The organism is Paraburkholderia lycopersici (assembly GCF_900096975.1).
Lineage (GTDB): Bacteria > Pseudomonadota > Gammaproteobacteria > Burkholderiales > Burkholderiaceae > Paraburkholderia > Paraburkholderia lycopersici.
In genome coordinates, this window is record NZ_FMYQ01000009.1 from 115,343 (window position 1) to 217,060 (window position 101,718).

Consider the following 101,718-nt stretch of genomic DNA (forward strand, 5'->3'; position numbering starts at 1 on the left):
ATGGCGCGTTCGCGGCCCAGCCGCGCGCGCCGTCGCCGAGCGCGACTTCGGCGTTCAGCACGCCGTTCCTGACGAAGTTCGCGCGCGCGAATTCGGCGAGTTCCGCGTCGATCTCCACGGTGAGCACCTTCTGCGCGCGGTGCGCGAGCAGGGCCGCCATGTAGCCGGAGCCCGCGCCGATTTCCAGCACGCTTTCGTGCTTCTTCACCGCGAGTTCCTGCAGCACGCGCGCCTCGACGCGCGGCGCCAACATGTGCTGGCCGTTCGGCAGCGGCAGTTCGAGGTCGGCGAACGCGAGGTCGACATAGGCCTCGGGGACGAAATGCTCACGCTTGACGATCGAGAGCAGGTTCAGCACGTCCTGGTCGAGCACTTCCCAGGGGCGAATCTGCTGTTCGATCATGTTGAAACGCGCTTGTTCGATGTTCATGGTGACTCGGCGGTGTGGTCGGGATCAGTTCGGGTCCGGTCCGGAATCGGTTCTGTGCGGGTCCGGCGCGCGGTTCCAGGGTCATGGGGCTCGACCGTATGCCGGAAAACCTGCCCGGCGCTCGCGAAACCCCCGAGACCCCATCGAGCCCGGCAAAAAAGGGCACCGGGCAATCGCAGAATTGTAGCAAACCGGCTTCTGGCCTGGCTTCGCCGCTGGCAGACCGTCTGGGCCGGGCTGCCGGCGCGTCGGCGGATCGGTATTTGTCCTGGCTTCGCGCGGCTTGCGGTTTTGGGACTTTCGCACCAAAAATGTAATCGATTACATCCGGGCCACGCCGCGCCCGTCAACGTGGCCACCAGCACGCCGGACCACGCACCGACCCCACCCACCCAAGGGCCCGATCGCCGCCATGTCCGTTCATTCGTCCCGCTCGCTACGGCTGCAACAGGATGCCGCCGATCCCGCCGCCGCGCGCGGCGGCTCGATCGCGGCTGTCGCGCAGCGCGCGGGCGTCTCGGTCGCGACGGTCTCGCGCGTGCTCAACGGCCACGCGAACGTGCGCGCCGCGACGCGCGAGCGCGTGCTCGCCGAGATCGAGGCGAGCGGTTACCGCGTGAACGAACTCGCGCGCAACCTGCGCACCGCCGAGAGCCGCCTGCTGCTGACCATGGTGCCGGACTTCGGCAACCCGTTTTATGCGGAGATCGTGCGCGGCATCGACGGCGTCGCGCGCCAGCACGGCTTCTTTCTGCTGCTTTGCGACACGGGCGCCGACGCCGGCCGCGAGCGCAGCTATTTCGACCTGCTGCGCCGCCATCGCGCCGACGGCGCGATCTGCCTCGATCCGGCGACCGTGCAACATGCGCTCGTCGCCGAATCGACGGCATTGCCGTGGGTGGCCTGCTGCGAGTTCGATCCGGACGTGGGCGTGCCCTACGTCGGCATCGACAACTACCGCGCCGCGCACGACGCGGTGCGGCATCTCATCGCACGGGGGCGGCGCCGTGTCGCGCTCATCAACTCGGACGAGCACTACCTCTACGCGCGCCAGCGCCGTGACGGCTGGCGCGACGCGCTGCGCGAGGCGGGCATCGAGGCGCGCGGCGCGTGGCGCGTGAACGTGAACTGCCTCGATTACGATGCGGGCGCGCAGGCCGCCGCCGCGCTGATGCAGTTGCCGGCGGGCGAGGCGCCCGACGCGATTTTTGCGGTATCGGACACGCTCGCGGTGGGCGTCGTCAACGGCTTGCGCGGCGCGGGGCGGCGCGTGCCGGGCGACGTTGCCGTGGTCGGGTTCGACGACATTGCGCTCGCGGCGCGCATCGACCCGCCGCTCACGACGATCGCGCAACCCATGCGCGAGCTTGGCGAGACCGCCGCGCGCCTGCTGCTGCGGCGCTTCGCCGACCCGTGCGCGAGCGTGCCGGGCGTGTTGCTGCCGCATCGGCTGGTGGTGCGCGAGAGCGGATGAGGCGCACGAAACGTGCGAAAGGCACGAGACGTACGAGACGTACGAAACGCAGGCAACGCAAACGGGAACCTGTCGCCGTGGAAACTGGCGAGCGAAGGCGGGCGGCGAAATCCGCCTGCCGGAATCCGCCGAAATGGCCAACCGGAGGAGCGTGCGCGCATGAGCGTCGCCGTGAAGTTCAACGACATCCGCAAGGACTTCGGTCCCGTGCGCGTGCTGCACGGCGTGAGCTTCGCGCTCGCGCCGGGGCGCATTCATGGGCTGCTGGGCGAAAACGGCGCGGGCAAATCCACGCTTATGAAGATCCTCGCGGGCTACGAGGACGCGAGCGCGGGCGAGATGCTGGTCGACGGCGTGGCGCGCCGCTTCGAAGGCTCGCGCGAGGCCGAAGCCGCGGGCATCGTGCTGATCCACCAGGAGTTCAACCTGGCCGAGCATCTGACGATCGCGCAGAACATCTTTCTCGGCCACGAAAAGCGCAAAGGCTGGCTCGTCGACGACGCCGCGATGCGCCGCGAAGCGCGCGAGCTGCTCGCGCAGGTGGGCCTCGCGCGCGATCCGGACACGAAGGTGCGCGATCTGATCGTCGCGGAGAAGCAGCTCGTCGAGATCGCCAAGGCGCTCTCGCGGCGCGCGCGCCTGCTCATCATGGACGAGCCCACGGCCACGCTCACGCCCGCGGAAACCGCGCGCCTGTTCGCGCTGATGACGAAGCTGCGCGCGGCCGGGACGACGCTCGTCTACATCTCGCACAAGCTCGACGAAGTCGAGCAGATCACCGACGACGTGATCGTGATGCGCGACGGCCGCTTCGTGGCCGCGAGCGCGACGGCGGGGCTCGCGCGCCAGCAGATGGCGAACCTGATGGTGGGCCGCGACGTTTCCGACATGTTCCCGGAAAAAAGCGAAGTGCCCGGCGATGCGCCCGTCGCGCTGCGCGTGAGGCATCTGGCCGTGCCTGGCTGGGTCGAGGACCTGGGCTTCGAGGTGCGCGCGGGCGAGATTCTCGGCTTCGCGGGGCTCGTGGGCGCGGGCCGCAGCGAAGCTTTCGAGGCGATTCTGGGCCTGCGCCACAAGCGCGCGGGCGAAATCGAAATCGACGGGCGCGCCGTGACGCTGCGCCACCCGCGCGACGCCATGCGCCACGGTCTCACGTACCTGAGCGAAGACCGCAAGGGCCGTGGCCTGCACATGAATCTCACCTTGCAGGACAACCTCACGCTCATGACGCTCGAGCGTTATGGCCGCCCGCTGCTCGACCTCAAGGCGGGGCGCCGCGCGCTCGAAAAAGCGGTGCGCGAATTCGGCATCCGCACGGGCGACCCCGGCTGCCGCGCGCGCATGCTCTCGGGCGGCAACCAGCAGAAGCTCGCGCTCGCCAAGTTCCTGCAGCCCGACCCGCGCGTGATCGTGCTCGACGAGCCCACGCGCGGCGTGGACGTGGGCGCGAAGCGTGACATCTATTTCCTGATCCACCGGCTCGCGGCTTCGGGGCGCGCCGTGGTCGTGATCTCGTCCGAACTCGTCGAGCTGATCGGGCTCGCGCATCGCGTCGCCGTGATGCGCGCGGGCCGTCTCGTCGCCACGCTCGGGCGCGACCATCTGAACGAAGAGGAACTGATCGCTCATGCAACCGGCACCCACTGACGCGGCCTCCGAAGGGCGCGGCGCGCGCGCGGCCGCGGCCCGCCTCGTGCACCGGCTCGCGGGCGTCGGGCCGCTTGTCGGCCTGATCGCGCTGTGCGTGCTCGGCACGCTGCTCAACCGCGACTTCGCGACCGCCGGCAACCTGCTCAACGTGCTCACGCGCACGTCGTTCATCGGCATCATTTCCGTGGGCATGACGTTCGTAATCATCTCGGGCGGCATCGACCTTTCGGTGGGCTCGATGGCCGCGCTGATCGCCGGCGTGATGATCTGGACGATGAACACGCTGGCCGCGAGCGGGCACGCGCTCGCGCCGCTGGCCATCGTCGCGATCGGGATGGCGGTCGCGCTCGTGCTGGGCGCCGTGTTCGGCCTCGCGCACGGCCTGCTCATCACGCGCGGGCGCATCGAGCCTTTCATCGTGACGCTCGGCACGCTCGGCATCTTCCGTTCGGTGCTCACCTGGCTTGCCGACGGCGGCGCGCTCACGCTGCAGAACAGCCTCGTCGATCTCTACGGGCCGGTGTATTACGCGAGCCTCTTCGGCATTCCGGTGCCCGTGTGGGTATTCGCGTTCACCGCGGCGGGCGGCGCGCTCATCCTCGATCGCACGGCGTTCGGCCGGCACGTGCAGGCGATCGGCTCGAACGAGCAGGTCGCGCGCTATGCGGCGATACGCGTCGATCGCGTGAAATGCGCGACGTATGTGCTGCTCGGCGTATGCGTGGGCGTGGCCACCGTGCTCTATGTGCCGCGCCTCGGCTCCGCCACGCCGACGACGGGCTTGCTGTGGGAACTCGAGGCGATCGCCGCCGTGGTGGTGGGCGGCACCGCGCTCAAGGGCGGCGAAGGGCGCGTGGCGGGGACGGTCGTCGGCGCGGTGCTGCTCTCGGTCATCGCGAATATCCTCAATCTCACGAGCATCATCAGCGTGTATCTGAACGCGGCGGTGCAAGGCGTGGCGATCATCGCCGTGGCGTTCCTGCAGCGCGGCAGACGTTAAGGATGGCGAAGCAGTTCTGGCAAGGCAGCCGGTGGTCGAAGGAGACAGCGAAAACTCAACGCGAGACGGGCGCGGGCCCGCATAGGAGACGGCATCATGAAGAAGACGATTCGGGCGATGTGGGCGGGCGCGCTGGCGCTCGGCGCGGCGGCGACGTTCGGCGCGGGCGCGGCGCACGCCGACGACAAGGTGACGCTGGGCGTGGCGATTCCCACGGCCGACCACGGCTTCACGGGCGGCATCGTCTGGTGGGCGAACGAGGCGAAGAAGGACCTCGAAAAGGCGCATCCGGACTTGAAGGTCATCGTCAAGACGGCGGCGAACGCGCCCGATCAGGCGAACCAGCTCCAGGATCTCGTGACCGTCAACAAGATCAACGCGCTCGTGATCTTCCCGTATGAATCGGCCTCGCTCACGCAGCCGGTCGCGCAGGTGAAGAAGCAGGGCGTGTACGTGACGGTGGTCGATCGCGGCCTCACGGACAAGAGCGCGCAGGACGCGTACGTGGCCGGCGACAACACGGCGTTCGGCAGGATTCCCGCCGAATATCTCGCGAAACAGCTGAACGGCAAGGGCGACATCGTCGCGCTGCGCGGCATTCCGACCACGCTCGACAACGAGCGCTGGACCGCGTTCACGTCGGTGCTCAAGGACTATCCCGGCATCAGGATCCTCGACGCGAAATACGCGAACTGGAACCGCGACGACGCGTTCCGCACGATGCAGGACTACCTCACGCGCTTCAAGCACATCGACGCGGTCTGGGCCGCCGACGACGACATGGCCGTGGGCGTGCTCAAGGCGATCGATCAGGCGAAGCGCAACGACATCAAGATCGTGTTCGGCGGCGCGGGATCGAAGGAGATGGTCAAGCGCGTGATGGACGGCGATCCGCTCATCAAGGCCGACGTGTCGTATTCGCCGAAGTTCATCTACGACGCGATCAGGCTCACGGCCGAGGCGCGCCTGCAGGGCAAGACGCTGCCGCCCACGACGATCATTCCCTCGGTGCTCATCACGAAGGAGAACGCGAAGCAGTTCTACTTCCCCGATTCGCCGTTCTGAGCGGGCGTTGCGTCAATCGTCGCCGGCGCGCGCCTCGTGAGCAGGCGCGCGCCGGCGTGAAAAAGGGAGTCAAGCCGATGAAGACGATCAAAGGCCCGGCGATATTCCTCGCGCAGTTTCTCGGCGACGACGCGCCGTTCGACAGCTTCGCGCACATGGCCGGATGGGCGGCCCAGCTCGGCTACAAGGGCATCCAGGTGCCCGCGGACGCGCGGCTCGTCGATCTCGCGCAGGCGGCGTCGAGCGTGGCGTACTGCGACGACCTTCGCCAGCAGGCCGACGACGCGGGCGTCGCGATCACCGAGCTTTCCACGCATCTGCAAGGGCAACTGGTGGCCGTGCATCCCGCCTACGACACGCTCTTCGACGGCTTCGCGCCGCCGCAGGTGCGCGGCAGCCGCGAGGCGCGCACGGCATGGGCCGCCGAGCAGATGATGCTGGCCGCGCGCGCCTCGAAGAACCTGGGGCTCGCCGCGCACGTGACGTTTTCGGGGGCGCTGGCCTGGCCGTATTTCTACCCGTGGCCGCAGCGTCCGGCGGGTCTCGTCGAGACGGCCTTCGAAGAACTCGCGCGCCGCTGGCGGCCGATCCTCGACGCGTTCGATGCAGCCGGCGTCGATGTCTGCTACGAGCTGCATCCGGGCGAGGACCTGCACGACGGCGTGACGTTCGAGCGCTTCCTCGCGGCCGTGGACGATCATCCGCGCGCGAACATCCTCTACGACCCGAGCCACTTCGTGCTGCAGCAGCTCGACTACCTCGCGTTCATCGACATCTATCGCGCCCGTATCCGCGCCTTCCACGTCAAGGACGCCGAATTCCGGCCGACGGGCAGGCAAGGCGTGTACGGCGGCTACAGCGGCTGGGCCGGGCGCGCCGGACGCTTTCGCTCGCCCGGCGACGGGCAGATCGACTTCGGCGCGATCTTTTCGAAGCTCGCGCAGTACGACTACCCGGGCTGGGCGGTGCTCGAGTGGGAATGCGCGCTCAAGCACCCGCACGACGGCGCACGCGAGGGCGCCGAATTCATCCGGCGGCACATCATCCGCGTGGCCGGGCATGCGTTCGACGACTTCGCGGGCAGCGGCGTCGACGCGGCGCGGCTCAAAGGCGTGCTCGGGTTGTGAACGCGGTTTTCGAAGGAGCGATGCGATGACTCGAAGGCTCAGGCTCGGCATGGTCGGCGGCGGCGAGGGGGCGTTCATCGGCGCGGTGCATCGCATCGCGGCACGGCTCGACGACGGTTTCGAGCTGGTGGCGGGCGCGCTTTCGTCGGACGCGGCGCGCGCGCAGGCGAGCGCCGCGGCGCTCGGCCTTGCGCGCGGTTACGCGGACTGGCGCGAGATGGCGCAGGTGGAAGGCGCGCGCGAAGACGGCATCGAGGCGGTCGCCATCGTCACGCCGAATCACCTGCACGCGCCGGTAGCGCACGCGTTCATGGACGCCGGCATTCACGTGATCTGCGACAAGCCGCTCGCGGTGTCGCTCGCCGAGGGCGAGGCGCTCGCGCGGCACGCACGCGAGGCGGATCTCGTGTTCGCGCTGACCCATACCTACTCGGGCTATCCGCTCGTGCGCCATGCGCGCGAGCTGGTCGAGGCGGGCGAGATCGGCGACGTGCGCATCGTGCAGGTCGAGTATGCGCAGGACTGGCTCGCCCACGCCGTCGAGCGCGGCGGGGCGAACCGTCAGGCCGCCTGGCGCACGGACCCGGCGCTCGCGGGCCCGGCGGGGTGCCTCGGCGACATCGGCACGCACGCTTATCAACTGGCGGCGTTCGTGAGCGCTCTCGTGCCGCAGTCGCTTGCGGCGGAAGTGCACACGTTCGTGCCCGGCCGCCGCGTGGACGACCACGTGCAGGCCATGCTGCGCTACGCGAACGGCGCGCGCGGCATGCTGTGGGCGAGCCAGGTGGCGAGCGGCGCGGAGAACGCGTTGCGGCTGCGCGTGTACGGCACGAAGGCGGCGCTCGCGTTCGATCAGGAGGAGCCGAACGTGCTGTGGTTCACGCCGCAGGGCGGCGAGGCGCAGCGCCTGACGCGCGGCCGCGTGGCGGGGCGCGCCGCGCAGCACGCCACGCGTGTGCCGCCGGGGCATCCGGAGGGCTATCTCGAAGCCTTCGCGCAGCTTTATCGCGACGCCGCCGCGCAGATCCACGCGCGCGAGGCCGGCGAGCCGGCGCCGCCCGCGAGCCGGTTGCTGACGAGCGTGGACGACGGCGTCGAGGGATTGCGCTTCATCGAGGCCGTGCTGGCGAGCAGCGCGGCGGGAGGCGCGTGGCGGAGCATCGTGCGGCCGTGAGCCGGTTTTTTCGGCCAGTCTGTTGACGGACTTGTCAGACCGGCCGCTATCCGGCCTATTGCCCCAGATACACGAACTTCCCGCCGCGTACCGTGCCCATCACGCTCGCGCGCTGGTCGAGGCCCACGTGGTCGGCCGGGCTCGTGTTCACCATGCCGTTGGGCACGACCACTTCGTGCGCGTGCTCGAGTTCGCTGCGCAGCGCCACGCGGAACGCCTCCGTGCCCGGCTGCGCGGTCTTGAGCGCGCGTGTCACCGCGTCCTGCAAGCGCGGGTACACGCCCGCCGCGTCGCCCGCGAACTGGGTGACGGTGCCGGGGCCGTATTTGGCCTCGTAGGCATCGACGAACGCCAGCGCCGCCTTTTGCGCCGGCTGGTCGGCGGGCAGCGTGCGCGCCACCACCACGGGCTGGGTCGGGAACAGCGTGCCTTCCACGTCCTTGCCGCCGAGCTTGATGAACTCCGGCGTGGCGATGCCGTGCGTCTGGTAGATCGGCCCCTTGTAGCCGCGCTCGATCAGCGTGCGCTGCGGCAGCACGGTCGGCGTGCCCGCGCCGGCGATCAGCATGGCGTCGGGCTTCGCCGCCATCAGCTTGAGAACCTGGCCCGTCACGCTCGCGTCGGTGCGGTTATAGCGCTCGGTCGCGACGATCTGGAGGTTGCGCGCCTTCGCATACCTCGTGAACTCGTTGAGCCAGCTATCGCCGTAGCTGTCCGCGAAGCCGATGAAGCCCACCGTCTTCACGCCGTGCGCGGCCATGTAGCGCGTCATCACGTCGGCCATCGCGGCGTCGGTCTGCGCCATCTTGAAGGCCCAGACGCGCGCGCCTTGCTGCGGCTCGACCACCGAGCCCGAGCCGACGAGCGTAATCATCGGCGTTTTGCTTTCCGCTACGGGGTCGAGCGCCGCGAGCGCCGCCGGCGTGATGTTCGGCCCGACGATGACGTCCACGTGGTCTTCGTTGATGAGCTTGTGGATGTTGCGCACGGCGGCGCCCGGGTCGGAGCCGTCGTCGAGCACGATGTAGTCGGCCTTCTGGCCCGCGATCGTATCGGGCCACATCAGCATGGCGTTCTTGCTCGTGATGCCGATGGCGGCGGCAGGCCCCGTGCTCGACAGGTCGATGCCGACCTTGATGTCGGCGTGCGCCGCCGTTGCGAGGGTGGCGGCGGCAAGCGCGAGCACGGCGGCGAGCGGGCGCAGCAGGTGCAAATGCGGCAGATGCGGCAGATGCGGCAGATGGGTAGGGCGGCGCGGCTTCATCCGTTGGGTCTCCAGGCGAAAAGTGAAGCGGGAAGTGACGTTGTTGTGATGCGGTTCTGTTTTGTCTGCTTGTTCTTCCGGCGCGGGTGCGGGCCGTTACAGCTCGTAGGTCTCGTGCTCGCCCTTGAGCGCCTGCTCGATCAGCTTGCGGTTCAGGCTCGGCGAAAGCAGCTCGACGAGCGTGTACACATAGCTGCGCAGGTAGGCCCCCTGCTTGAGCGCGACGCGCGTGACGTTGCTGCCGAACAGATGCCCAACGGGCACGGCGCGCAGATGCCGGTCGCGCTCCGCGTTGAAGGCGATGTCGGCCATGATGCCCACGCCGAGGCCCAGTTCCACGTAGGTCTTGATGACGTCCGCGTCGATGGCTTCGAGCACGATGTCGGGCGAGAGGCCGCGCAGGCGGAACGCGTCGTTGATCTTGGTGCGCCCGGCGAAGGCGTTGTCGTAGGTGATGAGCGGATATTGGGCCAGGTCGTCGAGCGAAAGCGGCTTGCGTTCGAGCAGCGGATGATCGGGCGGCATCACCGCGACGTGGTGCCAGGTGAAGCAGGGCAGCGAGACGAGCTCCTTGTAGCCGGAGATGGCCTCGGTCGCGATGCAGAGGTCGGCCTGGTCATGGAGCACCATTTCCGCGACCTGCGTGGGGCTGCCTTGCAGGATCGACAGATGCACCTTCGGAAAGCGCCGCTTGAATTCGGCGATGGCGGCGGGCAGCGAGTAGCGCGCCTGCGTATGCGTGGCGGCGATGGTCAGATTGCCCTGGTCCTGCGCGGCATAATCCTTGCCCACGCGCTTGAGGCTCTCCACTTCCTGCAGGATGCGCTCCACCGAAGCGAGGATGATCCGGCCCGGCTCGGTGAGCGAGCGCACGCGCTTGCCATGGCGCGTGAAGATTTCGACCCCAAGCTCGTCCTCCAGCTCGATGATCGCCTTGGAGACGCCCGGCTGGCTTGTATACAGCGCCTTGGCCGCTTCGGTGAGGTTGAAGTTCTGGCGGACGGCCTCGCGGACGAAGCGGAACTGGTGGAGGTTCATATATAACCCCTTGGCATATCAACCTAATTTTTGAGTCGTTTGAAATATAAAGCGAGTTTATTACCATTCTTCCAACTTTTCCAATATGGATATCTGTTTTGGTCATTAGCACATGACCGGCGCGACTGAAGGCGCGCGCCTTCTGGAGGCGGACAGAGCGGAAAGAGCGAGTCGAGAAGTCGGAGCGCGGCGTAACCGGAACGCCGCGATTGAACCAACCCTGGGGTCCCCGAATGTACCAATACGATCAGTACGACCAGACCATCGTCGACGAACGCGTCGCGCAATACAGCGACCAGGTTCGCCGCCGCCTGTCGGGCGAATTGAGCGAAGAAGAATTCCGTCCGTTGCGCCTGCAAAACGGCCTGTATTACCAGCGCCACGCCTACATGCACCGCATCGCGATTCCGTACGGCAACCTGCGTAGCGACCAGTTGCGCATGCTCGGCCAGATCGCGCGCGAGCACGATCGCGGCTACGCTCACTTCTCGACGCGCTCGAACATCCAGTACAACTGGATCAAGCTCGAGGAAACGCCGGAAATCCTGCGCAAGCTCGCTTCGGTGCAGATGCACGGCATCCAGACCTCGGGCAACTGCATCCGCAACATCACCGCCGACCAGTTCGCGGGCGTCGCGCCCGACGAAGTCGTCGATCCGCGTCCGTGGGCCGAGATCCTGCGCCAGTGGTCGACGTTCCACCCCGAATTCGCCTGGCTGCCGCGCAAGTTCAAGATCGCCGTCTCCGGCACGAAGGAAGACCGCGCGGCCGTGCAGATCCACGACCTGGGCGTCTATCTCGAACGCAACGAGAAGGGCGACGTGGTCGCGAGCATTCTCGCGGGTGGCGGTCTCGGCCGCACGCCGATCGTCGGCGCCATCATCAAGCGCGACCTGCCCTGGCAGCATCTGTTGACGTACTGCGAAGCCGTGCTGCGCGTGTACAACCGCTTCGGCCGCCGCGACAATCTCTTCAAGGCGCGTATCAAGATTCTCGTGAAGGCGCTCACGCCGGCGAAGTTCGCCGAGCAGGTCGAAGAGGAGTGGAAGCATCTCAAGGACGGCCCCTCGACGCTCACGCAGGAAGAGGTGGACCGCGTCTCCCAGTATTTCGCGCCGCCGGCTTACGAAAAGCTCGCCGACACCGACGCGTCGTACGAAAAGCAACTGCTGGAAAACCGCGCGTTCGCGCGCTGGGTCGAGCGCAACGTGCGCCCGCACCGCGTGCCGGGCTACGCGTCGGTCACGCTGTCGCTCAAGTCGGGCAAGGTCGCGCCCGGCGACGCCACCGACAAGCAGATGGAAGCCGTGGCCGACTGGGCCGACGAATACTCGCTCGGCGAACTGCGCGTCTCGCACGAGCAGAACCTGATCCTCGCCGACGTCAAGAAGCGCGACCTCTTCGCGCTGTGGGAAAAGGCGAAGGCGCAAGGTTTCGCGACCGCGAACATCGGCCTTTTGACCGACGTCATCGCGTGCCCGGGCGGCGACTTCTGCTCGCTCGCGAACGCGAAGTCGATCCCCATCGCGCTCGCCATCCAGGAGCGCTTCGACGATCTCGATTTCGTCTACGATCTCGGCGATCTGTCGCTCAACATCTCGGGCTGCATGAACTCGTGCGGTCACCACCACATCGGCAACATCGGCATTCTGGGCGTGGACAAGGATGGCTCGGAGTGGTACCAGGTGTCGCTCGGCGGCGAGCAGGGCAACGGCGCCAACGGCGCGCGCCTTGGCCGCGTGATCGGCCCGTCGTTCTCGGCCGAAGAGATGCCCGACGTGCTGCAGAAGGTGATCGACACGTTTGTCGAGCTGCGCGTCGACGGCGAGCGTTTCATCGACACGTACGACCGCGTCGGCATCGCGCCCTTCAAGGAACGCGTGTACGCATCGCGCCAGCCGGCCCACGCATAAGCGCCGCACGCAACGAGATACGAGAGTTAAGCAATGGCATTGATTATCAGGAAGCGCGAAATCGTCGAAGACAACTGGCAAGTCGTGCGTGCGGCCGAAGACGGCTCGCTGCCCGAGGTGTCGGCGCTGCCCGCCGGCAAGGTGCTGGTGCCCCTCGCGCTGTGGCAAGCCGGGCGCGACGCGCTCGTCGCTTCGCGCGGCAAGGACGAACTCGGCGTGTGGCTCGCGCCGGATAGCGACCCCGCCGACCTCGCCGGCGACTTCGACAAGCTCGCGCTGATCGGCGTGGACTTCCCCGTGTTCCGCGATGGCCGCGGCTTCTCGATCGGGCGTCTTCTGCGCGAGCGCTATGGCTACAAGGGCGAGCTGCGCGCGATCGGCGACGTGCTGCGCGATCAGTTGCGCTTTCACGAGCGCTGCGGCTTCGACTCGTTCGCCGTGCGCGCGGACAAGGACATCAAGGACGCGCTCAAGGCCTTCACCGAATTCACAGTGCAGTATCAGGGCGCGGTCGACGAGCCGTCGCCGCTGTTCCGCCGCCGTGCGGCCCAGCAGGGCGCCGCGGCATGAGCACGGTCGCCAGCGAATTGCCGGCGGATCTGCAGGCGAAGATCGGGCGGCTCGACGCGCTGCTCGATTCCATCGCCGAACGCCACGCCAACGTGAAGCTCGCCAGCAGCCTCGCCGCCGAAGACATGCTGCTCACCCACGCGATCCTCTCGCGCGGCGTGAAAATCGGCATCTTCTCGCTGAACACGGGCCGCCTGCACGCGGAAACGCTCGGCATGATCGACGCGGTGCGCGAGCGCTACGGCTATGAGATCGAGCAGTTTCATCCGCAACAGGACGCGGTGGACGAATACGTCGCCCAGCATGGCCTGAATGCGTTCTACGAGAGCGTCGATCTGCGCAAGCGTTGCTGCGAGATCCGCAAGGTCGAGCCGCTCAATCGCGCGCTTTCGGGCGTGTCCGCCTGGGTCACGGGTCAGCGCCGCGAGCAGTCGGTCACGCGCGCGGAGCTGCATGAGGAAGAGCGCGACGAAGCGCGCAACATCGACAAGTTCAATCCGCTCGCGGACTGGACAGAAGCCGATGTCTGGGCCTACCTGCGCGCCAGCGACGTGCCGGTGAACCCGCTGCATGCGCGCGGCTACCCGAGCATCGGCTGCGAGCCCTGCACGCGCGCCGTGCGCCCCGGCGAAGACAGCCGCGCGGGCCGCTGGTGGTGGGAGTCGCGCGACACGAAGGAATGTGGCCTGCACATCGCGTCGGTGTCGGCCATTCCGGTTGTCGAAGCGTCGTCCGCCGTGTCGTTCATCCGCCAGCCGGACCAACATTGAAGTTTGTCGCGCCGCAGTGAAGAGCGGCGCGCCGTCGAATACCGAATACCGAGTACCGCGCGCCCCGTAAAAAGGGTGCGAATCAACGAAGGATCCGAACATGAGCACCACGCTCGACTCAGCAGTGAACGCACCGCTCCAGGTCACGGCGAACCGCATGGACCATCTCGACTGGCTCGAAGCCGAGTCGATTCACATCCTGCGCGAACTCGTCGCCGAATGCAGCAAGCCCGCGCTGCTGTTCTCGGGCGGCAAGGATTCGGTCGTGGTGCTGGCGCTCGCGCTGAAGGCGTTCGGCCTCGGCGCCAACCGCAAGACCGCGCTGCCGTTCCCGCTCGTGCACATCGACACGGGTCACAACTACGAGGAAGTGATCGACTTCCGCGACCGCCGCGCGGCCGAAATCGGCGCGGAACTCGTGGTCGGCCACGTCGAGGATTCGATCCGGCGCGGCACCGTGCGCCTGCGCCGCGAAACCGATTCGCGCAACGCCGCGCAGGCGGTCACGCTGCTCGAAACCATCGAGCAATACGGCTACACGGCGATGATCGGCGGCGCGCGCCGCGACGAAGAGAAGGCCCGCGCGAAGGAGCGCATCTTCTCGTTTCGCGACGAATTCGGCCAGTGGGACCCGAAGGCGCAGCGTCCCGAGCTCTGGAGCCTCTACAACGCGCGCCTGCATCCGGGCGAACACCTGCGCGTGTTCCCGATCTCGAACTGGACCGAACTCGACGTGTGGCAATACATCGAGCGCGAGAAGCTCGAACTGCCGTCGATCTACTACGCACACCAGCGCGAGATCGTGCGCCGCAACGGCCTGCTCGTGCCGGTCACGCCGCTCACGCCGATGAAGGAAGGCGAAGTCAGCGAAATGGCGCAGGTGCGTTTTCGCACCGTGGGCGACATCAGCTGCACGTGCCCCGTGGAAAGCGACGCGGACGACATCGAGAAGATCATCGCCGAAACGGCCGTGACCGAAATCACGGAACGCGGCGCGACGCGCATGGACGACCAGGCGTCGGAAGCCGCGATGGAACAGCGCAAGAAGCAAGGTTATTTCTAAAGAGCACGCAGAGGAACAAACGAACATGGTTACGACGCATCAACCTGAAGACCTCGGCGTGCTGCGCTTCATCACGGCGGGCAGCGTGGACGACGGCAAGAGCACGCTGATCGGCCGCCTGCTGTACGACAGCAAGGCGGTGCTGAGCGACCAGCTCTCGGCGCTCTCGCGCGCGAAGAACAAGCGCACCGTGGGCGACGAGATCGATCTGTCGCTGCTCACCGACGGCCTCGAAGCCGAGCGCGAGCAGGGCATCACGATCGACGTGGCGTACCGCTACTTCGCCACCGCGAAGCGCAAGTTCATCATCGCGGATACACCGGGCCACGAGCAGTACACGCGCAACATGGTGACGGGCGCCTCCACGGCGCACGCCGCGATCATCCTCGTCGACGCGACGCGCGTGACGGTCGAGAACGGCGTGACGCAACTGCTGCCGCAGACCAAGCGCCACAGCGCCATCGTCAAGCTGCTCGGCCTGCAGCACGTGATCGTCGCGATCAACAAGATGGATCTGGTCGGCTACAGCGAAGCCACCTTCGACCTGATCCGCGACGCCTACGTGGCGCTCGCGCGCCAGCTGGGCCTCGAAGACGTGCGCTTCGTGCCGGTCTCCGCGCTCAAGGGCGACAACATCGTGTCAGCGAGCGAGCGGATGCCGTGGTACGCGGGCGAGCCGCTGCTCGACGTGCTCGAGCAACTGCCGGTCGAGCAGCCCACGGGCGACGCGCTGCGCTTCCCGGTGCAGTGGGTGGCGCGCCAGGACGGTTCGAGCGCCGACGACTTCCGCGGTTACATGGGCCGCGTCGAGGCGGGCGAGGTGAAGCTCGGCGACGCCATCACGGTGCTGCCGGCGGGCCGCCAGGCGACGGTCGCCGAGATCATCGCGCCGGTGCCGGGCGGCACGGCGCAGGTGGACCGCGCGTTCGCGGGCCAGACCGTCACGATCCGCCTCGCGCAGGACGTGGACGTCTCGCGCGGCGACACGTTCGTGCCGGCCGCCGACGCCGTGCAGCCCGCGAAGAAGCTCGAAGCCGACCTCTGCTGGTTCGACGAGGAGCCGCTCTCGCCGCAGCGCAAGTACCTGCTCAAGCAGACCACGAGCACCGTGTTCGCGAAGATCGGCGCGGTCAAGCAGGTGCTCGACGTGCACACGCTCTCGCACGCCATCGACCGCCACGACCTCGCGATGAACGACATCGGCCGCGTGGCGCTCACGCTGCAAAAGCCGCTCGTCTGCGACCTGTATGATGTGCATCCCGGCACCGGCGCGTTCGTCCTGATCGACGAAGCCACGCACCACACGGTGGCGGCGGGCATGATCCGCGCGTTTTCCGCCTGATTCGGGCCGCGCGGGCGGGACAAACCGGGTCGGACACGAGAGACACGAAGGACATGGGCAAGGTTTATCTGATCGGCGCGGGGCCGGGTGCGGCGGACCTCATCACGGTGCGCGGCGCGCGGCTGCTCGGCGCGGCGGACGTCGTGCTGCACGACGCGCTCGTCGAGCCGGCGATGCTCGACTACGCGCCGCAGCACGCGAAGTTCGTCGCGGTGGGCAAGCGCTGCGGGCAGCGCTCCACGGCGCAGCACTTCATCAACAAGCAGCTCGTCGATGCGGCGCGCGAACATGCCGTGGTCGTGCGCCTGAAGGGCGGCGACCCGATGCTGTTCGGCCGCGCCGACGAGGAGATGCGCGCGCTCGAAGCGGCCGGCATCGAGTACGAGATCGTGCCGGGCATCACGGCGGCGCTCGCGAGCGCCGCGGCGCTGCAACGTTCGCTCACGCTGCGCGGCGTGGCGCGCAGCGTCGCGCTTGCAACCTGGTCGCGCGCGGCGGGCAGCGAAGCCATCCGCGAGCAGGTCAACGCCGATTCGCTCGTGTTCTACATGGGCCGCGACAGCGCGCCCGAAATCGCGCGCCAGCTCATCAAGGCGGGCCGCGCGGGCGTGACGCCCGTGGCCATCGTCGAAGCATGCAGCACCACGCGCGAGCGCACGCTCACGCTCACGCTGGCGGCCCTCGCCGCGGGCGAGGCGCAGGCGTGGCTCGATCCGGCGCAGCCCAGCCTGCTCATGATCGGCGATGCGTTTGCCGAAAGAACGGGGCAGGCGCAGCGCGACGACGAAGAACAAGACGACCGCCATCGCCGCCGTGCCGTTGCCTGAGCGGCGCGCGACAAGGCAAGGAAAGCAAAACGGGCTCGCCGGAACGCGAGCCCGTTTTCTTGTGCGTGAGCGTTTCTAGTCGCGCGCGTTTTCGAGGCAATACCGGACGACCGCATCGAGCACGGCGTCGTCCTCGCCGACCGCGCCCGCACAACGCAGGCGCACGCCCGGATGCGCAGTCTGACATTGCGCGATCAGCGCGGGCAGATCGCGGCGCACGTGGCCGCCCTGGCCGAAGAACACGGGCACGACCGTGATCGTGGCGCAGCCCGCCGCAGCCTGTCCGGCGATGGCCTCTGGCAGGCTCGGCGTCATGAGTTCGAGGAAGGCGAGGCTCACGGGCCCCGCATCGCCGCGCGCGGCGGCGAGCTTCGCGGCCAGGCGCTGGAACGGCGCTTGCCAGCCCGCGTCGCGCGCGCCGTGGCCGAAGAGGATCATGCCGTGGTTGCCCATGCTCGCGAGCCTCGACGAATTAGCAGGCCTCGCCGTCCGGCGTCAATGCCGGTCGACCCATTTGAGCCCGATCAGCCCGACCGCGAGGTAGATGAGTCCCGGTGTCGCCGCCGTGAGCGGCGCGGGCCAGGTGTTCAGTGTACCCACGTGCGAGAACAGCGTGTTGACGAGCTGGAAGCTCATGCCGAGCATGATCCCGCCGAACACCTTCATGCCCACCACGCCCGCGCGCGTGTGCAGATACGCGAACGGCAGCGAGAGCACGAGCATCACGAACACGGCGAACGGATACAGCAGCTTGCGCCAGAACGCGATCTGGTAGCGCTGCGAGTCCTGATGGTTCTCCGTCAGGTGCTGGATGTAGCGGAACAGGTTGAACATCGACATGCGGTCCGGCGAGACGAGCAGCACCGAGAGAATGTTCGGCGTCAGCTCCGAGCGCAGCGAGTATTCGGGCGCGGAGGTCTGCTTCGCGCGATAGACCGGATCGAGCGTGTCGGCGGGCTGGTTCTGCGGCGGCGGCACGCCGATGAGTTCCGTGTCGGTCACGTCCTTGAGCAGCCAGTGGCCCGGCGGCTGAAACGTGCCGCTCTTCGCGAGCCGCACGTTGGAAAGCCGGAACTGCGAGTCGAATTCGTAGATGCGCACGTTCGTGATGGTGGCGTCGGGCAGCAGCTCGCCGACGTTGACGAAACGCGTGACCTGCTCGCCGTCGGCGCGCGCGGTGAGCGTGTCCTTCACCCAGACGCCCGACTGGAAGTTGCTCGACACCGCCGAGCCGAGCGCCTCGAGCCGCACGCGCTCCGAGAGCTGGTCGGTGTACGGTCCGACCACTTCGCCGATCAGGTAGGTGAGCAGCACGAGCGGCACGCCGATCTTGAGCAGCGAGCGCAGCGCCTGGTTCGTGGCGAGGCCGGACACGCGAAAGATCGTGTACTCCGAATTCGCGGCCATTTGCGCGAACACATAGATCGCGGCGATGAGCGCCGCGACCGGAATGATCTCGTAGAGCCGCGAGGGCGCCTGCAGCGCCACGCGCAGCACCGCGTACTGGAACTTGTAGTTGCCGTGCCCGACCGAGTTCAGCTCGTTGATGAGGTCGAAGAAGAAGAACAGGCCCGAGAAGGCGAACAGGATGAAGATGAACGTCAGGTAGACCTGGCGGGCGAAGTATTTCTCGTAGATGCGCATCGATCAGTTCCCCTGCGAAGCGCGGTGGAACATCGCACGCGAAAAGAGCGGCCGGTTGCGCACGCGCAGCCAGAAGATGAACACGACGAGCGCGAACACCACGACGTGCAGCGAGACGAGGCCGACGGCGAACGGCATCTTGCCTTGCTCGATCTGCGACTGCACGACGTTGAGCAGGTTCGAATAGGTGAGGTAGATGAGCACCGCCATTACCAGATTGATCGTGCGGCTGCGGCGCGGGTTCTGGTACGCGAGCGGAATGCCGAGCAGCATCAGGTTGATGGCGATGAGCGGCAGGCCGGCGCGCCACGCGAGCTCGCCCAGGTTGTCGTCGGTGGGCTGGCGCAGCAGGCCCGGCGTGGACGTCGTGCTCGCCGAGGGCGTGTTCACCACGGGCTGGCTCGTGATCTTCACGCCGTAGCGCTGGAACTCGCTGATGCGAAAGTCGGGATGGCCCGGCTCGCCGTCGTAGCGGCGGCCGTTTTCGAGCACGACGAAGCGATCACCGCTCTTCATGGTCTCGGTGTGGCCGGTCTTCGAGACGATCACGCTGACCTTGCCGTTTTCCGTGCTCGTGACGAACACGTTCTCCACGCGCCCCTGGTCGGGGCTCATGCTTTCGATGAAGAACACGCGGTGCGTGGTGGGCGACTCGCGGAACTGGCCGGGCGCCAGCAACGACACTTCGTCGCGCTGCTGGAAGCGCGCGCGGATGAGCTTGCTTTGCGCGTTCGACCACGGCCAGCCGATGAACGCGAAGAACACGATGAGCAGAATGATCGGCGCGGAAAACGTGGCGACCGGCTTGATGAGGCGCGTGAGGCTCACCCCGGAGGAGAGCCACACGACCATTTCCGAATCCTTGTACCAGCGCGTGAGCACGAACAGGATCGACACGAAGAGCGTGACGATCAGCATCACGGCCATGTAGCCGATCACGGTGAGGCCGATCAGCACCAGCACGTCGCGCGGGTCGATCTGGCCCGACGCCGCGAAGCCGACGATGCGGATCATCATCGTCGTCAGCATGATCGTGAGCAGAACCATGAACACGGCGCCGGCCGTGTACGCGAGTTCGCGCTGCAGGGAACGTTCGAAGATCATTCTTGATGGGCAGGGCGGGCGGCCCGTGCCGGGAGGCGCGCAGCTCGCGCAACCGCCCAGGAGCCGCCGCAGGAAAAATAGCGGATAATTGCGGCTTTCATCCTAAGCCCAGATTTTATCCGAGGACAAGCGCGATGGACTTTAGCATAAAAGCCTGTGACTGGAGCAAAGGCGGGGAAGGCTCCTTCCTGACCGGCAAGTCGGATTGCATCGTGGTCGGCGTGTTCGAGGCGCAAACCCTCTCGGGCCCGGCGTTCGCGATAGACGGCGCGGTTGGCGGCGCCATCGCGCGCGTCGTCAAGGCCGGCGACATCGACGGCAAGGCCGGCTCCACGCTGTTCCTGCCGGAAGTGAGCGGCATCGGCGCCTCGCGCGTGCTCCTCGTGGGTCTCGGCAAGCAGGACACGTTCGGCCAGAAGGCATACGGCGACGCGGCGAAGGCCGCCTGGCGCGCGATCCTCGGCACGAAGATCGCACAGGTCACGTTTACGCTCGCGCAACTGCCGGTGAAGGAACGCACGGGCGACTGGGCCGTGCGCGCCGCCGTTCTCGCGCTGCGCAACGAGACCTATCGCTTCACGCAGATGAAGAGCAAGCCCGACGTCTCGCAGCGGGCCTTGAAGCGCGTGGTGCTCAGCATCGACGCCAACGAGGAAAAAGCCGCCAAGCTCGCGGCCAGGCAGGCCGTCGCGCTCGCCAACGGCATGGACCTCACGCGCGACCTCGGCAACCTGCCGGGCAACGTCTGCACGCCCACCTATCTCGCGGCCACGGCCAAGAAGCTCGCGCGCGACTGGAAGCTCAAGGTCGAAGTGCTCGGCCAGCGCCAGATCGAAACGCTCAAGATGGGATCGTTTCTCTCGGTGACGAAGGGCTCGGTCGAGCCGCCGCAGTTCATCGTGCTGCATTACCAGGGCGCCGGCGCCAAGGCCGCGCCCGTCGTGCTGGTCGGCAAGGGCATCACGTTCGACACGGGCGGCATCTCGCTCAAGCCGGGCGAGGGCATGGACGAGATGAAGTACGACATGTGCGGCGCGGGCTCGGTGCTCGGCACGATCCGCGCGGTCGCCGAAATGGGCCTCAAGCTCAACGTGATCGGCATCATCCCGACCTGCGAGAACATGCCCGCGGGCAATGCCACGAAGCCGGGCGACATCGTCACCACCATGTCGGGCCTGACCGTCGAGGTGCTCAACACCGACGCCGAAGGCCGCCTGATCCTCTGCGACGCGCTCACTTACGCCGAGCGCTTCAAGCCGGCCGCCGTGGTCGACATCGCCACGCTCACGGGCGCGTGCATCATCGCGCTCGGCCATCACAACAGCGGCCTGTTCTCGAAGGACGACGCGCTCGCGGGCGAGTTGCTCGACGCCTCGCGCGAGGCGAACGACCCGGCCTGGCGCCTGCCGCTCGACGACGAGTATCAGGAGCAGCTCAAGTCGAATTTCGCCGATCTCGCCAATATCGGCGGGCGTCCGGCGGGCAGCGTGACGGCGGCGTGCTTCCTCTCGCGCTTCACGGAAAGCTACCCGTGGGCGCACCTCGACATCGCGGGCACCGCGTGGAAGAGCGGCGCGGCGAAGGGCGCAACGGGCCGCCCCGTGCCGCTGCTCACGCAGTTCCTGATCGACCGCGCCGCGGACGGTCGCGCGGCGCGATGAACCCAGGCATGGCGATTGCGGCGTGTGCGAGGGCGTGCAAGGTGATGCGGGCATGACGCGCATCGATTTCCACACGAACGTCGGCGACTCGCTCGCGTATGCGTGCCGCCTCGTGCGCAAGGCGTATCAAGCGGGCCAGCAGGCGGTCGTGCTGGCCGAGCCGGCCCGCCTGCGCGCGTTCGACGAGATGCTGTGGACTTTCTCGCCGCTCGACTTCGTGCCGCACTGCATGGCCGAAAGCCCGCATGCTGCCGAAACGCCCATCGTGCTGGCAACGAATCTCGAGCGTGCGCCGCATCATCGCGTGCTGCTCAATCTCGGCGCCCAGGTGCCGGCGCAGTTCGCACGCTTCGAGCGCCTGCTCGAAGTCATCGGCGATGCGCCCGATGAACTCGCGTCGGGTCGCGAGCGCTATCGCTTTTACCGCGACCGCGGTTACGCGCTCAACAACTACAGGCAGGGCGGCTGAGGCCGGACGTGAAACGCGGACCGGCATCCGGCCGACTGCCCCGATCGATGGAGGGTATCGTGTCCGGTTTGCACGACAGGGAAGATGCTTCGATTCCGCTCTTGAACGAGGTGATGGTCGCCGGCAATCCGCTGCGCGCGCATAACGTCGCCGAGGCGAAAAGCGCCACGGCCGCTGCCGTGAAGGCCGCCGTGGCCGAGCCCGAGGGCCTGTTCGCGCACGACGCCGACGCGCTCGTCGAGCGCCTGCGCGGCCGCTGCCTGACCTGGCTCACGGGCGAAGGCCGCGCCGTGATCGAGGCGCGCTGCAGCACGGCGATGCAGGAGCACTCGACCTGGCTCGTGGGCCAGGTGTCGCGCGAGATCGGTCTCGCACTCGAAACCGAGCTCAAGGGCTGGGTGAAAGCCGCCGTACGCGAAGAGCTGGCGGCGCGTTCGGGTCATCCGCCTTCGGCCTGATTTTCAGATCCGTTCGATCCGGCGTGCGGCGCTTTGCCGCGCGTCGTCACCCCGCCTCACTTGAGCGTGAGGACCCAGTTCGCGAGCACGGCCGCCTGGCCGGGGTTCAACTGCGTGTTGGCCGGCATGGGCACCGTGCCCCAGACGCCGGTGCTGCCTTCCAGAATCTTGCGGGCGAGATAGGTTTGCGCTTCGGGCTTGCCCGCATATTTCGCAGCGACGTCGCGAAGCGGCGGCCCCATGAACGTGCGGGTCACCGAGTGACAGCTCATGCAGTTTTGCTGCTGGGCGAGCGCGAGGCCCGTCGGGCCGTTCTGCGCGCGGGCCGGGGCCGCGCCGAGCGCCAGGGCGCCGAGCGCGCCGAGCATGAGCGCGGCGGCGCGCGTCGCTGTCTTGTTCTTCGCTTGCGACTTCGGTTTCATACTGGTCTCCGCCAGCGTGGACGCCGGCTGTGTCGTCGCATTATAAAAGCAAAGGGCGCACGTTCCGGACGTGCGCCCTTTGCTTTGAGACAGTTCGCGACCTGGGCGGCTTCGCGCGGGTCGCGCGGCGTCTAGCCCGTCACGGCGCCCTGGTTGGCCGGGCGCGCGAGCGCCGCGTACTTCGCGAGCACGCCGCGCGTGTAGCGCGGCGCGGGCTGCTTCCATGCCGCGCGGCGGCGCGCGAGTTCGGCGTCGTCCACGTTCAGTTGCAGCAGGAGCTTGTGCGCGTCGATGGTGATCGAGTCGTCTTCCTGCACGAGCGCGATCATGCCGCCTTCGAACGCTTCCGGTGCGACGTGGCCCACCACCATGCCCCACGTGCCGCCCGAGAAGCGGCCGTCCGTGATGAGCCCCACCGATTCGCCGAGCCCCTTGCCGATGATCGCCGAAGTCGGCGCGAGCATCTCCGGCATGCCGGGGCCTCCCTTCGGGCCGAGGTAGCGCAGCACGACGACGTCGCCGGCCTTGATCCTGTCGGCGAGGATCGCTTCCAGCGCGCTCTGCTCGTCGTCGAACACGCGCGCCGGGCCCGTGATGACCGGGTTCTTCAGGCCCGTGATCTTGGCCACGGCGCCTTCGGTCGCGAGGTTGCCCCTGAGAATCGCGAGGTGGCCTTCCTTGTACAGCGCCTGGCTGATCGGGAAGATCACCTTCTGGTCGGCGCGCGGCGTGGACGGCACGTCCTTCAGTTCTTCGGCGATGGTCTTGCCCGTGATGGTCATGCAGTCGCCGTGCAGCAGGCCCGCGTCGAGCAGGATCTTGAGCACCTGCGGAATGCCGCCGGCCTCGTGCAGGTCGGTGGCGGCGTACTGGCCCGAGGGTTTGAGGTCGCAGATCACGGGCACCTTCTTGCGCATGCGCTCGAAGTCGTCGATGGTCCAGCCGATTTCCGCCGCGTGCGCGATGGCGAGATAGTGCAGCACGGCGTTGGTCGAGCCGCCCGTCGCCATGATGAGCGCCACGGCGTTCTCGATCGACTGCTTCGTGATGATGTCGCGCGGCTTGAGGTCGTGCTTCACGGCTTCGGCGAGCACGCGCGCCGACTCCGCCGCCGAGTCGACCTTCTCTGCGTCGGGGTTGGCCATCGTCGACGAGTACATGAGCGACATGCCGAGCGCCTCGAACGACGAGCTCATGGTGTTCGCGGTGTACATGCCGCCGCACGAACCGGTGGACGGGCACGCGTTCTTCTCGATGCCTTCGAAATCCTCTTCGGTCATGCGCCCGGCCGTGAATTCGCCGACGGCCTCGAACGCCGAGACGATGGTCAGCGCCTTGCCCTTCCAGTTGCCGGGGCGGATCGTGCCGCCGTACACGTAGATGCCCGGCACGTTCATGCGCGCGAGCGCGATCATGCCGCCGGGCATGTTCTTGTCGCAGCCGCCGATCACGACCACGCCGTCCATCCACTGGCCCTGCACGCAGGTCTCGATGCAGTCGGCGATCACTTCGCGCGAGACGAGCGAGTACTTCATGCCCTCGGTGCCCATCGACATGCCGTCCGAAATCGTTGGCGTGCCGAAGGTCTGCGGGTTCGCGCCGGCGCCCTTGACGGCCGCGACGGCCGCGTCGGCGAGGCGCTGCAGCCCCGCGTTGCAGGGCGTGATGGTCGAGTGGCCGTTGGCGATGCCGATCATCGGCTTGTCGAAGTCGGCTTTCTCGTAGCCGAGCGCGTAATACATCGAACGGTTTGGCGAGCGCGCGACGCCTTGCGTGATGTGCTTCGAACGACGGTTATAGGGCATGGGGACCTCCGGTGGGCTTTGTCTCGGATGCCGGGCCTGGATGTTCTGGTTCGTGGACGCGCCGGCATGTGCGTAGAAGCATGCAGTTTCGCGAGAAGGATGTCTAATATATTATTCACGGCCTATTGAGTCGGAAAACATATCAATGCGAGCCCAATGCCGATGAGTGCGACGATTCCCGATTTGCGCCAGCTCCGCTATTTCGTGGCCGTTGCCGAGGAACAGCATTTCGGCCGCGCGGCGGCGCGCCTGTCGATGACGCAGCCGCCGCTCTCGCAGGCCATTCGCGCGCTGGAGGAGACGCTGGGCGTGGCGTTGTTCGCACGCACCCGCCGCTCGGTGGAGTTGACGGCGGTGGGCGCCGACCTGCTGCCCGAGGTGCGGCGCCTGCTGGCCTCGGCCGAAGCGCTGCGGCCGCTCGCGCAGAGCCTCGCGCGAGGCGAGGCCGGCGTGCTGGCGCTGGCCTTCGTCTCGACCGCCGACTACGGGCTGCTGCCGCTTCTGCTGCGCGACTTCGGCGCTCGCTATCCGCGCGTGCGCCTGCAACTCACCGAAGCCACGAGCGACGTGCAGGTGGAAGAACTGGTGGCGGGGCGCCTCGACGCGGGTCTCGTGATCTCGCCGCTGCCGCCGCGTCACGCGGCGCAGCTTTGCTGGCTGCCCGTCGCGCGCGAACCGCTCGTGGCCGCCATGCCTTCGGCGCTTTCGGCGCGTCTGGGCGGCGCGGCCGACGACGGCTGGCACGACGCAGCCGTAAGCCTGCGCGATCTGGCCGACGCGCCGCTCGTCATCTTCCCGCGCCATCTGGCCCCCGGCTTCTACGACAGCATCATGGACTGCTATGGGGCGGCGGGGATCGCGCCCAACGTCGGCCAGGAGGCGATCCAGATGCAGACGATCGTCAGCCTCGTTTCGGCCGGCATGGGCGTGGCGCTCGTGCCGCAGTCGCTGCGGCATCTGCGGCGCACGGGCGTCGTGTACCAGCCGCTTGCCGGGCCCGTGCCGGCGATCGAGACGGGGCTCGTGTGGCGCTCGGCCGGGGTGAGTCCGGTGCTGGCGGCTTTCATCGAGATCGTGCGCGCGCACGCGTCCACGGGGGGCGCAGTCGGCGCGTAGCGGTGCGTGCGGTCGGCGTCGCATGTCATTTCATCTGGCACCGCTACACTCCCGGCGCACTGCGAACCGTGCAATCTGGTTCGTGCACCCGCGCGTCGGCGATAATGTCACGCCATGACACGCCGGCGGCGAACCTCGCCGCTTTGCAAACGTCCAACGCGCTCTGCCGCTTTTTTGCAAACAGCGGTCCGCTGCTGCCCGCAACCCGATTTCAACCGATATCGCCGACAAGACTCCACTTTCACGATGCTCATCCACCCGAACTTCGACCCCGTCGCCATTCATCTGGGGCCGCTCGCCGTGCGCTGGTACGGCCTCATGTATCTCGTCGGCTTCATTCTCGCGATCGTGATCGGACGTCTGCGCCTGCGTCTGCCGTTCGTCGCGGCGCAGGGCTGGACCGCGAGAGACATCGACGACATGCTGTTCTACGGCGTGCTCGGCACGATTCTCGGTGGACGCCTCGGCTACGTGCTGTTCTACAAGGCGAGCTGGTATTTCGCGCATCCGCTCGACATCTTCAAGGTGTGGGAGGGCGGCATGTCGTTTCACGGCGGCTTTCTCGGCGTGACCTTCGCGATGATCCTGTTCGCGTGGCAGCGCGGCCGCACATGGCTCCAGGTGACGGACTTCGTGGCGCCCATGGTGCCAACGGGACTTGCGGCCGGCCGTCTTGGCAACTTCATCAACGGCGAGCTGTGGGGCCGCGTGACCTCACCCGACGCGCCGTGGGCCATGCTGTTCCCGGGCGCCGCGAACGACGACGCCGCATGGCTCGCCGCGCATCCGCAACTGGCCGCGCAGTGGCATCTGAACGACGTGTTCGCGCAGTACCACTTGCTGCCGCGTCACCCGTCCGAGCTTTATGAAATCGCGCTGGAGGGGATCGCGCTTTTCATCGTGCTGATTCTTTTCTCGCGCAAGCCGCGCCCCGTTGGCGCGATCTCGGCGATGTTCCTGATCGGCTATGGTCTCGCGCGTTTCACGGTCGAATTCGCGCGCGAACCCGACGACTTCCTCGGGCTGCTCGCGCTCGGCTTTTCGATGGGCCAATGGCTTTCGCTGCCGATGATCGTCGCGGGCCTCGGCTTGATGGCGTGGGCGTATCGCCGCGCGAAGTGCAGCAACGGCAACGACGGCGCGCAGGTGGCGAACGCGAAGCGCTGATTCACACCTACGCGAACGCCTACGCAAAAGCATGCAGCGTTTTGCGTTTTAGCCCATAAAAAAGCCACGGTTTTCACCGTGGCTTTTTTATCGAGCGTTGCCCGCGCGCGGCGCGCGCGCCTTACTTCATCTGCACCGAGCCGGAGACGTTGGCGCTCACCGTGGACGTGCCGGCTTCGAGCGGCACGGGGGCGGACATCTTCGCGTCCGCCGAAACGGCGCGTGCGCTCATCATCATCACGGGGCGCGGCATCACGCCCGTGTGTCCCACGTTGACATCGCGAATCGTGTAGCTGCTGTAGCCGAATGCACGCGTGGCCGAGAGCGCCTGGTCGCGAAACGAGGCGATGGCCTGGCCCGAGAGCTTTTGCTCGGCAGCGCGCTGCGCTTCGGGCGAGAGCGAGAACTGCACGTTGCCCACCTGCATGACCGGCGAGAGATCGCCCGCGAGCTTCGACGCCGCCGCGAAATCGTGCGATTCGAGCACGACCTCCGTGCGCCCGCGCCAGGCGGAGATGCGCCCGTCGCGGTCGGTGGAGGGGAAGATCGAGAACTGCCCCGAGCGCGCCGTCACGCCAGCGACGCTCCTGGCTCTTTGCAGCGCGGCGTCGGCGCGCTGATTGAGCGTCGCGGTGAGCGAGGCGGGATCGCTGGCTTCCTGTTCGTAGAACAACGTAATGGTGACGACGTCTTGCGGGACCTCGGCGCTCGCCTGCGCGGAAAGCGAAAGTACGCCCGAGGGCTGATAACGCGCGTCGCTCTGTGCAAGCGCGGCGCGCGGCGCGAGCGTCAAGGCGAGCGGAAGGGCGGCAGCGAATGCGGCGGCGAGCGTGACGGCAGTTTTTCGGTTCATTGAGGCTCCTTGCAGAACTGGCGTCGCGGGCGACGTGCGCGCAGCACGTCAAGCGTCGGCGGACTGCGCATGGCGACGCGCGACTGTGGGCGATTGTGCTCGAAGTTACGCTGCGATGTCGCTAGCGTGTCTGGCTGCGCGCCGCCACGGCGAACCAGTGGAACATCACATCAGATGTTTCGTGATGAAGTTCCACTCGGCCGTCGTGACCGGCGTGATCGAAAGGCGATTGCCTTTCGCGAGCACGCGCATGTCCGAAAGCGCCTCGTGCTCGCGCAACGCGGCCAAGGCAATCAGCGGGCATTTCTTCCTGAACACGACGTCGACGAGCATCCAGCGCGGATTCTCCTGCGTGGATTTCGCGTCGTAGTAAGGGCTCTTCGGATCGAACTGCGTGGGGTCGGGATAGGCCGTGGAGGAAACTTGCGCGAGGCCCGCGATGCCGGGCTCTGGGCAGCTCGAATGATAGAACAGCACGCCGTCGCCTGGCTGCATGGTGTCGCGCATGAAGTTGCGCGCCTGATAATTGCGCACGCCGGTCCACGGCAGCGTGCGTTGCGGTGCGTTCGCGAGGTCGTCGATACTTGCTTCTTCGGGTTCGGACTTCATCAGCCAGTAGCGCATGAGTCGAAGGTCACGTCGGAAGAGGAAAGGGGCAGGCGTGCGCGCGAGACACGAAGCGGGCCGCACAATGGAAAACGGCATCGAACTTTCGTCCGATGCCGTTTGAATAGGTCCCCGCCTTAGCCGCTAGGCCGGCATCCTGAACCGAGGGTTCAGAATTGGTCGCAGTTAGCAGCACTTTGGGTACATCAGACTGTGTGACGCGCACGCCCGTGCTACAAATTTCCGCAACCGTGCACATGGCATTGGTTCAAGGAATATATGACCTTGGCGAACCAGGCAGGGAAGCTGACTAAACCTGTTTAGAAACGTACTGACGTTTCGATGAAACACCTTCGTTACTGCGCTTATTGCATCCCGCTTATTGCACTCCGTACTGCTGGATGACGGCGCCGAGTTGTTCATTCATTTGGCGCATTGTACGACGGATTTCTTCCGCTGGGAATGCTTCCCCATGACGCACGCTCGTTTGCAGACGCAGCAGCTCCGAGGCGAGCGAGAGCGCCGCCATGACCGCGATGCGATCGGTGCCGCGCACGTTGCTGTGATTGCGGATCTTCGACATTTCGGCATCGACGCGAGCCACGGCTTCGAGCAGCGCCTGTTCCGTTTCCGGAGAACAGACGAGGCGATAGATTTGCCCGAGGATCGTCGCTTCGATCTGCTTGGTGGTCATGCATTTTCTCCATGGCGGGCCGCGTTGCTGTCGTCGTCGTTGCTCGACGACGGTTCGAGCAGATCGAGCTGGTTGTCGCGTTCGTTGCCCGCGCGTGCGCGCGGCAGCTTTTCGAGGATCGCGTTCAGACGCACCTGCGCGTCGTCGATCTTGGCCGAGAGCGCATCGCGCTCCGCTTGCAGGGCGTTGCGTTCCTCGCGGATCTGTTCGAGCTCGGTGCGCGTGGTGTCGCATTGCGCACGCAGCTGCGCGAGTTGCTCTTCGAGTGCGAGGCGCGTTTCATGTTGGCGCTGATTAATCTCGATCAGCCGCCCGATGTTCTGTGAGAGTGTTTCGAGTTCGTTGAGCATGTGCTGCGTCCTCTAAAGACAGGCATTCTAGCGCGGATCAACGTGTATTTTGATAATTGTGTCGTTTCCAGACGTAACAACCCGGCTTCTTACCCGAACCCGGTCCGATTCCCACATTATGTGTGCGGCATGGGCCAGCCAGGAACGCGTTTTGCCAAGGCTGTGCGCGCAGCGCGTCGTTTCGATCGCGGCCCGCGCGTTATAACATCACGGATTCGCGGCGTTTTGCCGGTGCCTTTTGCCGGTGACTTTTGTCATCGCCTTTGCCAACGGCTCGCAGAATGTCTTGCGACAACATGCGGCGCGGGCCGTGGGCTGCGAGACGTCCGCTGTTTTCCCTTTGATCCTTTTGAAACCCGTCTGCCACCGAGTTCCTTGATGCGTTCCATGAGCCGCGATGAATCTCACGCCGCGTCCGCCATGCATGCGCTGCCGCGCCGCTCGATGAGCGCCCGCCGCGCCTGCGCGATCTGGGGCGTGCTCGCCGCGGCGGCGCTCGCGGTGTTCGCGGCTTCGCTCGCGACAGGCAGCGTGAGCGTGACGTTCGCGCAGATGTGCGCGGCGCTCATGCCCGCCCATGGCGCGCCCGACATGGCGACGGAAATCGTACGCACGCTGCGCCTGCCGCGCGCGCTGTCCGGTTTCGCGTGCGGCGCGTTGCTCGCGCTTGGCGGGGCGCTATTGCAGGTGCTGTTGCGCAATCCGCTCGCGGAGCCCTACGTGCTCGGCGTTTCGGGCGGCGCCGCGGCCTTCGCGCTCGTCGCGATGATCGCGGGTGTGACGTGGTGGGGCGTGCAGGCGAGCGCCTGCGCGGGTGCGCTGGTTTCGATCCTGCTCGTGCTCGGCCTCGCGCGCCGGGAGTTGTGGCGCGGCGAACCCCAGGACAGCTCGCCGCGGCTGTTGCTGACGGGCGCGGTGACGGCGGCGGGCTGGGGCGCGTTGATTACGCTGCTGCTCACGCTCGCCCCCGATACGCGCTTGCGCGGCATGCTGTTCTGGCTCACGGGCGACCTCAATGGCGCGGGCATGCCATGGCCCGCGCTCGCGGCGCTTGGCGTGGTGCTTGCATGCATCGTGCCGGCCGCGCCGATGCTCAACGTGCTGCTGCGCGGCGACGCCGCCGCGCAGGCACTGGGCGTGCCGGTGTTGCGCCTGCGCGTGGGCATTTATCTTGCCGCGTCGCTCGCGGCCGCCGCGGCCGTGACGACGGGCGGCACCATCGGCTTCGTGGGACTCGTCGTGCCCCACATGTTGCGTCTCGCATTCGGCAACGACCAGCGCATGCTCGTGCCGGCCGCCGCGCTCGCGGGCGGCGTGGCGGTGATGGGCGCGGACCTCGTGGCGCGCACGGTGGCCGCGCCCGCGCAGTTGCCGGTGGGTGTCGTGACCGCGCTCGCGGGCGTGCCCGTATTTCTGTGGATGCTGCTCGCGAGGCGCACGCGATGAGCGATGCCCGCCCACCGCTGCTCGCCGCCCACGCGCTCACGTTGCGCGCCGGCGCCCGCACGCTCGTCGAATCGCTCACGCAAGGGTTTGCCGCGGGCGAAGTCTGGTGCGTGGCGGGCGCGAACGGCGCGGGCAAGACCACGCTGATCGGCGCGCTCGCGGGTCTGCGCGCGCCGGCGGCGGGGCGTGTGGAAGTCGAGGGCGTCGCGCTCGCGCAATGGCCGCCGGTGCGCCTCGCGCAGCGCCGCGCGCTGATGCCCCAGGACCTGCGCGACGCATTCAGCGCGAGCGTGCTCGACACCGTGCTGCTCAGCCGCTATCCGCATCTTTCGGGCTGGGGCTGGGAAGGCAACGCCGATCGCGCGGCCGCGCACGCCGCGCTCGCGGCGCTCGGCCTCGAAGCGTTCGCGGCGCGCGACGTGCTTTCGCTTTCGGGCGGCGAGCGCCAGCGCGTCGCGCTTGCCGCCGCGCTGTGCCAGGGCGCGCCGCTCCTGCTGCTCGACGAGCCGCTCGCGCACCTGGACCTGCATCATCAGATCGCGTGTCTCGAGGCGCTCGCGCGCTGGGTGCGCAGCGAGGCGCGCGCGGTCCTCTTTTCCTGCCACGATCTCAATCTTGCGCGGCGCTTTTCGACGCACGCGCTGCTGCTCGACGGCCGTGGCGGCTTTCACGCGGGCCCGGTGCGCGAAGTGCTCACGGCCGGGCGCGCGAGCGCGGCGTTCGGCCATCCGCTCGTGCTGATACGCGAGGGCGCGCACGAGGCGCTCGTGCCCGCGCTGGCATCGACTTTTTCAACACCGCATTCGCCGGGGCCGAACGGCGCGCGCTAGCGCACCGCTTGCGCCCGCAACCATTTCGATACGACTACACCATGACGTCATCGCTTACCGAACTGCTCGCCGTCGAACCGCTCGACCTCTCGCTGCGCGACGAACTGCAACGCCTCATCGACACGAAGACCAAGCCGCCCGGCAGTCTCGGCCGCCTCGAAACGCTCGCGCGCCAGCTCGGCATGATCCAGCGCACCACGCGCCCGAGCGTCGGGCGGCCCGTGATGATCGTCTTCGCCGGCGATCACGGCATCGCCGCCGAAGGCGTGAGCCCGTATCCGCAAGCCGTGACCGCGCAGATGGTCGCGAACTTCGTGGCGGGCGGCGCGGCCATCAACGCGTTCAGCGGCGTGGCGGGGCTCACGCTCGAAGTCGTCGACGCGGGCGTGGCCGCGCCGCTGCCGCCGTCGCCCGCGCTCGTCGATGCGGCCATCGCACGCGGCACGCGCAACTTCGCGCGCGAGCGCGCCATGACGCGCGACGAAACGCTCGCCGCGCTCGCGGCGGGCGCCGCGCGCGTGCGCCATCACGCGGCGCTCGGCACGAACGTGATCGGCTTCGGCGAAATGGGCATTGCGAACACCTCGTCGGCCGCGTGCCTGATGAGCCGGTTGTGCGACGTGCCGATCGACGAGTGCGTCGGGCGCGGCACGGGCCTCGACAACGCGGGGCTCGCCAGAAAGCGCAACGTGCTCGCGGCGGCGCTCGCGCATCACGCCGACGCGCGCGAGCCGCTCGACGTGCTCGCCGCGTTCGGCGGCTTCGAGATCGCGATGATGGCCGGCGCGTTCCTCGAAGCGGCACGCTCGCGCATGGCGATCCTCGTGGACGGCTTCATCGCGACCTCGGCGCTGCTCGTGGCCGACTCGCTCGCGCCGAACGTGCGCGACTACTGTGTGTTCGCGCACGCGTCGAACGAGGCGGGGCACCGGCGCATGCTCGATCACTTCGGCGCGCGCGAACTGCTCGCGCTCGACCTGCGTCTGGGCGAGGGCACGGGCGCGGCGCTCGCGATGCCGCTCCTGCGCGCGGCCGTGGCGTTTCTCAACGAGATGGCGAGCTTCGAGTCGGCCGGCGTCGACAACCGCAGTGCCTGAGCGCCGCGCGATGAATCCGCTCGCGGAGCTGCGTTACTTCTTTACGGCGCTGGGTTATTTCACGCGCGTGCCGGTGCCGCGCTGGGTGGGCTTCGAGCCTGCGTGGCTCAATTGCGCGGCGCGTTACTTTCCGCTCGTCGGCGCGCTGATCGGCGCGCTCGCGGCGCTCGTCTATCTCGCGGCGCTGCGCGTATTGCCGGCGAGCGTTGCCGTGCTGCTTTCGATGGCCGCCACGCTGCTCGCGACGGGCGCCTTCCACGAAGACGGCCTCGCGGACTGCTGCGACGCATTCGGCGGCGCGTACGCGCGCGAAGACGTGCTGCGCATCATGCACGACTCGCGCATCGGCGCGTTCGGCGCGATCGGGCTCGTGGTGGCGCTCGCGCTCAAGTGGCAGACGCTCGCGGCGCTGCCGCCCGCGCGCGCCGCCATGCTGATGATCGCGGGCCACGCGGCGAGCCGCGCCTGCGCGATCAGCTATCTCGTGTCGCTCGGCTATGTGCGCCCCGAGGGCAAGGCCAAGCCCGTTGCGCAGCGCATGAGCGTGCTCGCATGGCTGTGCGCGTGCGCGTTCGGCTTGCCGTGGCTTTTCTGGCCGACGTGGTCCGCTGCGCCCGACTGGCGCGCGGGCGCGGCGACGCTCGTCGTGCTCGGCGTGCTGCGTTTCGCGCTGGGGCGATATTTCCTGCGCCGTATCGGCGGCTATACGGGCGACTGTCTCGGTCTCGCGCAGCAGGTGTTCGAAATCGCGATTTATCTCGTGGGGCTCGCATGGATCTCGTTCTGATCCGTCATCCGGCCGTGGCTGTCGAGCCGGGCCTGTGCTACGGCGCAAGCGATGTGCGCCTCGCGGGCGACGCACGTCAGGAAGCGGCTTCGCTTGCAGAGCGGCTCGCGGCGATCGGCGTGCGCGAGCCGCAACGTATCGAGACGAGTCCGCTCATGCGGTGCGCGAGCATCGCCGCCGCGCTCGCGGCGGCGCACGGGCAAACGCCGCAAGTCGACGCGCGGCTCGCCGAGATGGATTTCGGCGCGTGGGAGATGCAGCGCTGGGACGCGATCGAGCGTGCGCAGATCGACGCCTGGGCCGCCGATTTCGAGCACGCGCGCACACACGGCGGCGAGAGCGTCGCGCAGTTCGATGCGCGCGTGAGCGCATGGTTCGAAGCGCTCGATGCATACGAGCATGCCGCCGTTTGGACTGTCACGCATGCGGGCGTCATCCGCGCGGCCACGGCGCGCGCGCTCGGCGTGCCGCTTGCGCGCTGCGTGCGCTGGCCGCTGGAGATGGGCGCCATCGTGCGGCTGCGCTACGACGCGTCGGGCAAGCAATGGCTGCTTGCGCACTGGAATGCGTAACCGATTACTTCGTATGCCGAATCAATGCCCGGCGGCGCTGCGCGTGCGGGCGGCGTCGAGGTCCTTGCACAGTTGCCCGGCACCCTCGGCGAGGCGCGGCGCGGGCCGCGTGAGCAGATCGCCGTCGACGGCGAACAGATTGCCGCGCGCGACGGCGGCAAGCGCGGGCCAGGCGCGCCAGCGTTCGAGGCTCGGCAGCGGGTGCTCCGGCGAAGTCGCCCCTTGTGCGGCGGTGACGATCGCGTCGGGGTTGGCGGCCAGCACGGCTTCCGTCGACACCGTCGGCACGAGCGGGCCGAGCGCCGCGAACACGTTGCGGCCGCCGCACAGCGCGATCACGTCGCTGATCATGTGCGAGCCGTTGATGGTCATCAGCGGCTGATCCCAGACTTCGTAGAACACGCTCACGGGCGTGCGCCGCGCATAGCGCGCGCGTAGCTGCGCGATGTCGCGCCGGTAGGCATTCGCGGCGGCCTGCGCGGCGGGCTCCGTGCCGAGCAGCAGGCCGAGCCGCGTGAGCGAGGTCGCGACGTCGTCGAGCCGATGCGGCTCGCTGAAGAAGAGCGGAACATGCAGCTCGCGCAGCCGGTCGAGTTGTTGCTGCGCATTGCCGTGGCGCCAGACCACGATGAGATCGGGCTTGAGCGCGACGATGCGCTCGAGGTCGAGCGCGCGATTGTCGCCGACGCGCGGCACCTGCTGCGCGTCGCGCGGGTAGTCGCTGTAGGCCACCGCGCCGACCACTTTCGCGCCGCCGCCCGCCGCATACAGCAGCTCGGTGACGTGCGGCGCGAGGCTCACCACGCGCTGCGCGGGCGCGGGGAGGGTGACCGCGTTGCCGGCGTCGTCGATGGCGGTGACGGTCGCCTGCGCGGCGTGCGGCACGAGTGCGGCCAGCGCTATGGCAAATGCGAAGACGGCGGCGCGCATCAGTCGATCTCCCGCACGGCTTGCGAGAGCGCGTCTTCGAAGCGCCGCCATTCGTCGTCGGATGCGGGCAGGCCGAAGCGCAGGCTGGCGGGCGCGTCGAAGCGGCGCGTCCACACCGCGCGGCGCGCGAGCGCGTCCTGCAAGGCGGGCGCGCGCGGGTCAGCGATCCACGCGAACAGCGGCGTCGCGTTCGGCGAGAAGCCCCGCGCGCGCAACAGCGCGACGAGGCGCGCGCTTTCGGCGGCGAGGCGCAGCCGCATCTCGCCATGCCACGCGCGGTCTTCGAATGCGTGCGTCACTGCGTGGCGCGCGGGTCCGGCCACGGTCCATGCCCCCAGGTGCGCATGCAGCGCGCGCAGCAGCGCGGGCTGCGCGAGCGCGAAGCCGCAGCGCGCGCCCGCAAGCCCGAAGAACTTGCCCGGCGAACGCAGCACGACCAGACCTTCGCGATCGGTTGCGCGCGCAAGCGTTTCGCGTTGCGCGTCGCCGTAAGCGTCGGCGAAGGCTTCGTCGACGACCAGCGTGCCGCCGCGCGCCGCGAGTTGCGCGTGCCAGCGCAGCAGACGGGCGGCATCGAGATGCGCGGCCGTCGGATTGTTGGGGTTCACGACGACGGCGTGCGTGATCGCGCCGGGCAGTGCGTCGCGCGTGACGTCGAGCGGCGCGATTTCGTGATCCGCCCGCTCGAACGCCGGCGCGTACTCGCCGTAGGTGAGCGGCGCGATGGCCACGCGCGCACGCGGCAGCAGCGCGGGCAGCGCGCGAATGGCGGCCTGGCTGCCGGCGACCGGCAACACGTGCCGCGCGTCGGGCGCGCCGTAGTAGCGCGCGGCGCAGGCCGCGAAGCCGTCGCCGTCGTCGGGCAGGCGCCGCCATGCCGAGGCGGGCACCGGCGGCACCGGATAGCCATGCGGATTGACGCCCGTCGACAGATCGATCCACGCGTCCCATGCGATGCCGTAGCGCGCGGCCGCTTCGTGCAGGTTGCCGCCATGCGCGACGAGCGTGACGGGTCGTTCAGACATGGGTTGCCACGCTCACGAAGGCCAGCGCGAGCAGCGTCGCGAGCCACAAAATGGTGCTGCGTTCGACGAGGCGCAGCGCCGCCTCCACGTGCCGCGCTTGCGGCGGCGAACCCGCGCCGAGCGCCGGGCGTTCCTCCAGCATGCCTTGATAGACGGCCGGGCCGCCCAGCAGCACGTTCAGACTGCCCGCGCCCGCCGCCATGACGGGGCCGGCGTTCGGGCTCTCCCAGCGATGCGCCTGCTCGCGCCAGCAGCGCAGCGCCTCGCGCGTGTCGCCGAGCAGCGCGTAGCTTGCGGCCGTGAGGCGGGCGGGAATCCAGTTGAGCACGTCGTCGATGCGCGCGGCCGCCCACCCGAAGCGCAGGAAGCGCGGCGTGCGGTAGCCCCACATCGCGTCGAGCGTGTTGGCGAGACGGAACGCGAGCGCGCCGGGGCCGCCTGCGATCGCGAACCAGAACAGCGCGCCGAAAATCGCGTCGTTGCCGTTTTCGAGCGCCGATTCGACGGCCGCGCACGAGAGCGCGGTGGCGTCGGCGTGCGCCGTGTCGCGCGAGACGATGCGCCCGGTCAGTTCGCGCGCGGCGACAAGGTCGCGCCGCGCGAGCGCCGCGCCGATCGGCGCGATGTGCTCCGCGAGGCTGCGCGCGCCGAGCGCGAACCACAGCAGCGCGACGTGCGCGGCCCAGGCGAGCGGCCAGGGCAGCAGGGCGCACAGCAGCGCGGCGGCGGCGACGGGCGGCGCGACGGCCGCGAGCCACGCGAGCAGCCCGAGCGGACGGCCGCGGCGGCCCGTGTTCAGGCGCGCTTCGATGCGGTTCGCGAGCCGGCCGAAGGCGACGAGCGGATGCGCGCGGCGCGGCTCGCCGAGCCAGCGGTCCACCGCGACGCCGGCCACGGCGAGCGCGGCGGTAACGGGCAGCGTGAGCATCATGAGGTCCGAAGCGGCGTCTTGAGCACGAGAGGCAGGCCGGCGGCGACGAGCGTCGCGCGATCAGCGAGCGCGGCGATGCGCTGGTTCAGGCGGCCGAGTTCGTCGACGTAAAGGCGCGTGGCCGCGCCAAGCGGCACGACGCCCATGCCGATCTCGTTGCTCACCACGAGCACCGTGCCCCGGGCGCGCTCGCAGGCGGCGGCAAAGGCGTCGAGACGCGCGCGCCAGTCGGGCAGCGGGGCTGCCACGCGGGGCGGACAGAGCAGGTTCGCGAGCCACAGCGTGAGGCAGTCGATCAACACGCACTGGCCGGGCGCGGCCGCCGCGTCGAGCGCGCCCGCGAGGTCGAGCGGCGCTTCGACGAGCGCCCAGTGCGCGGGCCGCCGCGCGCGATGATGGGCGATGCGCTCGGCGAGCTCGGCGTCGCCCGCGACGCGCGCCGTGGCGATGTAGGCGACCGGCAGCCCGCTGCCGGCGGCGAGGCGTTCGGCATGCGCGCTCTTGCCCGAGCGCGCGCCGCCGACGATGAAGGTGAGATCGCGCGAAGTCATCGCGTGATTGTAACGGCTGGCTTTGTCGCGCCGTTGTCCCCGCGGCCGGCGTCGCGTTGCGGTCCAGCGCCGCCCGCGCGGGCGATGGGATAATGCGCGCTCGCCTTCGCCGCCCACGCGCCAACCGCCTCATGACCGCAACGCTACCCGCCGTGCCGCACGGCACGCTGATGATCCAGGGCACGACTTCCGACGCCGGCAAGAGCACGCTCGTCGCCGGCCTGTGCCGCCTTGCGCGCCGCGCCGGCGCGCGCGTCGCGCCGTTCAAGCCGCAGAACATGGCGCTCAACAGCGCCGTGACCGCGGACGGCGGCGAGATCGGCCGCGCCCAGGCGCTGCAGGCCATCGCCGCCGGCATCGAGGCGCATACCGACCTCAATCCGGTGCTGCTCAAGCCCAACAGCGACCTGGGCTCGCAGGTCGTCATCCACGGCAGGGCGCGCATGAACCTCGACGCGCGCGCGTACCAGGCCTACAAGCCGCTCGCGCGCGAAGCCGTGCTTCAGTCCTACGGTCGCCTGCGCGCGCGTTACGACACGGTGTTCGTCGAAGGCGCGGGCAGTCCCGCCGAAGTCAACCTGCGCGCGAACGACATCGCCAACATGGGCTTTGCGCAAGCGGTCGATTGCCCGGTCGTGCTCGTCGCCGACATCGATCGCGGCGGCGTGTTCGCGCATCTGACAGGCACGCTCGCGTGCTTGTCGGAGAGCGAGCGGGCGCGCGTGAAGGGCTTCGTCATCAACCGCTTTCGCGGCGATCGCTCGCTGCTCGAACCCGGCCTCGCGTGGCTCGAAGCGCAGACGGGCAAGCCCGTGCTCGGCGTCGTGCCGTACCTGCACGGCCTCACGCTCGACGCCGAGGACATGCTGCCCGACGCGGCCCACAGCGCCGCGCAGGCCGGCGGCGAGATACTGCGCGTGGTCGTGCCGGCGCTGCCGCACATCAGCAACCATACGGACTTCGACGCGCTCCGCGCCCATCCGCAGGTCGATTTCACCTACGTGCGCACAGGCGAAGCGCCGCGCGCGGCCGACCTCGTGATCCTGCCCGGCTCGAAAAACGTGCGCGACGACCTCGCCTGGCTGCGCGCGCAGGGCTGGGAGACGGCGCTCGCGCGGCACCTGCGTTACGGCGGCCGCGTGATCGGCATCTGCGGCGGCATGCAGATGCTCGGGCGCGCGATTGCCGATCCGCATGGCGTGGAGGGCGAGCCCGGGGCTGTCGAGGGCTTCGGCTGGCTGGACTACGAGACCGCGCTCACGCGCGAAAAGACGTTGAAGAACGTGACGGGCGTGCTCGCGCTCGAGGGCGCGGACGCGGCGCGCGTGGCGGGCTACGAGATTCATATGGGCGAGACGCGCGGGCGGGCGCTCGATTTGCCCGCGCTGCGGCTCGCCGGGGCGGCCGAGGGCGGGCACGAAGGGGCGACGCGCCCGGACGGCGCGCGCTCCTCGGACAACCAGATTCTCGCGACCTACGTGCACGGCCTCTTCGACACGCCCGAGGCGTGCGCGGCGCTCCTGCGCTGGGCCGGGCTCGCGGCGGCGCGCACGATCGACTATCCGGCGCTGAGAGAGGCTTCGCTGGAGCGGCTGGCCGATACGCTCGCGGCGAGCCTCGATCTGGAGAAGATGTTCGGCTTGATCGCATAAATGCGCGGGAAAAAGCCCGTTCGCCCGGCGCGCCGCTCAGTACAGGACCATCTGCGTACAGCGGAAGAGCGCGATGGTCTTGCCGTCCGGGCCGCTCACCGTGGCGTCCCAGACCTGCGTGCTGCGCCCGAGGTGCACGCCGGTCGCCACGGCCGAGATCGTGCCTTCGCGCGCGGTGCCGAGGTGGTTGCTCTTGATCTCGATGGTCGTGAAGTTCTTCGCGTCCGGCGGCAGATGGGCGAGGCAGGCGTAGCCGCAGGCGGTGTCGGCGAGGCCGATCACCGTGGCCGCATGCAGGAAGCCGTTGGGCGCGAGCAGTTCGCTGCGCACGTCGAGCTCGGCACGCAGCCGGCCTTGTTCGAGCGCCATGGGGCGCAGGCCCAGCAGCGCGGGCAGGCGGCCGCGCTGCCGTTCGAGCAGCGATTCGATCGTGATGTCGGTGCGTAGCGTGCTCATGGCCGGTCAGTCTCCTTGATCTGGTGAGTGCAATGCAGGTGCGCGCACGGGGGGGACTTCGGCGGCGCGCAATTTGCCGATATTATCGGACGGTTGATCCGGGGCGCAGGCCCAGGCGCGCGAAGCGCGCCTCGCAGGTGTCCGGCAGGTGACCTCGCAAGTCGCAGCACAACCGGTATCAGCAAGAACACGGCAAACCGGCTGGCCCATGCGCCAGCCATCCTGACGGGAGCATTCATGACGGTAATCGTGGTGGCGAACCCCAAGGGCGGCGTGGGCAAGAGCACGCTGTCCACCAATCTGGCCGGCTATTTCGCCGCGCAAGGCGAGTGGGTGGCGCTCGCGGATCTCGACCGGCAGCAGTCCTCGCACTCGTGGCTCGATCTGCGGCCCGCGACGCTGCCGCCCATCGAAAGCTGGCAGGTCGACCTGGACCACCCGGCGAAACCGCCCAAGGGGCTCGAGCACGCCGTCATCGACACGCCCGCGGGCCTGCACGGCAACCGGCTCGCGACGATCGTCGAGCTCGCGGACAAGGTGATCGTGCCGCTGCAGCCCTCGATGTTCGACATCCTCGCCACGAAGGACTTCCTCGATCGCCTCGCCAGGGAAAAGGCTGTGCGCAAGGGCGCGATTCAGGTGGGCGTGGTCGGCATGCGGGTGGACGCGCGCACGCGCTCGGCCGAACAGCTGCAGCGCTTCGTCGAGGGGCTGGATCTGCCGGTGCTCGGCTATCTGCGCGACACGCAGAACTACGTGCAGCTCGCCGCGCACGGGCTTACGCTGTGGGACGTTGCGAAGAGCCGCGTCGAGAAGGACCTCGACCAGTGGCGGTCGATCCTGGAATGGGTGGACCGCAAGTAAGCCGGCGCCGGGCTGGCCCGCGCCGGCTTGCCGCGCGTCAGCTCCAGCTTTGCGTGGGCACGTGGTCGCGGCTGCCCTTGATGCGGTTGTTTTCGTCGACGAACACGAGGTTCGGCTTCCAGCCGGCCTTGAGCTCTTCCTCTTCCACGTTCGCGAAGGCCGCGATGATGACGAGGTCGCCCAGTTGCGCGCGGCGCGCGGCCGAGCCGTTCAGCGAGATCATGCCGCTGCCGCGCTCGCCCTTGATCGCGTAGGTCGTGAAACGCTCGCCGTTGTTGATGTTCCAGATGTCGATGCGCTCGTTCTCGACGATGTTCGCGGCTTCGAGCAGGTTTTCGTCGATGGCGCACGAGCCTTCGTAGTGCAGCTCGCAATGCGTGACCGCGGCGCGGTGAATCTTCGACTTGAGCATATGGCGTTGCATGGAGGGTCTCCTCAGGCGAGCGGGCAGGCAGCCCGCCGCGGGTCAGGCGCGAAAACGCGGATAGCGGAATCTGGCGGAACGGGGCGACGGTTGCGCCGCCCGGCGGCGCTCAGATCTCGAGGTTGTCGATGAGGCGCGTGGCGCCGAGCTTCGCCGCGGCCAGCACGACGAGCGGCTCGTCGCCCTGGCCTGGCGCCGGCGGCAGCAGGTTCGCGCGTTTGCGGATCGCGATGTAGTCGGGTTTCCAGCCGCGCGCGGCGAGCGTCGCCATGGCGTCGAGTTCGAGCTGCTGGAAGTCGCGGCGGCCCGCAAGCACCGACTCGCGGATCGCGCGCAGCACGCCGGCGAGTTGCGGCGCCTCGGCGCGCTCGGCCTCCGAAAGATAGCGGTTGCGCGAGCTGAGCGCGAGTCCGTCGGTGTCGCGCACGGTTTCGGCGGCGACCACCTCGGTCGGCAGCGCGAACTGCTGGCACATCGCGCGCACGATCATGAGCTGCTGGTAGTCCTTCTTGCCGAACACGGCCACGCGCGGCTGCACGCACGACATCAGCTTCATGACGACCGTGCACACGCCCTCGAAGAAGCCGGGGCGGAACTCGCCCTCCAGAATGTCGCCCAGGTCGTGCGGGGGGCGCACGCGGTATTCCTGCGGCTGCGGGTACATGTCGCGCTCGGTCGGCGCGAACAGCACGTAGACGTTTTCCCGCTGCAGCTTCTCGATGTCGTCCTGGAGCGTGCGGGGATATTTGTCGAAGTCCTCGTTCGGACCGAACTGCAGCCGGTTGACGAAGATGCTCGCCACGACCGGGTCGCCGTGCTGCCGCGCAAGGCGCATCAGCGACAGATGGCCCTCGTGCAGGTTGCCCATGGTCGGCACGAACGCCGTGCGGTTTTGGCCGCGCAACTGGTCGCGCAATTCCTGAATCGAGCTGATGACTTTCATGATCGGATGCTTTATGCCTCGCGCGGGGCAAGACTTGGGTTGCACGCCGCAAGCCGGAGACCCGGACGATGGGCCGCAAGCGGACGTCGCGCGCCCGGTCCGCGCAGGTTGCGCGGCAGCGCTTCGCACCCCGTATGTGGGACGAGACCGGGCAGGCGCGGGCGATTGTAGTGGATTTGCGGGCGCGGCGCACCCGGCCCGAATGAGGAGTTTTCCTGGCGTTCCGCTGTGCGGGTCGGTTCACGGCCGCACGACGGCCGCGTGTGATGCGGCACTTATTTTTGTGCGGCGTCGCGTCGTGAACCGGGGGCCGGGGCTCAAGCGGGCAGATAGGCGAGACGCACGTAGATCGGCGCGAACGGCTCGGGCTGCGTGATCTCGATGAGCGATTCGCGCGACAGCTCCAGCATGGCGATGAAGTTCACGACCACCACGGGCACGCCGCGCGTGACGTCGAAGAGCTCCGAGAACTCCATGAAGCGCTCCCCCTGGAGCCGGCGCAGGATGAGGCTCATGTGCTCGCGCACCGAAAGCTCTTCGCGCGAGATCTTGTGATGCTGGACGAGCCGCGCGCGCTTGATGACGTCGGCCCACGCGGCGCGCAGGTCGTTGCTGTTCACGTCGGGAAAGCGCGGCGTGATGCTCTGCTCGATGTAGACCTCGGCGCGCAGGAAGTCGCGGCCGAGCTGCGGCAACTGGTCGAGGCGCTGGGCGGCGAGCTTCATCTGCTCGTATTCGAGCAGGCGGCGCACCAGTTCGGCGCGCGGGTCTTCGGCTTCCTCGCCGGTGTCGGCCTTCTTGACCGGCAGCAGCATGCGCGACTTGATCTCGATGAGCATGGCCGCCATCAGCAGATATTCGGCGGCGAGCTCGAGGTTGGTCTTGCGCAGTTGCTCGACGTAGCCGAGGTACTGCGTGGTGACCTCCGCCATCGGAATGTCGAGGACGTTGAAGTTCTGCTTGCGGATGAGGTAGAGCAGCAGGTCGAGCGGGCCTTCGAAGGTCTCGAGGAAGACTTCGAGCGCGTCCGGCGGGATATAGAGGTCCTGCGGGAGCTTGAAGAGCGGCTCGCCGTAAAGGCGTGCAAACGCGACGCCGTCGACCGTGTCGGGTGTCGAGTCGGTGGCGGGCGTGGTCAGCGCTTCGCCGGGCGTTGGCCCGGCGGCGTGGCCCGTGTGACTGGCCGCGTGCTCGCCCGGTGGCGGCGCGCCGGCCCCGTCGGCCTCGGCCATCAGAAGTTCTGGTAGTAGACGTAAGACGTTTGCTTCACGCGCGACGCCTGCTGGCGCTCGCGCTCGTCGAGGTCGAGCGGCTGCTTGTCCCACAGGAGCGCGCGGCCCTTGCGCTGCTGCTCTTCGAGCTGCGGCTTTTGCTGCTTGAGCTGGTTGATGAACTGCGTGATGTCCGACTGATACATGGCTGACGTCCGTCCAGTAAGGTGGGGCGCCTGATTGCGCCGCGCCGCTAATTCTGTCGGCGGCAATTTTACCGCAAGCCACCGCTGCGGAACATCCGCGCGGGCCGCGTGCCGGGGGGCCGCTTGCCTGCTGTCCCGATTGCGCCGGCGAGCCGCCTCTCGCGGCGCGTTGCGCCGCGTCCTGGGGTTTTGACCCGCCAATGTGGTGAAATAACGCGTTTGCGCCCGATGCCGCGTTCCGTGCCACCCCTGCGCGCGAGCGGTGCTACCGGTGGCAACCAGTTCTACGACGGCCGGAGGTGTTGTTTGGCGGGATGGGTGATCGAAGCGTTGTGCGCACGGAGGCGTCCCTCGCAGGCGGCGCGGTCGCGGCACGCCGCAGCCAGGGCGCTTGCCGCTCCGGGGCGCGCCGCCACCGGGCGTGCCGCCGGCCGGCTCGGCGCATGGCTCGTCGCGAGCCTGATCGTGTGCCTCGCGAGCCCGACGCCCGCGTGGGCCGACCTGGCCAGCCTCCTGCCGTGGATGCGGGCGCGCACCTACTACGACGTCGAAATCGACGCCGCTCCGCGCGACCTGCGCAGGCTGCTCCAGGCGCACCTCGACATCGCGCGCTTCGCCACGCGCGCGGACGTGAACGAGGATCAGTTCGAGTTCCTCGTGACCGCGACGCCTCAGCAGGTGCGCGACCTCGCTTCGACGGCGGGCTATTTCACGCCGGTCGTGCGCACCGACGTGCGCACGATCGAGGGCAGGCGGCACGTGCGGGTGAGCGTGGACGCGGGCCCGCGCACGGTGATTTCATCGGTGAATCTCACCTTTCGCGGCCCCGTGCTGAGCGAGGATCCCGCGCAGGAAAACACCGCGCGCTTCGCGTTCTCGCTGCACGACGGGGACGCCTTCACGCAGTCGGGCTGGGACGACGCCAAGAACGCCGCGCTCAAGGCGCTGCAGGCGCGCCGCTACCTCGGCGCGAAGATCGCGCACTCGGAGGCGCGCGTCGATCCGCTCCGGCACGACGCGCAACTTTCCGTCACCTTCGACAGCGGGCCGACGTTCACGTTGGGCAAGCTCGACGTTTCGGGCACGCGGCGTTATCCGGGCTACATCATCGACAACGTGAACCCGCTCTCGCCGGGCGAAATCTACGATCTGAACCGCGTGGCCGAACTGCAGCGCCAGGTGCAGAACACGCCGTACTACGCGAGCGTGGCGATCGACGTCGACGCCAACACGCAAAAGCCGCTCGAAACGCCCGTACATGTGAAGGTGAGCGAGTTCCCGTACAACAACTTTCGCGGCGGCGTGGGTTATTCGACCGACACCGGCGCGCACGTCCAGGGCTCCTATACGTATCTGAACACGTTCGGGGCGGCGTGGCCGTTCCAGGTGCAGGGACGTCTCGACCAGATCCAGAAGTTCGGGCAGGTTCAGCTATCGATGCCGCCGGGCCCGCGCGCCTGGACCAACAGCGTGGTCGCCTCCTATACGACCACCGACGTGTCGGATACGAACATCTATAGCGCGCGCGTCGGCGTACAGCGCACGCGCACCTCGCAGAACATCGACTATGCCTACGCGCTGACGTTCTACGACGACCGCCTCACCCAGAACGTCGGGCCGTCCTCGCGGGCCTACGCGCTCGTTCCGACCTGGGCCTGGACGCGCCGCAACGTCGACGATCCGCTCTTTCCGCGCTCGGGCAATATCGTTCGCGTCGAGGCGGGCCTCGCGCTCAAGAACGTGGGGGCCGAGCAGAGCTTCCTGCGCGCCTACATGCGCGGCCAGCAGTACCTGCCGATCGCGCACAGCGACATCATGGTGTTTCGCGCGGAGCTGGGCGGCGTGTTCACGAGCGGCCCGTCGAGCGGCGTGCCCGCCTCGTTGCTGTTCCGCGCGGGCGGTTCGAACTCGGTGCGCGGCTACGCGTTCCAGAGCATCGGCAACAACGTTGCCGGCTCGATCCTGCCAACCAAGTACCTCGTCACCGGCTCGGCCGAATACCAGCACTGGTTCAGCCACGACTGGGGCGGCGCGGCGTTCTTCGACGTCGGCACGGCCACCGACACCTGGGGCGAAAAGGAGTTCGATCCGGGCGCCGGCATCGGCGCGCGCTGGCGCAGCCCCGTCGGGCCGGTCAACCTCGATCTCGCCTATGGCTTTCGCACCCGCAGCGTGCGGCCTTATCTGACCCTCGGGATCGCCTTCTGATGCTGACGTCTTCGCTGCCCCGGTTTGTTTCGAAGTCCGAGCCGCATGGCGAGGTGGGCGCATGAGCGCGCGTCGCCTTGCTGCATTGTTCCGGCTGGCCGCCACGTTCGCGGTGCCGCCGGACGAGGCGAGCCGCAATCCGGACGAGGGCGCGCCCGGCAAGTCCGGCGGCCATGGCGGGGGCGAGAGCGGCAAAGGCAACGGCAACGGCAACGGCAAAGGCGGCGAAGGCGGGCCGCCGCCGCGCCGCCGGCTCTGGAAGGCGCTCGCCTGGGCGATCGTCGTGCCGGTGCTCGTCGTTGGGCTCGCCGGCGGATTGCTGTACGGCGTGCTGACCACCGAGCGAGGCACGGCCTACGCGTGGCGCGCCGCCGTCGCGCTGCTCGACGGCAAGCTCGCGGGCAAGCTCGAAGGCGGCACGCTCGCGACCGGCGTGCGCTTTTCCGACGTGAGCTGGCGGGGCACCGATGGCACCACGCTCACGGTGGACCGCGTCGGCGGCCAGTGGACGCTGCAGGGTTTCGGCAGGGCGCCGTGGCGCTTCGTGGTGGACTATCTGCACGTCGGCGACGTCGAAATGCGCATCGTGCCGTCCCACGAGCCTTCGTCGCCCATGAAGCTGCCCGAGAACCTGCAATTGCCGCTCGGGCTCGAGATCCGCGACCTTCAGGTCGACAGGCTCACGCTGCACGAAGGCACGTCGGCCAGCGAGTTCTCGCGGCTCCAGTTTCACGGGCGCAGCGACGGCCGTCATCACGAGGCCGCCGTCGAGCGTCTGGACACGCCCTTTGGCGCCGTGAGCGCCGAGGCGAAGCTCGACGGCGTGCGGCCGTTCGCGCTCACGGGCGACCTCGGCTACTCGGGCAAGGTCAACGGCGAGGACGTGCGGGTGAACGCGACCCTCGCGGGCTCCCTGGAGGCGCTCACGGCCGAGGTCGAGGCGAGCGGCATGAAGCTCGCCGGGCGCGCGCATGTGGAGGCCACGCCGTTCGCCGCCGTGCCCTTGCAACGCGCCACGCTCGCCTTCGATCACGTGAATCCGCAGGCCTTCGCGCCCGGCGCGCCGTTCGCCGATCTCGCCGTGCGCGCGCAGTTGCAGCCTGTGCAGGGCGGCGCGGCGGGCGTGCCGGCCGCGCTGGCGGCCTCGGCTTCGGGGGCTGCGGCGGTTTCCGGGGCGACTGCGGCATCGGCGCCGGCCATGACTACGACCACGGCGGCGCAAGCCGGGGCGAAGCCGGGCGTTGCCGGTTCGATCGCATCCGCCGCTTCGGCCCCGGCCGCGCCGGCGCGTGCGCGCGGCAACATGGCGGATTTCACGGTCGCGGGCACCGTCTCGATCGTGAACGCGAAGCCAGGCGCCATCGACGAAAAGCTGCTGCCGCTTATCGACGCCCGCGCGGACGTCGTGCTCGATGCGAAAACGCAGCGCATTCCGACGCTTGCCGTGCGTCTCGTGAAGAACGCCACGATCACCGGCAGCGGCACGGTCAGCGGCCGCAATGGGCGCTTCGACCTGAAGGTGGCCGGGCTCGACCTCAACGCGATCCAGTCGAGCGTCCGCGCGACGCAGTTCGCGGGGCCGGTCGGCGTGCGGCTGAGCGGCGACGTGCAAAGCGTCACGCTCGATCTCGCCGATCCGAAGTCGGCGCTGCGCGTGCAGGGCAAGGTGACGCAGGACCCCGCGCGCCTCTCGTTCAACGACGTGCGGCTGACCTCGGGCACCGGACGGATCGACCTTTCGGGCGCGCTCAAGCACGACGCCAGTTCGACGTACCAGTTGAAGGCGGTGCTGACCAATTTCGATCCGCTCTCGCTCACGTCGCAAACGCCCGCGCCCGCGCCCGCGCCGGCCGCCGATGCGCTCGACCTCAAACGCAATCTCGCGCTCAATCCGGCGTTGAACCCGGCGCTCAATCCCGCCCAAACGGGCGAACAGGCCGCCGGGCAAAAGCGCGTCGAGAATGCGAAGCAGACCGGGCAAGGCGCAGCGGGCGGAGCCGCGGCGCGGACGCGCCCTGCGCCGCTGCCGCCGGCACGCCGCATCGAAGCCCGCGTGAACGGCACGCTCAACGCGAGCGGTACGCTTGCACCCACCTTCACGACGAAAGCGGCGTTCAAGCTCGGCCCAAGCGTCTACGACGACTTGCCGCTCACGGGGCAGGGCCTCGTCCAGCTGGCGGGCTCGCGCATTTTGCCGAGCCGCGCGAGCCTCTCGGTGGCGGGCAATACCGTCGATCTGGAGGGCAGCTTCGGCGCGCCCGGCGACCGCCTGCGCTTTCGCGTGGATGCGCCGCAACTCGACCGGCTTGGCTTCGGCATAGCGGGGGAACTTGCGGCGAACGGCGACCTGACCGGCACCTTCGCCCATCCCGACGTCTCGCTCGACTACAAGGCCGACCACGTGGTGTTCGGCGACAACCGCATCGGCCACGCCGAAGGCAAGGCCGTGGCGCGCGACGGCGCGAACGGCGCGCTCGCCTTCAGCACCGACGCAAGCGGCATCGCGGCAGCGGGCGTCGAGATCACGACGCTTTCCGCGCGCCTTGCCGGCACGCGCGCGAAGCACACGCTCACCGCGAACGCGAAGGGCAAGGTGCAGGGCCAGGCGATCGACTTCGCGGTGGCGGCCAACGGCGGCCTGTCGGACACGCGCGAGGGCACGCGCTGGAACGGCACCGTGACGCAGCTCGAAAACCGCGGCATGCCCGGCGTGACGCTGCAGTCGCCGGTGACGGTGAGCGCGGGCCCCGGCAAGGTCACGCTCGGCGCCACGCGTCTCGCGGCCGAGGGCGCCACGCTCGAACTGAAGTCGTTCGACCTCGACCACGGCCGCATTCGCTCGGCGGGCACGCTCACGAACGTCTCGCTCGCGCGCATCCTGCAGTTGCGCCAGCAATTCACGGGCGTGCCGTCCACGCTGAGGACCGACATGATCTTCGATGGCGACTGGGACTTTTCCATCGGCCAGACGGCGACCGGCTATGTGCAGATCAAGCGCCGCTCGGGCGACATCACGACCGCGATCGGGCGCGGCTTTGCGTCGTTCGGCGTGGGCGAACTCAATGCGCGCGCGGCCTTCAGCGGCGGCAACCGCCTCACGCTCACGGCGCATGCGCAGGCGAGCCGCGTCGGCATGCTCGACATCGACGCCTGGACGACGCTCGTGCCGCGCGACGGCACGCTGAGCGTCGCGGACGAGGCGCCGGTCGGCGGCACGATCAAGGCGAATGTGCCCTCGCTCAGGACGACGGGCGGCCTGTTCGGTCCGGGCTATCTGCTCGACGGCCATCTCGCGCTGCAGCTTGCGCTCGGCGGCACGGTCGCGAAGCCCAATCTCACGGGCTCGCTCGTCGGCGACGGGCTTTCGGCCACCATGGTCGGTCAGGGCGTGGAGCTGAAGGACGGCGTGGTCCGCATCGCGCTTTCGCAGAACCTCGTCGACTTCCAGCAGGTCGAGTTCCACGGCGCGACGAGCGGCACGCTGCGCGCCACGGGCCGCGTGCGCCTCGACAACGCCGAGCCCGACCTCACCGCGAGCATCGTCGCGGACAAGCTGGAGCTGTTCGCCTCGCCCGACCGCAATCTCTCGCTCTCGGGCAGCGCGAGCATCGCGAACGGGGGGCGCCTGGGCGGCATGCAGATCGACGGCAAGTTCACCGTGGATCACGCGCTTTTCGACATGCCCGAATCGCCCGCGCCCTCGCTCGGCGACGACGTCGTGATCGTGCGCCCCGACGGCACCACGTCGGGCGGCCGGCCGCCGATCGAGGAAACGGCCTCGACGAAACCCGCGCCGCGCTTCGCCCCGCGCGCGAACATCGACCTCGATCTCGGGCGCGATTTCCGCTTCCGCGGGCAGGGCGCGGATCTCGGCCTCGCCGGCACGATCACGGCGAACAGCGCGCCGGACGTGCCGCTGCGTGCGGTCGGCAACGTGCGCGTGACCGAGGGCTCCAGCTACACCGCGTTCGGCACCAAGCTCAATATCGAGAATGGTTTCTTCACGTTCAACGGACCGGTGGGCAATCCGGGCATCAACATCCTCGCCATGCGCCGTAACCAGCAGGTCGAGGCGGGCGTGCAGGTCACGGGCACGGTGCAGGCGCCGGTGGTGCGGCTCGTCTCCGAGCCCAACGTGCCCGACAACGAAAAGCTCTCCTGGCTGCTGTTCGGCCACGGCACCGACCAGGGCAACAACATCGGCCAGCAGAGCGCCATGACGACCGCGCTCGCGCTGCTCGGCAGCGCGCAGGGCAAGCGCATTGCGCAGAGCATCGGGCTCGACGAGTTTTCGATCGGGCGCAGCGAGGTCGGCCTGACCGACCCCGAGGTCGTGATGATCGCGAAGGCCATCAACCAGCGGCTCGTGATCGGCTACGAGCAGGGCTTGCAGTCGGCTTCGAACGCGGTGAAGGCGACGATCAACCTTACGCGCTACTGGTCGGTGGTGGTCTACGGCGGCACGTTCTACGGCGCCGATATTCTTTACACGCGGCGTTTCGATCGAATTCGCCGGTAGCGGACTCAGGATGCACGCGCGGCCGTAAGCCATCGGGGCGTCGAATGCCGGCGGCGCAAAAAAAAGCACACCGGCAAGGCGTGCTTTTTGATTGCGGGGGCCTTCAGCGTATGGCTGGCCGCGGGATTACCGCACGCGCATGCCAGGCTTTGCCCCGCTGTGCGGTTCGAGAATATAAAGCCCCGGTTCGGCCTTTTCGTCGCCGGCGGAGGCCGCGAGCACCATGCCTTCGGACATGCCGAATTTCATCTTGCGCGGCGCGAGGTTCGCGACCATCACGGTCAGCTTGCCCTTGAGGTCTTCCGGCGCGTAGGCCGAGCGGATGCCCGAGAACACGTTGCGCGTGCGGCCTTCGCCCACGTCGAGCGTGAGTTGCAGCAGCTTGTCCGAGCCTTCGACGATATTGCAGTCGACGATCAGCGCCACGCGCAGGTCGATCTTCGCGAAGTCGTCGATCGAAATGACATCGGGCGTCTCGGGTTCGGCCTTCTTCGCTTCCTTCGCCGCTTTCGACTTCTTGCTTGCATCGGCGGCCGCGGCGGGCGCGTCGCTGGCCTGCAGCGAATCGCGGTTCGCGGCGAGCAGCGCTTCGATCTGCTTGGGATCGACGCGCGTCATCAGGTGCTTGTACGCGTTGATCGGCTGTTGCGACGACAGCGCGTTGCCCGCATCGGCCCACGTGAGCGGCGCGATCGCGAGGAATTGCTCGACGCCTTCGGCGAGCGTCGGCAGCACCGGCTTGAGCGCGAGCGAAAGCAGGCGGAACGCTTCCAGGCTCACGCTGCAGGTTTCGTGCAGCGCCACGGAATTCGCCGGGTCTTTTGCCTGTTCCCAGGGCTTGGCTGTGTCGACGTACCCGTTCACGGCGTCGGCGAGCTCCATTGTCTGGCGCAGCGCGCGGCCGTATTCACGCGCTTCGTAGTGCGCGGCGATTTGCGGGATCGCGGCGCGCAGTTGCTCGAGCAGCGGATGGTTCATCGCGCTGTCCTGCACGCGGCCCTCGAAGCGCTTGATGAGGAAGCCCGCCGCGCGGCTCGCGATGTTGATGTACTTGCCGACCAGATCGCTGTTCACGCGCGCCTGGAAGTCTTCGAGGTTCAGGTCGAGGTCTTCCATCGTGCTGTTGAGCTTCGCGGCGAAGTAGTAGCGCAGCCACTCGGGATTCAGGCCCGTGCTCACGTAGCTTTCTGCCGTGATGAAGGTGCCGCGCGACTTCGACATCTTCGCGCCGTCCACGGTGAGGAAGCCGTGCGCGAACACGTTGGTCGGCGTGCGGTGGCCCGAGAACTGCAGCATGGCCGGCCAGAACAGCGTGTGGAAATACAGGATGTCCTTGCCGATGAAGTGATACTGCTCGGTCTTCGAGCCGGACTTCACCCAGGCGTCGAAGTCGATGCCGCGCTTTTCGCACAGGTTCTTGAAGCTCGCGTAATAGCCGACGGGCGCGTCGAGCCACACGTAGAAGTACTTGCCCGGCGCACCGGGAATCTCGAAGCCGAAGTAGGGCGCGTCGCGCGAAATGTCCCAGTCGGCGAGCTTCGAGTCGCCCGATTCGCCGAGCCATTCGCGCATCTTGTTCGTCGCCTCGGGCTGCGCGAGGCCGCTCACCCAGCCGCGCAGGAAGTCTTCGCAGCGCGGGTCGGAGAGGCGGAAGAAGTAGTGCGTCGAGGTCCTGCGGACGGGCGTGGCGCCCGAGACCACCGAGTACGGATTCTTCAGGTCGGTTGGCGCGTAGGTCGAGCCGCAAACTTCGCAGCTGTCGCCGTACTGGTCCTTCGCGCCGCACTTCGGGCATTCGCCCTTGATGAAGCGGTCCGGCAGGAACATGTTCTTGACCGGATCGTAGGCTTGCTCGATGTCGCGCGTCTCGATGAGCCCGGCTTCCTCGAGCGCCAGATATACCGACTCGGAAAGCACGCGGTTTTCTTCGGAATCCGTCGAATAGTAGTTGTCGAACGATACGCCGAAGCTGTCGAAATCGCGCTTGTGCTCCTGCCACACGCGCGCGATCAGTTGCTGCGGCGTGAGACCTTCCTTCTCGGCGCGCAGCATGACGGGCGTGCCGTGCGTGTCGTCGGCACCGACGTAGTAGACCTCGTGGCCATGCATTCGCAGCGCGCGAACCCAGATGTCCGTCTGGATGTATTCGACCAGATGGCCGATGTGGATCTGACCGTTGGCGTACGGCAGAGCAGACGTGACGAGAATCTGGCGGCGGCCGCCTGGATTGGCATGCGCGCCGGCTGCTGCGAGGTCGGTGGCGGGTGCTGACATAAGTGAGGAGAAGTCCGATGTTGCGGGGGGAAAGGGCGATTTTAGCAGGGCGGCCGCACTACCGTTCAGCGCGGGGGTGCGCGCTCGCTGGCGAGGCGTCCGGGAGGGCGCTTGCGCGCAGGCGCCGGTTGGGTTGCGCGCGCAAACAGGAAGCAAATCGCGAGGCAAAAAAAACCGGGGCAAGATGGCCCCGGAGCAACAACGACAAGAGGAGAATGGTGACGCGGCGGCGCTGCCGCACACGTACCGTAATGAAAGACAACACGATTTCCGGAGAGTTCGAAAAGAGTTCGAAATTTTTTTCGATTCTCAGCCGGGTGCTTCGAGCGTGCCTTCGATGCCCGTGCCGCAACGGTTTGCGGCAATTCGGGTGCCGAACAAAAAACGGGACGCCATGGCTGGCGTCCCGTTGTTGTGTCGCTGTTTTCTCGGGCGTCGGCGCCCGGTTGGCTTAGCCGCCCTGGTGCTGCGCCGTCGCGCGCAGATAGATTTCCACGCGGCGGTTCGCTGCGCGGCCCGCTTCGGTGTTGTTGTCGGCGATCGGCTGGGTATCGCCGCGGCCCTCGGCCGACATGCGCTGCATCGGAATGCCGCGCGAGGCGAGATAGTTCACCACGCTCTGTGCGCGGTTGACCGACAGCGTCTGGTTGTATGCCGGCTGGCCCGTGTTATCCGTATGGCCCACCACCTGCGCGACGACTTCCGGATTCTGCTGGAGCGTCTGCGCGACCTGGTCGAGCACCGGTGCGAACGACGGCTTGATCGCGTAGCTGCTGGTGTCGAACGTCACGTTGCTCGGAATGTTGAGCTTGAGCGAGCCGTCCGGCTGCTCGGTGATCTGCGTGCCGGTGCCCTTGGTGGCGCCCGAGAGCCGGTTCTTGATGTTCTGCCAGTTGTAGCCCGTGATGCCGCCGACCAGCGCGCCGGCGCCGGCGCCGATCGCGGCGCCCTTGCCGCCGCCGAAGATCGCGCCGAGTGCCGCGCCCGTGCCCGCGCCGACGCCGGTGCCGACGGCCGTGTTGGTGCCCTGCTGCGTTGCGCAGCCAGCGACGAGTGCGCCGGCGATGGCGAAGACGGACAGGCGAGTCAGGATTCTTGTGTTCATGTGCTTTCCTCTCTTGAGTGGAACGGACGCTGCCCTTGGGCGTTCGCGGCCCCGCTTGTGAACAGGGTCTTCGAACGGCTCGCGGCGGCAGCTACTACAATGACGCCTTAAGGTTGGCGCCGGCCCGGGCGAAAAGCCGCTGGACGGCGGCTTTGACCGCACTGGGTCGGCACCCGAAAACGACGCTGCCGCGAAGCGTGCCCTGCCGGCAAATTTTGCGCAATGCAGCTTAACAATTTCTTTCGATTTCCGGCGCGAGGGCGACCGGTCCTCGGTCCGAGGCCCGCTCACGCAGACCGGCATTCTCCCCACGGAGTTTCAATGAGCATAGATCGGGCTTTGGTCGACGCCGCGCTTGCGGCCTTGACGGATCCGAACACAGGCCATCCGTACGCGGTGGCCAGGGGCGTGCGCAACGTTACCGTCGAAGGCGATGTGCTCGGCGTCGAGATCGTGCTCGGCTATCCGGCGAAGAGCCAGTTCGACGCCGTGCGCGCGCAGGTCGAGGCGGCGCTCGCCGCCGTGCCGGGCGTGAAGTCGAGCCGCGTCGAGGTCAGGAGCGAGATTGCCGCGCATACGGTGCAGCGCGGCGTGAAGCTGCTGCCCAATGTGAAGAACATCGTCGCCGTCGCGTCGGGCAAGGGCGGCGTGGGCAAGAGCACGACCGCCGTGAATCTCGCGCTCGCGCTCGCCGCCGAAGGCGCGTCGGTCGGCGTGCTCGACGCGGACATCTACGGGCCCTCGCTGCCGATGATGCTTGGCATCGAGGGCCGCCCCGAGTCGCCCGACGGCCAGTCGATGAATCCGCTCGAAGGCCACGGCGTGCAGGCCAACTCGATCGGCTTTTTGATCGAGCAGGACAATCCGATGGTCTGGCGCGGCCCGATGGCCACGTCCGCGCTCGAACAACTGCTGCGGCAGACGAACTGGCGCGAACTCGACTATCTCGTGGTGGACATGCCGCCGGGCACCGGCGACATCCAGCTCACGCTCTCGCAGCGCGTGCCCGTCACGGGCGCCGTGATCGTCACGACGCCGCAGGACATCGCGCTGCTCGACGCGAAGAAGGGCCTCAAGATGTTCGAGAAGGTCGGCATTCCGATTCTCGGCATCGTCGAGAACATGGCCGTGCACGTCTGCACGAACTGCGGCCACGCCGAGCACATCTTCGGCGCGGGCGGCGGCGAGCGCATGGCGAAGGAGTACGGCGTGGAGGTGCTCGGCAGCCTGCCGCTCGATATTGCGATTCGCGAGCAGGCCGACTCGGGCACCCCGACCGTGGTGGCCGCGCCGCAGGGGCCGGTGGCGGAAATCTATCGCGCGATCGCGCGGCGCGTGGCGATCCAGATCGCCGAGCGCGCCCGCGACATGAGCTCGAAGTTCCCGACCATCGTCGTGCAGAACACCTGAAGTCCGCCGGCCAAGCCCGCGGGGCCCGCGCATGGGGACAGATAGGCACGCGGCGCGCCGCGTGCGCGGTATCATGAGGGCTTCATCGGGTCCGGTATGGCGGCAGCAAGGGGCGGCCGCCGCCCGGCAAGAGGATCGCATGGATAAAGGACACAGCAGGCAAGCGGGGAACGCGCACGTCGTATGGTGGACGGCCCTCGTGGCGCTTTGTGGCTGCGTTCTGCTCGCGGGCTGCACGAGCTTCATGGGCCAGCAGGAAAAGCGCGCGACCGCCCAGCTGTTGCCGACCGTCGGCAGCCAGGCGCGCGGCACCGTCTCGTTCGTCGAGCACTCGGACGGCGTGCAGGTGAGCTACAACCTCGCGGGCCTGCCGCCCGACAGCGATCACGCCCTGCAGGTGCACGAGCGCGGCGACTGCAACGCCACCGACGCCTCGAGCGCCGGTCCGGTGTTCGCGCCCGCCGCCGATCGCCTCAAATCCGGCGCGCGCGTGGAAGGCGACCTCGGCAACATCCACGCCGATTCGAACGGCGTGGCGACCGGCTTCATCGTCGCGCCCGATGTGTCGCTCGACGGCGTGCGCTCCGTGCTGCAGCGCGCCGTGATCGTGCACCGCGACCCCATCGACCCCTACGCCTACCCGCAGCGCGGCACGGGCCCGGCGCTCGCGTGCGGGCTGATCCGCGCCCAGTGAGCGTGACGCAGCGCCGCGTCGGCGTGACGCGCCGCGTGGCCGCCGACGCCAGCAAGGGCGCGGCTTTCGCGGCCGCGGCGGTGGAACCCGTTGCGGCGATCCGCGAGGCGCCACGCGCGGTTCCAGGCATGCCGATCCACATCGCGTAAAATAGGCGCCTTTCGCACGCGGCGAGCGCCCGGTGGGTCCGTCCGCATGCTTTCCCGACCCGATTTTTCCTCGTACGTAGCGAACATGGCAATCAAGTCCGACAAGTGGATCCGGCGCATGGCCGAAGAGCACAACATGATCGAGCCGTTCGTGCGCGACCAGGTCCGCACCTCGGAGGACGGCCGCAAGATCGTGAGCTACGGCACGTCGAGCTACGGCTACGACATTCGCTGCGCCGACGAATTCAAGATCTTCACGAACATCAATTCGACGATCGTCGATCCGAAGAACTTCGACGAAAAATCGTTCGTGGACTTCAAGGGCGACGTCTGCATCATCCCGCCCAATTCGTTCGCGCTCGCGCGCACGGTCGAGTATTTCCGCATTCCGCGCAACGTCCTGACCGTGTGTCTGGGCAAGTCCACCTATGCGCGCTGCGGGATCATCGTGAACGTCACGCCGTTCGAGCCGGAATGGGAAGGCTACGTCACGCTCGAATTCTCGAATACGACACCTTTGCCTGCCAAAATCTACGCGAACGAGGGCGTCGCGCAGGTGCTCTTTTTCGAAAGCGACGAGGTCTGCGAAGTCTCTTACGCGGACCGCGGCGGCAAATATCAAGGCCAGCACGGCGTGACCTTGCCGAAGACCTGACGCCGAGGCGCACACAACCACCGGACATACGATATACGGGGACCGCTGCGCATCATATGCAGCGGTCGTTTCTTTTGGAGAATCGCCCATGAAGTTTCGTTTTCCCGTCGTCATCATCGACGAAGACTTTCGCTCCGAGAACATCTCGGGTTCCGGCATCCGGGCGCTCGCCGAAGCCATCGAGAAAGAGGGCGCGGAAGTCCTCGGGCTGACGAGCTACGGCGACCTCACGTCGTTCGCGCAGCAGTCGAGCCGCGCCGCGTGCTTCATCCTCTCGATCGACGACGACGAGCTGCTGCCCTACGTGGAAGGCAATGGCGACGGCGAAGCGCCCGGGCACGCGCCCGCCATCATCGCGCTGCGCGCGTTCATGGAAGCGGTGCGCAAGCGCAACGCCGACATCCCGATCTTCCTGTACGGCGAGACGCGCACCTCGCGCCACCTGCCCAACGACATCCTGCGCGAGCTGCACGGCTTCATCCACATGTTCGAGGACACGCCGGAGTTCGTCGCGCGCCACATCATCCGCGAGGCGAAGGTCTATCTCGACGCGCTCGCGCCGCCGTTCTTCAAGGAACTCGTGAAGTACGCCGACGAAGGCTCGTACTCGTGGCACTGCCCCGGCCACTCGGGCGGCGTGGCGTTTCTCAAGAACCCGCTCGGCCAGATGTTCCACCAGTTCTTCGGCGAGAACATGCTGCGCGCGGACGTCTGCAACGCCGTGGACGAACTCGGCCAGCTGCTCGACCACACGGGCCCCGTCGCGGCCTCGGAGCGCAACGCGGCGCGCATCTTCAGCGCCGACCACGTGTTCTTCGTGACCAACGGCACGTCCACCTCGAACAAGATCGTCTGGCACGCCACGGTCGCGCCCGGCGACATCGTGCTGGTGGACCGCAACTGCCACAAGTCGATCCTGCACGCCATCACGATGACGGGCGCGATCCCCGTGTTCCTCACGCCCACGCGCAACAACTTCGGCATCATCGGGCCGATTCCGCGCGACGAGTTCAAGCCCGAGAACATCCGCAAGAAGATCGAGGCGAATCCGTTCGCGCGCGAGGCGCTCGCGAAGAACCCCAATCTCAAGCCGCGCATCCTCACGATCACGCAGAGCACCTACGACGGCGTGATCTACAACGTCGAGATGATCAAGGACCTGCTCGGCGACCTGCTCGACACGCTGCACTTCGACGAAGCGTGGCTGCCGCACGCCGAGTTCCACGCGTTCTACCAGGACATGCACGCGATCGGCGCGGGCCGTCCGCGCACGGGCGCGCTCGTGTTCGCCACGCACTCCACGCACAAGCTGCTTGCGGGCATTTCGCAGGCGTCGCAGATCGTCGTGCAGGACTCCGAGAACAGCACGTTCGACCGCCATCGCTTCAACGAGGCGTATCTGATGCACACGTCCACGAGCCCGCAGTACGCGATCATCGCGTCGTGCGACGTGGCCGCCGCGATGATGGAGCCGCCGGGCGGCCCGGCGCTCGTCGAGGAGTCGATCGCCGAGGCGCTCGACTTCCGCCGCGCGATGCGCAAGGTGGACGCCGAATACGGCGACGACTGGTTCTTCCAGGTCTGGGGCCCCGACGAACTGGCCGAGGAAGGCATCGGCTCGCGCGAGGACTGGATGCTGCGCCCGAACGACCACTGGCACGGCTTCGGCGCGCTTGCCGAAGGCTTCAACATGCTCGACCCGATCAAGGCGACCATCGTCACGCCGGGCCTCGACGTTGACGGCGAGTTCGGCGACACGGGCATCCCGGCCGCGATCGTGACGAAGTACCTGGCCGAGCACGGCATCATCGTCGAGAAGACGGGGCTCTACTCGTTCTTCATCATGTTCACGATCGGCATCACGAAGGGCCGCTGGAACTCGATGGTCACCGAACTCCAGCAGTTCAAGGACGACTACGACAACAACCAGCCGCTCTGGCGCGTGCTGCCCGAGTTCGTCGCGCAGCATCCGATGTACGAGCGCGTGGGCCTGCGCGATCTGTGCCAGCAGATCCACAGCGTCTACCGCGCCAACGACATCGCGCGCCTCACGACCGAGATGTACCTCTCGGACATGGAGCCCGCGCTGAAACCGTCGGACGCCTTCGCGAAGCTCGCGCACCGCGAGATCGACCGCGTGCCCATCGACGAACTCGAAGGCCGCGTCACGTCGATCCTGCTCACGCCGTATCCGCCGGGCATTCCGCTGCTGATTCCGGGCGAGCGCTTTAACAGGACGATCGTGAATTACCTGAAGTTCGCGCGCGAGTTCAACGAGCGCTTCCCGGGCTTCCACACAGATATCCACGGGCTCGTGGGCGAGACCATCAACGGCCGCATCGAGTACTTCGTGGATTGCGTGCGCGATTGACGCGCGAGGAAGGGTGATGAAGGGCGGTTTATCGGCGCGGTTCGCGCGTTACCTTGCCGCGATCGTGCCGGCGTTTTCTGCCTTGGGCGCCGCCGCGGTGCTGTTCGCCGCGGCGCCGGCGGCGCGCGCCGAGGTCGCGGCGGCCGATCCGATCGATACGGGCATGCGCGCGTGTCTCGCGCGCGCGGACCGTTCTTCGACGGCCGGGCAGATCCAGTGCATGGACGACGCGCGCAGCGCGTGGCGCGTGGCCGCCGATACGGCGCTCACGCAACTGCTCGCGAAATTGCCTGCCGCGCAGCAAAAGCGCTGGCGCGCGAGCCAGCAGAAGTGGGTGGCCTGGCGCGACGCCGAGGACACCATGCTCGGCGCCGCGTTCGCGACGACGAGCGGCAGCACCTACCAGCTTTACGAGGCGGACATGCGCCTGCAGCCGGTGCGCGACCGCGCGCTCGCGCTGCGCAACCAAGCGGCGATGTACGACGGCACGCCGCCGCGCGCGCGCGTTTGCAGCGCCGACGCGCGTTGCGAGCACGTGAGCTACGACCTGAACCGCTACTATCGCCAGCTTTACGCGCGCATGCCGACGCACGCGCGGCCCACGGTGTCGCGTGCGCAGAGCGCGTGGCGTGCGTATCGCGACGCGACCACGCCGCTCATCGACGAGCATGCGCGGCTCGATCTGCTGGGCGGACGCCTCGCGACCCTGAAGCGCCTGGCGGAGACGGTGGACAATCGCTGAGGCGCGGTTTCAGTCGAGGATGAACTGCTCCGGCGTGCGCGCCGGCAGCGAAGTGGGTTCGCCCATGAGGTCGTGCAAGGCGGCCTCGATGCCCGCCGACATCATGTTGAGCGCGAGGTCGTTGTCCTCGGTGCCAAACGGGTCTTCGATCTGCGAGGCGATTGCTTCGTGGGCCATGAACGCGTAAGCCACGAATACGGCGAAGATCGGCGTGAGGGCGCCGATGCTCTCCACGAGGCCGAACGGCAGCGTCGCGCAGAAGAAGTACACGGTGCGGTGAATCATGACCGTGTACGCGAACGGCAGCGGCGTGGAAACGATGCGCTCGCAACCGCCTATCACATCCGAAATCCCGTTGAGATTGCGCTCGAACGCGAGCACCGCGTAGCCGTCGAGGCGGTCTTCGCGCGCCTCGCGCCGGACCCATTCCGAAGCGCAGAGCATGAGCGTGGCGGGGCGGTAGCGCGAAGTCATCACGCGCTCGAATAGCGCGTGCGGCAGGCGCGTTTCGAGGTCGGCGCGCGGATCGGTGTTGCGCAATTGATGGCGCAGCGCATGCGGCAGCGCCGCGAGCAGGCTCACGAGTTCGCGGGCCCGCTCGCGCGTTGCGGCTTCGTCGGCGCCGCGCGGGAGCGTGAGCGCTTCGCGAACGAGCGAGCGCGTTTCGTTGAGCATTTGCCCCCAGAGCTTGCGGCCTTCCCAGTAGCGGTCGTAGCTCGCGCTGTTGCGAAAGCCGAGAAACACCGCGAGCGCGATGCCGATCAGCGAGAACGGCACCGTGCTCAGGTTCACCGTGAGCTTGAGAATGTGGTCGTGCGCGGCGACCGCGATGATCGAGACGCACAGCACGATGAAGAGGCGCGGCAGCAACTGCGGCAGCACGGAGCCGCGCCAGGCGAGCAGCATGCGAAACCAGTGGAGATGGGGGCGAACGATCATCGGGGCGACAGTGGGGACAAGGGCGAACGGGGAAGGTCGAGATGGTGCGGCGGGGGAGACCGGATCGGAAAACCGTCAGTATCGCGCCGGATCATAGGTCGCGCCGCACGAATGCCGGGCGCACAATTCGGGCATTTTGCGGTGGGTACAGCGCTTTGTCACCCCGTTGCCTCATGGAACGGCACCAAGACGAACCGGGCGCGCGACGGAGTCCGTCGAGCGCCCGGTTTGCGGCGACGCGAGCCCGTTTCGACCCGCTGCCTTGTGCCTGTTTCGTGCCTGCTTTGCGCTTATTTCGACGCGGTGAGCGCCGCGCGCGCCGCCGCGATGGCCGCGCGCACCTGCTCGGGCGCGGTGCCGCCCGGATGGTTGCGCGCCGCGACCGAGCCGTCGAGCGTCAGCACGGCGAACACGTCCTCGCCGAGCAGGTGCGCGACCGCGGGCAGTTCGCGGCGCATTTCGTCGAGCGTGAGGTCGGCCAGATCGCAGTTGCGGTCCACGCAGATGCGCACCGCGTGCGCGACGGCTTCGTGCGCGTCGCGGAACGGCAGGCCCTTCTTCACGAGGTAGTCGGCGAGGTCGGTGGCCGTCGAGAAGCCTTGCAGCGCCGCCGCGCGCATCGCCTCGGCCTTCACGGCGATGCCCGCGACCATCTCCGCGAAGATGCGCAGCGTGTCCGCGACCGTGTCGACGGTGTCGAACAGCGGCTCCTTGTCTTCCTGGTTGTCCTTGTTGTACGCGAGCGGCTGGCCCTTCATCAGCGTGAGGAGCGCCATCAGATGGCCGTTCACGCGGCCGGTCTTGCCGCGCGCGAGTTCGGGCACGTCGGGGTTCTTCTTCTGCGGCATGATCGACGAGCCCGTGCAGAAGCGGTCGGCCAGATCGATGAAGCCCACGCGCGGGCTCATCCACAGCACGAGTTCTTCCGAGAAGCGCGAGACGTGCGTCATGACGAGCGCCGCGGCCGCCGTGAATTCGATCGCGAAGTCGCGGTCGGAGACGGCGTCGAGCGAGTTCGCGCAGATGCCGTCGAAGCCGAGCGTCTTCGCCACGGCGAAGCGGTCGATCGGATAGCTCGTGCCCGCGAGCGCCGCCGCGCCGAGCGGCAGGCGGTTCACGCGCTTGCGGCAGTCGGCCATGCGCTCGCTGTCGCGCGTGAACATCTCGACGTAGGCGAGCAGGTGATGGCCGAACGTCACGGGCTGCGCCACCTGCAGGTGCGTGAAGCCCGGCATGATCGTGCCCGCGTGCTGGTCGGCGAGGTCGAGCAGCGCGCCGCGCAGGTCGCCGAGCAGGCCGCCGATGCGGTCGATCTCGCCGCGCAGCCACAGGCGGATGTCGGTCGCGACCTGGTCGTTGCGCGAGCGGCCCGTGTGCAGGCGCTTGCCGGCGTCGCCGATCAGGGCCGTGAGGCGCGCCTCGATGTTCAGGTGGACGTCTTCGAGATCGAGTTGCCACGCGAACTCGCCGCGCCCGATTTCGTCCCTGATCTGCGCCATGCCGCGCTCGATGGCGGCGAGGTCGTCGGCGGAGATGATCTTCTGCGCGGCCAGCATCGACGCGTGCGCGAGCGAGCCCTCGATGTCGACGAGCGCGAGACGCTTGTCGAAGAAGACCGACGACGTGTAGCGCTTGACCAGCTCCGACATGGGTTCGGAGAAGCGAGCCGACCAGGCTTCGCCTTTTTTGTGCAGTTGGGACGTCATGGTGATGGGGCGTGAACGAGCGGTGAGAAGGCGTGCCGGGCGGCCTTGCGTCAGGCGTCGCGCGCGGCGGGAAAGAAGGCGATTTTACCATCGGCGGGCGCGGCGCCCGGGCGCCCGGGCGCCGGGCCGCCGCCGCGCTTCGGCGCGCGCCGCGCGCGGCGGCGTCAGAGCCGCACCAGCACCACGAGCTTGAGGTCCTCGCGATGAGCGGGCTTGAGCGTGATCTGATCGTAGGCGACGCGGCCGTGGCGCGGATGGTTGAACTCGCGCCGCCCGCCTTCGCGCTCGAACACGTCCTGCGAGGCCCAGAAGCGCGCGAAGTCGTCGCTCGCGGCGATCAGCGAATCGACGAGCGCGCGCGTGGGCGCGTCGTTCAGGTGGCGGATCGAGTCGGCGCGGAACTCGGCGGCGAGCCGCCGCGCGCGCGTTTCCCAATCGACGATCAGTTCGCGCCCGAGCGGCTCGGTGAACGTGAAGCGCAGCAGGTTGCGGTCGTGGTCGCCGTCGAGCCAGCCCGTGAACAGGTCTGCCGCGTGGGCGTTCCAGGCGAGCGCGGTCCACTGGCGGTCGAGCACGTAGGCGGGGGCGTTCACGAGCTTCACGGTTTGCAGCAGCGTGGCGGGCGCTTCCGCGGCGGCGGCCGGGTCGGGCTCGGCGGGGTCGCGCTGGGCGGCCAGCTCGAACAGATAGGCGCGCTCGGCGCGCGAGAGCCGCAGCGCGACGGCGATGCGCGCGAGCGCATCGGCCGAAGCCGAAACGGGGCGGCCCTGTTCGATCCACGTGTACCAGGTGGGGCTCACGCCGCACAACTGCGCGACTTCCTCGCGGCGCAGGCCCGGCGTGCGGCGGCGCGGGCCCGGCGGCAGGCCGACTTCCGCTGGCGAAAGGCGCTCGCGGTGGGCGCGGATGAACTCGCCGAGCGCGCGGGCCGGCGTCGCGTCGAGGGTGTTGGCGGAGCCGCTGGCGGCGGCGGGCGTGTCGAGGCTCATTTTACGTAGGGCGGGTAGCGGCGATACCAGAATAATCGCTTGACTTGTACTGGTACAAAACGGTCTCTATTGTAGCGGCTGACGCGGCGGCCGGCCCGCGCCGTCGAGCCGGCCCCGAGGTCCGCAGGCCGGACGCGAGGCGCCATCCGCTTCGCGCCCCACATAAACGCCGCATGGGAAACCTGACAAGGAGCATTCGATGAAACATCACGATCAGGTCGCCGACGCGTTCGGCTCGACTGCCGCCGCCTACCTCACGAGCCAGGTCCACGCGAGCGGCGCGGACCTCGACAATCTCGCCGCGACCTTCGCGGCCACCTGCGGCAACGCGACGGTGCTCGACATGGGCTGCGGCGCCGGGCACGTGAGCTTCGCCGTGGCGCCGCACGTGCGCGAAGTCGTGGCCTACGACATTGCCCCGCAGATGCTCGCCACCGTCGAGGCCGCCGCGAAGGCGCGCGGCTTGACGACGGTGCGCGCGCAGCAGGGCGCGGCAGAAGCGCTGCCTTTCGCCGACGCCGCCTTCGACTGGGCCGTGAGCCGCATGAGCGCGCATCACTGGCGCGACGTGCCGCGCGCGCTGGCCGAAGCGCACCGCGTGCTGAAGCCGGGCGGGCGGCTGAAGTTCGTCGACATCGCGGGCATCGACGATTCGCTTTACGACACGCACATTCAGGCGATCGAACTGCTGCGCGACGCCTCGCACGTCCGCGACTATCGCGCCGGCGAGTGGCTCGCGATGCTCGACGCTGCCGGTTTCGACGCGAGGGTGAGCGAGCGCTGGCGCATCGCGCTCGACTTCGATTCGTGGGTCGCGCGTATGCGCACGCCGCCCGAGCGCGTGGCGGCGATCCGCTCGATGTGGGAGCGCGCACCCGACGAGGTGCGCCAATATTTCGATGTCCAAAGCGATGGGTCTTTCAAGCTCGATGCGCTGATGATCGAGGCGACGCGGCGGGATTGAGGCGCTTCGAGCGGTTGATGCAAGAAGAAGCGGCGTCGTGCCCGTAAGGGTGCGACGCCGTTAGTGTATGCGTGCTCGGGTTTATTGGAATTCTGACGGAATTCGAGGGAGGTTTATATCAGCGATATTCCCTCGCGGTATCGTAGTCTTGCGGATATTGATGTATTGTAAATTTAGTAATCCAGACGTGTGCTATTCATGGCGTTTTCTCCGTAAAGAGGGGAGTTTTGCCGTGACGGATACCTCAAGAAACTTGGTGTGGCTGGGCTTGATCGAATAGCGGTTATTGCCATGCCAATCCAATGCACATTCAGCCTCAACAACAAATCCATGTCGGTCTTGCACTGCCCTGGCGCCGGAGCCTTCAAGGCGTTCTCGGGCGATAAGGCCAGCACGAACAATCCGGCTGACATCGCTATTCCCAACGCCGGGCCGCTTCCCCCTGGGCGCTATTACATCGTGGATCGCGGGTCCGGCGGCCTGTTCACGCATCTGACGGACTATATCGGCGCGCACACATGGAGCACGGACAAAAGCCAGTGGTTCTCGCTCTACAGCGCGACGACGATGGACGATTGGCTGTTCGTGCATGGCGTTCGCCGCGGCAACTTCCGGCTGCACCCTGCCGGGCCGAAGAATCTGAGCGAAGGGTGCATCACTCTCGCCGATCCTGTTGCATTCGTGCGTCTGCGCGCGGCGCTCAAGGCGGCGAGCCGGATGCCACTGCCGGGCGGCAAGGGATTCGCCTACGGGACGGTGGACGTGCAATGAGGTACATGGGACATCTCGTTTGCAGCGGCGCCACGTTCGTTCTCACGTTTTTTTTCGTGTGGCTTTACGGCCTTACCTCGTTCTCGGACAGGGCCATCGACACGGTAGCCAGGTTTTGCGCGCTGCTAGGCATCTATGGCGCCGAGGAAGTGCTGGACTTCTATATGTACGTCGCGGTGGTCGTTTCGTTCATCCTCGCCACGCTTGTCGTGTGGCTCGCGACCCGATTCATCAAAAGGAAGCGGTCAAATGTCGAATGACGTGTTCATCAAAATTAACGGAATCACTGGCGAATCGGAAGATGCCGCGCACCCCGGCGAAATTCAGGTAGAGAACTGGACATGGAAGATGTCGCAGCGCTCCTCCATGATGTCCGGTTCTGGCGGGGGTGCGGGAAAAGCTTCGGTCGAGGATCTGGTGTTCTTCCACCAGGTTGACAGGGCAAGCCCGAATCTTATGTCGTACTGCCTTACTGGCAAGCATATTGACCAAGTGGTGCTGACCATGCGCAAGGCGGGAGGCGTACCGCTCGATTTCCTGCAGATCACGATGTCCGACGTGATCGTGACAGGAGCGGAGATGTCCGCGAGTTACGAACAGGTCCGGCTGTCGTTTGCCCGCGTAAAACAGGAATATATCGTTCAGAACGCACTAGGCGGCAGTCGAGGCGTCGTTACCGGAACGTTCGATATCAAGGCTAACGCGCCCGCTTAGGCGCGGCTTGCGGCGCATGTTCATGCAATGCGGGTGATCGGGGCGTTCACGAAACCGGCAAGAAAAAACGGTGCCGCCCCCGTAAGGGGCCGACACCGTTTCCATGAACGCGGGCGCTCAGGCGAAGCGCTGCATCAACCCGCGATTACCCCGTATTACGCAACCCCGCCGCGATTCCGTTGATCGTCAGATGAATCCCGCGCCGCACGCGCGGGCTCGGATCGCCGGCGCGGTAGCGCTTGATGAGTTCCACCTGCAAGTGATTCAGCGGATCGAGATACGGGAAGCGGTTCTTGATCGAGCGCGCGAGCAGCGGGTTGTCCGCGAGGCGGCCGCTCGCGCCCGTGATCTCGTCGAGCACGCGCGTCGTGCGCTCCCACTCGGCCACGATGCGCTCGAACACGTGCTTGCGCAGCTTCTTGTCGGCGACGAGCTGCGCGTAGCGCGACGCCACCGCGAGGTCGGTCTTCGCGAGCGTCATGTCCATGTTCGAGAGCAGGTTCGAGAAGAACGGCCAGGTCTTGTACATCTTCTTGAACATGGCGAGACGGCGCGCGCGCTCGGCGTCGCTGCCCGCTTCGTCGAGATACGAGGCCACCGCGCTGCCGAAGCCGTACCAACCCGTGATCAGCAAACGGCACTGGCCCCATGAAAAGCCCCACGGAATCGCGCGCAGGTCGTCGATCTTGCGGTGCTTCGGGTCCTGCAGCTTGCGCGAGGCCGGGCGGCTGCCGATGTTGAGTTCCGCGATTTCCGTGATCGGCGTCGAGGCGAAGAAGTAGTCGGTGAAACCGGGCGTCTCGTAGACGAGCGAGCGGTACGCGGCCATCGCGGCATCGGAAAGCTGCTGCATCGTCTCCTCGAACTGGGGCAACTGGTCGGGCGCGCCCGAGGTGCCGCCCATCGGCAGCAGCGTGGCTTCGAGCGTCGCGGCGATCACGGTTTCGAGGTTGCGGCGGCCGATCTCCGGATTGCCGAACTTGCTCGCGATGACTTCGCCTTGCTCGGTCAGGCGGATCTGGCCTTCCACCGTGCCCGGCGGCTGCGAGAGGATCGCGCTGTAGGTCGGGCCGCCGCCGCGGCCCACCGTGCCGCCTCGGCCATGGAACAGGCGCAGCGTGATGCCGCGCTCCTTGTAGAGCGAAACGAGCGCGAGTTCCGCGCGATACAGCTCCCAGTTCGAGGTAAGGAAGCCGCCGTCCTTGTTGCTGTCCGAGTAGCCGAGCATGATTTCCTGCTCGTTGCCCTGGTGCTCGACGATGCCGTCCATGCCCGGCAGCGCCAGCAGGTCGCGCATGATGTGCGGGGCGTGGCGCAAGTCGGGAATCGTCTCGAAGAGCGGGATCACCATGAGCGCGGCTTTCGCGGGGTCGTCGGCGTGGCCGAGGCGTCCGCTAAAGAGGCCGGTTTCCTTCTGCAGCAGCATCACCTCTAGCAGATCCGAAACCGTTTCGGTGTGCGAGATGATGTAGTTGCGCACCGCGCGCGCGCCGAACTTCTCGCGCGTCACGCGCGCCATTTCCAGCACGCCGAGCTCGCTCTTCGCGAGGTCGGAATAGTCGAGATACGGCGAGCGTAGCGTGCGCGGGTCGGCGAGTTGCGCGAGCAGGACGATCTGCTTGTCTTCTTCGGAGAGCGCGGCGTAATCGGCTTCGACGCCCGCGCGCGCGAGCAGCTCCGCAATCACGGCTTCGTGGATGTCCGAACTTTGGCGCAGATCGATCGACGCAAGATGGAAACCGAACACGTCGACGGCGCGCATGAGCGGCGCGAGCCGCGTCGTCGCGAGCGAGGCGCCGTGATGCTCCGCGAGCGAATCCATCAGGACATGCAGGTCGCGCGAGAATTCGCCGGCGTCCGCATACGGCTGCGCGCGCACGGGCGCGGCGTTGCGCCCGGCGCTGCGCACCGCCACCACGCCTTCGCCGAGGCGCACGCGCGCGCTCGCGGCAAGACGCGTGTACACGCCGATCAGCGCGCGGCGATACGGCTCGTCCACGCGGTGCGGCGACTGGTCGGGCGAGGCTTCGGCCAGCGCCTTCAGTTCCTCGCTCGCGCCCGCGAGCAGGTTCGACACCGAGAGCTCGGCGCCGAGCCGGTGCACTTCGTCGAGGTAGTGTTGCAGGATCACCTGCGCCTGGCGCTCGCTGGCTTCTTCGAGCGTGGCGGCCGTGACGTTCGGATTGCCGTCGCGGTCGCCGCCGATCCAGCTGCCCATCTGGAAGAACGCGGGCAGGCGCGCCGAGAGACCGTGCTCCTTGAGCTGCGTTTCGATCTCGCTGTAGAGCGCGGGGATCTCGGTGAGGAAGGTCGTGTGGTAATACGAAAGCGCGTTTTCGATTTCGTCGCCGACGGTCAGGCGCGACTCGCGCAGCATGCGCGTTTGCCAGAGCGAGGTCACGCGCGCGCGCAGCAGCGCCTCGTTGTGCTCGAGTTCGCGATGCGTGAGCGGCTGGTCGCGCTCGGCGAGCAGGCGCGCGATGTCGTGCTGCGAGTCGAGCGTGCTTTTGCGCTGCACTTCCGTGGGGTGCGCGGTGAGCACGGGCACGATCAGCGCGTCGTTGAAGAACTGCTGGAGCACGGGCGTGGCGGCCGCGCCCGCTTGCGCGAGGCGCTCGAGCGAATGCGCGATGGTGCCCGCCTGCGGCGCCGAGCCCGCCAGCTCGTGAATGCGGCGGCGGCGGTTGCGGTGGCGGTCCTCGGCGATGTTGGCGAGATGCGAGAAGTAGCTGAACGCGCGCACCACGCTCACGGTCTGCTCGGGCGAGAGCGCGCGAAGCTGCTTTTCCAGCGCGAGCGCGTCGGCGGAGTCGTCTTCGCGGCGAAAGCGCACCGCGGTCTGACGAATGGTTTCCACGACGTCGAACACGGCGTCGCCTTCCTGCTCGCGCAGGACCTCGCCGAGGAGACGCCCCAGATAGCGGATGTCCTCGAAGAGCGGCAGGTCCTTGTCGTCGCGCGCGCGGCCGTTGCGCGCAGCGCCGGCGTTCTTTCCCGCGGCGAGGGGCGCCTTCGCGGCTTTCGTTGCCTTCGGCGCTTTCGACGCCTTCTGCGACGTTCGGGTGGCCGGTTTGGTCGCGGTGGGTTTCGTGGTCTTCGTGGTCTTCGTCGTTTTCGCCGGTTTAGCGGACGGCGTGGCCGCGGCCTTCGAAGTAGCGTTCTGCGATGCGTTGTTGCGGCGCTCTGCGCGCGCCGAGCCTGAAGACTTCACGATGTTTTCCTTGAGGCTTGCCAGGATATGGGCAGGTTGATCGGGGACTGCCAACTACCAGGCCGCGGCGCATGCCGGGCCCGTGTACTGCGGGTGCAACCTGGGAAGGGTGGAGGTGCCACCCTGAGCGAGCCATGCGGAAGTCGCAGAGACGGCGCGGGCCGCGAAGGCGATGCGCCGGGTGCAGGCCTTGCTCGAGAGAGTTCACGGCGCCGCGCTGACGGGCGCGCGCTGGAGCCGCCTTCGGTCATACGCACGCGGCCCGCGCGGCCTTTTGGGCCGCGGCGCGCCTCGGATGTCGCCGTGGGGCCACGCAAGCCGGGCATCGTCGGCCTCGCCAGTATGGTTAGCGCCGTGTGCTTCGCCGGGTCTCTTCCTTGCCGCCGCACGCGCCTCGTGGCCAACCTCGTGGTCAATCCATCGGGGCGGGCCATAAAAAGGGTGCGTGCTAACATTGCCTGTTATCCGATCCTGCTTTTCATCCCGTCATTCGATGTAACTTGCCATGAATTCCGAGACGTTATCCGCGCCCATGCCCCGCACACTTGTGATCGCTTCGCGGGAGAGCCGCCTCGCGATGTGGCAGGCAGAGCATGTGCAAGCTGCGCTGCACAAATTATATCCAGCCTGCGACGTGAAAATTGTCGGAATGACGACACGTGGCGATCAAATTCTCGACCGTACGCTTTCGAAAGTGGGCGGCAAGGGACTTTTCGTGAAGGAACTGGAGCAGGCGCTGGACGACGGCCGCGCCGATCTGGCCGTGCATTCGCTCAAGGATGTGCCGATGGAACTGCCGGAGCGCTTCACGCTCGCGGCCATCATGGAGCGCGAGGACCCGCGCGACGCGTTCGTCTCCAGCGACTACGCGTCGCTCGCGGCGCTCCCCGCGGGCAGCGTGGTGGGCACGTCCAGTCTGCGGCGCGAGTCGATGATTCGCGCGCGCTATCCACACCTCGACGTGAAGCCGCTGCGCGGCAACCTCGATACGCGCCTCGCCAAGCTCGATCGCGGCGACTACGCGGCCATCATCCTGGCAGCGGCGGGCTTGAAGCGCCTCGGTCTGGGCGCGCGCATCCGCGCGCTGATCGAGCCCGAGGACAGTCTGCCGGCTGCGGGGCAGGGCGCGCTCGGCATCGAGATCCGCGCCGGTCGGCCGGAACTTGCCGCGTGGCTCGCGCCGCTGCACGACGACGCTACCGCGAAGGCCGTCGAGGCCGAGCGCATGGTCTCGCGCGCACTCGGCGGCAGTTGCACGGTGCCGCTCGCCGCCTATGCGCGGTGGCGGGACGGCAAGCTCGCGTTGCGCAGCACGATCGCCACGCCCGACGCGAGCCGCGTGCTCGCCGCGCAGGAAGCGACGCCGGCGGCTACCGTCGGCGATGCCCTCGCGCTCGGGCGGCGAGTCGCCGACGATCTCATCGCCCAGGGCGCGCTCGATATCGTGCGCGCGCTCGCAGAGGCGGCCCAGGCCGCCGACGGTCCGAACACGGCACCGGGAAAGAGCGGCGGCGCAGCGAGCGACTCAACCGGCGCGGGCGAAGGCCCGGCATCCGGGCGATGACGGGCGCCTGGCAACCGCGCGGCAACGCCGGCCAGCCCGACGAGTGGGGCGGCCCCGGCGACGCCGCGACTGGCGCCAGCCGCGCGGCGCATGCAAGGAGCGGCACGCCGTTCACCGTCGTCATTACCCGGCCGGCCGGTCAGTCGGAGACGCTCGCCGCGCAACTGGCGCAGCACGGCATGCGCACGCTCGACTTCCCGCTCATCGCCATCGCGCCCGTTAGCGACGAAGCGCCGTTGCGCGCCGCGCTCGGCGCGCTCGAACGCTATGCGCTCGTCGTGTTCGTTTCGCCCAACGCCGTCGATCGCGCGTTCGCGTGCTACGCCTCGGTCTCCGCGATCTGGCCGCCCGCGCTGCCGGTGGCCGTGGTCGGCCCGGCGAGCGTGGCCGCGCTCGAGCGTCATGGCGTGGCCGAGCCCGATCATCGCGTGGTGAGCCCGGCGGGCACCGGCGACGAGGCGCGCTTCGATTCGGAGTCGCTTTACGCGGCGCTAGAAACGGCTTTCGGAGCGAACGCCTTTGCGGGCAAGCGCGTGCTGATCGTGCGCGGCGACGGCGGCCGCGAGTGGCTCGCCGAGCGCCTGCGCGAGGCGGGCGCCGAGGTGGAGACCGTCGCGGCATACCGCCGTATCGTGCCCGAGCCGCCCATCGCCGCCTGGACGCGGGTTCACGCGCTCCTCGAAGGCGCGCCGCACGCGTGGCTCGTGACGAGTTCCGAGGGCGTGCGCAACCTCGACGAGCTCGCGCGCGATCACCTCACGGCGGGCGAGATCGTCGAGCTGCATCACGCGCCGGTCGTGGCGCCTCACCCGCGCATCGCCGAGACGGCCCGCTCAATGGGTTTTGATAGGATTACGGTGTCCGGCGCGGGCGACGAACGCATCGTCGAGACGCTGCTTGGGCTCGCTTCTTCCGTTGTTCAACCGGTTCAGAACACTCCGGCCCAGGCGCCGGCCAACCCACGCATGACAGATTCGAACAACTCCAGCAGCACAGCAAACCAGGGCGCCGTCACCACGGGCGCCGCGGTTTCCGGCGGCGCGTCCGCGCGGCCGTCGTATGCGTCGTCGGGCGCGAGTGCTTCCGCGCCGCCGGCCCAGCCGCCCGGATCGGGTGCGGCGGGCGGCGCGCGGCGCGGCGCGGGCACGGCGCTGCTGTGGATCGTCGTGGCGCTGATCGCGGCGGGCGCGGGGGCGGGCGGCTATGCGCTCAACCGCAAGCTGGACCGGCTCGACACGCAGCTCGCCCAGCGCCAGCAGGCGGGCGAGCAACAGATCGCCGCACTGAGCGCGCGCGCCGATCAGGTTGTCGCGGGTGCGCAGCAGCTCGACAAGCAAATCTCGCAGCTCGAAGGCAAGATCGCCGACGCGCAGAATTCGCAGCAGGCGCTCGCGCAGCAATACGCCGATCTCTCGAAGAGCCGCGACGACTGGACGCTCGCCGAAGTCGGCCAGATGCTCTCGAGCGCGAGCGAACAGCTCCAGCTCACGGGCAACACACAACTCGCGCTGTTCGCGCTGCAAAGCGCCGACACGCGCCTCGCCGCCTCGGAAAACCCGCAGGCCATCGTCGTGCGCAAGGCGATCGCGCAGGACATCGACAAGCTCAAGGCCGCGCCCTCCACGGACCTGACCGGCCTCGCCATCAAGCTCGACACCGCGCTCGGCCAGATCGACTCGCTGCCGCTGTCGGGCGAAGCGATCGTCGCCCACACGAAACCCGAGGCCGCCGCGCCCGCCGATGTCGCGAAGGTCGCCGCCGCGACGAGCCAGCCGCGCTGGAAGGTGTGGATCGACACGTTCGTCGACGGGGTCGGCAAGCAGATCGCGAGCCTCGTGCAGGTGCGCCGCATCGACAATGCGGACGCCATGCTCGTGTCGCCCGACCAGGGCTATTTCGTGCGCGAGAACCTGAAGCTGCGCCTGCTGTCGGCGCGCCTGTCGCTGCTCTCGCGCAACCAGGACACGCTCAAGTCCGACCTCTCCGCCGCCGACGCCACGCTCGCGCGCTACTTCGACGGCGCGTCGAAAGACACGCAGACCGTGCGCGAAATGCTCAAGGAAGTGAACGCCGGCTCGGCCGCCGTCGCGCTGCCCACGCTCGACACGAGCCTGAAGGCGATCCAGCAGTACCGGAGCCGGGGGTAAGACATGGCGATCCGTGGACTCCTCTGGCTCGCGCTCCTCTTCGCGATTGCCGTTGCGCTCGCAACCGTCGGGCGCTTCGACGCCGGGCAGGTGCTGCTCGTCTATCCGCCGTATCGCGTCGACGTCTCGCTCAATCTGTTCGTGGTCGGCATCGTGGTGGCGTTCCTGCTGCTTTACGCGATCCTGCGCTTCGTGCGCAACATCGTGACGATGCCGCGCCGCGTCGCCGCCTATCGCGCGCGCATGCGCACGGAGAAGGCGCACGCCGCGCTGCGCGACGCCGTGGGCAATCTTTACGCCGGCCGCTTCTCGCGCGCCGAGAAGGCTGCGCGCGATTCGCTCGCCGACGAAAGGAACACGAGCGCCGCTGGCCTGATCGCGGCCACCGCCGCGCATCGCCTGCACGAATACGCGCGCCGCGACGAATGGCTCACCCGGGTCGATGACCCCGATCTCCAGGAAGCGCGCCTCATGGCCACCGCCGACATGCGCGCCGATGGTCGCGACGCAGACGGCGCGCTCGCCGCGCTCACCGAAATGCGCTCGCAGGGCGGCCGCCGCATTCACGCGCAGCAGATCGCGTTGCGTGCGCAGCAGCAGCTCAAGAACTGGAGCGAAGTGCTCAAGCTCGTGAAGACGCTGGAAAAGCGCGAGGCGCTGCATCCGGCTGTGGCCGTGCGCCTGCGCCAGCTCGCGGCGGAAAACCTGCTGCGCGACCGCCGTCACGACGCCGATGCGCTGCTCGAACTGTGGCAGTCGCTCTCGACGGTCGAGCGCCACTCGCCGCGGCTCGCCGATTGCGCCGCCGAACTGCTGATCGCGCTCGACCGCCCGAACGACGCGCGCAAGATCGTCGAGGAAGCGCTCGCGCAGAACTGGGACGCGCGCCTGCTGCGCCGCTATCCGGACACCGCGGGCAGCGACGCGTTGCCGCTCATCCAGAAGGCCGAGGCGTGGCGCAAGGACCGCCCGGAGGACGGCGACCTGCTGTTCGCGCTGGGCCGCCTGTGCCTGAAGCAGCAGCTTTGGGGCAAGGCACAGTCGTTCCTCGAAGCCGCGGTCAAGTCCGCCGACGCGAGCGAGAACGAGCCCCTCAAGATCCGCTCGCATCGCGCGCTCGCGCGTCTGCACGAGCAGCTCGGCGACGGCGAGAAGGCTGCCGCGCACTACCGCGAGAGCGCGCTCTCGATGAACGTGGTTTGATGGCCCCGCAGTTGCGAACCCGAAGCCGCAACGAAAACGGCCGCCTGCGAAACAGGCGGCCGTTTGCTTCTGGGGCGGCCGAACGGCTTAGCGGTTCACGAGCCTCGCCGGCGCCGAAAGCGCGAGCAGGCCGCCGAGAATCATGCACGCCGCGAGCATGTACATGCCCGAATCGTTGGCGGACGTGGCCTGCTTGAGCCAGCCCACCGCATACGGGCTCAGAAAGCCCGCGAGATTGCCGATCGAATTGATGAGCGCGATGCCGGCCGCCGCGCCCGTGCCCGCGAGCCAGGCCGTGGGCAGGCTCCAGAAGAGCGGCAGCGTGGTGAGGATGCCCATGGTCGCGAGCGTGAGCGCCGTCATCGCGAGCGTGGTGTCGTGCGCCCACGTGACCGAGAGTACGAGGCCAAGCGCGCCGATGGCGGCCGGAACCGCAATGTGCCAGCGGCGCTCGCGCGCGCGGTCGGCGCTCTTCGCGACGAGCACCATGCCGATCACGGCGGCGGCGAACGGAATCGCCGAAAGCAGGCCGATCATGAGCGCGTCCTTCACGCCCGTCGACTTGATGATGGTGGGCAGCCAGAAGCTCACGCCGTAGAGGCCCATCACGAACGAGAAGTAGGTGAGGCTCATGACGAGCACGCGCGGGCTCGTGAGCACGGTCATGATCGGCGGGTCTTCCTTCGTCGCATCTTCGGCGGCGATGTTGCGTTCGAGCAGCGCGCGTTCTTCGTCCGTGAGCCACTTCGCCTTGCCGATGCGGTCGTCGAGCACGAAGAACACCAGCACGCCGACGATCACCGAAGGCAGCCCTTCGAGCAAGAACAGCCACTGCCAGCCCTGCCAGCCGTTCGCGCCGTCGAAGGACTTGAGAATCCAGCCCGAAACCGGTCCGCCGATCACGCCCGAGAGCGCGATGGCCGTCATGAACCACGTCGTCATGCGACCGCGCCGGTGCGCCGGATACCAGTACGTCAGATAGAGGATGATGCCGGGGAAGAAGCCCGCCTCGCACAGGCCGAGCAGAAAGCGCATCACGTAGAACATGGTGGGCGTGGTGACGAACATCGTCAGGATGGAGACGAGGCCCCACGTGACCATGATGCGCGCGATCCATACGCGGGCGCCCACGCGGTGCAGGATCACGTTGCTTGGCACTTCGAACAAAAAGTACCCGATGAAGAAGATGCCGGCGCCGAAGCCATAGACGGCGTCCGAAAGATTGAGAGCGGTGCTCATTTGCAGCTTGGCGAAGCCCACGTTCACGCGGTCCAGATAGGCGACCACGTAGCAGAGCATGAGAAGCGGGATGAGGCGCCACGCGACTTTGCGGTAGGTGGCTTCTTCGAACGCGGAGGGCGGGGCGCCTGCGCCCGCATGCGGCAGATGATTCGCTGGACTGGCCATGGTGTCTCTGTCTCCTGTGTTGCTTTCGTTGTCCCGGGTCTTCTTATGTTGGATATGCAACGTTCGGGCACGACCATTCTATACGCGCCGCCGGGCCGCGACGGCGCGTATCGATCGGGGAAAACACCGATCAGTCAAGCACTTAGCAACTCCTGGCGCATGGTCGCGGGCGCTACACGCAGCGTCCGCCATCGACTTCGATGCAGGTGCCGGTGATGAACGCGGCTTCGTCGGAGGCCAGATAGAGGCAGGCGTTGGCCACGTCCTGGGGCGTGGAGAAGCGCCCGAGCGGGATGGTCGCGATGAAGCGCTGGCGGTTCTCGGGCGTATCGGGCACGCCCATGAACTCGGCCGTGAGCCCTGTGTCGCCGATCACGGGATTCACGCAGTTCACGCGGATCTGGTCGGCGCCCAGTTCGGCGGCGAGCGCCTTGCTCGCGACGAGCATCGCGCCCTTGCTGCCGTTGTACCAGACCAGGCCGGGCCGCGGCCGGATGCCCGCTGTCGAGGCGATGTTGACGAACGCGCCGCCGCCGCGCTCGCGAAAATGCGGCACGAACGCGCGCACGCTCCAGTAAAGGCCCTTCACGTTGACGGCGTAGACGCGGTCGAATTCGGCTTCGCTCACCTCGAGCACGGGCTTGTTCCGATGCGTGGTGCCCGCGTTGTTGACGACGATCTGCACGCTGCCGAAGTCCTCGATGGCCGCTTCGCGCAGCGCGTGCCAGTCGGCTTCGCGCGTGACGTCGCCCGGCACCGCGATGGCCTTGCCGCCCGCGAGCGCGATTTCGCTCGCCACGCGTTCGGCCGCTTCGCCGTTCAGGTCGTTGATGACGACGTTCGCGCCTTCGCGCGCGTAGGTTTTCGCAATGCCTTCGCCGAAGCCCGAGCCGGCGCCCGTCACGACGGCCGTCTTGCCTTTGAGTCGCATGGTGTCTCCGTTGGTCTGGTTGTCGGGGTGCTTCAGCCGTGCCGGATCGCGATGGTTTTCAGCACCGTGAAGCCATAAAGCGCCTCGAAGCCCTTCTCGCGGCCGTGCCCGGAGTGCCGCGTGCCGCCGAACGGCAACTCCACGCCGCCGCCCGCGCCATAGTTGTTGACGAACACCTGGCCCGCGCGCACGCACCGCGCCATGCGCATCTGGCGCGCGCCGTCGCGCGTCCACACGCCCGCCACGAGCCCGTAGGGCGTGCCGTTGGCGAGCGCGAGCGCTTCCTCCTCGCTCCCGAAGGGCATGGCCGCGAGCACCGGCCCGAACACCTCTTCCTGCGCGAGACGGCTTTGCGGCGGTACGTCGCGCAGGAGCGTCGGCACTTCGTAGAAGCCGCCCGCGGGGGCATCGGCTTCGAGCCTGCCGCTCGCCACCGTCTCGATGCCGCTGGCGGCCGCTTCGTCGAGAAAGCCGCGCACGCGCCGACGCTGCTTTTCGTTGATGAGCGGGCCGCAGTCGAGGTCGGCGCTGGCCGGGCCCACGCGCAGCTTGCCGAACGCCGCGGCGAGCCGGTCGAGCAGCGGCTCGTAGACGCTGTGCTCGATCAGCACGCGGCTACCCGCCGAGCACGTTTGCCCGGCGTTCTGCACGATCGCGGCAACGAGCACGGGCAGCGCGGCGTCGAGGTCCGCATCGGCGAAGACGATTTGCGGCGACTTGCCGCCCAGTTCGAGCGTGACGGGCACGTGATTGCCGGCGGCCATCTGCGCGACGAGCTTGCCCGTTTGCGGCGAGCCCGTGAACGAAACATGGTCGATGCCGGGGTGCGCCGCGAGCGCCGCGCCCGCTTCGTGCCCGAGCCCGGTGACGATGTTGAGCGCGCCGGCGGGCAGGCCGGCTTCGCGCGCCAGTTCGGCCACGCGCAGGAGCGACACGCAGGCGTCTTCGGCGGGCTTCACCACGCAGGCGTTGCCGGCGGCGAGCGCCGCGCCCACGCTGCGGCCGAAAATCTGCATCGGGTAGTTCCAGGGAACGATGTGGCCTGTCACGCCATGCGGCTCGCGCACCGTGAGCACCGTGTAGCCGGCCTCATAGGGCAGCGTTTCGCCGTGCAGCTTGTCGGCGGCGCCCGCGTAGAACTCGAAGTAGCGCGCGAGCGCCGCGGCGTCGGCGCGCGCCTGCCTGAGCGGTTTGCCGGTGTCGCGGGCTTCGAGCTGCGCGAGCGCTTCCTTGTGCTGGCCGACGAGTCCCGAAAGCGCGAACAGCAGCCGCCCGCGCGCGGCGGCGCTCAGCGCGCCCCATGCGCCTTCATGGGCGCGGCGCGCGGCCGTGACGGCGTCGTCGATGTCGGCGGCGTTGCCGCGCGCGAGCTGCGCGAAGGGCTGGCCGGTGGAGGGATCGATCGCGGCGAGCGTCTCGCCGCTGGAAGGCGAGCGCCACTCGCCGCCGATGAAGTGCTTCGCTTCTTCCATGCATGCGCCTCGTAATGGATGTGAAACGGGGTGAAACGAGGGAAGGGAAACGCAAAACAACGAACCGCGCCGCCAGTCGCGCGCCGCCGCTGCTCGCGGCCGCGCCGGGTCAGCCGATTATCGCGCCGATCTGGCGGGCCGCGCGGGCGATTTCAGCAGGTGCTCCGTCCGGTACGAAAATTGCCGCGGCCCGCTGGCGGGTGGGCGGACAGGCGGCCTGCTTCCGCCGTTCTGCGGACCGGCGCGCCTGATTGGCTATAATGGCGTCCATCCTCCAACGTCCGGTTTCGCGCCGGTTTTGCGCGCGAGCCGTCGGTTTTCCCTTCTCAACAGAGAGCGCTCATGAGCTTTGCAAATGTGCCCGCCGGCAAGGATCTGCCGCAAGACTTCAACGTGATCATCGAGATTCCCGCGCAAAGCGATCCGGTGAAATACGAAGCCGACAAGGACCTGGGTCTGCTCGTCGTCGACCGTTTTGTCGGCACGGGCATGCGCTATCCCGTGAACTACGGCTTCATCCCGCAGACGCTCTCGGGCGACGGCGACCCCGTCGACGTGCTCGTGATCACGCCGTTTCCGCTGCTGGCCGGCTCGGTCGTGCGCTCGCGCGCGCTCGGCATGCTGCAGATGACCGACGAGTCGGGCGTCGACGCGAAGCTGATCGCGGTCCCGCACGACAAGGTCTGCCCGATGACGGCCGGCATCAAGACGCTCGACGACGTGCCCGAGTACCTGAAGGACCAGATCAAGCACTTCTTCGAGAACTACAAGTCGCTCGAAAAGGGCAAGTGGGTCAAGGTCGAAGGCTGGGTCGGCATTGAAGCCGCCCACAAGGAAATCACCGACGGCGTCGCGAACTTCAAGAAGTAAGCCGCGCTTCGAGCGTCGGCAAAAACCGCACGCGCCGCAAGGCCGTGCGGTTTTTTCATGGGCGCACGCTCAGCCGGGCTCGGCCATGTCGCGCAGTTCCGGCTCGCGCAGGACGTCGAGCTGCACGGGTCTGCCGACGCGGTAGCCTTGGGCGTAGTCCAGGCCCATGGCGATCATCAGGTCCATGATGGCGGCATCTTCCACGCCCTCGGCGATCGTCAGCTTGCCGGCCGCGTGCGCGACCTCGTTGATCGCGCGCACGATGGCCTGATCCAGCGGACTCCCGACGATGCCGCGTATGAAACTGGCGTCGATCTTCAGGTAGTCGACGTTCAGGTGCTTGAGGTAATTGAACGACGACATGCCCGCGCCGAAGTCGTCCAGCGCGAAGCGGCAGCCCTGCGCGCGCAGGCGCTCGATGAGCGTGATCGCCTCGTGCAGGTTCGTGATCGCGGCCGTTTCGGTGATCTCGAAGCACACGCGCGCAAACGGAACGGACCAGATGCGCTGCTGCGCCTCGATGTAGTCGGCGAGTTGCCCGTCGCCGAGCGAGGCGCCCGAGAGATTGATCGCCCACGTGCCGTACCGGTGCGTGTTGGCGGCGATCATCGCGAACGCTCTCGCGATCACCCAGCGGTCGATCGCCGGCATGAGGTCGAAGCGCTCGGCCGCGCCGATGAACGCGGCGGGCTCCACGAGCGTGCCCGAGTGGGAGCGCATGCGCAGCAGCAGCTCGACGTGCGTGTCCTCCGGCGCGGCCGGCGCCGATGCCTGCGCGAGCGCAAGCATCGGCTGGCCGTACAGGCAGAACTGGCCGTTTTCCAGCGCCGCCTTGATGTCGGAAACCCACGCCATCTGCGCGTGCGTTTGCGACAGTTCCTCGTCGTCGTAGCGAAAGCGATGCACGCGGTTGCGGCCTTTCTTCTTCGCCATGTAGCAGGCTACGTCGGCGGCCTTCATCACTTCCTTCACGGAAACGAGTCCCTCCGCGTCGCCGACGAGGCCGATGCTCACGCTCGTCTGCACGACGCGTCCGGCGCCCGTGAAGCGGATCGCGGCGATGGCCGCGCGCAGGTTCTCCGCGAGCAGCGACGCGTGCGCCGCCGTGCAGTGCGGCATCACCACGCCGAACTCGTCGCCGCCCAGCCGCGCGATGATGTCCTCGTCACGCAGTTCGCTCTTCAGTGCGCGGCAGACCTGGCGGAGCAGTTCGTCGCCCGTCGAGTGGCCGCATGTGTCGTTGACGACCTTGAACTGGTCGAGGTCGAGAAACATGACCGCGTGGCCCGGATGTGCAGGCTGCGCGCGCTCGTCGTTCTCGAGCAGCGCAGTGAGGCGCCGCTCGAACTCGCGCCGGTTGTAGAGGTCGGTGAGCTCGTCGTGGGTGGCCTGGTACGCGAGGCGCGCCGCGTGCTCGCGCAGCGCGCTCACGTCGTAGAGCACGATGACGGTGCCGATCGCGCGGCCTTGCGCATCGCGCAGCTTCGACACCGAGTAGTCGACCGCGAGGCGCGAGCCGTCCGGGCGCGAGAGATAGAGACTGGCGCTGCCGCTCTTCGCGTGGGCCACGCTCAGGATATCGAAGCGCCGCGCGCCGTCGGCGTCGTTGCGCAGCTTGCAGACGGCGTCGAAAGGCTGCGCGACGATGTCGGCGGCCGCGCGGCCGAGCATGCGTTCGGCGACGGCGTTGCAGTAGGTCACGCGGGCGTCTTCGTCGGTGCGAATGACGGCGTCGCCGATGGAAGCGAGCGTGACTTCGGCCAGCTCGCGTTCGGTGTATGCCTTTGCCTCGGCGTTCCTCAGCTCGGAGATGTCGAAGAGGCACCCGACCATGCGCACGGCGCGCCCGTGCGCGTCGCGCACCGCCTGGCCGCGTGCGCGGCACCAGCAGTAGCCGCCCGCGAGCGTACGCAGGCGAAACGCCACGTCGAATGTCGTTGCGCGCGCAAGGTGCTCGCGCAGTGCGTGGCGCACGAGCGAGAGGTCGTCGGCGTGGACGAGCTGCGCGAGACCGGCTTCGCTGTCGAATCGGGTGCCGACGTCATAGCCGAGCTGCTCGTAGAGCCAGTTCGAGAAGTAGCACTGGCGGCTGCCGATTTCCCAGTCCCAGAGTCCGGCGTTGATGCCCTCGAAGCCGAGCGTGAGGCGTTCCTCGTTCTTGCGCACCTCGGCTTCGAGGCGTTCGCTGCGGGCGAGCGCGCGACGGATGAACTGCGAGAACACGCCGAGCAGCACGATCGCGGCCGCGGCGAGCACGAGCATGAGCAGCGAGCGGGTGGTGCGCGCCGCGTCGTCGAGCGAGCGCGAGAAGCCGCTTTCGACGGGCGCGAGCTCGCTGTCGATGTCCTGCAGCTCGTGCACGAGGCTTGCGGATTCGGGGGCGTGCAGCTTGCCTGCTCGCCCAAGCGCGTGCAGGCGCTCGCCCGTATCGGCGAGACGCACGATGTAGCGGTCGCCGGTGTCCCAGAACGCCACGGCCGGACGCAGCCACGGCGTGTTCTTGAGCGTGCGGTAACCCCACACCATGCCGTCCATGTCGGCGTGCGCGATGCGCCCGCGCTCGAAGCCGCGCCGTATCGCCGCCGGGTCGGGCTGCGCGCGGTTCATTTCGAGCCGTGCCGCGCGGTCGCCGAGCGGCACGGCGATGCCGGCGAGGAACGCGCCGTAGTCCGCCTCGTCGCCCGTGCGCGCGTAGCGCTCGAGTGCGTGAACGGCATCCTTCTGCCCCTTTGACCAACTGCTTTCGCCTGCGACATAGGCGAGCAGAATCGCCATGATCGCCACGCTGATCGAAGCGATCAGCGTCATCGCGGCCGCGAGCAGCCATAGCGGCAGCAGGACCGCGGTCGTGCGCCGCAGTCCTCGCCGGCCAGGGGCTTGCCGGCTCGTTTCCCCCGCGCGCGTCAGCGCGCCGGTCTCCCTTCTGGTCGATCTCATCATGCGTGACCGGGCCCCTCGGCTTGCGGGTGATATGAGAGGGCGCGCGGGTACCTCGGCGCGGCGTCCTGTGCGTGATATCGGCGGGGGCGCGCGCTGCTTTAGGCCGGAGTGCGGGCAGTCGATGAAAAGAGCCGCGCGTCCTGGCACAAACGCTTACGCTCGGCGACGCTTGTTCACGCCGGCGCTTCGGCTTCCGGTTCCGCGCTCGCGGGCGGCGCGGGCAGCACCGATTCGAGCGAGCGCGCGCCGGCGGCGAGCGCGCGCTTTTCGTCCGGCTTCAGGCGTTTGACCCAGTACTCGGCGCTCGAAGCGCTCGCGCGGTCGGCGAGTTCGAATTGCGCGAGCACCTGCACCGGCTTGTGCGAGCGCGTGTAGCGCGCGCCCGTGCCGCTCGCGTGCTGGGCGAAGCGTGCGGCGACGTCGGTTGCGATGCCCGTGTAGACGCTGCCGTCGGCGCATTCGAGGAGATAGAGGAACCACGGCATGGAGGCAGAGGGGGCGCGGGGGGAGAAGGGCTAGGGCGAGCGTGAGTGTCCCACAGATCGCGTGGCATGCTAAGAGTGAGGGCCTGCCGTATCGCCGCGCGGGCGTCAGGCCGCACCCCTCGCGGCTAAAGTTTTGCGCCGTGGCGGCCGTAATGCAGTCGAGAGCGCTGTTCGCCGGCTGCGTCGTACCGGCCGGTCAGCGGGTAAAAACGCAAAAACAACGAGCGCACGCGCGCACAGAACAAGCGGTCAAGAACGAGAATGAATGCATGGGTACGGGGAGCGTGCGAGCTGAAGAACCGGCTCGCCGCCGCGCTTTTCAATCGCACGACGCTGCAGGGACTGCTGGCGATCGTGTTCGGCATCGCGGCCGCGCTCGTGCTGCCGCAGCTCTTCGGCGAGGAGTTCGCCACACGCAAGGCCGCGAGCGCCTATGCGCCCGTTGCGGGGCAGGCGTACGGCAACGGCTCGCGCGACGCCATTTCCGTCATGCTGATCGACGACGCGTCGCTCGCGCAGGCGGGGCAGACCTGGCCCGCGAGCTATGGCTACTACGCGCGGCTTCTCGACGCGCTCGGGAGCTACAAGCCGCGCGCCGTGTTCTTCGACATCATGTTTCGCGATGCGCGCCCCGACCCGACGCTCGCGCTGTTCGCGCAGCGCCTGTGCGCGTTGCGTGCCGCCGGTACCAGGGTCTTTCTCGCGGGAACGCCCGACGAAGCCGGAGTCCTGCGCGTGCGCGCGGGCCTCGACGAACTGCGCGGGCGGTGCTTCGAGCCCGTCGCGATCGGTTTCCGGCCCGATGAAATCGACAAGCTTGCGTGGACCTATCCGCTCGAAGCCCCCGGCGGCGAGGGCCTCGCGCGGCGCAGCGCGGCGCTCGCGATCTACGACGACCTCGCGAAGCAGCCGATCGCCGACGCCAGCGCGCCGATGGCGCTTTCGTGGGGCCTCTCGCCCGCCGCCGACGGCATGCGTTCGCTCGCGCGGCACGAGCCGGAGGAGGGCGGCGAGGCGCACAACGCGCACGACGCGCAAACCTCGCGCGAACTTTATTGCCGTCCCGACCACGGCCTGCTCGAAATCGTGCCGTTCGGGCTGCGCGAACTGCTCTTTCACGACGCGGAGAAACCTGTCTGCGTCTACCACGAAACGGTCTACGCCTACGACTTCGCGAACGCCGACGACGAAGGCGAGGCCCTGCTCGAGCGCGCGTTGACCGGTCGCGTCGTCATGATCGGCACCGCGCGCGCCTATTCGAACGACTACGTGATCTCGCCGATTCACGGCCGCATTCCCGGCGTCTATCTCCACGCGATGGCGCTCGACAACCTGTACACCTACGGATCGAGCTACAAGCACGCGGCGGCGCTCGCCCTGCGCGCGGACCGCGATCATCTGCACCTGTTCATGCTCGTCCTCGGCGGGCTGCTGGCGGTGGTGGCGGTGCGCTCCGCGAAAAACCGCATGCGCAAGGAAGAAAAAAACGAACGCAAGCCTTTCGAGGGCCTCCTGCCCTGGGTCGCGGGGCGCGCCGGCGAGTCGGCGCTCTGGTTCCTCAAGTGCGCGCTCGAGATCGGCGCGTCGCTTGTGCTCGTCGCCGTGCTGCTCTATCTCGGCCAGTCGGTGCTGAACATGGGCTTTCTGAGCATCGTCGATATCGCGGTGTTCGCGCTCGCGGCGGAATGGTTCGAGTGGAACGAGAAGCTCGTCGAATGGCTGCTGGGACCCGAGAAACACGAGAAGGCGGGCGAGGGCGAGGAGGCTCGGACGCAAATCGCCGCCGAAGAGAAAAGCCAGTAACGCAATCCGTCACGCAAACTGACGCAAATTCACGCAAACGGGGAATGACCATGAAGCAAAGCCGCAAACTGAACCTCATGCCGACACTCGTGCGACGCGGCGCGAACGTCGCGTTGCCGCTCGCCGTCGCGCTCGCCGCCGCATGGGCGACGCAGGCCACGGCCGCCCAGTCGATCCTGAGCGTGAAGCGCGACCCGCTGCCTCTTTACGCCACGCCCGCGCCGGGCACGCCCGCGAGCTCGACGCACGCGAGCGGCCTGCCCTGGCCGGTGCTCGAAGACAACTCGGGCTATTACCGCGTGCGGCTCGATGGCAAGGACTACTGGGTCGATTCGATGAACGTGCGGGCGAGCCAGGTCGTGAAGGCGGCCTGCGAGAAGACGGCGGGCGGCACGCAGAGCGCGGGCGACCTCGGCTCGTCGACGAATCGTTGCCAATGAGGCCGCCGTTCGCCCGCGCCGCGGCGGCCTGCGCCGCCGCGCTCTCGCTCGCTGCCTGCTCGAACCTGCCGGGGTCTTCGGGCTTCGCGTCGCTTTCGTCGCTTTCGTCGCTCGCGCCCGGCGCGCCCGACAAGGCCGTCGTGAAGACCGCGGGCGAACTGCCGCCGCCGCCCGCGCACACCTGGCCCGACGCGAAGCAGGACCTCAACGACCACCGCGCCGACGGCTGGGGCCTCGTGTCCATGCCCGAGATGGAGCAGTACCTCAACACGCTGCTGCAGAAGATCAAGGTGGCGACCGGCACGACGGACTGGCCCGTCACGGTGCACATCACGTCGGATACGTCGCTCAACGCGAGCTCGACCGCGGCGGGCAACATCTACATTCCGCTCGGCTGGATCATGTCGGCTGAATCCGAGGACGAGATCTTCGCGATCCTCTCGCACGAATACGGCCACATCTATCTGAACCACTACGCGGTGTACGACGTGCGCAACGCGGGCGACGCCTCGGCGATTCTCGCGAGCGTGACGTGGTCGGTCGTGAACCGCAACGTCGTCGATCGCGGCTGGAACGGGCTCGACAAGATCGCACTCGTGCAGAGCATCGGCACGACGGTGCTGATGCCGGCCTGGCAGCGCAGCATCGAGGAACAGGCCGATCTGTTCGGCGCGACCGTGAGCCTGCGCTGCGGCTACTCGTATATCTACGGGTTCAAGGCGTTCCTCGAGCGCATCGACAGCTACGACACCGCCGCGCGCGAGCGCGACGAGAAGCTGCAGAAGGCGCAGGACGACGCGATGCACGACAAGATCCGCGCCGACACGCTCGCCAAAATACCGAAGAGCCCGGCCACGGCGGCGAGCGGGGCGAGCGCCGCGGTCGCGGCGGCCGCACCGCTCGCGTCGTCCGACGCGCAGCCTTCGGGCCCCGCGCAGGCGCTGCAGGGCATCAACGACGCGCTCGCGAAGCTCAACGACACGCTCGCGCAAGGGCAGGTGAGCCTGAACACCGGCGCCTACGACGCGCAGCGCACGCTGGACCGCGCGCTCGCGAAAGGCATGGCGTCGCTGCGCGACACGCATCCCGAGGGCGAAGCGCGCGAGGACGACCTGAGCAAGGCCGTCGAAGGCCTGATCGCCGGCAAGCGTCCGCCGGCGACGACCGCGCCGTGGCAAGCCGCGCGCAAGCAGCGCCACACGAAGGAAGTGCTCGCGCATTACGCGATGCTGGGCGACATCGACATGCTCGAGGCCCAGCAGCGCTACGCCGAGGCTTACCGGCTCGCGCAGAAAGCGGCCTCGGGCGCGACGGCAAACGACGCCGCGCCGGACTTCTATCTCGCCAATCTGCTCGCGCTTTCGCACGCGCGCTCGAACGAGACGCCCGCGCAGATTCTCGCGCGCAACCAGAGGGCGCCGGAGCGCTCATGGCGCGTGCAGGTGCAGCTCGCGGACGCGATGGCGGCAAGCAACCGGGCGCAGGCGCGCGCGTTTCTCGAGGCGCAGTTCGCGTGGTTCGGGCAGGCGCCGCAAACGTGGCCCGACATGATCGCGTTCTATCGCGACACCGGCGACGTGCAGCGCGGCAAGCAGATGGCGCTCACTTGCGGCGTCAACTTCCCGAACTACCGCGCCGCGTGCTCGAACGCGAGCATGACGCCCGCCGAGCTCGCGCAGATCAAGGCGAAGACGGATGCGCACGCCAGGATGATCGTCGACAACGTCTCGCACCGCTGGTTCAGGCAGTAGCGGCGGCCACGCCCGTTTCGCGCATCGACGGCGCACGCCGGCGTCACGCGCGAAACGGATTGTGCTCGTTGAGCTCGTGCATGTAGGCGTGAATGTGGTTCGTCTCGCTTTCGAGAAAGCGCGCGACGGCGTCGGCGAACGCCGGGTGCGCGAGCCAGTGCGCCGAACGCGTGACGGTGGGCAGGAAGCCGCGCGCCATCTTGTGCTCGCCTTGCGCGCCGCCTTCGAATACGTCGAGCTTTTCCTCGATGCAGAATTCGAGCGGCTGGTAGTACGCGGTCTCGAAGTGCAGGCACGGCACGTGTTCGAGCGCGCCCCAGTAGCGGCCGTAGAGCGTGCCGCCCCGGCCATGCTCGCCGCGCTGCCAGACCACGAGCGAACTCGCGATCGGCTTGCCTTCGCGCTCCGCGATCACGAGCAGCAGATTCTCGGGCATCGTTTCGCCGATCATGCGAAAGAAGTCGAGATTCAGATACGGCGACGAGAAATGCTCGCGATAGGTCTGCCGGTAGCAGCGGCTGAAGAAGCGCCATTCGGCGTCGCCGATGTCCTCGCCGCGCACGCGCCGCATCGTCACGCCCGCGTCGCGCACCTTGCGGCGCTCCGCGCGGATGTTCTTGCGCTTCTTCTGCTCGAGCGTGGAAAGAAAGTCCTCGAAGTCGCGATAGCCCTCGTTGAGCCAGTGAAACTGCACGCCTTCGCGCTGCATCATGCCGAGGTCCGTGAGCGCCTCGGCGTCCTCGGCGGTCGGAAAGAGCACGTGCAGCGACGACACGTCGGCCTGCTCGGCGAAAGCGAGCAGCGTGGCGGCCAGGTGGCGGCGCGCGGTTTCGTCGGCGGCGATCAGGCGCGTGCCTTGCACCGGCGTGAACGGCACGGCGCACAGCAGCTTCGGGTAGTACTCGAGGCCGTTGCGCTTGTAGGCGTCGGCCCATGCCCAGTCGAACACATACTCGCCGTACGAGTGACCCTTCAGGTACACCGGCGCGGCGGCGGCGAGCCGGCCCGTACGCGCGTCGGTGAGCGTGACGAACTGCGCCGCCCAGCCTTCGTTCGGCGCGGCGCAGCGCGCGGCGTCGAGCGCCGTGAGGAATTCGTGGCGCAGAAACGGCGTGGGCTGCGCCTGGCGTGCGAGCAGCGCGTTCCATTCGGCGGCGTCGACCTCGGCCGGTGAGCCGAGGATGCCCGTGCGATAATCGAAATGTTCCTTGTTCAACTTGCGTGCCCGTCGGCGTGGGTAGCGGCGATGGCGCCGGCGACGTTGTTCGATGGCGCGCCGCGGCAAACGGTCATGGTAAATCAAACATCCCGAGCGGGTGAGAACCGCCGCGCCGCGTGTCCCGGCGCATGCCGTGCGGCCCGAATGTCAAGGCGCGCGCCGTCCGTGCGCGGCGCGCCCGCTTCGAGGTTATCGAAATGAAAGAGCGCTTCTTCAATCTCTATACGCATGGTTTTGCGCGCGTGGCCGTGGGCGTGCCCCGCTGCCATGTGGCCGATCCCGAATTCAACGCGCAGCGGACGCTCGCGCTCGCACGCGAGGCCGCCGAGAAGGGGGCGGCGCTCGTCGCGTTTCCCGAGCTTGGCCTCTCGGCCTATACCTGCGACGACCTGTTTCATCAGCAGGCCCTGCTCGACGCCTGCGAGCGCGCGCTTGCGCAGATCGTCGAAGCGTCGGCGGCGCTGCCGCTCGCGATGATCGTCGGGTTGCCGGTGCGCGCGGGCCATTCGCTGTTCAACTGCGCCGCCGTCGTATCGGGCGGGCGCGTGGCGGGCGTCGTGCCGAAGAGCTTCCTGCCGAACTACGGCGAATTCTACGAGCCGCGCCAGTTCAGCCCCGCCGATTGCGCGAGCACCGGGACGGTGCGCCTCGCGGGCGCGGACGTGCCGTTCGGCGCGTCGCTGCTGTTCGAGGTGCCGCAGATTTCGGGCTTTCGCTTTCACGTGGAGATCTGCGAGGACGTCTGGGTGCCGATTCCGCCGTCGTCGTTCGCGGCGCTCGCGGGCGCTTCGGTGCTCGTGAATCTTTCCGCGTCGAACGTCGTGGTGGGCAAGGCGGGCTACCGTCACCAGCTCGTGTCGCAGCAGTCGGCGCGCTGTCTTGCAGCCTATCTGTACAGCTCGGCGGGCAAGGGCGAATCGACCACCGACATGGCCTGGGACGGCCAGTCGCTCGTGTGCGAAAACGGCGAGCTGCTCGCGCAATCGGAGCGCTTCTCCGACGACTCGCACCTCATCTTCGCCGACGTCGATCTTGCCCGGCTGCAGCAGGAGCGCATTCGCCAGACCACGTTCGGCGACTCGATCCGCCGCCACGCCGACGAAGTCGCGAAGTTTCGCGTGATCGCGTGCGAGCTGGCGGCCGACGGGGCCGCGTGGAAGCGCGAAACGCTCGCGCTGTCGCGCCGCGTGGAGCGCTTCCCTTACGTGCCGGCCGATCCGAAGCGCCGCGACGAACGCTGCAACGAGGTCTACAACATCCAGGTGCAGGCGCTCGTGCAGCGGCTCTCGCAGGCGGGCATCAAGAAGGTGGTGATCGGCGTGTCGGGCGGGCTCGACTCCACCCATGCGCTGCTCGTCTGCGCGAAGGCGATGGACCGTCTGAAGCTGCCGCGCGCGAACATTCTCGCGTACACCATGCCCGGCTTCGCGACGAGCGAGCGCACGCTGCGTCAGGCGCGCGAGCTGATGTCGCTCGTCGGCTGTTCGGCGCGCGAGATCGATATTCGCCAGAGCTGCATGCAGATGCTCGAAGACCTCGGCCATCCGTATTCGGAAGGCAAGGAAGCCTACGACATCACCTTCGAGAACGTGCAGGCCGGCGAGCGCACGAATCATCTGTTTCGCCTCGCCAACTTCAACCATGCGATCGTGATCGGCACGGGCGACCTCTCGGAACTCGCGCTCGGCTGGTGCACGTACGGCGTGGGCGATCACATGTCGCACTACAACGTGAACGCGAGCGTGCCGAAAACGCTCATCACGCACCTCGTGCGCTGGGTGGCGGAAACGGGCCAGATCGGCCAGAACGGCGAGAGCGGACGCGACGTGCTCGAAGCGATTCTCGCCACCGACATCAGTCCCGAACTGATCCCCGGCAAGTCCGACGGCGTACCCGAGCAGAAGACCGAGAGCACGATCGGCCCGTACGAACTGCAGGACTTCAACCTCTATTACACGCTGCGCTTCGGTTTCGCGCCGTCGAAGGTCGCGTTCCTCGCGTGCCATGCGTGGGGCGACCGCGAGGCGGGCGCGTGGCCCGAGAACGCGAAGGTCGCGCGCAATCAGTACGATCTCGCGGCCATCAAGCGCAATCTGCGCATTTTCGTCGATCGCTTTTTCCGCCAGAGCCAGTTCAAGCGGACCTGCATTCCGAACGCGCCGAAGGTCGGCTCAGGCGGCTCGCTCTCGCCGCGCGGCGACTGGCGCGCGCCGAGCGATTCCGAGTCGGTGGTGTGGCTCGCCGATCTCGAGCAGGTGCCGGACGAGCGGGCCGCGGCGCCCGCGGGCAAGCCCTCGGCGTGAGCACGGGCCGCGCAGCGTAGAATCCCGATATATTTCGAAATTTCCGACAGATCCGATAACGAGACGAGGTTCGCCATGAAACGCATTACTGCCGTCATCAAACCGTTCAAGCTCGACGAGGTGCGCGAGGCGCTCGCCGAAGTGGGGCTCACGGGCCTGACCGTCACCGAGGTCAAGGGCTTCGGCCGCCAGAAGGGCCACACGGAGCTCTACCGCGGCGCCGAATACGTGGTCGATTTCCTGCCGAAGGTGAAGATCGAGGTGGTGGTCGCGAGCGAGCAGGCCGACCAGGTCATCGACGCGATCATCGGCGCGGCGCGCACGGGCAAGATCGGCGACGGGAAGATTTTCGTGACCGACGTGGAGCGCGTGATCCGCATTCGCACTGGCGAGGAAAACGAAGCGGCCGTGTGATGCCAGGTGATGCCGGGTGTTCCGCATAGCCGGCCGGTGAAGCGCCGGCACCGATAGAAAAGCGGGTGGTCCCGCTTGCGCGGGCCGCCCCAGGTATAAAAAACGGTGCGATACCCTTTCGGACATCGCACCGATACGCGCCTCTCGCAGCAGCGTGAAAACGTCGATGTAGCTGTTCTGTCTACACTCGCTTCGAATTAGAACGAGTGCTGGATGCCTGCGTACACGCCGGTCTGGCTGTGGCCCGGAACCGGGTTGCCGGTCGCTGCCGCCACGCCGAAGTTGTTGGCGTTCAGCCCGAAGTTGGCCGACTTGCTGTTCTGCACGGTCGCAGCCTGGATGTCGAGCAGCGTGCGCTTGGACAGGTTGTACGAACCGCCGACCGTGTACAGCGTGGCGTTGCCGCCGCCGTTGTTCGCATTCACGTGGTAGACCGCCGCGATGAGCGCTGCAGCCGGCGTCATTTGCCACGTCACGCCGCCCCATTCGTGGTCGAGCGTGGTCGGCTGGCCAATCGCCTGGCCGCTCATGCCTGCCGAGCGAATGGCTTCGTAGCCGCCCTGAATCTTGAATGCGCCGAGGAACAGGTTGAACATGGCCATGTAGTCGCGCGAGTACGCGAAAATGCCATTGCCGTTTGCCTGGGTCGCGCCCGGGGCGAGGTTGCCGCCGTTGAGCGTGTTGTAGGCGCCGCCGAGCGTGCCGTTGTCCGGATTGCGGATTTCGTCGTACAGACCGCGGATCTGGAACAGCGAGCTCGTGTAGGTGAGCTGCAGACCGGCTTCGCGACCTTGCGTCGTCGAGCCGTTGCCGTTCCAGCTCGTCGCGTTCGAGAACGCGTACTGGCCGTACACGTCAAAGCCGTACCAGTTCGGCGACTGATACGAAATGTTGTTGCTCGATTGCGGCCAGTTGCGGCCGCGCACCATCGAAGCCGACGACCAGTTCGACTGACCGAACGGGTCGAAGTCCCAAATGCCGTTCGAGATGAACAGCATGCGGCCCAGCAGCAGGGTACCGAACTGGTCGTTGGCCATGCCGATGGTCGCCCAGCGATTCCAGATCGAGCCGGCCGAGCCGAGCGAGCCGGTCGCGGTGCTGAAGCTGCCTTCCAGGTGGAACAGAACCTTGTTGCCGCCACCGATGTCCTCGACGCCCTTCATGCCCCACAGGCTCGTGCCCCAGTAGCCGCTTTCGAGCTGAACCTGGCTCGAGCCATGGGTCGCCTGGCCTTGTGCGCCGGTGCCAGCGCCGATGCCGTTCATATACGCCACACCTGCGTCGAGGCGGCCGTAGAGCGTCACGCTGCTTTGCGCATGCGCGATCACGCCAGCCGACATCAATGCTGCGGCGAGCAAAGCTTTCTTCATTTTCTCCTCCATACCCTGTCAAAGAGTCAACCTAAGTACTGCGAAAGACGTCCGTGCGCTTGCGGCGCTGCGAACAGAAATCGTCGCGCGAGGGAGAATTACCCCGGGGATCGGCGTACGGGCTGGTGCCGCTGCACGACCCGGTGGGTCGTCTTGCAGATCCCCTGGTTGACTGGCATCTCCCGTTCTTTTTGAAGTGAAACTACTTTTAATGAAGTTTGTTTTGCTACTTTCGTTACCAATTTAGCAAAAAAGGTCCGCTCTGGCGAACTAATTCGTGCTCGCACCCCAGGGTGTCGTCAAATTGCAATATGGGCTTCCTGGATGGTGGTCAGAGAGGTACGACAAATGGGCAGGAAGCCTTACGGAGCAAGGGACTCACGTTTATGGAACAGCCCGGTTCAGGATTGCCACTATTGACGGGCGAATTCGCGAGGAGTAATGCAAAAATCGCTGTTTTTTCGGCCTGAACGGCGGGTTATTGGCCGGCGAAAGAGGAAAAAAGAAAAGGCGCTGAAAGCGCCTTGTAAAACTACTTTTACTACATCGCCGAAGGGCGGCGACCCGCTGGGTCGTCTTACTTGAGGCTGCCTGAAAGGAACTGGCGCAGGCGCTCGCTTTTCGGACTGGTAAAGACTTCGGCCGGCTGGCCTTCCTCTTCCACGAGCCCCTGGTGGAGGAACATCACGTGGTTCGAAACGTTGCGCGCGAAACCCATTTCGTGCGTGACCACGATCATCGTGCGGCCTTCCTCGGCGAGCTTTTGCATGACCTTCAGCACTTCGCCCACGAGTTCGGGGTCGAGCGCCGACGTCGGCTCGTCGAACAGCATCACGTCGGGGTGCATGGCAAGCGCGCGCGCGATCGCCACGCGCTGCTGCTGGCCGCCCGAGAGATGCGACGGGTACTGCTTTTCCACGCGCGGCGCGAGGCCCACTTTCTCCAGATAGGTGCGCGCACGCTCCTCGGCTTCCTTGCGCGGCAGGCCGAGCACATGCACGGGCGCCTCGATCACGTTCTCGAGCACCGACATGTGCGACCACAGGTTGAAGTGCTGGAACACCATGGCGAGCTTGGTGCGCACGCGCTGGAGCTGCTTCGCGTCGGCGGCGTGCAGCGCACCGGTGCGCTTGTCGGCGCGCGTCGCGACTTCTTCGCCGTCCACCACGATGCGGCCGGCGTTGGGCTGCTCGAGGAAGTTGATGCATCGCAGCATCGTGCTCTTGCCCGAGCCCGACGAACCGATCACGCTGATTACGTCGCCGGCATTGGCCTTCAGGGACACGCCCTTCAGGACTTCGTTGTCGCCGTACTTCTTGTGGATGGAGTCGACGAACAGCTTCTGCTTCTGGGGATTCATCTATTGACCTCTAGCGGGCTCACTTGCCTTGCGGTCGCAGGTATGCGAGCCAGCGGCGCTCGGCGCGGCGGAACAGCCACACGAGCGTGAAAGAAATGATCAGGTACAGGAGCGCGGCGATGCCGAACGCGCCGAACGACTGGTAGGTCGCCGAGTTCACGTCGCGCGCGATCTTCAGGATGTCGGGCACGGTGGCCGTGAACGCCACGGTCGTCGCGTGCAGCATCAGGATGACTTCGTTGCTGTAGTAGGGCAGTGCGCGGCGCAGCGCCGAAGGCAGGATTACCCGGCGATACAGCGTGAATTGCGACATGCCGTACGCGCGCGCGGCTTCGATCTCGCCGTAGGGCGTCGCCTTGATCGCGCCCGCGAAAATCTCGGTGGTGTACGCGCAGGTGTTGAGCGTGAACGCGAGCAGCGTGCAGTTCATGCCGCTGCGGAAGAACGCGCTCGTGAGCTCGTGATTGCGCACGATCTCGAGGCTGTAGAGGCCCGTATAGCAGAGCAGCAACTGCACGTAGAGCGGCGTGCCGCGGAAGATATACGTATAGAGCCACACGAGCGCGGCAAGCCACTTCCTCTTCGAGACGCGCGCCACGGCGAGCGGCACCGACAGGCAGAAGCCGAGCCCGATCGAGATGACGAGCAGCCAGAGCGTGATGGCCACGCCGCTGAAGTGGTAGCCGTCGGAGTAGAGGTAGTTGCGCCAGTACTGCTGGATCAGTTGGACGAAGTCTTGCATGGTCTTGGCCTCGCGCGTTTTTCAGAGATCCGCTTTGCGCACGCCGGTGGAGTAGCGCTTGTCGAGATACATCAGCACGAAGTTCGAGACCGTGGTGATGACGAGATAAATCGCGCCGGCGAGCAGTGTGAAGAAGAAGAAACGCAGCGTGCCCTTGCCGGCGTCCTGGCTCGCCTTCACGACATCGGCGAGGCCGATGATCGAGACGAGCGCCGTGGACTTCACGAGCACCTGCCAGTTGTTGCCGATGCCCGGCAGCGCGAAGCGCATCATCTGCGGGAACATGACGCGCGTGAAGACCTGCCAGTTCGTCATGCCGTAGGCGTGGCCCGCTTCGAGCTGGCCGCGCGGCACCGCGAGGAACGCACCGCGGAAGGTCTCCGTGAAGTACGCGCCGTAGATGAAGCCGAGCACGACGACGCCCGCGAGGAACGGGTCGATGTCGATCTGATCCCAGCCCAGCATGTCGGTGAGATCGTTCAGCCAGATCTGGATGCTGTAGAAGAGCAGCAGCATCAGCACGAGGTCGGGCACGCCGCGAATCAGCGTGGTGTAAAGCGTGCCCGCGCCGTAGGCGACGCGGTTTTTGGAGAGCTTGGCCGCCGCGCCGATCAGCCCGAGCACGAACGAGAGCACGAGCGACAGCACGGCGAGCTTGACGGTCTGCCAGGTGCCGGCGAGGATCAGCGGGCCGTAGCCTTGAAGAAACATGGGCGAGTCCTTGACGGGGCGCTTCTCGCGCACCGCGAAAGGCGCGGCGCTTTCATGCCGCGGTTCAAATCCGTTCATGGGCGCGCGGATATTTGCGTAGTTCGCGCGCGGCCGATGCGACTGCGCTCGTGAGCGCGCCTGTGACTGTATACGAAGCCCGGTGGCGGTCTATCGGGGAGCCCCCGGGGCTTTCATGCGTCGTGGCGCGTGGCGCGAGCGGTGGTGTCTCGTTGTTTATTTACCTTCGTGTGCGTTCCCGTTCACTTGCCTTTGTAGATATCGAAGTCGAAATACTGCTTCGCGATCCGGTCGAACGTGCCGTCGGCGTGAATCGCGGCCAGCGCCGTGTCGAACTTCGCCTTCAGGTCGGCGTCGTCCTTGCGCAGGCCGATCGCGGTGCCGTCGCCAATCGTCGCCGGGTCTTCCACTTCCGGCCCCGCCCACGCGAAGCCTTTGCCGCGCGAGGTCTTCAGAAAGCCGAAATCCGCCTGGACCTCGTCTTGCAGCGTGGCGTCGAGGCGCCCGGCGATCAGATCCTGATAGACCTGATCCTGATTCTGGTACGAGATCACGTTCACGCCCTGCGGCGCCCAGTGCACCTTCGCATACGCCTCCTGGGTCGAGCCCTGCTCGACGCCCACGTTCTTGCCTTTGAGCGAGGCCGCCGTCGGCAGCAGCGGCGAGCCCTTGCGCGCGAGCATGCGTGCGGGCGCATCGAACATCTTCGCGGAGTAGTCGATCTGCCGGGCGCGCTGCGGCGTGATGGTCAGCGACGACACGATCGCGTCGAACTTGCGGGCCTTGAGCGCGGGGATGATGCCGTCGAGATCGTTCTCGACCCAGACGCACTTCACGTTCATGCGCGCGCACAGCGCTTTCGTGAGGTCGACGTCGAAGCCGACGATCTGGCCGTCGGGCGCCTTCGATTCGAACGGTGCGTAGCTGGCGTCCACGCCGATGCGCACGGTCTTCCAATCCTTGGCGGCGGCGCTGCCCGCGATCAGGGCGAGCGCCACACACACTGCGAACTTCTTCATCATTCTCCTGATACGGGCGGCGCAAGGGTGACGCGCGGCCGGCGCGGGGCGGCCCGGCTCGTGGCCGTTCGCCGACATTCTAGGTGATCAAAAATGCGGGCCGGAGAGCGCGATGTGCTCCGGCCCACGGCAGCGCGCGGTGACGGGGCGAGGCGCCCGCCGGAGTTGCCCGCCTCCCGGCTCGCGCTGGCCGAAAAGCGCGGTATTTTACCCGAAGCGGGAGGGCGCGCTACCCTGACGCCGGGCGGCGCGCATCATGCAGCCCATTGATGTTGCTGGCGAAACGATGCGGTGCGCCGGCGCCGATTGTGCAAGGCGGCGCCGCTCTTACCTTCGGACATCGACATGATTGACCGGAGAACATCATGCTGACCCTTCGACGCGCCGACGAACGCGGCCACGCCAACCACGGCTGGCTGGACACGCACCACAGCTTTTCGTTTGCCGATTATTTCGACGAGGCGCACATCCGCTACGGCGCGCTGCGCGTGCTCAACGACGACCGCATTGCGGGCGGGCGCGGCTTTGGCGCGCACGGTCACCGCGACATGGAGATCGTGACCTACGTGCTCTCCGGCGCGCTCTCGCACCGCGACAGCATGGGCAACGGCTCGACGATCCGCCAGGGCGACGTGCAGCGCATGAGCGCGGGCACGGGCGTGATGCACAGCGAGCTCAACGGCTCGAAGGACGACGGGTTGCATCTGCTGCAGATCTGGCTGCTGCCGCGCGAACGCGGCGGCGCGCCGGGGTACGAGGAAACGCGCTTCTCCGACGCGGACAAGCGCGGGCGCCTGCGCCTCGTAGCCTCGCCGGAGGGGCGCGACGGTTCGGTGACCGTGCAGTCGGACGCGTCGATCTACGCGGGTCTCGTGGATGGCGGGGAGCGCATCGAGTACGCCGTGTCGGCGGGCCGGCGCGTTTATCTGCACGTTGCGCGCGGCGCAGTGGATGTGAACGGTCAGCGTCCCGGAGCCGGCGACGCCGCGATGATCGAAGCGGAGCCGGCCGTCGTGCTCGCGAACGGCGCAGCGGCCGAAGTCCTGTTGTTCGATCTCGCGTAAGCGCCCGGAGCCGGGAGCATCGACCATCGGCCGCAGGCCGCCGGCATGAAAAAAAGCGCCGCGGGAACCAAACCCGCAGCGCTTTGCCGCATGGCCGCGCCGCACGAAGGCGGCGCGCCTGTGGGGTGGCTTACTGCTGTGCGGCCGGAGCCGAAGCGCCGCCCTGGTGCTGCCCGCGGTGCTGCTCCCAGCGCTCGCGCATCTTTTCGTGGCGCTGTTCCATCTTCGCGAAGCGATCCTTGAGCGTCGCGCTCACGGTCGTCTTCTGCTGGTCGTTCAGGCCGTTGTAGAAGGCGAGCCACGCCTGGGCCGTCTGCTCGCGCAACTGCTGGTTCTGCTGGTCGATCTGCTGATGCGCGGCGTGCATCGCATTCAGGTCGAGGATCGGCTGGTTCTTCATCGCATCGAACTGCTGCTTGAGCTGCTCATGGTTCTTGCGCATGGCCGCGCCGTTCTGCTTCATCGTGTCGAGTGCGGCCTGCCACTGCTTTTCCTGCGCGGCGTTCAGGTTCAGCTTGTCGTGCAGCTTCTTGAAGCCGAGCATGAAGTCGCCGTGCATGCCGGGACCGCCGTGCATCATGCCGGGGCCGCCATGCATCATGCCGGGCCCCCCCGGCGGCGGAGTTTGGGCGTTCGCCGCGGCGGCGCCGACGGTGAGCGCGAGCGAGGCAGCGGCGATGGCGAGAAGGCGCGAAGTCGTCTTGTACATGGTGATGCTCCTGACAAATCCATGAGGGTTTTATCCGGTCTGGCGCGGCGCTACGAAGATGGTGGCGCTCGCAACCGGTGTCCCTAGCGTATCGACCCGGCGAGCACGGCGTGTTACCGGCGTGCCCGACGTCGTTACGCGACATTACACGCGCCTTTCGCGGTAACACCTCGTAACCCGGCTGGAAGAGCTGTAAGCAAACGGTTCCTGCGCGCGCGCTACACTTCGCTCCATGGCTACTCAAATCCTTGTCGTCGACGACGACCTCGAACTACGCGACCTCCTGCGCGACTATCTGGCGCGCCAGGGCATGGAAGTCTCGGTGCTGCACGACGCCAGCTCGCTGGAGCGGCGGCTCGAGCGCGAGCGCCCGGACCTGATCGTGCTCGACCTCATGATGCCGGGCGTCGACGGCCTGACCGCATTGCGCAAGCTGCGCGCGGCCGGCGACGACATTCCCGTCATCATGCTCACGGCGCGCGCGGACGACGTGGATCGCATCGTCGGCCTCGAACTGGGCGCCGACGACTATCTCGGCAAGCCGTTCAACCCGCGCGAGCTGCTTGCGCGCGTGCAGGCGGTGCTGCGCCGGCGCCGCACGGTGCCCTCGGCGGCCGCGCCCGAGCAGCGCGAACCGTACTCGTTCGGCCGCTTCATGCTCGACTTCCAGTCGCGCACGCTGCATCAGGAAGGCAAGCCCATCATGCTTTCCGGCAGCGAATTCGCGCTCCTGAAGATTTTCGTCAATCACCCCATGCGCACGCTCACGCGCGAGCGGCTGCTGGAACTGCTGCACGGGCCCGAATACGACGGCACCGACCGCGGCATCGACGTGCAGGTGTGGCGTCTGCGGCGCATCCTCGAAACGGACCCGTCCACGCCGCGTTTCATCCAGACCGTGCGCGGGCGCGGCTACGTGTTCGTGCCCGACGGAGAGCAGGGCAACCATGCGCCGGCCGGTTGATTCGCTGTTCGGGCGGCTTGCGCTGCTCTTCATCGGCGTTCTGCTGATCTCGCACGTTGCCTGGTTCGCTCTCATGCGCCTCGAGCGCAACCAGATGCAAACGCGTTACGCCGTCGAGGAAGCCACCTTTCTCGTCGACGCGGTGCGCCAGCACGTCGCGCGCGAGCCCGGCACGCCGCTGCCTTCGCGCGTGAAGCTCGTCGACCCGGCCAGCCCCGACGTGCCCGTCTTGAGCGACAACATGCCCGAGCCGCTGCGCCGTTTCATCGACGACGTGCGCGACCGCATGCCGCCCGGCACCGACGTGCGCGCCGGGCCGCCCGGCCTGCCGCCCACGCTGTGGGTGCGCGGGCCGCAGGACGCGCGCTGGATCGTGGTGCCGGGGCAGCCGCTGCGCATCATGCGTCCGCTCGACAAGCTCGTGCCGTGGTTCGTCATCATTTTTGCGGCGGCGGTGTTCGCGGCGCTCGTGGCCGCGTGGATGCTCCAGCAGCCGTTGCGCGCGCTCGCCCAGGCCGTGGGCCGCTTTGGCCGGGGCCAGCCGGTGCCGCCGGTGCCCGAGCGCGGGCCGCGCGAGCTGCGCCAGCTCACGCGCGGCTTCAACCAGATGGTGAAGGAAGTCGAGCGCACCGAGAAAGACCGCGCCGTCATGCTGGCCGGCGTCGCGCACGACCTCAAGACGCCGCTTGCGCGGCTGCGTCTGCGCGCCGAGATGATGGACGAGCAGAAAGTGCGCGATGGCGTGGTGCGCGACGTGGAATCGATGGCGCACATCGTCGACCAGTTCCTCGTGTTCGCGCACGACGGCGCTGACCGCAGCGAGCCCGTCGAGGTCGGCGATCAGTGCGAGCGCATGGCGCGCAACTACCGCACGGTGAGCGGCGAGACGATGGGGATCGAAACGCGTCTGCGCGCGGGGCCGGACTTCCGCTTGCCGGCCGCGACGCTCGAACGCGTGGTTTCGAACCTGCTCGACAATGCCCACGCGTATGGCGCGCCGCCCGTCGTGATCGAGAGCAAGCGCGGAGCAGACGGCTTTTCGCTCACGGTGCGCGACCACGGCAAGGGCATTCCCGACCAGGACCTCACGCAGGCGAGCCGGCCGTTCGTGCGGCTCGACCCCGCGCGCGGCGGCAATGGCCACAGCGGCCTCGGACTCGCGATCGTCGAACGGCTCGTGCGCCGGGCGGGCGGCGAGCTTGCCATCGGCAACGGCGAGAGCGGCGGGCTGGCCGTGCACATGACGTTTGCGTTCGACGTGGTGGAACGCACCGTGTCGGAAGCCACGCAGGCATGGTGAGTTGCGTTCGGGTTTTTCGCTGCGCCCTCGCCGCTCGGGTGGAGCGGGCCGCGCAAGCGTGGCCGGTTCCGGCCGAAGGCGCCGCCGCAGCGACGCCGGACAAGGCAAGGGGCGGCGCTTCAGGCGTGTTCAGGCCGTGAAAAGCGTGTCGAGCGCGGCGGCGGCCTCGCTGTCCACGGTGTTGTAGGTCACGCTGCCGGCCTCGAAGATGTAGTGCGTGGTGTACTTGCCAAGACGGGCGAGGATTTCTTCCTGAATCAGCTCGGGCGTGGTGTCGAGTTTCAGGTACCACGCGGTCGATGACAGGCGCGTCTGGAATGCGCCGTACTCGACCATCAACTGGTCGAACGCGAGCGCATCCTGATCGCGGCAGACAATGACCAGATTTCCCTTCATGCATGCCTCCAGAATTGTGCGGAACACCGATATGGCACGGGTTGGTTCATGCGCACAGCATGGGCCGCCGCGCACCGTTCGTCCCATCATACCGCCTCTCGCCCGACGGCCGGGCTAGCCCCGCACCCGGGTTGCAGCCTTATCGGAGCGAACCTACCAGGTCGGCGCCGCGGCGCGCGGCGGTACGACGCCCTCGGCCGTCATGGCTTCGCAGCGGTCGCGCCCGGCCGCTTTCGCCATGTAGAGCGCGAGGTCGGCGCGGCTCATGAGGCGCTCGGGCTGATCTGCGGAAGCGGCAAGCTCGGTGACGCCGATGCTCACGCTCATGGCCGCTTCCTCGGGCAGTTCCTCGCAGATGCGCTTGCTGACCTGCTGGCGCAGCCGGTCGAGCACGGCGAGCCCTGTGCCCAGCGAGGTCGCGGGCAGCAGAATGCCGAACTCCTCGCCGCCGAGCCGGCCGACCGCGTCGTCGGCGCGCAGCTCGGCGCGGCAGGTCTCCACGAAATGCTGGAGCGCGCGGTCGCCCGCCGGGTGGCCGAAGCGGTCGTTGATCTGCTTGAAGTAGTCGAGGTCGGCGATCGCCATGCACAGCGGCTTGCCCGCCGTGTAGGCCGCGTCGATTTCGCGCCGCAGCAGGTCGAGGAAATAGCGCCGCGAGAGCGCGCCGGTCAGGGCGTCGTGACGCGCCTCCGCGGCGAGCAGCGCGTTGGCGGCCTGCAACTGCTCCGCGAGATCGCGCGTCGCGCGATGCAGCCGCCGCTCGCGCACCCACGACACCGAGATCACCGCCCCGAGCGCCGCCGTGCCCGCGAGCGTCAGGAAGATGAGGAGCCGGTCGCGCCGATGGTTCGCGATCAGCTCGGGCCAGGCGTTGACGGGATCCACGAGATGCGCCGAAAGCCCCGAGTTCAGGCCGGCGCGCTGCTCGTAGAGCGCGGGCGCGCGCCGGCCCGGCAACTCGACCATCCGCGCGGCCTCGGCGTTGGGAACCCACGGCGCCTCGCTCGCCGCGGCCTGCGCGGCCGACTGTAGCCCGAGCGTCGAAAAGCGCTCGCGCAAATATGTGTTCACGCGGTCCACGGCGTTCATTTCGGCGATGTGCGAGCCGGGCAGGGCATGGCCTTCGAGCGCGCTGTCGTGGGCCATGATGATGACGCCGTTGCTGTCCGCCACGAACGTGCCAGGATGCGTGACCCAGTGGCGCAGCCGTGCGATGCCGACCTTCGCGACGACGGCGCCGACCAGCAGGCCCTCGTCGTAGACGGGCGCGGCGACGAAGATGCCGGGCTCCCCGCTCGCCGTGCCCACGCCGTAGGCTTCGGAGAACGCGCCGAGCAACGTGTCGTTCAGATAGGTGCGGGGACTCATATCCACGCCGACGTACGAGATCTTTTCGCGCGCATTGCTCGATGCGACGCAGATTCCATTGGCGTTCACGAGCCAGATGGCGTCGAGCCCGGAGAAGCCCTGCGCGTCGTGAAGGAAGCCGTCGACGCCGGCCAGTTGCGGCACGGCCTGGAGTTCCTTGCGCCGCGCCAGTTCCGTCGAATCGCGCGACGCGGCATAATGCGCGGCCTCGGTGAGCGCCTGCTGGACGACGCGGGTTTCGGCCATCGTCGCCGGAATGGCGCGCGACATGGCGAGGTCGCTCGCGATTACCTCTGCCATGTTGTCCACGACCGAACGCGTCATCTGCCGTTGCGTGGTGAGCGCGGCGAGGAACTCCTGGCGGACCATGCGGTCCGCGACCCAGCCCGCCGCCGCCCAGCAGACGAGCGCGACCACCACGACCCCGATGGGTCCGGCTGTCTGGCGCAAAAGTCTCCTGTTCATCGGCCTTCTGGTTCGTAAGTGGGCATTGGGGCGTAGGTGGCCGACGCTCCCGGGCGACGGTGCGCCGCTGTCAGCGCGCCACGATTTTACCTCTCCATGGGCCGGCGAACCCGCTCTCGAAGCGGCAGCGCGGCGTTGCGAGGCGGCGCGCGAGGGCGGTGGCGCGTGCGCGGACCGCCGGCGTGCAAGCGGCGTGCCGCCGGCACGGCGATGCGCGCCCGGAAGAGGGCGTCCGCGTGCCCGGCGCAAGCTTCGCGCGCCCGCCAACGCTGTGGCGCGCAAGCGACGCCTGCTGGCGCTGGCGGGCGCAGCGGGCGGGCGCAATGAGGCGCGCGCGCCTTCGTTTGTCATCAGTGCGTCATCGATGCGTCATCAATATGTCGTGCAGATGCCGCCCGCGCGGCGTGCCAGAAGGCGCCCGGAAGGCGCGCGAAAGCGCTCCGAAAGCCCATGTGGCCTCGTTTGCGGGCCGGGCGGCGCGCGGTTGTGCGTGTCATGAAGGTTGTAGTAGTGTCGTGCCGTTTCAACCGAGGCAAGCCAGCATCGCCAGCCGCTGGCCCGGTCGTCGCGAGGCGGTCCGGGCGCGTGCATGCGATATGTGAAAGCGACGGCATCGCCGTCGTGTCATCAACGCCAACGAAATTCCGAGTCCATGCGTCTTGCCTGCTCCGATCCGTATTTCCCGCATCTTGCGCAACATTCGTCCGGCAGCATGGGCGCGAGGCTGTCGGCCTGCCCGTCCGCTGTTTCGTCTGCTTTTCCGAATCCCGGCGCGGAGGGCGTCTGAATGGAGTTCAGCTTCAACCTGAACCGCACGGCCAACGCCTCGGCGTGGCGCGTGTTGCCCAATCGCTGGGACTTCGTGGCGTTCCCGCTCATCA

The 101,718-nt window shown here is 67.8% G+C and carries 89 protein-coding genes and 1 other RNA gene (1 of these 90 running past the window's edge); 48 read left to right on the forward strand and 42 right to left on the reverse strand.

The genetic code is table 11. The features are described 5' to 3' along the window. Positions 1–430, reverse strand: the 5' portion of a protein-coding gene (locus BLU17_RS12235) for a protein-L-isoaspartate O-methyltransferase family protein (RefSeq protein WP_091996992.1). It extends 224 nt beyond the left edge of the window; the window shows 430 of its 654 coding nt (coding positions 1–430); its start codon is at positions 428–430; its stop codon lies beyond the left edge, outside the window. A gap of 412 nt (positions 431–842) precedes the next feature. Here BLU17_RS12235 and BLU17_RS12240 point away from each other — a divergent pair, with 412 nt between their 5' ends. From BLU17_RS12240 to BLU17_RS12265, 6 genes are all read left to right on the forward strand, one after another. Continuing rightward, the gene (locus BLU17_RS12240) at positions 843–1,904 is read left to right on the forward strand and encodes a LacI family DNA-binding transcriptional regulator (protein ID WP_091996993.1); all 1,062 of its coding nucleotides are present in this window, start codon (positions 843–845) and stop codon (positions 1,902–1,904) included. A 159-nt stretch (positions 1,905–2,063) separates the two neighbouring features. After that, complete coding sequence (locus BLU17_RS12245; protein WP_091996994.1) at positions 2,064–3,551, forward strand: sugar ABC transporter ATP-binding protein; 1,488 nt, start codon at positions 2,064–2,066, stop codon at positions 3,549–3,551. After that, positions 3,532–4,554 carry an ABC transporter permease gene (locus BLU17_RS12250; RefSeq protein WP_091996995.1) on the forward strand — a complete coding sequence of 341 codons (1,023 nt, stop codon included), beginning with the start codon at positions 3,532–3,534 and terminating at the stop codon, positions 4,552–4,554. The genes BLU17_RS12245 and BLU17_RS12250 overlap by 20 nt, the downstream gene beginning before the upstream one ends. Before the next feature lie 96 nt (positions 4,555–4,650). Then, complete coding sequence (locus BLU17_RS12255; RefSeq protein ID WP_091996996.1) at positions 4,651–5,619, forward strand: substrate-binding domain-containing protein; 969 nt, start codon at positions 4,651–4,653, stop codon at positions 5,617–5,619. A gap of 77 nt (positions 5,620–5,696) precedes the next feature. After that, a complete protein-coding gene (locus BLU17_RS12260) occupies positions 5,697–6,746 on the forward strand; it encodes a sugar phosphate isomerase/epimerase family protein (protein ID WP_091996997.1) in 1,050 nt (349 codons plus the stop codon). A gap of 25 nt (positions 6,747–6,771) precedes the next feature. Further along, positions 6,772–7,920, forward strand: a complete 1,149-nt coding sequence (locus BLU17_RS12265; protein ID WP_245746825.1) for a Gfo/Idh/MocA family protein — start codon at positions 6,772–6,774, stop codon at positions 7,918–7,920. 55 nt (positions 7,921–7,975) lie between these two features. Here BLU17_RS12265 and BLU17_RS12270 read toward each other — a convergent pair whose 3' ends face one another. Together BLU17_RS12270 and BLU17_RS12275 are read right to left on the reverse strand one after the other, a co-directional pair. Beyond that, on the reverse strand, positions 7,976–9,184 hold the full coding sequence (locus tag BLU17_RS12270) for an ABC transporter substrate-binding protein (protein WP_091996999.1): 1,209 nt from the start codon (positions 9,182–9,184) through the stop codon (positions 7,976–7,978). Between the two features lie 96 nt (positions 9,185–9,280). Further along, positions 9,281–10,222: a CysB family HTH-type transcriptional regulator gene (locus BLU17_RS12275; RefSeq protein WP_042268755.1), complete on the reverse strand. Its 942-nt coding sequence runs from the start codon at positions 10,220–10,222 to the stop codon at positions 9,281–9,283. Positions 10,223–10,455: 233 nt separating this feature from the next. Here BLU17_RS12275 and BLU17_RS12280 point away from each other — a divergent pair, with 233 nt between their 5' ends. The 6 genes from BLU17_RS12280 to cobA all read left to right on the forward strand — a co-directional run bounded on the left by BLU17_RS12280 (position 10,456) and on the right by cobA (position 16,707). Further along, positions 10,456–12,135: a nitrite/sulfite reductase gene (locus BLU17_RS12280; RefSeq protein WP_091997000.1), complete on the forward strand. Its 1,680-nt coding sequence runs from the start codon at positions 10,456–10,458 to the stop codon at positions 12,133–12,135. A gap of 33 nt (positions 12,136–12,168) precedes the next feature. Continuing rightward, positions 12,169–12,705, forward strand: a complete 537-nt coding sequence (locus BLU17_RS12285) for a DUF934 domain-containing protein (protein WP_091997001.1) — start codon at positions 12,169–12,171, stop codon at positions 12,703–12,705. Next, a complete protein-coding gene (locus BLU17_RS12290; RefSeq protein ID WP_091997002.1) occupies positions 12,702–13,475 on the forward strand; it encodes a phosphoadenylyl-sulfate reductase in 774 nt (257 codons plus the stop codon). The genes BLU17_RS12285 and BLU17_RS12290 overlap by 4 nt, the downstream gene beginning before the upstream one ends. Before the next feature lie 100 nt (positions 13,476–13,575). Beyond that, positions 13,576–14,538 carry a sulfate adenylyltransferase subunit CysD gene (cysD, locus tag BLU17_RS12295; protein ID WP_091997003.1) on the forward strand — a complete coding sequence of 321 codons (963 nt, stop codon included), beginning with the start codon at positions 13,576–13,578 and terminating at the stop codon, positions 14,536–14,538. Between the two features lie 25 nt (positions 14,539–14,563). Beyond that, complete coding sequence (locus BLU17_RS12300) at positions 14,564–15,880, forward strand: sulfate adenylyltransferase subunit 1 (RefSeq protein ID WP_091997004.1); 1,317 nt, start codon at positions 14,564–14,566, stop codon at positions 15,878–15,880. A 53-nt stretch (positions 15,881–15,933) separates the two neighbouring features. Beyond that, positions 15,934–16,707, forward strand: a complete 774-nt coding sequence (gene cobA, locus BLU17_RS12305) for a uroporphyrinogen-III C-methyltransferase (RefSeq protein ID WP_091997005.1) — start codon at positions 15,934–15,936, stop codon at positions 16,705–16,707. Between the two features lie 75 nt (positions 16,708–16,782). Here cobA and BLU17_RS12310 read toward each other — a convergent pair whose 3' ends face one another. From BLU17_RS12310 to lptF, 3 genes are read right to left on the reverse strand one after another with little or no spacing between them, the layout of a single operon-like run. Next, the gene (locus tag BLU17_RS12310; RefSeq protein ID WP_091997006.1) at positions 16,783–17,160 is read right to left on the reverse strand and encodes a sirohydrochlorin chelatase; all 378 of its coding nucleotides are present in this window, start codon (positions 17,158–17,160) and stop codon (positions 16,783–16,785) included. Positions 17,161–17,202: 42 nt separating this feature from the next. Continuing rightward, a complete protein-coding gene (gene lptG, locus BLU17_RS12315) occupies positions 17,203–18,351 on the reverse strand; it encodes an LPS export ABC transporter permease LptG (protein ID WP_091997007.1) in 1,149 nt (382 codons plus the stop codon). A gap of 3 nt (positions 18,352–18,354) precedes the next feature. Continuing rightward, a complete protein-coding gene (gene lptF, locus BLU17_RS12320) occupies positions 18,355–19,455 on the reverse strand; it encodes an LPS export ABC transporter permease LptF (protein ID WP_091997008.1) in 1,101 nt (366 codons plus the stop codon). A 134-nt stretch (positions 19,456–19,589) separates the two neighbouring features. Here lptF and BLU17_RS12325 point away from each other — a divergent pair, with 134 nt between their 5' ends. From BLU17_RS12325 to BLU17_RS12335, 3 genes are read left to right on the forward strand one after another with little or no spacing between them, the layout of a single operon-like run. Next, a complete protein-coding gene (locus BLU17_RS12325) occupies positions 19,590–21,116 on the forward strand; it encodes a leucyl aminopeptidase (RefSeq protein WP_091997009.1) in 1,527 nt (508 codons plus the stop codon). A gap of 52 nt (positions 21,117–21,168) precedes the next feature. Then, positions 21,169–21,585, forward strand: a complete 417-nt coding sequence (locus BLU17_RS12330; RefSeq protein ID WP_091997077.1) for a DNA polymerase III subunit chi — start codon at positions 21,169–21,171, stop codon at positions 21,583–21,585. A 59-nt stretch (positions 21,586–21,644) separates the two neighbouring features. Beyond that, positions 21,645–22,043: a DUF2486 family protein gene (locus BLU17_RS12335; protein WP_245746826.1), complete on the forward strand. Its 399-nt coding sequence runs from the start codon at positions 21,645–21,647 to the stop codon at positions 22,041–22,043. A 56-nt stretch (positions 22,044–22,099) separates the two neighbouring features. On the opposite strand, the gene BLU17_RS12340 is transcribed toward BLU17_RS12335, so the two are convergent. Together BLU17_RS12340 and ilvD are read right to left on the reverse strand one after the other, a co-directional pair. Then, complete coding sequence (locus BLU17_RS12340) at positions 22,100–22,465, reverse strand: c-type cytochrome (RefSeq protein WP_091997011.1); 366 nt, start codon at positions 22,463–22,465, stop codon at positions 22,100–22,102. Positions 22,466–22,596: 131 nt separating this feature from the next. After that, positions 22,597–24,270, reverse strand: a complete 1,674-nt coding sequence (gene ilvD / locus BLU17_RS12345; RefSeq protein WP_091997012.1) for a dihydroxy-acid dehydratase — start codon at positions 24,268–24,270, stop codon at positions 22,597–22,599. Positions 24,271–24,432: 162 nt separating this feature from the next. Here ilvD and BLU17_RS12350 point away from each other — a divergent pair, with 162 nt between their 5' ends. Together BLU17_RS12350 and lgt are read left to right on the forward strand one after the other, a co-directional pair. Then, positions 24,433–25,386 (forward strand): LysR family transcriptional regulator, encoded by a 954-nt coding sequence (locus BLU17_RS12350; protein ID WP_091997078.1) that lies wholly within the window; start codon positions 24,433–24,435, stop codon positions 25,384–25,386. Positions 25,387–25,632: 246 nt separating this feature from the next. Further along, positions 25,633–26,553, forward strand: a complete 921-nt coding sequence (lgt, locus tag BLU17_RS12355; RefSeq protein ID WP_091997013.1) for a prolipoprotein diacylglyceryl transferase — start codon at positions 25,633–25,635, stop codon at positions 26,551–26,553. Between the two features lie 121 nt (positions 26,554–26,674). Here lgt and BLU17_RS12360 read toward each other — a convergent pair whose 3' ends face one another. The 5 genes from BLU17_RS12360 to BLU17_RS12380 all read right to left on the reverse strand — a co-directional run bounded on the left by BLU17_RS12360 (position 26,675) and on the right by BLU17_RS12380 (position 29,056). Next, the gene (locus BLU17_RS12360; protein WP_091997014.1) at positions 26,675–27,406 is read right to left on the reverse strand and encodes an SIMPL domain-containing protein; all 732 of its coding nucleotides are present in this window, start codon (positions 27,404–27,406) and stop codon (positions 26,675–26,677) included. 165 nt (positions 27,407–27,571) lie between these two features. Continuing rightward, entirely contained in the window at positions 27,572–28,030 is a 459-nt protein-coding gene (locus BLU17_RS12365; RefSeq protein ID WP_091997079.1) for an EVE domain-containing protein, read from the reverse strand. Between the two features lie 107 nt (positions 28,031–28,137). Beyond that, positions 28,138–28,319, reverse strand: a non-coding RNA gene (gene ssrS, locus BLU17_RS12370) — 6S RNA. A gap of 72 nt (positions 28,320–28,391) precedes the next feature. Beyond that, complete coding sequence (locus BLU17_RS12375; RefSeq protein ID WP_091997015.1) at positions 28,392–28,706, reverse strand: cell division protein ZapA; 315 nt, start codon at positions 28,704–28,706, stop codon at positions 28,392–28,394. Then, on the reverse strand, positions 28,703–29,056 hold the full coding sequence (locus BLU17_RS12380) for an ATPase (protein WP_091997016.1): 354 nt from the start codon (positions 29,054–29,056) through the stop codon (positions 28,703–28,705). The genes BLU17_RS12375 and BLU17_RS12380 overlap by 4 nt, the downstream gene beginning before the upstream one ends. Before the next feature lie 387 nt (positions 29,057–29,443). Between BLU17_RS12380 and BLU17_RS12385 the strand changes: the two genes are divergently transcribed. Genes BLU17_RS12385 through cobC form a run of 5 tightly spaced genes read left to right on the forward strand, consistent with a single transcriptional unit; the run spans position 29,444 to position 33,788 of the window. Next, complete coding sequence (locus BLU17_RS12385) at positions 29,444–30,502, forward strand: FecCD family ABC transporter permease (protein WP_091997080.1); 1,059 nt, start codon at positions 29,444–29,446, stop codon at positions 30,500–30,502. After that, positions 30,499–31,332, forward strand: coding sequence for an ABC transporter ATP-binding protein (locus BLU17_RS12390; protein WP_091997017.1), 834 nt, complete (start codon positions 30,499–30,501; stop codon positions 31,330–31,332). Before BLU17_RS12385 ends, BLU17_RS12390 begins: the two co-directional genes overlap by 4 nt. A gap of 41 nt (positions 31,333–31,373) precedes the next feature. Continuing rightward, complete coding sequence (gene cobT, locus BLU17_RS12395; RefSeq protein ID WP_091997018.1) at positions 31,374–32,429, forward strand: nicotinate-nucleotide--dimethylbenzimidazole phosphoribosyltransferase; 1,056 nt, start codon at positions 31,374–31,376, stop codon at positions 32,427–32,429. Between the two features lie 10 nt (positions 32,430–32,439). Next, positions 32,440–33,216, forward strand: a complete 777-nt coding sequence (locus BLU17_RS12400; RefSeq protein WP_091997019.1) for an adenosylcobinamide-GDP ribazoletransferase — start codon at positions 32,440–32,442, stop codon at positions 33,214–33,216. Next, on the forward strand, positions 33,201–33,788 hold the full coding sequence (cobC, locus tag BLU17_RS12405) for an alpha-ribazole phosphatase (RefSeq protein WP_091997020.1): 588 nt from the start codon (positions 33,201–33,203) through the stop codon (positions 33,786–33,788). Before BLU17_RS12400 ends, cobC begins: the two co-directional genes overlap by 16 nt. Positions 33,789–33,809: 21 nt before the next feature. Here cobC and BLU17_RS12410 read toward each other — a convergent pair whose 3' ends face one another. From BLU17_RS12410 to cobU, 4 genes are read right to left on the reverse strand one after another with little or no spacing between them, the layout of a single operon-like run. Then, positions 33,810–34,718: a cobalamin-binding protein gene (locus BLU17_RS12410; protein ID WP_245746827.1), complete on the reverse strand. Its 909-nt coding sequence runs from the start codon at positions 34,716–34,718 to the stop codon at positions 33,810–33,812. Continuing rightward, a complete protein-coding gene (gene cobD / locus BLU17_RS12415) occupies positions 34,718–35,743 on the reverse strand; it encodes a threonine-phosphate decarboxylase CobD (protein ID WP_091997022.1) in 1,026 nt (341 codons plus the stop codon). The genes BLU17_RS12410 and cobD overlap by 1 nt, the downstream gene beginning before the upstream one ends. Next, entirely contained in the window at positions 35,736–36,671 is a 936-nt protein-coding gene (gene cbiB, locus BLU17_RS12420; protein WP_091997081.1) for an adenosylcobinamide-phosphate synthase CbiB, read from the reverse strand. Before cbiB ends, cobD begins: the two co-directional genes overlap by 8 nt. Continuing rightward, entirely contained in the window at positions 36,671–37,225 is a 555-nt protein-coding gene (gene cobU / locus BLU17_RS12425) for a bifunctional adenosylcobinamide kinase/adenosylcobinamide-phosphate guanylyltransferase (protein ID WP_091997023.1), read from the reverse strand. Before cobU ends, cbiB begins: the two co-directional genes overlap by 1 nt. A 131-nt stretch (positions 37,226–37,356) precedes the next feature. On the opposite strand from cobU, the gene BLU17_RS12430 reads away from it, so the two are divergent. Beyond that, positions 37,357–38,877 (forward strand): cobyric acid synthase, encoded by a 1,521-nt coding sequence (locus BLU17_RS12430; RefSeq protein ID WP_245746828.1) that lies wholly within the window; start codon positions 37,357–37,359, stop codon positions 38,875–38,877. 36 nt (positions 38,878–38,913) lie between these two features. Here the strand turns inward: BLU17_RS12430 and BLU17_RS12435 are convergent, their stop codons facing one another. Then, positions 38,914–39,333 (reverse strand): PaaI family thioesterase, encoded by a 420-nt coding sequence (locus BLU17_RS12435; protein ID WP_091997024.1) that lies wholly within the window; start codon positions 39,331–39,333, stop codon positions 38,914–38,916. A gap of 237 nt (positions 39,334–39,570) precedes the next feature. Between BLU17_RS12435 and BLU17_RS12440 the strand changes: the two genes are divergently transcribed. Beyond that, the gene (locus BLU17_RS12440; protein ID WP_091997025.1) at positions 39,571–40,197 is read left to right on the forward strand and encodes a ParA family protein; all 627 of its coding nucleotides are present in this window, start codon (positions 39,571–39,573) and stop codon (positions 40,195–40,197) included. A gap of 37 nt (positions 40,198–40,234) precedes the next feature. On the opposite strand, the gene panD is transcribed toward BLU17_RS12440, so the two are convergent. From panD to BLU17_RS12460, 4 genes are all read right to left on the reverse strand, one after another. After that, on the reverse strand, positions 40,235–40,621 hold the full coding sequence (panD, locus tag BLU17_RS12445; RefSeq protein ID WP_091997026.1) for an aspartate 1-decarboxylase: 387 nt from the start codon (positions 40,619–40,621) through the stop codon (positions 40,235–40,237). A gap of 109 nt (positions 40,622–40,730) precedes the next feature. Then, the gene (gene panC / locus BLU17_RS12450) at positions 40,731–41,564 is read right to left on the reverse strand and encodes a pantoate--beta-alanine ligase (protein WP_091997027.1); all 834 of its coding nucleotides are present in this window, start codon (positions 41,562–41,564) and stop codon (positions 40,731–40,733) included. Between the two features lie 317 nt (positions 41,565–41,881). Beyond that, complete coding sequence (locus BLU17_RS12455) at positions 41,882–42,796, reverse strand: segregation and condensation protein A (protein ID WP_245746829.1); 915 nt, start codon at positions 42,794–42,796, stop codon at positions 41,882–41,884. After that, positions 42,796–42,981: a DUF3460 family protein gene (locus BLU17_RS12460; protein ID WP_091997028.1), complete on the reverse strand. Its 186-nt coding sequence runs from the start codon at positions 42,979–42,981 to the stop codon at positions 42,796–42,798. Before BLU17_RS12460 ends, BLU17_RS12455 begins: the two co-directional genes overlap by 1 nt. 522 nt (positions 42,982–43,503) lie before the next feature. Between BLU17_RS12460 and BLU17_RS12465 the strand changes: the two genes are divergently transcribed. After that, complete coding sequence (locus BLU17_RS12465) at positions 43,504–45,189, forward strand: autotransporter assembly complex protein TamA (protein WP_245746832.1); 1,686 nt, start codon at positions 43,504–43,506, stop codon at positions 45,187–45,189. Between the two features lie 61 nt (positions 45,190–45,250). After that, positions 45,251–49,708: a translocation/assembly module TamB domain-containing protein gene (locus tag BLU17_RS12470; RefSeq protein ID WP_091997030.1), complete on the forward strand. Its 4,458-nt coding sequence runs from the start codon at positions 45,251–45,253 to the stop codon at positions 49,706–49,708. Positions 49,709–49,834: 126 nt separating this feature from the next. Here the strand turns inward: BLU17_RS12470 and metG are convergent, their stop codons facing one another. Together metG and BLU17_RS12480 are read right to left on the reverse strand one after the other, a co-directional pair. After that, positions 49,835–51,982, reverse strand: a complete 2,148-nt coding sequence (metG, locus tag BLU17_RS12475) for a methionine--tRNA ligase (RefSeq protein ID WP_091997031.1) — start codon at positions 51,980–51,982, stop codon at positions 49,835–49,837. A 451-nt stretch (positions 51,983–52,433) separates the two neighbouring features. Further along, positions 52,434–53,087, reverse strand: coding sequence for a YiaD family glycine zipper/OmpA-like lipoprotein (locus tag BLU17_RS12480; protein ID WP_091997032.1), 654 nt, complete (start codon positions 53,085–53,087; stop codon positions 52,434–52,436). A 321-nt stretch (positions 53,088–53,408) separates the two neighbouring features. On the opposite strand from BLU17_RS12480, the gene apbC reads away from it, so the two are divergent. The 6 genes from apbC (at position 53,409) to BLU17_RS12505 (ending at position 59,108) form a co-directional block, all read left to right on the forward strand. Beyond that, the gene (gene apbC / locus BLU17_RS12485; protein ID WP_091997033.1) at positions 53,409–54,497 is read left to right on the forward strand and encodes an iron-sulfur cluster carrier protein ApbC; all 1,089 of its coding nucleotides are present in this window, start codon (positions 53,409–53,411) and stop codon (positions 54,495–54,497) included. A gap of 139 nt (positions 54,498–54,636) precedes the next feature. Beyond that, complete coding sequence (locus BLU17_RS12490; protein ID WP_091997034.1) at positions 54,637–55,191, forward strand: superoxide dismutase family protein; 555 nt, start codon at positions 54,637–54,639, stop codon at positions 55,189–55,191. Further along, entirely contained in the window at positions 55,188–55,340 is a 153-nt protein-coding gene (locus BLU17_RS33115) for a hypothetical protein (RefSeq protein ID WP_218137005.1), read from the forward strand. Before BLU17_RS12490 ends, BLU17_RS33115 begins: the two co-directional genes overlap by 4 nt. A gap of 85 nt (positions 55,341–55,425) precedes the next feature. Next, on the forward strand, positions 55,426–55,995 hold the full coding sequence (gene dcd, locus BLU17_RS12495) for a dCTP deaminase (RefSeq protein WP_091997035.1): 570 nt from the start codon (positions 55,426–55,428) through the stop codon (positions 55,993–55,995). Positions 55,996–56,083: 88 nt separating this feature from the next. Then, positions 56,084–58,366 (forward strand): arginine/lysine/ornithine decarboxylase, encoded by a 2,283-nt coding sequence (locus tag BLU17_RS12500; protein WP_091997036.1) that lies wholly within the window; start codon positions 56,084–56,086, stop codon positions 58,364–58,366. A 16-nt stretch (positions 58,367–58,382) separates the two neighbouring features. Next, positions 58,383–59,108, forward strand: a complete 726-nt coding sequence (locus BLU17_RS12505; protein ID WP_091997037.1) for a lysozyme inhibitor LprI family protein — start codon at positions 58,383–58,385, stop codon at positions 59,106–59,108. A gap of 9 nt (positions 59,109–59,117) precedes the next feature. Here BLU17_RS12505 and BLU17_RS12510 read toward each other — a convergent pair whose 3' ends face one another. From BLU17_RS12510 to BLU17_RS12520, 3 genes are all read right to left on the reverse strand, one after another. Continuing rightward, positions 59,118–60,047 (reverse strand): bestrophin family protein, encoded by a 930-nt coding sequence (locus tag BLU17_RS12510; RefSeq protein ID WP_091997038.1) that lies wholly within the window; start codon positions 60,045–60,047, stop codon positions 59,118–59,120. A 290-nt stretch (positions 60,048–60,337) separates the two neighbouring features. Continuing rightward, on the reverse strand, positions 60,338–61,753 hold the full coding sequence (gene argH, locus BLU17_RS12515; RefSeq protein ID WP_091997039.1) for an argininosuccinate lyase: 1,416 nt from the start codon (positions 61,751–61,753) through the stop codon (positions 60,338–60,340). Positions 61,754–61,917: 164 nt separating this feature from the next. Continuing rightward, the gene (locus tag BLU17_RS12520) at positions 61,918–62,742 is read right to left on the reverse strand and encodes a helix-turn-helix transcriptional regulator (protein WP_091997040.1); all 825 of its coding nucleotides are present in this window, start codon (positions 62,740–62,742) and stop codon (positions 61,918–61,920) included. A gap of 199 nt (positions 62,743–62,941) precedes the next feature. On the opposite strand from BLU17_RS12520, the gene BLU17_RS12525 reads away from it, so the two are divergent. The 4 genes from BLU17_RS12525 (at position 62,942) to BLU17_RS12540 (ending at position 65,191) form a co-directional block, all read left to right on the forward strand. Further along, entirely contained in the window at positions 62,942–63,706 is a 765-nt protein-coding gene (locus tag BLU17_RS12525; RefSeq protein ID WP_091997041.1) for a class I SAM-dependent methyltransferase, read from the forward strand. A gap of 258 nt (positions 63,707–63,964) precedes the next feature. Then, entirely contained in the window at positions 63,965–64,477 is a 513-nt protein-coding gene (locus BLU17_RS12530; protein WP_245746830.1) for a DUF2778 domain-containing protein, read from the forward strand. Positions 64,478–64,482: 5 nt separating this feature from the next. Continuing rightward, the gene (locus tag BLU17_RS12535; RefSeq protein WP_091997042.1) at positions 64,483–64,737 is read left to right on the forward strand and encodes a hypothetical protein; all 255 of its coding nucleotides are present in this window, start codon (positions 64,483–64,485) and stop codon (positions 64,735–64,737) included. Next, complete coding sequence (locus tag BLU17_RS12540) at positions 64,727–65,191, forward strand: Hcp family type VI secretion system effector (RefSeq protein ID WP_091997043.1); 465 nt, start codon at positions 64,727–64,729, stop codon at positions 65,189–65,191. The genes BLU17_RS12535 and BLU17_RS12540 overlap by 11 nt, the downstream gene beginning before the upstream one ends. Positions 65,192–65,336: 145 nt before the next feature. On the opposite strand, the gene ppc is transcribed toward BLU17_RS12540, so the two are convergent. After that, positions 65,337–68,402 carry a phosphoenolpyruvate carboxylase gene (ppc, locus tag BLU17_RS12545; RefSeq protein WP_091997044.1) on the reverse strand — a complete coding sequence of 1,022 codons (3,066 nt, stop codon included), beginning with the start codon at positions 68,400–68,402 and terminating at the stop codon, positions 65,337–65,339. Between the two features lie 505 nt (positions 68,403–68,907). Between ppc and hemC the strand changes: the two genes are divergently transcribed. The 3 genes from hemC to BLU17_RS12560 are packed head-to-tail and all read left to right on the forward strand — an operon-like array spanning position 68,908 to position 73,316. Further along, positions 68,908–69,966 (forward strand): hydroxymethylbilane synthase, encoded by a 1,059-nt coding sequence (gene hemC, locus BLU17_RS12550; RefSeq protein ID WP_091997045.1) that lies wholly within the window; start codon positions 68,908–68,910, stop codon positions 69,964–69,966. Next, positions 69,963–72,113 (forward strand): fused uroporphyrinogen-III synthase HemD/membrane protein HemX, encoded by a 2,151-nt coding sequence (gene hemDX / locus BLU17_RS12555; RefSeq protein WP_091997046.1) that lies wholly within the window; start codon positions 69,963–69,965, stop codon positions 72,111–72,113. The genes hemC and hemDX overlap by 4 nt, the downstream gene beginning before the upstream one ends. A 3-nt stretch (positions 72,114–72,116) precedes the next feature. Beyond that, entirely contained in the window at positions 72,117–73,316 is a 1,200-nt protein-coding gene (locus tag BLU17_RS12560) for a heme biosynthesis protein HemY (protein WP_091997047.1), read from the forward strand. 87 nt (positions 73,317–73,403) lie between these two features. Here the strand turns inward: BLU17_RS12560 and BLU17_RS12565 are convergent, their stop codons facing one another. From BLU17_RS12565 to BLU17_RS12575, 3 genes are all read right to left on the reverse strand, one after another. Then, positions 73,404–74,723: an MFS transporter gene (locus BLU17_RS12565; RefSeq protein ID WP_091997048.1), complete on the reverse strand. Its 1,320-nt coding sequence runs from the start codon at positions 74,721–74,723 to the stop codon at positions 73,404–73,406. A 172-nt stretch (positions 74,724–74,895) separates the two neighbouring features. Next, entirely contained in the window at positions 74,896–75,654 is a 759-nt protein-coding gene (locus BLU17_RS12570) for an SDR family oxidoreductase (protein WP_091997049.1), read from the reverse strand. Positions 75,655–75,686: 32 nt separating this feature from the next. Continuing rightward, on the reverse strand, positions 75,687–77,126 hold the full coding sequence (locus BLU17_RS12575; RefSeq protein WP_091997050.1) for an aldehyde dehydrogenase family protein: 1,440 nt from the start codon (positions 77,124–77,126) through the stop codon (positions 75,687–75,689). A gap of 342 nt (positions 77,127–77,468) precedes the next feature. On the opposite strand from BLU17_RS12575, the gene ppa reads away from it, so the two are divergent. Then, positions 77,469–77,996 (forward strand): inorganic diphosphatase, encoded by a 528-nt coding sequence (gene ppa / locus BLU17_RS12580; protein ID WP_091997051.1) that lies wholly within the window; start codon positions 77,469–77,471, stop codon positions 77,994–77,996. A 69-nt stretch (positions 77,997–78,065) separates the two neighbouring features. Here ppa and BLU17_RS12585 read toward each other — a convergent pair whose 3' ends face one another. Further along, positions 78,066–80,936 carry an EAL domain-containing protein gene (locus tag BLU17_RS12585; protein WP_091997052.1) on the reverse strand — a complete coding sequence of 957 codons (2,871 nt, stop codon included), beginning with the start codon at positions 80,934–80,936 and terminating at the stop codon, positions 78,066–78,068. A gap of 173 nt (positions 80,937–81,109) precedes the next feature. Further along, positions 81,110–81,421: a GIY-YIG nuclease family protein gene (locus BLU17_RS12590; RefSeq protein ID WP_091997053.1), complete on the reverse strand. Its 312-nt coding sequence runs from the start codon at positions 81,419–81,421 to the stop codon at positions 81,110–81,112. A gap of 261 nt (positions 81,422–81,682) precedes the next feature. Here BLU17_RS12590 and BLU17_RS12595 point away from each other — a divergent pair, with 261 nt between their 5' ends. From BLU17_RS12595 to BLU17_RS12600, 3 genes are read left to right on the forward strand one after another with little or no spacing between them, the layout of a single operon-like run. Then, positions 81,683–83,224 carry a CHASE2 domain-containing protein gene (locus BLU17_RS12595; RefSeq protein ID WP_091997054.1) on the forward strand — a complete coding sequence of 514 codons (1,542 nt, stop codon included), beginning with the start codon at positions 81,683–81,685 and terminating at the stop codon, positions 83,222–83,224. 50 nt (positions 83,225–83,274) lie between these two features. Then, on the forward strand, positions 83,275–83,664 hold the full coding sequence (locus tag BLU17_RS33120; protein WP_176929049.1) for a hypothetical protein: 390 nt from the start codon (positions 83,275–83,277) through the stop codon (positions 83,662–83,664). Continuing rightward, positions 83,661–85,415 carry a M48 family metalloprotease gene (locus BLU17_RS12600; RefSeq protein WP_176929051.1) on the forward strand — a complete coding sequence of 585 codons (1,755 nt, stop codon included), beginning with the start codon at positions 83,661–83,663 and terminating at the stop codon, positions 85,413–85,415. Before BLU17_RS33120 ends, BLU17_RS12600 begins: the two co-directional genes overlap by 4 nt. A gap of 43 nt (positions 85,416–85,458) precedes the next feature. Here the strand turns inward: BLU17_RS12600 and BLU17_RS12605 are convergent, their stop codons facing one another. Then, a complete protein-coding gene (locus BLU17_RS12605; RefSeq protein WP_091997056.1) occupies positions 85,459–86,631 on the reverse strand; it encodes a GNAT family N-acetyltransferase in 1,173 nt (390 codons plus the stop codon). A gap of 200 nt (positions 86,632–86,831) precedes the next feature. Between BLU17_RS12605 and BLU17_RS12610 the strand changes: the two genes are divergently transcribed. Together BLU17_RS12610 and BLU17_RS12615 are read left to right on the forward strand one after the other, a co-directional pair. After that, complete coding sequence (locus BLU17_RS12610) at positions 86,832–88,937, forward strand: NAD(+) synthase (protein ID WP_091997085.1); 2,106 nt, start codon at positions 86,832–86,834, stop codon at positions 88,935–88,937. A gap of 75 nt (positions 88,938–89,012) precedes the next feature. Continuing rightward, complete coding sequence (locus tag BLU17_RS12615) at positions 89,013–89,351, forward strand: P-II family nitrogen regulator (protein ID WP_091997057.1); 339 nt, start codon at positions 89,013–89,015, stop codon at positions 89,349–89,351. A 197-nt stretch (positions 89,352–89,548) separates the two neighbouring features. Here BLU17_RS12615 and BLU17_RS12620 read toward each other — a convergent pair whose 3' ends face one another. The 5 genes from BLU17_RS12620 to BLU17_RS12640 form a co-directional block, all read right to left on the reverse strand. Next, positions 89,549–90,721 (reverse strand): porin, encoded by a 1,173-nt coding sequence (locus BLU17_RS12620; RefSeq protein WP_091997058.1) that lies wholly within the window; start codon positions 90,719–90,721, stop codon positions 89,549–89,551. Between the two features lie 577 nt (positions 90,722–91,298). Continuing rightward, a complete protein-coding gene (locus tag BLU17_RS12625; RefSeq protein WP_091997059.1) occupies positions 91,299–92,081 on the reverse strand; it encodes an ABC transporter ATP-binding protein in 783 nt (260 codons plus the stop codon). Between the two features lie 19 nt (positions 92,082–92,100). Beyond that, positions 92,101–92,823 carry an ABC transporter permease gene (locus BLU17_RS12630; RefSeq protein ID WP_091997060.1) on the reverse strand — a complete coding sequence of 241 codons (723 nt, stop codon included), beginning with the start codon at positions 92,821–92,823 and terminating at the stop codon, positions 92,101–92,103. A 21-nt stretch (positions 92,824–92,844) separates the two neighbouring features. Beyond that, entirely contained in the window at positions 92,845–93,534 is a 690-nt protein-coding gene (locus tag BLU17_RS12635; RefSeq protein ID WP_091997086.1) for an ABC transporter permease, read from the reverse strand. 260 nt (positions 93,535–93,794) lie between these two features. After that, complete coding sequence (locus BLU17_RS12640; protein ID WP_091997087.1) at positions 93,795–94,571, reverse strand: ABC transporter substrate-binding protein; 777 nt, start codon at positions 94,569–94,571, stop codon at positions 93,795–93,797. Between the two features lie 365 nt (positions 94,572–94,936). Here BLU17_RS12640 and BLU17_RS12645 point away from each other — a divergent pair, with 365 nt between their 5' ends. Then, positions 94,937–95,635, forward strand: a complete 699-nt coding sequence (locus BLU17_RS12645; RefSeq protein ID WP_091997061.1) for a pirin family protein — start codon at positions 94,937–94,939, stop codon at positions 95,633–95,635. A gap of 130 nt (positions 95,636–95,765) precedes the next feature. Here the strand turns inward: BLU17_RS12645 and BLU17_RS12650 are convergent, their stop codons facing one another. Further along, complete coding sequence (locus BLU17_RS12650) at positions 95,766–96,344, reverse strand: Spy/CpxP family protein refolding chaperone (RefSeq protein WP_091997062.1); 579 nt, start codon at positions 96,342–96,344, stop codon at positions 95,766–95,768. Positions 96,345–96,576: 232 nt separating this feature from the next. Between BLU17_RS12650 and BLU17_RS12655 the strand changes: the two genes are divergently transcribed. Continuing rightward, complete coding sequence (locus BLU17_RS12655; protein WP_091997063.1) at positions 96,577–97,308, forward strand: response regulator; 732 nt, start codon at positions 96,577–96,579, stop codon at positions 97,306–97,308. Continuing rightward, positions 97,292–98,608, forward strand: a complete 1,317-nt coding sequence (locus tag BLU17_RS12660) for an ATP-binding protein (RefSeq protein ID WP_091997064.1) — start codon at positions 97,292–97,294, stop codon at positions 98,606–98,608. The genes BLU17_RS12655 and BLU17_RS12660 overlap by 17 nt, the downstream gene beginning before the upstream one ends. A 129-nt stretch (positions 98,609–98,737) precedes the next feature. Here the strand turns inward: BLU17_RS12660 and BLU17_RS12665 are convergent, their stop codons facing one another. After that, positions 98,738–99,004, reverse strand: a complete 267-nt coding sequence (locus BLU17_RS12665; RefSeq protein WP_091997065.1) for a double-stranded DNA-specific endonuclease — start codon at positions 99,002–99,004, stop codon at positions 98,738–98,740. Positions 99,005–99,157: 153 nt separating this feature from the next. Continuing rightward, positions 99,158–100,837, reverse strand: a complete 1,680-nt coding sequence (locus BLU17_RS12670; RefSeq protein WP_091997066.1) for a GGDEF domain-containing protein — start codon at positions 100,835–100,837, stop codon at positions 99,158–99,160. Positions 100,838–101,718: the final 881 nt, after the last annotated feature.

Excerpts from the sequence above, each read along its gene's own strand:
- BLU17_RS12240 (WP_091996993.1), top strand. The coding sequence starts at position 843 with ATGTCCGTTCATTCGTCCCGCTCGCTACGGCTGCAACAGGATGCCGCC.
- BLU17_RS12245 (WP_091996994.1), top strand. The coding sequence starts at position 2,064 with ATGAGCGTCGCCGTGAAGTTCAACGACATCCGCAAGGACTTCGGTCCC.
- BLU17_RS12250 (WP_091996995.1), top strand. The coding sequence starts at position 3,532 with ATGCAACCGGCACCCACTGACGCGGCCTCCGAAGGGCGCGGCGCGCGC.
- BLU17_RS12255 (WP_091996996.1), top strand. The coding sequence starts at position 4,651 with ATGAAGAAGACGATTCGGGCGATGTGGGCGGGCGCGCTGGCGCTCGGC.
- BLU17_RS12260 (WP_091996997.1), top strand. The coding sequence starts at position 5,697 with ATGAAGACGATCAAAGGCCCGGCGATATTCCTCGCGCAGTTTCTCGGC.
- BLU17_RS12265 (WP_245746825.1), top strand. The coding sequence starts at position 6,772 with ATGACTCGAAGGCTCAGGCTCGGCATGGTCGGCGGCGGCGAGGGGGCG.
- BLU17_RS12270 (WP_091996999.1), bottom strand. The coding sequence starts at position 9,184 with ATGAAGCCGCGCCGCCCTACCCATCTGCCGCATCTGCCGCATCTGCCG.
- BLU17_RS12275 (WP_042268755.1), bottom strand. The coding sequence starts at position 10,222 with ATGAACCTCCACCAGTTCCGCTTCGTCCGCGAGGCCGTCCGCCAGAAC.
- BLU17_RS12280 (WP_091997000.1), top strand. The coding sequence starts at position 10,456 with ATGTACCAATACGATCAGTACGACCAGACCATCGTCGACGAACGCGTC.
- BLU17_RS12285 (WP_091997001.1), top strand. The coding sequence starts at position 12,169 with ATGGCATTGATTATCAGGAAGCGCGAAATCGTCGAAGACAACTGGCAA.
- BLU17_RS12290 (WP_091997002.1), top strand. The coding sequence starts at position 12,702 with ATGAGCACGGTCGCCAGCGAATTGCCGGCGGATCTGCAGGCGAAGATC.
- cysD (WP_091997003.1), top strand. The coding sequence starts at position 13,576 with ATGAGCACCACGCTCGACTCAGCAGTGAACGCACCGCTCCAGGTCACG.
- BLU17_RS12300 (WP_091997004.1), top strand. The coding sequence starts at position 14,564 with ATGGTTACGACGCATCAACCTGAAGACCTCGGCGTGCTGCGCTTCATC.
- cobA (WP_091997005.1), top strand. The coding sequence starts at position 15,934 with ATGGGCAAGGTTTATCTGATCGGCGCGGGGCCGGGTGCGGCGGACCTC.
- BLU17_RS12310 (WP_091997006.1), bottom strand. The coding sequence starts at position 17,160 with ATGGGCAACCACGGCATGATCCTCTTCGGCCACGGCGCGCGCGACGCG.
- lptG (WP_091997007.1), bottom strand. The coding sequence starts at position 18,351 with ATGCGCATCTACGAGAAATACTTCGCCCGCCAGGTCTACCTGACGTTC.
- lptF (WP_091997008.1), bottom strand. The coding sequence starts at position 19,455 with ATGATCTTCGAACGTTCCCTGCAGCGCGAACTCGCGTACACGGCCGGC.
- BLU17_RS12325 (WP_091997009.1), top strand. The coding sequence starts at position 19,590 with ATGGACTTTAGCATAAAAGCCTGTGACTGGAGCAAAGGCGGGGAAGGC.
- BLU17_RS12330 (WP_091997077.1), top strand. The coding sequence starts at position 21,169 with ATGACGCGCATCGATTTCCACACGAACGTCGGCGACTCGCTCGCGTAT.
- BLU17_RS12340 (WP_091997011.1), bottom strand. The coding sequence starts at position 22,465 with ATGAAACCGAAGTCGCAAGCGAAGAACAAGACAGCGACGCGCGCCGCC.
- ilvD (WP_091997012.1), bottom strand. The coding sequence starts at position 24,270 with ATGCCCTATAACCGTCGTTCGAAGCACATCACGCAAGGCGTCGCGCGC.
- BLU17_RS12350 (WP_091997078.1), top strand. The coding sequence starts at position 24,433 with ATGAGTGCGACGATTCCCGATTTGCGCCAGCTCCGCTATTTCGTGGCC.
- lgt (WP_091997013.1), top strand. The coding sequence starts at position 25,633 with ATGCTCATCCACCCGAACTTCGACCCCGTCGCCATTCATCTGGGGCCG.
- BLU17_RS12360 (WP_091997014.1), bottom strand. The coding sequence starts at position 27,406 with ATGAACCGAAAAACTGCCGTCACGCTCGCCGCCGCATTCGCTGCCGCC.
- BLU17_RS12365 (WP_091997079.1), bottom strand. The coding sequence starts at position 28,030 with ATGCGCTACTGGCTGATGAAGTCCGAACCCGAAGAAGCAAGTATCGAC.
- BLU17_RS12375 (WP_091997015.1), bottom strand. The coding sequence starts at position 28,706 with ATGACCACCAAGCAGATCGAAGCGACGATCCTCGGGCAAATCTATCGC.
- BLU17_RS12380 (WP_091997016.1), bottom strand. The coding sequence starts at position 29,056 with ATGCTCAACGAACTCGAAACACTCTCACAGAACATCGGGCGGCTGATC.
- BLU17_RS12385 (WP_091997080.1), top strand. The coding sequence starts at position 29,444 with ATGAGCCGCGATGAATCTCACGCCGCGTCCGCCATGCATGCGCTGCCG.
- BLU17_RS12390 (WP_091997017.1), top strand. The coding sequence starts at position 30,499 with ATGAGCGATGCCCGCCCACCGCTGCTCGCCGCCCACGCGCTCACGTTG.
- cobT (WP_091997018.1), top strand. The coding sequence starts at position 31,374 with ATGACGTCATCGCTTACCGAACTGCTCGCCGTCGAACCGCTCGACCTC.
- BLU17_RS12400 (WP_091997019.1), top strand. The coding sequence starts at position 32,440 with ATGAATCCGCTCGCGGAGCTGCGTTACTTCTTTACGGCGCTGGGTTAT.
- cobC (WP_091997020.1), top strand. The coding sequence starts at position 33,201 with ATGGATCTCGTTCTGATCCGTCATCCGGCCGTGGCTGTCGAGCCGGGC.
- BLU17_RS12410 (WP_245746827.1), bottom strand. The coding sequence starts at position 34,718 with ATGCGCGCCGCCGTCTTCGCATTTGCCATAGCGCTGGCCGCACTCGTG.
- cobD (WP_091997022.1), bottom strand. The coding sequence starts at position 35,743 with ATGTCTGAACGACCCGTCACGCTCGTCGCGCATGGCGGCAACCTGCAC.
- cbiB (WP_091997081.1), bottom strand. The coding sequence starts at position 36,671 with ATGCTCACGCTGCCCGTTACCGCCGCGCTCGCCGTGGCCGGCGTCGCG.
- cobU (WP_091997023.1), bottom strand. The coding sequence starts at position 37,225 with ATGACTTCGCGCGATCTCACCTTCATCGTCGGCGGCGCGCGCTCGGGC.
- BLU17_RS12430 (WP_245746828.1), top strand. The coding sequence starts at position 37,357 with ATGACCGCAACGCTACCCGCCGTGCCGCACGGCACGCTGATGATCCAG.
- BLU17_RS12435 (WP_091997024.1), bottom strand. The coding sequence starts at position 39,333 with ATGAGCACGCTACGCACCGACATCACGATCGAATCGCTGCTCGAACGG.
- BLU17_RS12440 (WP_091997025.1), top strand. The coding sequence starts at position 39,571 with ATGACGGTAATCGTGGTGGCGAACCCCAAGGGCGGCGTGGGCAAGAGC.
- panD (WP_091997026.1), bottom strand. The coding sequence starts at position 40,621 with ATGCAACGCCATATGCTCAAGTCGAAGATTCACCGCGCCGCGGTCACG.
- panC (WP_091997027.1), bottom strand. The coding sequence starts at position 41,564 with ATGAAAGTCATCAGCTCGATTCAGGAATTGCGCGACCAGTTGCGCGGC.
- BLU17_RS12455 (WP_245746829.1), bottom strand. The coding sequence starts at position 42,796 with ATGGCCGAGGCCGACGGGGCCGGCGCGCCGCCACCGGGCGAGCACGCG.
- BLU17_RS12460 (WP_091997028.1), bottom strand. The coding sequence starts at position 42,981 with ATGTATCAGTCGGACATCACGCAGTTCATCAACCAGCTCAAGCAGCAA.
- BLU17_RS12465 (WP_245746832.1), top strand. The coding sequence starts at position 43,504 with ATGCGGGCGCGCACCTACTACGACGTCGAAATCGACGCCGCTCCGCGC.
- BLU17_RS12470 (WP_091997030.1), top strand. The coding sequence starts at position 45,251 with ATGAGCGCGCGTCGCCTTGCTGCATTGTTCCGGCTGGCCGCCACGTTC.
- metG (WP_091997031.1), bottom strand. The coding sequence starts at position 51,982 with ATGTCAGCACCCGCCACCGACCTCGCAGCAGCCGGCGCGCATGCCAAT.
- BLU17_RS12480 (WP_091997032.1), bottom strand. The coding sequence starts at position 53,087 with ATGAACACAAGAATCCTGACTCGCCTGTCCGTCTTCGCCATCGCCGGC.
- apbC (WP_091997033.1), top strand. The coding sequence starts at position 53,409 with ATGAGCATAGATCGGGCTTTGGTCGACGCCGCGCTTGCGGCCTTGACG.
- BLU17_RS12490 (WP_091997034.1), top strand. The coding sequence starts at position 54,637 with ATGGATAAAGGACACAGCAGGCAAGCGGGGAACGCGCACGTCGTATGG.
- dcd (WP_091997035.1), top strand. The coding sequence starts at position 55,426 with ATGGCAATCAAGTCCGACAAGTGGATCCGGCGCATGGCCGAAGAGCAC.
- BLU17_RS12500 (WP_091997036.1), top strand. The coding sequence starts at position 56,084 with ATGAAGTTTCGTTTTCCCGTCGTCATCATCGACGAAGACTTTCGCTCC.
- BLU17_RS12505 (WP_091997037.1), top strand. The coding sequence starts at position 58,383 with ATGAAGGGCGGTTTATCGGCGCGGTTCGCGCGTTACCTTGCCGCGATC.
- BLU17_RS12510 (WP_091997038.1), bottom strand. The coding sequence starts at position 60,047 with ATGATCGTTCGCCCCCATCTCCACTGGTTTCGCATGCTGCTCGCCTGG.
- argH (WP_091997039.1), bottom strand. The coding sequence starts at position 61,753 with ATGACGTCCCAACTGCACAAAAAAGGCGAAGCCTGGTCGGCTCGCTTC.
- BLU17_RS12520 (WP_091997040.1), bottom strand. The coding sequence starts at position 62,742 with ATGAGCCTCGACACGCCCGCCGCCGCCAGCGGCTCCGCCAACACCCTC.
- BLU17_RS12525 (WP_091997041.1), top strand. The coding sequence starts at position 62,942 with ATGAAACATCACGATCAGGTCGCCGACGCGTTCGGCTCGACTGCCGCC.
- BLU17_RS12535 (WP_091997042.1), top strand. The coding sequence starts at position 64,483 with ATGGGACATCTCGTTTGCAGCGGCGCCACGTTCGTTCTCACGTTTTTT.
- BLU17_RS12540 (WP_091997043.1), top strand. The coding sequence starts at position 64,727 with ATGTCGAATGACGTGTTCATCAAAATTAACGGAATCACTGGCGAATCG.
- hemC (WP_091997045.1), top strand. The coding sequence starts at position 68,908 with ATGAATTCCGAGACGTTATCCGCGCCCATGCCCCGCACACTTGTGATC.
- hemDX (WP_091997046.1), top strand. The coding sequence starts at position 69,963 with ATGACGGGCGCCTGGCAACCGCGCGGCAACGCCGGCCAGCCCGACGAG.
- BLU17_RS12560 (WP_091997047.1), top strand. The coding sequence starts at position 72,117 with ATGGCGATCCGTGGACTCCTCTGGCTCGCGCTCCTCTTCGCGATTGCC.
- BLU17_RS12565 (WP_091997048.1), bottom strand. The coding sequence starts at position 74,723 with ATGGCCAGTCCAGCGAATCATCTGCCGCATGCGGGCGCAGGCGCCCCG.
- BLU17_RS12570 (WP_091997049.1), bottom strand. The coding sequence starts at position 75,654 with ATGCGACTCAAAGGCAAGACGGCCGTCGTGACGGGCGCCGGCTCGGGC.
- BLU17_RS12575 (WP_091997050.1), bottom strand. The coding sequence starts at position 77,126 with ATGGAAGAAGCGAAGCACTTCATCGGCGGCGAGTGGCGCTCGCCTTCC.
- ppa (WP_091997051.1), top strand. The coding sequence starts at position 77,469 with ATGAGCTTTGCAAATGTGCCCGCCGGCAAGGATCTGCCGCAAGACTTC.
- BLU17_RS12585 (WP_091997052.1), bottom strand. The coding sequence starts at position 80,936 with ATGATGAGATCGACCAGAAGGGAGACCGGCGCGCTGACGCGCGCGGGG.
- BLU17_RS12590 (WP_091997053.1), bottom strand. The coding sequence starts at position 81,421 with ATGCCGTGGTTCCTCTATCTCCTCGAATGCGCCGACGGCAGCGTCTAC.
- BLU17_RS12595 (WP_091997054.1), top strand. The coding sequence starts at position 81,683 with ATGAATGCATGGGTACGGGGAGCGTGCGAGCTGAAGAACCGGCTCGCC.
- BLU17_RS33120 (WP_176929049.1), top strand. The coding sequence starts at position 83,275 with ATGAAGCAAAGCCGCAAACTGAACCTCATGCCGACACTCGTGCGACGC.
- BLU17_RS12600 (WP_176929051.1), top strand. The coding sequence starts at position 83,661 with ATGAGGCCGCCGTTCGCCCGCGCCGCGGCGGCCTGCGCCGCCGCGCTC.
- BLU17_RS12610 (WP_091997085.1), top strand. The coding sequence starts at position 86,832 with ATGAAAGAGCGCTTCTTCAATCTCTATACGCATGGTTTTGCGCGCGTG.
- BLU17_RS12615 (WP_091997057.1), top strand. The coding sequence starts at position 89,013 with ATGAAACGCATTACTGCCGTCATCAAACCGTTCAAGCTCGACGAGGTG.
- BLU17_RS12620 (WP_091997058.1), bottom strand. The coding sequence starts at position 90,721 with ATGAAGAAAGCTTTGCTCGCCGCAGCATTGATGTCGGCTGGCGTGATC.
- BLU17_RS12625 (WP_091997059.1), bottom strand. The coding sequence starts at position 92,081 with ATGAATCCCCAGAAGCAGAAGCTGTTCGTCGACTCCATCCACAAGAAG.
- BLU17_RS12630 (WP_091997060.1), bottom strand. The coding sequence starts at position 92,823 with ATGCAAGACTTCGTCCAACTGATCCAGCAGTACTGGCGCAACTACCTC.
- BLU17_RS12635 (WP_091997086.1), bottom strand. The coding sequence starts at position 93,534 with ATGTTTCTTCAAGGCTACGGCCCGCTGATCCTCGCCGGCACCTGGCAG.
- BLU17_RS12640 (WP_091997087.1), bottom strand. The coding sequence starts at position 94,571 with ATGAAGAAGTTCGCAGTGTGTGTGGCGCTCGCCCTGATCGCGGGCAGC.
- BLU17_RS12645 (WP_091997061.1), top strand. The coding sequence starts at position 94,937 with ATGCTGACCCTTCGACGCGCCGACGAACGCGGCCACGCCAACCACGGC.
- BLU17_RS12650 (WP_091997062.1), bottom strand. The coding sequence starts at position 96,344 with ATGTACAAGACGACTTCGCGCCTTCTCGCCATCGCCGCTGCCTCGCTC.
- BLU17_RS12655 (WP_091997063.1), top strand. The coding sequence starts at position 96,577 with ATGGCTACTCAAATCCTTGTCGTCGACGACGACCTCGAACTACGCGAC.
- BLU17_RS12660 (WP_091997064.1), top strand. The coding sequence starts at position 97,292 with ATGCGCCGGCCGGTTGATTCGCTGTTCGGGCGGCTTGCGCTGCTCTTC.
- BLU17_RS12665 (WP_091997065.1), bottom strand. The coding sequence starts at position 99,004 with ATGAAGGGAAATCTGGTCATTGTCTGCCGCGATCAGGATGCGCTCGCG.
- BLU17_RS12670 (WP_091997066.1), bottom strand. The coding sequence starts at position 100,837 with ATGAACAGGAGACTTTTGCGCCAGACAGCCGGACCCATCGGGGTCGTG.